The sequence below is a fragment of the Pseudomonas sp. R2-60-08W genome (genome assembly GCF_003852335.1).
Taxonomy (GTDB): Bacteria; Pseudomonadota; Gammaproteobacteria; order Pseudomonadales; family Pseudomonadaceae; genus Aquipseudomonas.
Map to the genome: position 1 here is coordinate 5400515 of NZ_CP027731.1, position 111301 is coordinate 5511815.

Annotated in this window: 115 protein-coding genes, 1 pseudogene and 1 riboswitch (2 of these 117 cut by a window edge); of the genes and pseudogenes, 59 read left to right on the top strand and 57 right to left on the bottom strand. The window is 61.8% G+C overall.

The window, feature by feature from the left end:
• Together phaC and C4J90_RS24700 are read left to right on the top strand one after the other, a co-directional pair.
• Positions 1–84: the 3' end of a class II poly(R)-hydroxyalkanoic acid synthase gene (gene phaC, locus C4J90_RS24695; protein WP_124421023.1), read on the top strand. It extends 1599 nt beyond the left edge of the window; the window shows 84 of its 1683 coding nt (coding positions 1600–1683); its start codon lies off the left edge, out of view; the stop codon is at positions 82–84.
• A 28-nt stretch (positions 85–112) separates the two neighbouring features.
• Entirely contained in the window at positions 113–733 is a 621-nt protein-coding gene (locus C4J90_RS24700; protein ID WP_124368648.1) for a TetR/AcrR family transcriptional regulator, read from the top strand.
• A gap of 191 nt (positions 734–924) precedes the next feature.
• Here C4J90_RS24700 and C4J90_RS24705 read toward each other — a convergent pair whose 3' ends face one another.
• The 3 genes from C4J90_RS24705 to C4J90_RS24715 form a co-directional block, all read right to left on the bottom strand.
• Positions 925–1803, bottom strand: a complete 879-nt coding sequence (locus C4J90_RS24705; protein ID WP_124421024.1) for a phasin family protein — start codon at positions 1801–1803, stop codon at positions 925–927.
• Between the two features lie 12 nt (positions 1804–1815).
• Positions 1816–2238, bottom strand: coding sequence for a phasin family protein (locus C4J90_RS24710; protein ID WP_124364753.1), 423 nt, complete (start codon positions 2236–2238; stop codon positions 1816–1818).
• 105 nt (positions 2239–2343) lie between these two features.
• Complete coding sequence (locus C4J90_RS24715; protein ID WP_124364754.1) at positions 2344–2619, bottom strand: polyhydroxyalkanoic acid system family protein; 276 nt, start codon at positions 2617–2619, stop codon at positions 2344–2346.
• 144 nt (positions 2620–2763) lie between these two features.
• On the opposite strand from C4J90_RS24715, the gene ubiE reads away from it, so the two are divergent.
• Genes ubiE through C4J90_RS24760 form a run of 9 tightly spaced genes read left to right on the top strand, consistent with a single transcriptional unit; the run spans position 2764 to position 8720 of the window.
• On the top strand, positions 2764–3534 hold the full coding sequence (gene ubiE / locus C4J90_RS24720) for a bifunctional demethylmenaquinone methyltransferase/2-methoxy-6-polyprenyl-1,4-benzoquinol methylase UbiE (RefSeq protein ID WP_003171186.1): 771 nt from the start codon (positions 2764–2766) through the stop codon (positions 3532–3534).
• On the top strand, positions 3534–4157 hold the full coding sequence (locus C4J90_RS24725) for an SCP2 domain-containing protein (protein ID WP_124415788.1): 624 nt from the start codon (positions 3534–3536) through the stop codon (positions 4155–4157). Before ubiE ends, C4J90_RS24725 begins: the two co-directional genes overlap by 1 nt.
• Positions 4154–5758 (top strand): ubiquinone biosynthesis regulatory protein kinase UbiB, encoded by a 1605-nt coding sequence (gene ubiB / locus C4J90_RS24730; protein WP_124364756.1) that lies wholly within the window; start codon positions 4154–4156, stop codon positions 5756–5758. Before C4J90_RS24725 ends, ubiB begins: the two co-directional genes overlap by 4 nt.
• Positions 5759–5799: 41 nt before the next feature.
• Entirely contained in the window at positions 5800–6192 is a 393-nt protein-coding gene (hisI, locus tag C4J90_RS24735) for a phosphoribosyl-AMP cyclohydrolase (RefSeq protein WP_124405515.1), read from the top strand.
• 2 nt (positions 6193–6194) lie between these two features.
• Positions 6195–6527 (top strand): phosphoribosyl-ATP diphosphatase, encoded by a 333-nt coding sequence (locus C4J90_RS24740; protein ID WP_124364757.1) that lies wholly within the window; start codon positions 6195–6197, stop codon positions 6525–6527.
• Positions 6528–6552: 25 nt separating this feature from the next.
• Positions 6553–6831 (top strand): twin-arginine translocase TatA/TatE family subunit, encoded by a 279-nt coding sequence (locus C4J90_RS24745; protein WP_124364758.1) that lies wholly within the window; start codon positions 6553–6555, stop codon positions 6829–6831.
• 10 nt (positions 6832–6841) lie between these two features.
• Positions 6842–7228, top strand: a complete 387-nt coding sequence (tatB, locus tag C4J90_RS24750; protein ID WP_124421025.1) for a Sec-independent protein translocase protein TatB — start codon at positions 6842–6844, stop codon at positions 7226–7228.
• Positions 7225–8016, top strand: coding sequence for a twin-arginine translocase subunit TatC (gene tatC, locus C4J90_RS24755; protein WP_124368653.1), 792 nt, complete (start codon positions 7225–7227; stop codon positions 8014–8016). The genes tatB and tatC overlap by 4 nt, the downstream gene beginning before the upstream one ends.
• Positions 8013–8720, top strand: a complete 708-nt coding sequence (locus C4J90_RS24760) for a 16S rRNA (uracil(1498)-N(3))-methyltransferase (protein WP_124364761.1) — start codon at positions 8013–8015, stop codon at positions 8718–8720. The genes tatC and C4J90_RS24760 overlap by 4 nt, the downstream gene beginning before the upstream one ends.
• 59 nt (positions 8721–8779) lie before the next feature.
• On the opposite strand, the gene C4J90_RS24765 is transcribed toward C4J90_RS24760, so the two are convergent.
• Positions 8780–9166 (bottom strand): MAPEG family protein, encoded by a 387-nt coding sequence (locus C4J90_RS24765; RefSeq protein ID WP_124364762.1) that lies wholly within the window; start codon positions 9164–9166, stop codon positions 8780–8782.
• 188 nt (positions 9167–9354) lie between these two features.
• Here C4J90_RS24765 and C4J90_RS24770 point away from each other — a divergent pair, with 188 nt between their 5' ends.
• A complete protein-coding gene (locus C4J90_RS24770) occupies positions 9355–10590 on the top strand; it encodes a sodium:proton antiporter (protein ID WP_124415789.1) in 1236 nt (411 codons plus the stop codon).
• 20 nt (positions 10591–10610) lie between these two features.
• On the opposite strand, the gene C4J90_RS24775 is transcribed toward C4J90_RS24770, so the two are convergent.
• Entirely contained in the window at positions 10611–11492 is an 882-nt protein-coding gene (locus tag C4J90_RS24775) for a LysR family transcriptional regulator (protein WP_124372133.1), read from the bottom strand.
• A 91-nt stretch (positions 11493–11583) separates the two neighbouring features.
• Here C4J90_RS24775 and C4J90_RS24780 point away from each other — a divergent pair, with 91 nt between their 5' ends.
• Together C4J90_RS24780 and C4J90_RS24785 are read left to right on the top strand one after the other, a co-directional pair.
• On the top strand, positions 11584–11997 hold the full coding sequence (locus C4J90_RS24780; protein ID WP_124415791.1) for a VOC family protein: 414 nt from the start codon (positions 11584–11586) through the stop codon (positions 11995–11997).
• 34 nt (positions 11998–12031) lie between these two features.
• The gene (locus C4J90_RS24785) at positions 12032–13357 is read left to right on the top strand and encodes a cation:dicarboxylate symporter family transporter (protein WP_256658893.1); all 1326 of its coding nucleotides are present in this window, start codon (positions 12032–12034) and stop codon (positions 13355–13357) included.
• Positions 13358–13375: 18 nt separating this feature from the next.
• On the opposite strand, the gene C4J90_RS24790 is transcribed toward C4J90_RS24785, so the two are convergent.
• Both C4J90_RS24790 and C4J90_RS24795 read right to left on the bottom strand, forming a co-directional pair.
• Positions 13376–14266, bottom strand: a complete 891-nt coding sequence (locus C4J90_RS24790) for a formate/nitrite transporter family protein (RefSeq protein WP_124364766.1) — start codon at positions 14264–14266, stop codon at positions 13376–13378.
• 144 nt (positions 14267–14410) lie between these two features.
• Positions 14411–14815 carry an acyl-CoA thioesterase gene (locus tag C4J90_RS24795; protein ID WP_124364767.1) on the bottom strand — a complete coding sequence of 135 codons (405 nt, stop codon included), beginning with the start codon at positions 14813–14815 and terminating at the stop codon, positions 14411–14413.
• Positions 14816–15001: 186 nt separating this feature from the next.
• Positions 15002–15108: riboswitch (S-adenosyl-L-homocysteine riboswitch) on the top strand.
• Positions 15109–15129: 21 nt separating this feature from the next.
• Here C4J90_RS24795 and ahcY point away from each other — a divergent pair.
• The 5 genes from ahcY (at position 15130) to C4J90_RS24820 (ending at position 21682) form a co-directional block, all read left to right on the top strand.
• The gene (gene ahcY / locus C4J90_RS24800) at positions 15130–16539 is read left to right on the top strand and encodes an adenosylhomocysteinase (protein ID WP_124364768.1); all 1410 of its coding nucleotides are present in this window, start codon (positions 15130–15132) and stop codon (positions 16537–16539) included.
• Between the two features lie 167 nt (positions 16540–16706).
• A complete protein-coding gene (metF, locus tag C4J90_RS24805) occupies positions 16707–17552 on the top strand; it encodes a methylenetetrahydrofolate reductase [NAD(P)H] (RefSeq protein WP_124364769.1) in 846 nt (281 codons plus the stop codon).
• Between the two features lie 77 nt (positions 17553–17629).
• Positions 17630–18712: a hypothetical protein gene (locus tag C4J90_RS24810; protein ID WP_124364770.1), complete on the top strand. Its 1083-nt coding sequence runs from the start codon at positions 17630–17632 to the stop codon at positions 18710–18712.
• Positions 18713–18775: 63 nt separating this feature from the next.
• On the top strand, positions 18776–19579 hold the full coding sequence (locus tag C4J90_RS24815) for an ABC transporter substrate-binding protein (RefSeq protein WP_124421026.1): 804 nt from the start codon (positions 18776–18778) through the stop codon (positions 19577–19579).
• Positions 19580–19801: 222 nt separating this feature from the next.
• Complete coding sequence (locus C4J90_RS24820) at positions 19802–21682, top strand: DEAD/DEAH box helicase (RefSeq protein ID WP_124372137.1); 1881 nt, start codon at positions 19802–19804, stop codon at positions 21680–21682.
• Positions 21683–21866: 184 nt separating this feature from the next.
• On the opposite strand, the gene C4J90_RS24825 is transcribed toward C4J90_RS24820, so the two are convergent.
• Entirely contained in the window at positions 21867–22445 is a 579-nt protein-coding gene (locus tag C4J90_RS24825; RefSeq protein WP_124415795.1) for a YceI family protein, read from the bottom strand.
• 32 nt (positions 22446–22477) lie between these two features.
• Positions 22478–23029 carry a cytochrome b gene (locus tag C4J90_RS24830; RefSeq protein WP_124364774.1) on the bottom strand — a complete coding sequence of 184 codons (552 nt, stop codon included), beginning with the start codon at positions 23027–23029 and terminating at the stop codon, positions 22478–22480.
• A gap of 272 nt (positions 23030–23301) precedes the next feature.
• Between C4J90_RS24830 and C4J90_RS24835 the strand changes: the two genes are divergently transcribed.
• Together C4J90_RS24835 and C4J90_RS24840 are read left to right on the top strand one after the other, a co-directional pair.
• A complete protein-coding gene (locus C4J90_RS24835; protein ID WP_124364775.1) occupies positions 23302–24708 on the top strand; it encodes an adenosylmethionine--8-amino-7-oxononanoate transaminase in 1407 nt (468 codons plus the stop codon).
• Between the two features lie 84 nt (positions 24709–24792).
• Complete coding sequence (locus C4J90_RS24840) at positions 24793–25512, top strand: 16S rRNA (uracil(1498)-N(3))-methyltransferase (protein ID WP_124421027.1); 720 nt, start codon at positions 24793–24795, stop codon at positions 25510–25512.
• Between the two features lie 74 nt (positions 25513–25586).
• Here C4J90_RS24840 and C4J90_RS24845 read toward each other — a convergent pair whose 3' ends face one another.
• On the bottom strand, positions 25587–26489 hold the full coding sequence (locus C4J90_RS24845) for a transporter substrate-binding domain-containing protein (RefSeq protein WP_124421028.1): 903 nt from the start codon (positions 26487–26489) through the stop codon (positions 25587–25589).
• A 34-nt stretch (positions 26490–26523) separates the two neighbouring features.
• Complete coding sequence (locus C4J90_RS24850; protein ID WP_124421029.1) at positions 26524–27765, bottom strand: D-amino acid dehydrogenase; 1242 nt, start codon at positions 27763–27765, stop codon at positions 26524–26526.
• Positions 27766–27872: 107 nt separating this feature from the next.
• Between C4J90_RS24850 and C4J90_RS24855 the strand changes: the two genes are divergently transcribed.
• Positions 27873–28775 carry a LysR family transcriptional regulator gene (locus C4J90_RS24855; protein WP_124421030.1) on the top strand — a complete coding sequence of 301 codons (903 nt, stop codon included), beginning with the start codon at positions 27873–27875 and terminating at the stop codon, positions 28773–28775.
• Between the two features lie 15 nt (positions 28776–28790).
• Here C4J90_RS24855 and C4J90_RS24860 read toward each other — a convergent pair whose 3' ends face one another.
• On the bottom strand, positions 28791–29408 hold the full coding sequence (locus C4J90_RS24860) for a hemolysin III family protein (protein ID WP_124421031.1): 618 nt from the start codon (positions 29406–29408) through the stop codon (positions 28791–28793).
• 144 nt (positions 29409–29552) lie between these two features.
• Here C4J90_RS24860 and C4J90_RS24865 point away from each other — a divergent pair, with 144 nt between their 5' ends.
• A complete protein-coding gene (locus C4J90_RS24865) occupies positions 29553–30473 on the top strand; it encodes a LysR substrate-binding domain-containing protein (RefSeq protein WP_124421032.1) in 921 nt (306 codons plus the stop codon).
• Positions 30474–30592: 119 nt separating this feature from the next.
• On the opposite strand, the gene madM is transcribed toward C4J90_RS24865, so the two are convergent.
• From madM to C4J90_RS24935, 13 genes are all read right to left on the bottom strand, one after another.
• Positions 30593–31357 carry a malonate transporter subunit MadM gene (gene madM, locus C4J90_RS24875; protein WP_124421034.1) on the bottom strand — a complete coding sequence of 255 codons (765 nt, stop codon included), beginning with the start codon at positions 31355–31357 and terminating at the stop codon, positions 30593–30595.
• Between the two features lies 1 nt (position 31358).
• Positions 31359–31763, bottom strand: coding sequence for a malonate transporter subunit MadL (gene madL / locus C4J90_RS24880; RefSeq protein ID WP_124364782.1), 405 nt, complete (start codon positions 31761–31763; stop codon positions 31359–31361).
• A 67-nt stretch (positions 31764–31830) separates the two neighbouring features.
• A complete protein-coding gene (gene mdcH, locus C4J90_RS24885; RefSeq protein ID WP_124421035.1) occupies positions 31831–32730 on the bottom strand; it encodes a malonate decarboxylase subunit epsilon in 900 nt (299 codons plus the stop codon).
• Positions 32727–33323: a malonate decarboxylase holo-ACP synthase gene (locus tag C4J90_RS24890; protein ID WP_124421036.1), complete on the bottom strand. Its 597-nt coding sequence runs from the start codon at positions 33321–33323 to the stop codon at positions 32727–32729. The genes mdcH and C4J90_RS24890 overlap by 4 nt, the downstream gene beginning before the upstream one ends.
• The gene (gene mdcE / locus C4J90_RS24895) at positions 33317–34087 is read right to left on the bottom strand and encodes a biotin-independent malonate decarboxylase subunit gamma (RefSeq protein ID WP_124408404.1); all 771 of its coding nucleotides are present in this window, start codon (positions 34085–34087) and stop codon (positions 33317–33319) included. The genes C4J90_RS24890 and mdcE overlap by 7 nt, the downstream gene beginning before the upstream one ends.
• The gene (locus C4J90_RS24900) at positions 34084–34926 is read right to left on the bottom strand and encodes a biotin-independent malonate decarboxylase subunit beta (RefSeq protein WP_124421037.1); all 843 of its coding nucleotides are present in this window, start codon (positions 34924–34926) and stop codon (positions 34084–34086) included. Before C4J90_RS24900 ends, mdcE begins: the two co-directional genes overlap by 4 nt.
• Entirely contained in the window at positions 34919–35218 is a 300-nt protein-coding gene (locus C4J90_RS24905) for a malonate decarboxylase subunit delta (RefSeq protein WP_124364787.1), read from the bottom strand. The genes C4J90_RS24900 and C4J90_RS24905 overlap by 8 nt, the downstream gene beginning before the upstream one ends.
• Positions 35218–36051, bottom strand: a complete 834-nt coding sequence (locus C4J90_RS24910) for a triphosphoribosyl-dephospho-CoA synthase (protein WP_124421038.1) — start codon at positions 36049–36051, stop codon at positions 35218–35220. Before C4J90_RS24910 ends, C4J90_RS24905 begins: the two co-directional genes overlap by 1 nt.
• On the bottom strand, positions 36052–37722 hold the full coding sequence (mdcA, locus tag C4J90_RS24915) for a malonate decarboxylase subunit alpha (RefSeq protein ID WP_124421039.1): 1671 nt from the start codon (positions 37720–37722) through the stop codon (positions 36052–36054).
• Positions 37723–37988: 266 nt separating this feature from the next.
• A complete protein-coding gene (locus C4J90_RS24920) occupies positions 37989–38618 on the bottom strand; it encodes a nucleotidyltransferase domain-containing protein (protein ID WP_124421040.1) in 630 nt (209 codons plus the stop codon).
• 61 nt (positions 38619–38679) lie between these two features.
• Positions 38680–38925, bottom strand: coding sequence for a DUF6124 family protein (locus C4J90_RS24925; protein WP_124364791.1), 246 nt, complete (start codon positions 38923–38925; stop codon positions 38680–38682).
• A gap of 601 nt (positions 38926–39526) precedes the next feature.
• Complete coding sequence (locus C4J90_RS24930; RefSeq protein ID WP_124421041.1) at positions 39527–39946, bottom strand: hypothetical protein; 420 nt, start codon at positions 39944–39946, stop codon at positions 39527–39529.
• The gene (locus tag C4J90_RS24935) at positions 39924–40307 is read right to left on the bottom strand and encodes a polymorphic toxin type 44 domain-containing protein (RefSeq protein ID WP_124408411.1); all 384 of its coding nucleotides are present in this window, start codon (positions 40305–40307) and stop codon (positions 39924–39926) included. The genes C4J90_RS24930 and C4J90_RS24935 overlap by 23 nt, the downstream gene beginning before the upstream one ends.
• A 348-nt stretch (positions 40308–40655) precedes the next feature.
• On the opposite strand from C4J90_RS24935, the gene C4J90_RS24940 reads away from it, so the two are divergent.
• Positions 40656–40934, top strand: a complete 279-nt coding sequence (locus tag C4J90_RS24940; protein ID WP_124421042.1) for a type II toxin-antitoxin system RelE/ParE family toxin — start codon at positions 40656–40658, stop codon at positions 40932–40934.
• Positions 40935–40948: 14 nt separating this feature from the next.
• Complete coding sequence (locus C4J90_RS24945; protein ID WP_124368680.1) at positions 40949–41236, top strand: HigA family addiction module antitoxin; 288 nt, start codon at positions 40949–40951, stop codon at positions 41234–41236.
• Positions 41237–41365: 129 nt separating this feature from the next.
• Here C4J90_RS24945 and C4J90_RS24950 read toward each other — a convergent pair whose 3' ends face one another.
• From C4J90_RS24950 to pilG, 6 genes are all read right to left on the bottom strand, one after another.
• Positions 41366–41821: a chemotaxis protein CheW gene (locus C4J90_RS24950; RefSeq protein WP_124364792.1), complete on the bottom strand. Its 456-nt coding sequence runs from the start codon at positions 41819–41821 to the stop codon at positions 41366–41368.
• Positions 41814–47627: an Hpt domain-containing protein gene (locus C4J90_RS24955; protein WP_124421043.1), complete on the bottom strand. Its 5814-nt coding sequence runs from the start codon at positions 47625–47627 to the stop codon at positions 41814–41816. Before C4J90_RS24955 ends, C4J90_RS24950 begins: the two co-directional genes overlap by 8 nt.
• A 161-nt stretch (positions 47628–47788) precedes the next feature.
• Positions 47789–49840 carry a methyl-accepting chemotaxis protein gene (locus C4J90_RS24960; RefSeq protein WP_124364794.1) on the bottom strand — a complete coding sequence of 684 codons (2052 nt, stop codon included), beginning with the start codon at positions 49838–49840 and terminating at the stop codon, positions 47789–47791.
• Complete coding sequence (locus C4J90_RS24965) at positions 49837–50361, bottom strand: chemotaxis protein CheW (RefSeq protein WP_124364795.1); 525 nt, start codon at positions 50359–50361, stop codon at positions 49837–49839. Before C4J90_RS24965 ends, C4J90_RS24960 begins: the two co-directional genes overlap by 4 nt.
• 12 nt (positions 50362–50373) lie before the next feature.
• Positions 50374–50739 carry a twitching motility response regulator PilH gene (gene pilH, locus C4J90_RS24970; RefSeq protein ID WP_014720320.1) on the bottom strand — a complete coding sequence of 122 codons (366 nt, stop codon included), beginning with the start codon at positions 50737–50739 and terminating at the stop codon, positions 50374–50376.
• Positions 50740–50785: 46 nt separating this feature from the next.
• A complete protein-coding gene (gene pilG, locus C4J90_RS24975) occupies positions 50786–51193 on the bottom strand; it encodes a twitching motility response regulator PilG (RefSeq protein ID WP_124364796.1) in 408 nt (135 codons plus the stop codon).
• A 239-nt stretch (positions 51194–51432) separates the two neighbouring features.
• On the opposite strand from pilG, the gene gshB reads away from it, so the two are divergent.
• The 7 genes from gshB to C4J90_RS25015 all read left to right on the top strand — a co-directional run bounded on the left by gshB (position 51433) and on the right by C4J90_RS25015 (position 57501).
• Entirely contained in the window at positions 51433–52386 is a 954-nt protein-coding gene (gene gshB / locus C4J90_RS24980; RefSeq protein WP_028618297.1) for a glutathione synthase, read from the top strand.
• 77 nt (positions 52387–52463) lie between these two features.
• The gene (locus tag C4J90_RS24985) at positions 52464–53369 is read left to right on the top strand and encodes an energy transducer TonB (RefSeq protein ID WP_124421044.1); all 906 of its coding nucleotides are present in this window, start codon (positions 52464–52466) and stop codon (positions 53367–53369) included.
• A 188-nt stretch (positions 53370–53557) separates the two neighbouring features.
• Positions 53558–54127 (top strand): YqgE/AlgH family protein, encoded by a 570-nt coding sequence (locus C4J90_RS24995; protein ID WP_124364798.1) that lies wholly within the window; start codon positions 53558–53560, stop codon positions 54125–54127.
• The gene (ruvX, locus tag C4J90_RS25000) at positions 54127–54564 is read left to right on the top strand and encodes a Holliday junction resolvase RuvX (protein WP_124410991.1); all 438 of its coding nucleotides are present in this window, start codon (positions 54127–54129) and stop codon (positions 54562–54564) included. The genes C4J90_RS24995 and ruvX overlap by 1 nt, the downstream gene beginning before the upstream one ends.
• Positions 54565–54696: 132 nt before the next feature.
• Entirely contained in the window at positions 54697–55203 is a 507-nt protein-coding gene (pyrR, locus tag C4J90_RS25005; RefSeq protein ID WP_124364799.1) for a bifunctional pyr operon transcriptional regulator/uracil phosphoribosyltransferase PyrR, read from the top strand.
• A gap of 25 nt (positions 55204–55228) precedes the next feature.
• Entirely contained in the window at positions 55229–56233 is a 1005-nt protein-coding gene (locus tag C4J90_RS25010; protein ID WP_124421045.1) for an aspartate carbamoyltransferase catalytic subunit, read from the top strand.
• Positions 56230–57501, top strand: coding sequence for a dihydroorotase (locus tag C4J90_RS25015; protein ID WP_124421046.1), 1272 nt, complete (start codon positions 56230–56232; stop codon positions 57499–57501). Before C4J90_RS25010 ends, C4J90_RS25015 begins: the two co-directional genes overlap by 4 nt.
• A 131-nt stretch (positions 57502–57632) precedes the next feature.
• Here the strand turns inward: C4J90_RS25015 and C4J90_RS25020 are convergent, their stop codons facing one another.
• Positions 57633–58061, bottom strand: coding sequence for a TM2 domain-containing protein (locus C4J90_RS25020; RefSeq protein WP_124364802.1), 429 nt, complete (start codon positions 58059–58061; stop codon positions 57633–57635).
• A gap of 249 nt (positions 58062–58310) precedes the next feature.
• Here C4J90_RS25020 and C4J90_RS25025 point away from each other — a divergent pair, with 249 nt between their 5' ends.
• Complete coding sequence (locus tag C4J90_RS25025) at positions 58311–58949, top strand: C40 family peptidase (RefSeq protein WP_124364803.1); 639 nt, start codon at positions 58311–58313, stop codon at positions 58947–58949.
• A gap of 136 nt (positions 58950–59085) precedes the next feature.
• Here C4J90_RS25025 and C4J90_RS25030 read toward each other — a convergent pair whose 3' ends face one another.
• Positions 59086–60120, bottom strand: coding sequence for a type IV pilus twitching motility protein PilT (locus tag C4J90_RS25030; protein ID WP_124421047.1), 1035 nt, complete (start codon positions 60118–60120; stop codon positions 59086–59088).
• 57 nt (positions 60121–60177) lie between these two features.
• On the opposite strand from C4J90_RS25030, the gene C4J90_RS25035 reads away from it, so the two are divergent.
• From C4J90_RS25035 to C4J90_RS25075, 9 genes are all read left to right on the top strand, one after another.
• Positions 60178–60864: a YggS family pyridoxal phosphate-dependent enzyme gene (locus tag C4J90_RS25035; protein ID WP_124421048.1), complete on the top strand. Its 687-nt coding sequence runs from the start codon at positions 60178–60180 to the stop codon at positions 60862–60864.
• Between the two features lie 33 nt (positions 60865–60897).
• Positions 60898–61716 carry a pyrroline-5-carboxylate reductase gene (proC, locus tag C4J90_RS25040; RefSeq protein WP_124421049.1) on the top strand — a complete coding sequence of 273 codons (819 nt, stop codon included), beginning with the start codon at positions 60898–60900 and terminating at the stop codon, positions 61714–61716.
• A gap of 25 nt (positions 61717–61741) precedes the next feature.
• Positions 61742–62329 (top strand): YggT family protein, encoded by a 588-nt coding sequence (locus C4J90_RS25045; RefSeq protein ID WP_124364807.1) that lies wholly within the window; start codon positions 61742–61744, stop codon positions 62327–62329.
• 193 nt (positions 62330–62522) lie between these two features.
• Positions 62523–63665 (top strand): homoserine O-acetyltransferase, encoded by a 1143-nt coding sequence (locus C4J90_RS25050; RefSeq protein WP_124421050.1) that lies wholly within the window; start codon positions 62523–62525, stop codon positions 63663–63665.
• A gap of 25 nt (positions 63666–63690) precedes the next feature.
• Positions 63691–64311, top strand: coding sequence for a methionine biosynthesis protein MetW (gene metW / locus C4J90_RS25055; RefSeq protein ID WP_124364809.1), 621 nt, complete (start codon positions 63691–63693; stop codon positions 64309–64311).
• 21 nt (positions 64312–64332) lie between these two features.
• The gene (locus C4J90_RS25060) at positions 64333–64767 is read left to right on the top strand and encodes a DUF4426 domain-containing protein (protein ID WP_124364810.1); all 435 of its coding nucleotides are present in this window, start codon (positions 64333–64335) and stop codon (positions 64765–64767) included.
• Positions 64764–65360 carry an RdgB/HAM1 family non-canonical purine NTP pyrophosphatase gene (rdgB, locus tag C4J90_RS25065; protein WP_124415823.1) on the top strand — a complete coding sequence of 199 codons (597 nt, stop codon included), beginning with the start codon at positions 64764–64766 and terminating at the stop codon, positions 65358–65360. The genes C4J90_RS25060 and rdgB overlap by 4 nt, the downstream gene beginning before the upstream one ends.
• On the top strand, positions 65357–66559 hold the full coding sequence (gene hemW, locus C4J90_RS25070) for a radical SAM family heme chaperone HemW (protein WP_124421051.1): 1203 nt from the start codon (positions 65357–65359) through the stop codon (positions 66557–66559). Before rdgB ends, hemW begins: the two co-directional genes overlap by 4 nt.
• 19 nt (positions 66560–66578) lie before the next feature.
• Entirely contained in the window at positions 66579–66902 is a 324-nt protein-coding gene (locus C4J90_RS25075) for a DUF3392 domain-containing protein (RefSeq protein ID WP_016972961.1), read from the top strand.
• Between the two features lie 84 nt (positions 66903–66986).
• Here C4J90_RS25075 and trmB read toward each other — a convergent pair whose 3' ends face one another.
• The 4 genes from trmB to C4J90_RS25095 all read right to left on the bottom strand — a co-directional run bounded on the left by trmB (position 66987) and on the right by C4J90_RS25095 (position 69223).
• Positions 66987–67712, bottom strand: coding sequence for a tRNA (guanosine(46)-N7)-methyltransferase TrmB (trmB, locus tag C4J90_RS25080; protein WP_124421052.1), 726 nt, complete (start codon positions 67710–67712; stop codon positions 66987–66989).
• Positions 67713–67721: 9 nt separating this feature from the next.
• Complete coding sequence (locus tag C4J90_RS25085) at positions 67722–68516, bottom strand: thiazole synthase (RefSeq protein ID WP_124421053.1); 795 nt, start codon at positions 68514–68516, stop codon at positions 67722–67724.
• Positions 68517–68570: 54 nt separating this feature from the next.
• Entirely contained in the window at positions 68571–68771 is a 201-nt protein-coding gene (thiS, locus tag C4J90_RS25090) for a sulfur carrier protein ThiS (RefSeq protein ID WP_065885539.1), read from the bottom strand.
• A gap of 71 nt (positions 68772–68842) precedes the next feature.
• Positions 68843–69223 carry a DUF423 domain-containing protein gene (locus C4J90_RS25095; protein WP_124421054.1) on the bottom strand — a complete coding sequence of 127 codons (381 nt, stop codon included), beginning with the start codon at positions 69221–69223 and terminating at the stop codon, positions 68843–68845.
• Between the two features lie 74 nt (positions 69224–69297).
• Between C4J90_RS25095 and mtgA the strand changes: the two genes are divergently transcribed.
• A complete protein-coding gene (mtgA, locus tag C4J90_RS25100; RefSeq protein ID WP_124364816.1) occupies positions 69298–70020 on the top strand; it encodes a monofunctional biosynthetic peptidoglycan transglycosylase in 723 nt (240 codons plus the stop codon).
• Positions 70021–70152: 132 nt separating this feature from the next.
• On the opposite strand, the gene rpoH is transcribed toward mtgA, so the two are convergent.
• The 4 genes from rpoH to ftsY form a co-directional block, all read right to left on the bottom strand.
• Positions 70153–71007 carry an RNA polymerase sigma factor RpoH gene (gene rpoH, locus C4J90_RS25105; RefSeq protein ID WP_003176698.1) on the bottom strand — a complete coding sequence of 285 codons (855 nt, stop codon included), beginning with the start codon at positions 71005–71007 and terminating at the stop codon, positions 70153–70155.
• A 130-nt stretch (positions 71008–71137) separates the two neighbouring features.
• Positions 71138–72160, bottom strand: a complete 1023-nt coding sequence (gene ftsX / locus C4J90_RS25110) for a permease-like cell division protein FtsX (protein ID WP_124368703.1) — start codon at positions 72158–72160, stop codon at positions 71138–71140.
• On the bottom strand, positions 72157–72828 hold the full coding sequence (gene ftsE / locus C4J90_RS25115; RefSeq protein ID WP_003213784.1) for a cell division ATP-binding protein FtsE: 672 nt from the start codon (positions 72826–72828) through the stop codon (positions 72157–72159). The genes ftsX and ftsE overlap by 4 nt, the downstream gene beginning before the upstream one ends.
• Positions 72825–74186 (bottom strand): signal recognition particle-docking protein FtsY, encoded by a 1362-nt coding sequence (ftsY, locus tag C4J90_RS25120; protein ID WP_124421055.1) that lies wholly within the window; start codon positions 74184–74186, stop codon positions 72825–72827. The genes ftsE and ftsY overlap by 4 nt, the downstream gene beginning before the upstream one ends.
• A gap of 231 nt (positions 74187–74417) precedes the next feature.
• On the opposite strand from ftsY, the gene C4J90_RS25125 reads away from it, so the two are divergent.
• Genes C4J90_RS25125 through C4J90_RS25140 form a run of 4 tightly spaced genes read left to right on the top strand, consistent with a single transcriptional unit; the run spans position 74418 to position 78886 of the window.
• On the top strand, positions 74418–75773 hold the full coding sequence (locus C4J90_RS25125) for a pitrilysin family protein (protein WP_124421056.1): 1356 nt from the start codon (positions 74418–74420) through the stop codon (positions 75771–75773).
• Entirely contained in the window at positions 75766–77256 is a 1491-nt protein-coding gene (locus C4J90_RS25130; protein ID WP_124421057.1) for a pitrilysin family protein, read from the top strand. The genes C4J90_RS25125 and C4J90_RS25130 overlap by 8 nt, the downstream gene beginning before the upstream one ends.
• The gene (rsmD, locus tag C4J90_RS25135) at positions 77256–77861 is read left to right on the top strand and encodes a 16S rRNA (guanine(966)-N(2))-methyltransferase RsmD (RefSeq protein ID WP_124364821.1); all 606 of its coding nucleotides are present in this window, start codon (positions 77256–77258) and stop codon (positions 77859–77861) included. The genes C4J90_RS25130 and rsmD overlap by 1 nt, the downstream gene beginning before the upstream one ends.
• Positions 77862–77890: 29 nt before the next feature.
• Positions 77891–78886 carry a hydrolase gene (locus C4J90_RS25140; protein WP_124368707.1) on the top strand — a complete coding sequence of 332 codons (996 nt, stop codon included), beginning with the start codon at positions 77891–77893 and terminating at the stop codon, positions 78884–78886.
• 119 nt (positions 78887–79005) lie between these two features.
• Here C4J90_RS25140 and C4J90_RS25145 read toward each other — a convergent pair whose 3' ends face one another.
• Complete coding sequence (locus C4J90_RS25145) at positions 79006–79860, bottom strand: sulfurtransferase (protein WP_124421058.1); 855 nt, start codon at positions 79858–79860, stop codon at positions 79006–79008.
• Positions 79861–79893: 33 nt separating this feature from the next.
• On the bottom strand, positions 79894–80565 hold the full coding sequence (locus tag C4J90_RS25150) for a TetR/AcrR family transcriptional regulator (protein ID WP_124364824.1): 672 nt from the start codon (positions 80563–80565) through the stop codon (positions 79894–79896).
• Positions 80566–80694: 129 nt separating this feature from the next.
• Between C4J90_RS25150 and C4J90_RS25155 the strand changes: the two are divergent.
• From C4J90_RS25155 to C4J90_RS25175, 5 genes and pseudogenes are all read left to right on the top strand, one after another.
• Positions 80695–82137: pseudogene (locus C4J90_RS25155) on the top strand (coniferyl aldehyde dehydrogenase); the annotation flags it as partial.
• Positions 82138–82165: 28 nt separating this feature from the next.
• Positions 82166–82711, top strand: a complete 546-nt coding sequence (locus tag C4J90_RS25160; RefSeq protein WP_124421060.1) for a twin-arginine translocation pathway signal protein — start codon at positions 82166–82168, stop codon at positions 82709–82711.
• A gap of 37 nt (positions 82712–82748) precedes the next feature.
• Positions 82749–84344 carry a GMC family oxidoreductase gene (locus C4J90_RS25165; protein WP_124421061.1) on the top strand — a complete coding sequence of 532 codons (1596 nt, stop codon included), beginning with the start codon at positions 82749–82751 and terminating at the stop codon, positions 84342–84344.
• Between the two features lie 103 nt (positions 84345–84447).
• A complete protein-coding gene (gene coaD / locus C4J90_RS25170) occupies positions 84448–84927 on the top strand; it encodes a pantetheine-phosphate adenylyltransferase (RefSeq protein WP_049711086.1) in 480 nt (159 codons plus the stop codon).
• A 102-nt stretch (positions 84928–85029) separates the two neighbouring features.
• The gene (locus tag C4J90_RS25175) at positions 85030–85281 is read left to right on the top strand and encodes a YfhL family 4Fe-4S dicluster ferredoxin (RefSeq protein WP_003195146.1); all 252 of its coding nucleotides are present in this window, start codon (positions 85030–85032) and stop codon (positions 85279–85281) included.
• A gap of 131 nt (positions 85282–85412) precedes the next feature.
• On the opposite strand, the gene mutM is transcribed toward C4J90_RS25175, so the two are convergent.
• Together mutM and C4J90_RS25185 are read right to left on the bottom strand one after the other, a co-directional pair.
• Positions 85413–86225: a bifunctional DNA-formamidopyrimidine glycosylase/DNA-(apurinic or apyrimidinic site) lyase gene (gene mutM, locus C4J90_RS25180; protein WP_124364828.1), complete on the bottom strand. Its 813-nt coding sequence runs from the start codon at positions 86223–86225 to the stop codon at positions 85413–85415.
• A 21-nt stretch (positions 86226–86246) separates the two neighbouring features.
• Entirely contained in the window at positions 86247–87059 is an 813-nt protein-coding gene (locus tag C4J90_RS25185) for an HDOD domain-containing protein (RefSeq protein WP_177413034.1), read from the bottom strand.
• Positions 87060–87354: 295 nt separating this feature from the next.
• Between C4J90_RS25185 and C4J90_RS25190 the strand changes: the two genes are divergently transcribed.
• Entirely contained in the window at positions 87355–88551 is a 1197-nt protein-coding gene (locus C4J90_RS25190; RefSeq protein WP_053127951.1) for a class I SAM-dependent rRNA methyltransferase, read from the top strand.
• 127 nt (positions 88552–88678) lie between these two features.
• On the opposite strand, the gene C4J90_RS25195 is transcribed toward C4J90_RS25190, so the two are convergent.
• Complete coding sequence (locus C4J90_RS25195) at positions 88679–89137, bottom strand: transposase (protein ID WP_124364832.1); 459 nt, start codon at positions 89135–89137, stop codon at positions 88679–88681.
• A 408-nt stretch (positions 89138–89545) separates the two neighbouring features.
• On the opposite strand from C4J90_RS25195, the gene ilvD reads away from it, so the two are divergent.
• On the top strand, positions 89546–91387 hold the full coding sequence (gene ilvD, locus C4J90_RS25200; RefSeq protein WP_057723488.1) for a dihydroxy-acid dehydratase: 1842 nt from the start codon (positions 89546–89548) through the stop codon (positions 91385–91387).
• Positions 91388–91581: 194 nt separating this feature from the next.
• On the opposite strand, the gene C4J90_RS25205 is transcribed toward ilvD, so the two are convergent.
• Entirely contained in the window at positions 91582–92640 is a 1059-nt protein-coding gene (locus C4J90_RS25205) for a haloacid dehalogenase-like hydrolase (protein ID WP_124421062.1), read from the bottom strand.
• 241 nt (positions 92641–92881) lie between these two features.
• Between C4J90_RS25205 and C4J90_RS25210 the strand changes: the two genes are divergently transcribed.
• On the top strand, positions 92882–94273 hold the full coding sequence (locus C4J90_RS25210; protein ID WP_124421063.1) for an L-cystine transporter: 1392 nt from the start codon (positions 92882–92884) through the stop codon (positions 94271–94273).
• An 85-nt stretch (positions 94274–94358) separates the two neighbouring features.
• Here C4J90_RS25210 and C4J90_RS25215 read toward each other — a convergent pair whose 3' ends face one another.
• Positions 94359–94871, bottom strand: a complete 513-nt coding sequence (locus C4J90_RS25215) for a dihydrofolate reductase (RefSeq protein WP_124421064.1) — start codon at positions 94869–94871, stop codon at positions 94359–94361.
• A 69-nt stretch (positions 94872–94940) separates the two neighbouring features.
• Here C4J90_RS25215 and C4J90_RS25220 point away from each other — a divergent pair, with 69 nt between their 5' ends.
• Both C4J90_RS25220 and C4J90_RS25225 read left to right on the top strand, forming a co-directional pair.
• Positions 94941–96320: a DUF2868 domain-containing protein gene (locus C4J90_RS25220; RefSeq protein ID WP_124421065.1), complete on the top strand. Its 1380-nt coding sequence runs from the start codon at positions 94941–94943 to the stop codon at positions 96318–96320.
• Positions 96313–97680, top strand: coding sequence for a DUF3482 domain-containing protein (locus C4J90_RS25225; RefSeq protein ID WP_124372192.1), 1368 nt, complete (start codon positions 96313–96315; stop codon positions 97678–97680). The genes C4J90_RS25220 and C4J90_RS25225 overlap by 8 nt, the downstream gene beginning before the upstream one ends.
• 7 nt (positions 97681–97687) lie before the next feature.
• Here the strand turns inward: C4J90_RS25225 and C4J90_RS25230 are convergent, their stop codons facing one another.
• The 6 genes from C4J90_RS25230 to C4J90_RS25260 all read right to left on the bottom strand — a co-directional run bounded on the left by C4J90_RS25230 (position 97688) and on the right by C4J90_RS25260 (position 106157).
• Positions 97688–98818, bottom strand: coding sequence for a TIGR03364 family FAD-dependent oxidoreductase (locus tag C4J90_RS25230; RefSeq protein ID WP_124421066.1), 1131 nt, complete (start codon positions 98816–98818; stop codon positions 97688–97690).
• Positions 98819–98946: 128 nt separating this feature from the next.
• Complete coding sequence (locus C4J90_RS25235; protein ID WP_124421067.1) at positions 98947–99969, bottom strand: putative 2-aminoethylphosphonate ABC transporter substrate-binding protein; 1023 nt, start codon at positions 99967–99969, stop codon at positions 98947–98949.
• A gap of 20 nt (positions 99970–99989) precedes the next feature.
• Complete coding sequence (locus tag C4J90_RS25240; RefSeq protein ID WP_124421068.1) at positions 99990–101696, bottom strand: putative 2-aminoethylphosphonate ABC transporter permease subunit; 1707 nt, start codon at positions 101694–101696, stop codon at positions 99990–99992.
• Between the two features lie 7 nt (positions 101697–101703).
• Positions 101704–102768, bottom strand: coding sequence for a putative 2-aminoethylphosphonate ABC transporter ATP-binding protein (locus tag C4J90_RS25245; RefSeq protein WP_124421069.1), 1065 nt, complete (start codon positions 102766–102768; stop codon positions 101704–101706).
• Between the two features lie 262 nt (positions 102769–103030).
• Positions 103031–103894 (bottom strand): LysR family transcriptional regulator, encoded by an 864-nt coding sequence (locus tag C4J90_RS25255; RefSeq protein WP_124421070.1) that lies wholly within the window; start codon positions 103892–103894, stop codon positions 103031–103033.
• Positions 103895–103910: 16 nt separating this feature from the next.
• Positions 103911–106157 (bottom strand): heavy metal translocating P-type ATPase, encoded by a 2247-nt coding sequence (locus C4J90_RS25260; protein WP_124415846.1) that lies wholly within the window; start codon positions 106155–106157, stop codon positions 103911–103913.
• Between the two features lie 85 nt (positions 106158–106242).
• On the opposite strand from C4J90_RS25260, the gene cadR reads away from it, so the two are divergent.
• Positions 106243–106683: a Cd(II)/Pb(II)-responsive transcriptional regulator gene (gene cadR, locus C4J90_RS25265; RefSeq protein WP_124364844.1), complete on the top strand. Its 441-nt coding sequence runs from the start codon at positions 106243–106245 to the stop codon at positions 106681–106683.
• A 129-nt stretch (positions 106684–106812) separates the two neighbouring features.
• Here the strand turns inward: cadR and C4J90_RS25270 are convergent, their stop codons facing one another.
• Together C4J90_RS25270 and lgt are read right to left on the bottom strand one after the other, a co-directional pair.
• The gene (locus C4J90_RS25270) at positions 106813–107646 is read right to left on the bottom strand and encodes a thymidylate synthase (RefSeq protein WP_124421071.1); all 834 of its coding nucleotides are present in this window, start codon (positions 107644–107646) and stop codon (positions 106813–106815) included.
• A gap of 51 nt (positions 107647–107697) precedes the next feature.
• Positions 107698–108510, bottom strand: coding sequence for a prolipoprotein diacylglyceryl transferase (gene lgt / locus C4J90_RS25275; RefSeq protein ID WP_122542012.1), 813 nt, complete (start codon positions 108508–108510; stop codon positions 107698–107700).
• A gap of 218 nt (positions 108511–108728) precedes the next feature.
• Here lgt and C4J90_RS25280 point away from each other — a divergent pair, with 218 nt between their 5' ends.
• Entirely contained in the window at positions 108729–109475 is a 747-nt protein-coding gene (locus C4J90_RS25280; RefSeq protein ID WP_124421072.1) for an NRDE family protein, read from the top strand.
• Between the two features lie 125 nt (positions 109476–109600).
• Here the strand turns inward: C4J90_RS25280 and ptsP are convergent, their stop codons facing one another.
• Positions 109601–111301: the 3' portion of a phosphoenolpyruvate--protein phosphotransferase gene (ptsP, locus tag C4J90_RS25285; protein WP_124364847.1), read on the bottom strand. It continues 579 nt past the right edge of the window; only the last 1701 of its 2280 coding nucleotides appear in the window; the start codon falls outside the window, past its right edge; it ends in the stop codon at positions 109601–109603.

A 111301-nucleotide genomic window follows, 5' to 3' on the forward strand; every position in this document is an offset into this window, starting at 1 on the left:
CAACGCGAAACCCTCACCGTCCTGGGCAATGAGAATTACCTACCGATGGAAGCGGCGCCAGGCACCTACGTGCGCGTGCGCTGAGCTCAACGATCCCACTTAAGAAGGCTGGATGAAGACCCGCGACCGCATCCTTGAATGTGCCCTGCTGCTGTTCAATCGCAAGGGCGAGCCGAACGTGTCGACCATGGAAGTGGCCAATGAAATGGGGATCAGCCCCGGCAATCTCTATTACCACTTCCACGGCAAAGAGCCTTTGGTGCTTGGGTTGTTCGAGCGCTTTCAGGCTGAGCTGGCGCCCTTGCTCGATCCGCCCGCCGACGCACAACTTGAGCCCGAGGATTACTGGCTGTTCCTGCACCTGATCGTGGAGCGCATGGCCCACTACCGGTTCCTGTTCCAGGACCTGTCGAACCTGGCCGGGCGTTTGCCGAAACTGGCGAAAGGCATTCGTAGCCTGCTCACGGCGCTCAAGCGCACCCTGGCTTCTTTACTGGCGCGATTGAAAGCAGCCGGCCAACTGGTCAGCAACACCCAGGCGCTGGGGCAACTGGTGGAGCAGATCACCCTGACCTTGCTGTTTTCCCTGGATTACCAACGGATTCTCGACCGTGATGGCGAGGTGCAGGTGGTGATTTACCAGATCATGATGCTGGTGGCCCCGCATCTGCTGCCGACGGCGCGGCAGGCGACCGAGCGGTTTGCGCTCAAATACCTGGATAACACCGACTGAACACGATCGTTCCCACGCTCTGCGTGGGAATGCCTCTTGGGACGCTCCGCGTCCGCCAACCGCGCGCACAGGTGACGCAGAGCGTCACGGCCGCATTCCCACGCGGGAGCGTGGGAATGATCTTTAAAATGCGGCGCCATAAAAAATGCCCGACCTCTGCAGGCCGGGCATTTTTTGTGTCCTGGAAAAACTCAGGACTGACTGGATGGCGTCGGCGTCGACGTAGCAGTCGGGGCCACAGCAGCAGGGGTCGGTGCGGACACTGAGTTGGCTGTGGAAGCGGTTGCCGCAGCAGGCTTGGCTGCCGCTGGTTTTTTCGCTACCGCTGGCTTCTTCGCAACGGGTTTTGCCGCAGGCTTGGCAGCGGCAGATTTGGCTGCGGGTTTTGCAGTTGCAGGCTTAGCGGCAGGTTTCGCGACGGCCTTGGCTGCAGGTTTAGCGGCAGCTTTGGCGGCTACGGGTTTTGCGGCTGGCTTGGCGACCGGCTTGGCAGCTGCAGTTTTCGCCGCAGGCTTGGCGGCCGATTTTGCAGCCGCTTTGGCTGGAGCTTTCGCCGCAGGTTTGGCGGCAGCTTTAACCAAGGGCTTGGCCGCGGCTTTCGCAGCGGGTTTGGCCGCAGCGGTTTTAGCCGCAGGCTTGGCCACAGGGTTTGCAGCAGCTGCCTTCACGGGAGTCGCTTTCGCGCCGGTGAGTTTTTCGATTTGCTTGGTCAGAGTGTCGACCTTGCTGTGCAGCGTTTTCAGTTCAGCCTTGCTCGGCACGCCCAGTCGCGAAATAGCACTGTTGAGACGCTTGTCGAAGGTTTCTTCCAACTTGCTCCAAGTGTCGGAAATGCTCGACTTGGCAGAACCTGCGCTGGCCTTGGCCGCATCAACTTTTTTACCAACGGTGCTCTTGGTCAACTTCTCGGCCTTCTCACCGTCCTTGACCAGCGTCTCGAAGTATTTGCCACCGTCACTGCTAACCTTCGAGTACACGCCTAAACCAGCAAGCCAGATCTTTCGGGAATATTTTTCAACTTCCCCGACCCACGAGCTGCTTTCTTTCTGAGTAGTTTTTTTAACAGCCATCCCGATGTCTCCTTAGTGTTTACGCGCGACACGTTCGAGCAATGCCGTCAGCTCTTCGAGCTTAGCAGAGAGTGTCTCCACGTCATGTTTAGACGCAATGCCGATTCGATTCAAGGCACTTGCAACACGTGTGTCAAAAGCTTTTTCAACTTTATCCAGTTGCACTTCAACCCGGCGGCTGATGCTGGAGACGTTACTCGTTACTTGGTCAATCTGACTGTTGGCAGCATCAAGTTGTTCAACCACAACTTTTTTGCTTTTACTTTCAATATGTTGACCGCTCTTAACGAGCTCTTTGAAGTATTCGCCACCCTCGCTGCCGACCTTGGCGTAGGCACCAAGACCCGCTAGCCAGATCTTGCGGGCATAGCCTTTGACCTCACTCAGGACAGTGGTCTGACTGTCGATTTTTTTCTTCAAAATAACTTTGGCCATGGTGCACCTCACGCAAAATTGGGTGGAGGAACCGCCCGCAGGAGTTGAGGGCTTGGGCACAAAGTAAGGTGAAAAATTAGAATCGGCACCCTAAGCGTCATCACATCAGGCCAATGCCTTATCCACGGCTTTTTCGATTTCGGATTTGAGGGTACCGCTCATGGCCGACATCAACAGCCCCAGTTCCACCTCGATACGCAATGAATCATCGGCGACCAGAACGGTGCCTTTAACGCCTGACCGCTTGAGGTTCAAGGTATCGCCAGACCATGACGACTCCAGGCCATATTTATCCTTGAGTTTCTGCGCCAGCAGGTCGGCCTTGGCCCGGGCGCCTTCTTTACCCAGGGTATGCTCACGCTCAACGGTTATACGGGCCATTGCAATGACTCCTCTCTATAAGTGCCTGGAAACCTTCGATGCGGCAAAAGGTCTCGATAAGCACCTATCTTACCTTCAGCCTTGCCAAGACAAAGCAGGCCCTGGGGATTATCATGTCCCGCATTCTCTTTTGGTGACAGCGATATGACTGATCAGCGCAAAGGCAGCGATGCCGAACCCACCACTCACTTCGGCTTCAAGAACGTTCCGGAAAGCCAGAAAGCGGAAAAAGTCGCTGAGGTGTTCCACTCCGTAGCCGCCAAGTACGACTTGATGAACGACGTGCTCTCCGGCGGCATGCACCGCCTGTGGAAGCGTTTCACCATCGAACTGTCGGGCGTACGCACCGGCAATCGCGTGCTGGACATCGCCGGGGGCACGGGTGACCTGGCGGCCAAGTTTTCCAAGCTCGTGGGGCCGACCGGCCAGGTGGTATTGGCCGATATCAACGGCTCGATGCTCAAGGTTGGCCGTGACCGCCTGCTCGACAAGGGCGTGGCCGGCAATATCGAGTTCGTCCAGGCCGACGCCGAAAAGCTGCCGTTTCCCGACAACCACTTCGATTGCGTGACCATCGCCTTCGGCCTGCGCAACGTCACCCACAAGGAAGACGCGATCCGCTCGATGCTGCGCGTGCTCAAGCCGGGTGGCCGCCTGTTGGTGCTGGAGTTCTCCAAGCCGACCAACGCGCTGATGTCCAAGGTGTACGACACCTACTCGTTCGCCTTCATGCCGTTGATGGGCAAGCTGATCACCAATGACGCCGAGAGCTACCGCTACCTGGCCGAATCGATCCGCATGCACCCCGACCAGGAAACCCTGAAGTCGATGATGGTGGAGGCAGGTTTCGACCGCGTGACCTACCACAACATGACCTCGGGCATCGTCGCCCTGCACCGCGGCATCAAGCCCTGATGTTGCTCGCAGGCCTTCTGGCAAGCGTCGAACACGGCCTTAACCGTGTTTTGCGCCTGGACAGCACCGCACTGGCGCGGCTTGCGCACCTGACCGGCAAAGTCATCGCCGTCGATTGCCGCAGCCCCGCCTTGCAGCTGTTTATCCTTCCCAGCGATGAAGGCCTGCTGCTCGCAACGCAATGGGCCGCCGAGGCCGACTGCACCCTGCGTGCGCCAGCCTCCAGCCTGTTGCACCTGGCGCTGAGCCGCAACAAGACCGCTATCCTGCACAGCCCCGAAGTGGCGCTGGAAGGCGACAGCGCGGTGCTGATGGACCTGGCCGCCGTGCTGCAAGACCTGGAGCTGGACTGGGAATACGAACTGTCACGCTGGATCGGCCCCGTCGCCACCCAGTTGGTCAGCGGTCACCTGCGCAGCCGTTCGCGCTGGTACCAGCAAGGGTTCGCCAGCCTCAACCAGAACCTCACCGAATACCTGAGCGAAGAATCGCGCACCCTGGTCGGGCAACGGGAAGCGCAAGCGCGCTTTCGTGAGCTCGACAAGGCCAAAATCGACCTGGAACGCCTCGAGGCCCGCTTCGAGCGCCTGAGCCGTTCCCTTGATCCAAGCGATAACGCATGAAGCTGCTCGCCGTCCGCCGTTTGTTTCGTATCCAGCGCGTCGTAATCCGCTACCGCCTCGATGACCTGCTGTTCGCCCTGCCCCTGCCATGGTTCCTGCTGGCGGTGCGCTATGTGCTGCCGTGGCGCTGGTTGCCGCGTAAAAAGCTGGAGCTGAGCCGAGGGGCCTGCCTGCGCCTGGCATTGCAGGACCTGGGGCCGATCTTCATCAAGTTCGGGCAGATCCTATCGACGCGCCGCGACCTGCTGCCCGAAGACATCGCCGATGAACTGATGCTGCTGCAAGACCGCGTGCCGCCGTTCGATTCGCAGGTGTCGATGAAGCTGATCGAAGAGCAGTTGGGCAAGAAGATCACCGAGGTGTTCAGCCGCTTCGATGTCGAGCCGCTGGCATCAGCCTCGGTCGCGCAGGTGCATGCCGCGCAGCTCAAGAGCGGCGAAGAAGTCGTGGTGAAGGTGATCCGCCCGGGCCTCAAGCCGATCATCGGCCAGGACCTGGCGTGGTTGTTCATTCTCGCCCGCGCCGCCGAACGTTTTTCCGCCGATGCGCGCCTGCTGCATCCGGTGGATGTGGTGGCCGATTACGAAAAAACCATCTACGACGAGCTCGACCTGCTGCGCGAGGCCGCCAACGCCAGCCAACTGCGCCGCAATTTCGAAGGCTCGCAACTGCTGTATGTGCCGCAAGTGTATTGGGACTGGTGCCGCCCCAAAGTGCTGGTGATGGAGCGCATCTACGGTGTGCAGGTCACCGACCTCGCAACCCTGGCCGACCAGCGTACCGACATGAAGATGCTGGCCGAACGCGGCGTGGAGATTTTCTTCACCCAGGTGTTCCGCGACAGTTTCTTCCACGCCGACATGCACCCCGGCAATATCTTCGTCAGCACCGTCAACCCGTGGAGCCCGCAATACATAGCGATCGACTGCGGCATCGTCGGCAGTCTCACGCCGGAAGACCAGGACTACCTGGCGCGCAACCTGTTCGCCTTTTTCAAGCGTGACTACCGCCGCGTAGCGCAGTTGCACATCGACTCGGGCTGGGTGCCGGCGGAAACCAAGCTCAACGAATTCGAAGCAGCGATCCGCACCGTGTGCGAGCCGATCTTTGAAAAACCGTTAAAAGATATTTCCTTCGGTCAGGTGCTGATGCGTCTGTTCCAGACCGCGCGGCGCTTCAATATGGAAGTGCAGCCGCAGTTGGTGCTGCTGCAGAAAACCTTGCTCAACATCGAAGGGCTGGGCCGCCAGCTGTACCCGGACCTCGACCTGTGGAACACCGCGCAGCCGTTCCTGGAACGCTGGATGCGTGAGCGGATGAGCCCGAAAACCATGCTGGGCAACCTGCACAGCCAGATGGAACAGCTGCCGCACCTGGCCAACATGACCCGCGATTTGCTGGAGCGCATGTCCCAGCCGCACGCCAAGGATCCCGAGCCGCCATGGCGCAAGCGCAAGGACGACTGGTTCCTGCGCCTGCTCGGTGCCGCGCATCTGGTGGGTGGGGTCATGCTGGCGATTGGCGGGCCGTTGAATCAACTGGGCCAGTGGCCGGCCGGTATCATGGTGGCCGTGGGCGTTTATCTGATCGTGCGTCGATAACCCATCCGGTTATACACTGTCGCAAATTGCCGGAGCCGAACATGAAAGACTGGCTGGACGAGATCAAGTGGGACAGTGACGGCCTGGTGCCGGCCATTGCCCAGGACTACAAGACCGGGCGCGTGCTGATGATGGCCTGGATGAACCGCGAGGCCCTGAGCCTCACCGCCGCTGAGCAGCGCGCCATCTACTGGTCACGTTCGCGTGGCAAACTGTGGCGCAAGGGCGAAGAGTCCGGGCATGTGCAAACACTGCATGAGTTGCGCCTGGACTGCGATGCCGACGTGGTGATCCTCAAGGTCGAACAGGTCGGCGGCATCGCCTGCCATACCGGCCGTCACAGTTGCTTCTATCGCGTGTTCGAGAACGGCGAATGGAAGGTGGTGGAACCGGTACTCAAAGACCCGCACGCCATCTATTCGGCAGGACATTGAACATGAGCGATACCCTGAACCGTGTGGCCCAGGTGCTGGAAGAGCGCAAAGGCGCGGATGCCGACAGCTCCTACGTCGCCAGCCTGTATCACAAGGGTCTGAACAAGATCCTGGAAAAGCTCGGCGAAGAATCCGTCGAGACGATTATTGCCGCCAAGGATGCGCAGATCAGCGGCGATTGCAGCGATGTCATCTATGAGACCGCCGACTTGTGGTTCCATAGCCTGGTCATGCTCGCCCAGCTGGGGCAGCATCCACAGGCCGTGCTGGATGAACTGGACCGTCGCTTCGGCCTGTCCGGGCACGCCGAGAAGGCCTCGCGCCCGTCCGCCTGAATAACTTTTATCGAGGATTTGCAGCATGGGTATTTTCGACTGGAAACACTGGATCGTCATTCTGGTGGTAGTGGTCCTGGTGTTCGGCACCAAGAAACTGAAAAACCTCGGCACCGACGTGGGTGAGTCGATCAAGGGCTTTCGCAAGGCCATGAACGATGACGAAAAACCTGCCGACCCGGTGGTGAATCCGGTTCCGCCAGCCCAACCGGTGCACCCTCAGGCCGCCCAGCCGATCACCGAGCGTCGTACCTTCGACGTGCAGGCTGAAAAAGTCGAAGAGCCGACCCGCAAAGACTCGTGAGCACTGACTAATGTTTGGTATCAGCTTCTCTGAACTGCTGCTCGTCGGCCTCGTCGCCCTGCTGGTACTCGGGCCGGAACGCCTGCCCGGTGCAGCACGCACAGCCGGCCTGTGGATCGGGCGCCTGAAACGTAGTTTCAACGCGATCAAACAGGAAGTTGAACGGGAAATCGGTGCCGACGAGATCCGCCGGCAGCTGCACAACGAACATATCCTGTCGTTGGAGCAGGAAACGCGCAAGATTCTGTCGCCGGTGCAGGAACCCGCCAAACCTGCGGAACCTGTGGTTGAAAACAGCATCGCGCCAGCAGCCGCAACCACCCCGACAGAGCCTGCGCCGACGCCCGTTGCGTCGTCCGCGCCCCATGACCCTACATTGCCGCCGCGAGCCCCATGAGCGCTGATAAACCGGAAAACGACCAGCACATGCCGCTGGTCTCGCACCTCACCGAGCTGCGTACCCGCCTGCTGCGTTGCGTAGCGGCCATCTTCATCATTTTTGCCGGGCTGTTCGCCTTTACCCAGCAGATCTATACCTTCGTTTCCACGCCACTGCGCCAGTATTTGCCAGCTGGCGCGACGATGATCGCCACCGACGTGTCGTCGCCGTTCCTGACGCCGTTGAAGCTGACCATGATGGTCTCGCTGTTCCTGGCGATCCCGGTGATCCTGCATCAGATCTGGGGCTTCATCGCGCCGGGGCTGTACAAGCATGAGAAGCGCATCGCCGTGCCGTTGCTGGTGTCGAGCATCCTGCTGTTCTACACCGGCATGGCGTTCGCCTACTTCCTGGTGTTTCCGCTGATCTTCAAATTCTTCGCCGCCGCCACCCCGGCCGGCGTGGAGATGATGACCGACATCACCAGCTACCTCGACTTCGTGATGACGCTGTTCTTCGCCTTTGGCGTGGCCTTCGAAATTCCGGTGGCGGTGGTGTTGCTGGTGTGGATCGGTGTGGTCAACGTGGCGTACCTGAAGAAGATCCGCCCGTACGTGATCATCGGCTGCTTCGTGGTCGGCATGATCCTTACCCCGCCAGACATCTTCTCCCAGACCCTGCTGGCCGTGCCTATGTGGATGTTGTTCGAGATCGGCATCCTGTTCAGCGGCTTGATCAGCAAGCGTGGCGAACACCCGGATGATCAGGCCGCCGACGACGACCAGCCGCCAGCGACCCAGCCGTGAACCTGCTGCTACTCGAAGAGGCCGATTTTATTGCGGCCGACCGGGTGATCCTGCGTGATCGGCGCTTGGTGCATATGCAGCAAGTGCATCGCGCCGAGGTGGGTGACAACCTGCGGGTCGGGCGTATTGGCGGGGCGATGGGCAATGCGCAGTTGCTGCGCCTGCAAGACAGCGAGGCCGAGCTGCAGGTCAGCTTCGACCAACCGCCGCCGAGCAAACTGCCGCTGACCCTGCTGCTGGCGCTGCCACGCCCGAAGATGCTGCGCCGGGTGCTGCAAACCGTTGCGGCCATGGGCGTGCCAAAGGTGGTGCTGGTCAACAGTTACCGGGTGGAAAAAAGCTTTTGGCAAACGCCGTTCCTTGAGCCGCAGGCGGTCCGCGAGCAACTGATCCTGGGCCTGGAACAGGCGCGGGACACGGTACTGCCCGAGATCATTATCGAGAAACGCTTCAAGCCGTTCGTTGAAGATCGCCTGCCGGCCATGGCTGAGGGCACGCTTGGCCTGATCGGCCACCCCGGCGACTACCCGCCCTGCCCACGAGGCCTGGAGGAACCGGTGACCCTGGCGATTGGGCCGGAAGGCGGCTGGATTCCCTATGAAGTCGAGCTGCTGACCAAGGCCGGCCTGCAACCGGTGCAGCTTGGCGCACGTATCCTGCGGGTGGAAACCGCCGTGACTGCCTTGCTTGCCCGGTTGTTCTAACCCAATAACCTATGCACAGCGCAGTCAAGCCAGCGCCCACAAGGTATGTGCGTTAACCGTCAGATCGAGACAAAGAAGAAACTCGCGATCAACGCCATCCCCACGGCCCACACCAGCGAACGCAACAGCGCCCAGTCCGCCAGGTAGCAAATGATGTACAGCAGGCGGCTGGTGATGAACAGCACCGCCAGCACATTGATGGTCACCAGCTCGGCCGTGCCGGCCAGGTGGGCGATGATCACCGCCGCCGCAAAGGCCGGGGTGACTTCAAAGCTGTTGAGTTGCGCATTGTGAGCACGCTTGGCAACGCCTTCGACCGTGTCCAGGAACGCGCGCGGGTCGTGGTTATGCCGCGGCCCGAACTTGCCGCCGCTGAACTTGGCCACACCGGTACACAGGTACGGCAGAAAGATTGCGATCAACACACACCAGAAAGCCACTGTCATCAGTCATTCCCTTTTTTGGTTTTATCAAGGCAGTCAGAGCGTCATCACTCACAGGCCGATCGGCGCCGACGTTCAAGCTATGAGCCATGATCGGCCGAAAGGTTCTTTCCTGTAAGGGCACCTGTTTATACTAAACAACGTCCCGACGCACGCTGTGCACCTACATTTCCCCGTCCCAAGGACCCCGGATGCTTGAACTTGTCGCCGCCTTCATTTGCCTCACCACCCTGCTCACCTATGTGAACTTTCGTTTTATCGGCCTGCCGCCGACCATCGGCGTAATGGTCACTGCGCTGCTGTTTTCGCTGATCCTGCAAGGCCTCAGTTTCATCGGCTACCCCGGCCTGGAAGAACGCATCCAGCAACTGATCGGCCAGATTGACTTCGGCGATTTGCTGATGAACTGGATGCTCTCGTTCCTGCTGTTCGCCGGCGCGTTGCACGTCAACTTGAGCGACCTGCGCAGCTACCGCTGGCCCATCGGCCTGTTGGCGACCTTTGGCGTATTGATCGCTACCCTGGTGATCGGCAGCCTGGCGTACTACATCTTCGCCCTGTTCGGCTGGCACGTGAGTTTCCTGTATTGCCTGCTGTTCGGCGCGCTGATCTCGCCGACCGACCCGATTGCGGTACTGGGCGTGCTGCGTACCGCCAACGCTTCGAAACCGCTGAAAACCACGATCGTCGGGGAATCGCTGTTCAACGACGGCACCGCAGTGGTGGTGTTCACCGTCCTGCTGGGCATCGCGCAGCTCGGTGAAACACCGACCGTCGGCGCCACGGCCATGCTGTTCGCCCATGAGGCACTTGGCGGTGTGGTGTTCGGTGGGCTGATCGGTTACCTCGTGTACCTGATGATCAAGAGCATCGAGCAGCACCAGATTGAAGTCATGCTGACCCTGGCACTGGTGATCGGCGGCTCGGCGATGGCCACTGAGTTGCACGTCTCGGCACCGATTGCGATGGTGGTGGCAGGGCTGATCATCGGCAACCTGGGCCGCAAGCTGGCGATGAACGACATGACCCGGCGCTATCTGGACGGTTTCTGGGAATTGCTCGACGACATGCTCAACGCCCTGCTGTTTGCACTGATTGGCATGGAGCTGCTGCTGTTGCCGTTCAACTGGCTGCACGTATTGGCGGCCAGTTTGCTCGCTGTGGCGATCCTGCTGTCACGCCTGCTGACCGTGGCCCCGGCGATCCTCCTGCTGCGCCGCTGGCGTACGGTACCGCGCGGCACCATCCGCATCCTGACCTGGGGCGGTTTGCGCGGTGGCGTCTCGGTAGCACTGGCCCTGGCATTGCCGCTGGGCCCGGAACGCGACTTGTTGCTGAGCATCACCTATATCGTGGTGCTGTCGTCGATCTTGTTGCAAGGCTTGACCATTGGCCGGGTCGTAAAGCGCGTAGCCGAGTCGCAGTGAGCCCCTGAGCATTTACATTTCTACACCACAAGTTTGCCTACGGGCGCTCTGCACAGATGTTCAAGCAGGTGCCGCATCGCCAGTGGGCGGCGCGGCATCGAGCTGTGCATGACAACCAGATCCCGCGAATAGCGCGACGCGTCGTCGACCGGCAAGACACATAGGCCACGGCTCGACATCCCCGACCACTGCGGTACCAGTGATACACCCATGCCTTGGGCGACCAGCATGACGATGGTTTCCAAGGCATCCAGCTCACACAATACCTGCGGAGCAAAGGACTGTTCATCCAGAAAACGCTGGGCAATCTGCCCACCCCACGAACGGGCGTCATAGCGAATGAATGGCCGCTCGCGCAGCAATGCTTCGAAGGTCTGCGCGTCACACTCAGCGGGAGCAATCAGAATCAGGGGTTCGGCCCGCAGCAAGGTGGTCGCTAACGCCTTGGGCGGCTCAAACGGCGGTCTGACAAGAATCGCCGCGTCCAACTCGCGGGCAAGCAATCTCTCATAGAGGCTTCTGGAGTCACCCGGTGTGATCTTCAGCTTCAGCTCCGGTGCTGAAAGTGCCAGTCGCTCGATCGTTCTTGGCAAGACGCCGGTCAATGCCGTTGAAATCGCGCCGATCTTGATCTCTCCCGATAAGCCATCCTGACTCAGGTCCTCCTGCAACTCGCGCGCCTGCTCGATGACTGCCTGAATTTTTGGTAACAACAGCAGGCACTGGTCCGACGGCCACGCGGCATGCGCCGTGCGCATAAGCAGCGTGCACCCCAGCGTCCGCTCAAGCGCCTTGACCCGTTGGCTGATCGCCGCTGCGGTACGGTTTTCGCGTCGCGCCGCCGCAGCAATGGAGCCGGTTTCAATGACCGCGACCAGGCTTCTCAGGAATCGAATATCCATAAATTTTCCTTTCGCTCAGACCAACGCGAACCCGTTTTACCCGGATGCGCGGCCTGTTTAATTTGAGGATCCCCCTACAGAGATTCCGCTCATGAACAGACCCTTCCACGCTGCATACCATGTTTATGACTTAAACAAGGCGCGCATTTTTTATCGAGATGTTTTGGGCTGCGCAGAAGGCCGCAGCAGCGAGACCTGGATCGACTTCGACTTTTTCGGCAACCAGCTTTCACTGCACCTGGGCACGCCCTTCCCCACGACGCGTACCGGCCTGGTGGGGGACCATCATGTGCTGATGCCGCACCTCGGTGTGGTGTTACCGCTGGAGGAGTGGCTGGCGCTGGCCGAGCGTCTCACTCAAATGAGCACGCCCTTCGAGATCCCGCCGGTGGTTCGTTTCGCCGGCGAGCCGGGCGAACAGCGCACGATGTTTTTTCTCGACCCCAGCGGCAATCCCATCGAAGTGAAAGGCTTCAAGGACTTCGCTGGACTGTTCGCTCAATAAACCCCTGACAACTACAACAATAAGGGTCACCTGCATGAACACAAAAAAACCAACCAGCCTCGTCACCCGGATTATGATCGGCCTGGCAGCCGGAATAATCGTCGGTATCCTTCTTAACCAGTTTCCCGAACATAAGTCCTGGTTCATTGACAACCTGCTGCAACCGGCAGGCGACCTGTTTATCAAGCTGATGAAGATGATCGTCGTGCCTCTGGTCTTCGCTTGCATGACGGTCGGCATTGCCGGCATGGGAAATCCCGCCGCCTTGGGACGTGTCGGCGTGAAGACCCTCGTTTATTTCTTCACGATCACCAGTATTGCAATCGTCTTCGGCCTGATTGTGGGTAATGTCGTCGCGCCCGGCTCGGGCGCAGAATTCGGCAGCACTTTGCCAACACCCGTAACAGGGCTGGCTGCCAACAGCACAACGCAGAACCTGGGCCAGACGCTATTGGCGATCGTGCCGGATAACATCGTGTTGGCCATGTCGCAGGGCAAGCTACTGTCGGTGCTGTTTTTCGCCATCCTGTTCGGCTGCGCCTTGTCTATGTTGCCTGAGCAGCGCAAGGCTCCGCTGATCAGTGTGATGCAGGGCATCTCAGACACCATGTTCAAAGTCACCCATCTGGTAATGCACTACTCGCCGATAGGCATTTTCGGGCTGATAGCGGTCACCGTCGCCAGCTTTGGCCTCAGTGCCCTGCTGCCGTTGGCCAAGCTGATCGGCACGACTTATGTCGCAGTGCTGTTATTTGCCCTGTGCATATTGGGTGCAGTCGCTCGATTGGTGGGTGTCGGTTTTTTCCATTTGGTGCGAGAAATACGCAGTGAATTGCTGCTGGCCTATAGCAGTGCCGCCTCAGCGACGGTGATGCCTCAATTGATCGAGAAGATGGAGCGCTACGGCGCGCCACGCCCTATTACCAGCATGGTTATCCCGTTGGGCTACTCGTTCAACCTGGATGGCGCATCGCTGTTCGCTGCACTGGGCACGTTGTTCATCGCCCAAGCGTATGGCATCGACTTGAGCCTGGCCGATCAGGGGATGCTGATATTGATCATGGTGTTGACGTCGAAGGGCGCAGCGGGCGTGCCAGGCTTCATGTTTATCATCCTTACCGCGACGTTGACTGCAGCGGGGCTCCCCGTAGAGGGCGTGGCGATCATTGCAGGCGTTTATCGCCTGATGGATATGCCAGTCACGGCATTGAATGTGCTGGGCAACGCGTTGGCGCCGCTGGTAATTGCTCGGTGGGAAGGCCAATTGAAGGCACCTGACAGCACGCCTGCGGCCAATCTCGCCGACGTACCGGTCCAAGGCCTGAAGGTTCCCGGAACGCCCCGCAAAGCTCGCATTTGAGCCTTGTGCGGGGCTGCATCATTGCTTTTCCTTGCTTTGAGGACGCTGCTCCGCTGCGCCGACGTGAGTCCCGGAAAGCACCTTGCCTTCGCTACGAATCTGCGCATGGCTGATCAGCGCAAAGATGAAGCTGCCACCGATGATATTGCCGGCCAGGGTCGGGCCGGCAAATATCAGCCAGAAGTCATGCCAGGACAGTTCGCCGGCAAACACCAGGTAGGACACTTCCGCCGAACCCACTACGATGTGGGTAAAGTCCCCCAGCGCCATGAGGTAGGTGATCACAATAATGATGAACATCTTGGCGCTTTCCATCGACGGGATCATCCACACCATGGTGGCGATCATCCAGCCGGAGACGATGCCCTTGGCGAACATCTGGCCGCTGTCATTCTCCATGACCTTGCGCCCGATTTCGAGGAAGGCCAGGTCGGTTTTTGCATCGAAGATCGGCAGGTGCAACATCACATAAGCCACCAGCAAGGTCCCGCACAGGTTGCCCACCAGCACCACCGTCCAGAGCCGCAACAGGCGCCCGGCATTGGCCAGGGTCGGTTTGCTCATCACCGGCAACACGGCAGTGAGGGTGTTTTCGGTAAACAGTTGCTGGCGCGCGAGGATCACCGCTAGGAACCCCGCGCAATAACCAAAGCTGGCGATGACCTTGAACGCTTCGCCGTCCGGCAAGCGCGAATTGAGCAAGCCCATGGCCATCAGCGACAGCCCCATGGTCAACCCGGCAGCCAAGGCAGACCACCACAACGCCGCGACGTTGCGCTCCAGCTCCTGGTCGCCCTGAGTACGGATGATTTCATGCAGCACCGCCGCGCGGGGCGGCTGGTTCTTGTCTACGTCCTGCTGCTCTTCGTGGGACAGGTTGGGGGTTTTGCCTGCTTCGTCGGTGGCCATGATGTTCCGGTGTCCAAGGGGGGCGTGTAGCTACGACACGCCGCCACCGTGGCTGTTCAGTGACCAGGCAACTAAAGCGCAATCCTCCAGGCCTTGATCCAACTCCATCGGATTCTTGAAGACAGTATTTACACCGCCACGCTGTTACTCGGAAAGACCGTCGCCCTCGAACTGATCCTTCACGTATTTGATTTCGGTGCGGCCGTGAGGCGCTGGCAGGCCGTCTTCACCGAGGTTGACGAAGACCATTTTCTCTACGGTCAGGATGCTCTTGCGGGTGATTTTGTTACGCACTTCACAGGTCAGGGTGATGGAGGTGCGGCCGAACTCGGTTGCGGTGATGCCCAGTTCGATGATGTCACCCTGGCGCGAGGCGCTGACGAAGTTGATTTCGGAGATGTACTTGGTCACCACGCGCTGGTTACCCAATTGCACGATCGCGTAGATCGCCGCTTCTTCGTCGATCCAGCGCAGCAGGCTGCCGCCGAACAGGGTGCCGTTGGGGTTGAGGTCTTCGGGTTTTACCCATTTGCGGGTGTGGAAGTTCATGGGGGGCGGACTCCGAGGTGTTTGAGCGATAAATTTCCCCCTAGCTTCAAGTTTTAAGCGACAAGCTGCAAGTTAAAAGCCGATTCGCTTTTACTTGCCGCTTGTAGCTTGTCACTTGCCACTAGCCAACCAAAGAAAGCTATAATCGCCCCCGATTTCGAACGGCTACTCCCGTTCTCCCGCCACCTGTCCGAGGGGCGCTGCAGCAGGCTTGGCCTGTCAGGCTCGGATGGGGCGTTGTCTGGCCTGGCTCACCTGGCTCGATACTAAACGCACAACGGCGCCCATTCGCACACTACGAATGGAGGCTCTTCATGAGCGCTGTAATTACGCCTGCAGAATTCAACGACTACAAAGTCGCCGACATGTCCCTCGCCGCCTGGGGCCGTCGCGAAACCTTTATCGCCGAATCCGAAATGCCAGCCTTGATGGGCCTGCGTCGCAAGTACGCCGCTGAGCAGCCGCTCAAGGGTGCGAAGATCCTCGGCTGCATCCACATGACCATCCAGACTGCCGTGCTGATCGAAACCCTGGTTGCCCTGGGTGCCGAAGTGCGTTGGTCGTCCTGCAATATTTTCTCGACTCAAGACCAGGCCGCTGCCGCTATCGCCGCCGCCGGTATCCCGGTGTTCGCCTGGAAAGGCGAAACCGAGGCCGAGTACGAGTGGTGCCTGGAGCAAACCATCCTCAAGGACGGCGCGCCTTGGGATGCCAACATGATCCTCGACGACGGCGGCGACCTGACCGAGCTGCTGCACAAGAAATACCCGCAGATCCTCGACCGCGTCCACGGCGTGACCGAAGAAACCACCACCGGCGTACACCGCCTGTTGGACATGCTGGCCAAGGGCGAGCTGAAAATCCCGGCCATCAACGTCAACGACTCGGTGACCAAGAGCAAGAACGACAACAAATACGGCTGCCGTCATAGCCTCAACGACGCCATCAAGCGCGGCACCGACCACCTGCTGTCGGGCAAGCAAGCCCTGGTGATCGGCTACGGTGACGTGGGCAAGGGTTCGTCCCAGTCCCTGCGCCAGGAAGGCATGATCGTCAAGGTCTCCGAAGTTGACCCGATCTGCGCCATGCAAGCCTGCATGGACGGTTTCGAAGTGGTTTCGCCGTTCATCGACGGCATCAACGACGGCACCGAAGCGAGCATCGACAAGGCGCTGCTGGGCAAGATCGACCTGATCGTGACCACCACCGGTAACGTGAATGTCTGCGACGCGAACATGCTCAAGGCGCTGAAGAAACGCGCAGTGGTCTGCAACATCGGCCACTTCGATAACGAGATCGACACCGCTTTCATGCGCAAGAACTGGGCATGGGAAGAAGTAAAGCCACAGGTGCACAAGGTTCACCGTACCGGCTCGGGCGATTTCGACCCGCAGAACGACGATTACCTGATCCTGCTGGCCGAAGGCCGTCTGGTGAACCTGGGTAACGCGACCGGCCACCCAAGCCGCATCATGGACGGCTCGTTCGCCAACCAGGTACTGGCGCAGATCTTCCTGTTCCAACAGAAATACGCCGACCTGTCGCCTGCCCAGAAAGCCGAGCGCCTGACCGTGGAAGTACTGCCGAAGAAACTCGACGAAGAAGTGGCCCTGGAAATGGTCCGCGGCTTCGGCGGCGTGGTGACCCAACTGACCAAGACCCAGGCCGACTACATCGGCGTGACCGTTGAAGGTCCGTTCAAGCCGCACGCTTATCGGTACTAAGCAGCTGCAAGCTTTCAGCTACAAGCGCCAAGGAAAAGCGTTTGTGCTGAGGGTTTGCTACTTCATTGCTCTTTAAGCAGCCGCGAGCTGTGAGCTTCATGCTGCAAGAACAGGCGCACCGCCCTCTTGCAGCTTGAAGCTTGCAACTCGCAGCTGGAGACCTCCCCATGTCCCAAGACCGTCGCTACAGCTTCGAGTTCTTCCCGACCAAGACCGATGCTGGGCATGAAAAACTGATGACCACTGCCAAGCAGTTGGCCAGCTACCAGCCCGACTTCTTTTCCTGCACCTACGGCGCCGGCGGTTCGACCCGTGATCGCACGATCAACACCGTGCTGCAGCTCGAAAGTGAAGTCAAAGTTCCTGCCGCTCCGCACTTGTCGTGCGTGGGCGATAGCAAAGCCGACCTGCGCGGCCTGCTGACCCAATACAAAGCCGCCGGCATCAAGCGCATCGTCGCCCTGCGTGGCGACCTGCCCTCCGGCATGGGCATGGCCAGCGGTGAGCTGCGCTACGCCAATGACCTGGTGAGCTTCATCCGCGAAGAAAGCGGCGATCACTTTCACATCGAAGTGGCCGCTTATCCGGAGATGCACCCCCAGGCGCGCAATTTCGAAGACGATCTCAAGAACTTCGTACGCAAGGCCAACGCCGGCGCCAATAGCGCGATCACCCAGTACTTCTTCAACGCCGACAGCTACTTCTACTTCGTCGAGCGTGTACGCGCCATGGGTGTGAACATCCCGATCGTGCCGGGCATCATGCCAATCACCAACTACAGCAAGCTGGCGCGCTTCTCCGACGCCTGCGGTGCCGAAATCCCGCGCTGGGTGCGCAAGCAACTGGAAGCCTATGGCGACGACGTCAAAAGCATCCAGGCGTTCGGCGAGCAGGTCATCACCGAGATGTGTGAGCAATTGTTGCAAGGTGGTGCGCCAGGGTTGCACTTCTATACCCTGAACCAGGCTGAACCCAGCCTTGCCATCTGGAACAACCTCAAGCTGCCACGCTAAGGCTTGCCCGGTTGTGCCAAGGCCCTCGTTCAAACGAGGGCCTTTGTGCTTCACATACACACGGAACCCCGCAGTCCATGAATACAGTGTCTTCCTCTTCCCGTCCGCAGCTGGTCTACCTCGTCTTCGGCGCCGAAACCTACCACCAGGAAGCGGTATTCAGCATCGCCAGCGCATTGGCTTTCCTGCAGGACACCCCTGATGCAGCCGTGGACATCCAGGTCTTCAGCGACAACCCCGAACCCTATCGCCTGCTGCCGGTGCGTGTACGCCCGCTGGACGAGGCGACCCGCAAGCGCTGGAGTGAACCCCACGGTTATCACTTTCGCACCAAGCACGTTGTGCTGCGCCAGGTGTTGCAAGAGTCGCCGGTAGCGTTGCTGATCGACACCGACACGTTTTTCCACCGTTCCCCCCTGACGCTGTTCGAGCGTGTGCAGCCGGGCACCTTGCTGTGTAACGCCTTCTACACCAAGTACGGCGATAACCACGAAAGCATCCTCTACACCGCCCTGCGCCAGCGCCTGTTGGAGATGGGCGTGGCCGACGATGACATGATGACCCTCAACTCCGGCGTGATGGGCCTGACCCAGCAGGACGCGCACATCCTCGACCGTTCGATCGAGTTGATGGACGAACTGTTTCCCCATGCCCAGGGTGCCTACACACTGGAAGAGTTCTGCCTGTCCATCGCCGCCTACCGCACCGTCAACGTGCGCGAGTGCCCGGACCTGATCCACCATTACTGGAGCCGCAAGCAGCTGTTCCGGGCCAAGGTCAAGGCCTGGATCGCCAAGCACGCCGCCGCGCCCACCAGTGCACTGGCCCTGGCCGACACGCGCCAGGTGTCCGCCCACTTGCCGCGCCCGCCGCGTTTGCAGCGCACGCTGTACAAACTGATTACCCTGTTGCTGCCCAAGCACCAGCAGCAGTTCATCCGTGAAATCCTCTACGGTTGCTATGAACACGAAAACGAATTCGACCAGGCCTGCGGCCCCGTTTGGTGGGACAAGGCCCGACAGAACCAGGAAGAGCGCCAGCAACGCCCGATTGACGCGCACCAGCTCGAACGCTGGTTCGCCAACCCGGTGGTGCGCCTGATCCTCGGCGAGCGGCGTGCCGCGATCCACGCTCACCTGATGGACGCGCCAGTAAACTGAGACCCGGCGCCAACGCGCGTGCCAGAGCTTCTCTTTATCTCGGTAGCGTCGTAACCTCAGGGAATGCCCGTCATTTTCAAGTTGTTGATCGCTACGCTTTTCACTTGCCTGAGCCTGGCCGCTTATGGCGAGAAACTGCGCATTGTCACCGAACCATGGGTGCCCTACGTCTACGACGACAACGGCAGCATGCGTGGCCTGGACTACGAAACCACGGTGATCGTGTTCCAGCGCCTCGGCGTGGATGTGCAATGGCAGTTCCTGCCCTGGAAACGTTGCCTGGCGATGCTTGACCAAGGCCACGCCGACGGCGCGCTGGATATTTTCCACAGCCACGAGCGCGACGCCTTGCTGCTCTACCCCAGCGAACCCTTGTCGACGGTCGAATTCGTGCTGTTCTACGCCAATGAGCGTCCGCACCCCGCCGAAACCCTCGACGATCTGCGCGGCCTGAGCGTGGGCATCTCTCCCGGTTACCTGTATGGCGACGCCTTCGGCGCGTCCGACAGCTTTGCCCGTGAACCCGCTCCCAGCCATGAGGCCAACTTCGGCAAGCTGATGCTGGGACGCATCGATATGGTGGTCACTGACCGTCGCGTGGGGCAGCACGTGATCAAGCAATTGGGCCTGGAAGACAAGGTCAGCCAGGCGCCGCTGGTGGTCAGCCGCCAGCAGCAGTTTCTTGCCGTACGCCGTGGCGCGGGCATGGATTTGCTGGTCCAGCGCTTTGCCGCTGAGCTCAGGCGCTTCAAGCAAGAGCCGGCCTACGCCGCCTTGAGCGCCAAATATGGCGGTATCCAGGCGCAAACGGCGCCCATCAGCGCGTCCGAATACACCGTTGAGCAGCAGGAAAGCAGCGCGCAGTGATTGCTCTGTTATACTCCGGCCTTTCCGCCAGGCTTACGCCCGGCCGCTGAGGTCTTGAAAAAGGCACCCAACCCCGCTACAGCGCAGCTTTGCAGCCCGCGCGAGCCGGTGGAGTGCCCGCCAGACGCAGCAGGACCGGACGGGATTACGCTCCCCTAAGCGCCATTCACGCCCGGCAAGATTATCCCTCTGGGCCAAGCCCTAACTAAAACAGGATTACTCATGTCCTTTGCTTCCCTCGGTCTCTCCGAGGCTTTAGTCCGCGCCATCGAGGCAGCGGGCTATACCGAGCCTACTCCGGTGCAACAGCGGGCCATTCCCGCCGTGTTGCAAGGTCGCGACCTGATGGTTGCGGCGCAGACAGGTACCGGTAAAACCGGTGGTTTCGCCCTCCCGATTCTGGAGCGGTTGTTCCCCAACGGTCACCCGGACAAATCCCAGCGTCACGGCCCGCGCCAACCGCGCGTACTGGTCCTGACCCCTACCCGCGAACTCGCCGCCCAGGTGCACGACAGCTTCAAGCTGTATGCCCGCGACCTGAAGTTCGTCAGCGCCTGCATTTTCGGCGGCGTCGGCATGAACCCCCAGGTTCAGGCCATGTCCCGTGGTGTTGACGTGCTGGTGGCCTGCCCGGGTCGCTTGCTCGACCTGTGTGGCCAAGGCAGCGTCGACTTGTCCCATGTGGAAATCCTCGTGCTGGACGAAGCCGACCGCATGCTAGACATGGGCTTTGTCCATGACGTGAAGAAGGTCCTCGCCCGCCTGCCGGCCAAACGTCAGAACCTGCTGTTCTCGGCAACTTTCTCCCAGGACATTACCGCCCTGGCCGGCAAGTTGCTGCACAACCCGGAACGCATCGAAGTCACGCCGCCCAACACCACGGTCGAGCGTATTGAGCAACGCGTGTTCCGCCTGGCCGCCAGCCACAAGCGTTCGCTGCTCGCGCACCTGATTACCCACGGTGCCTGGGAACAGGTGCTGGTGTTTACCCGCACCAAGCACGGCGCCAACCGCCTGGCCGAGTACCTGGACAAGCACGGCCTCACCGCCGTCGCCATCCACGGTAACAAGAGCCAGAACGCGCGCACCAAAGCCCTGGCCGACTTCAAGGCCGGCAGTGTGCGCATCCTGGTCGCCACCGATATCGCCGCGCGCGGCCTGGATATCGACCAGTTGCCGCATGTGGTCAACTTCGAGCTGCCGAACGTCGACGAAGACTACGTGCACCGTATCGGCCGTACCGGCCGTGCCGGTCGTTCGGGCGAGGCCATTTCCCTGGTCGCACCGGACGAAGAAAAGCTGCTCAAAAGCATCGAGCGCATGACCAAGCAGAAAATCGCCGACGGCGACCTGATGGGCTTCGACTCCAGTGCCGTGGAGGCCGAAAAGCCTGAAGCGCGCGAGCGTCCGGACGTGCGCAACCCGCGCAACCCACGCGGTCCGAAGGGCGATGGCCCGAACGGCGGTGGCGGTGGTGGTGGCCGTCGCGACAAGGGCAAGGACAAAGGCAAGGAAAAAACCGCGACCAGCAGCCGTGGCGAACGCCCGGCCCGCGAGCAGAAGCCCCGTGAAGGCACCCCGGCCCGCGAACAGCGCCAGCCGAGCCAGCCTCCACGCGCCGCATCCGACCGTGCCCCGGACGAATTCCTCGACGACGATGTGGATAACTTCGGTAACCGCGTTGACTACGTGCCACAAGCCAAGCCGGCGCAAGGCCGTGGCCGTCGCCCAGGTGCCCCGGCACAAGGCGCAGGCGCAGCCGCTCCACGTGGCGGCCAGCCACAGGGCGCGCGCCAGAACGGCCCGCGCAACAGCAGCGGCGGCACCACCGGCACCCCGCCGGCCAAACGCAGCGGCCCGCGCAACGGCGCACCGCGTGATGGCCAGGCGCGCCGCGAAGACTCGCGCAGCAACAACCGCCGCCCGGCTCGTGACGACCAGCCGCTGTCCGAGCCAGCCGTGCAAAACCCGCGCGGTGGCCCGGCGCCGAAGATTATCCACAAGGAGTCGAAAGCGGATCGCTTCCCGACACCCGAGCAGTTGGATCAACTGCCTGGCCGTCCTCGTGGTGAAAAGCCAGCGCTGCTGACCCGCAACCGCTGAGTTCCAAGGCGCCATAAAAAATGCCCCGCATCTTGGATGCGGGGCATTTTTTTTGACTCGACCAGATCAAATGTGGGAGGGGGCTTGCTCCCGATAGCAATGGATCAGCCAGCACTGCTGGGGCTGACCCACCGCTATCGGGAGCAAGCCCCCTCCCACAAAGGCCCGCATTGTCAGGCGGACATTACTTCTGCTTCACACCTTCCAGCGAAATATCCAGGTCGACGGTCTGCGAAGTCGGGCCTGGGCCTTTCACGCCGAAGTCGTTCAGGTCGATCGTGGTCTTGGCGTTGAAGCCAGCACGCTCGCCGCCCCATGGATCCTTGCCTTCACCGTTGAAGGTGGCCTTGAAGGTCACAGGCTTGGTCACACCGTGGAACGTCAGGTCGCCGGTCACGTCAGCGGTTTTGTCGCCGGTGGGTTTAACCGCGGTGGACACGAACTTGGCGTCGGCAAACTTGGCCACGTCGAGGAAGTCTTTGCTGGCGATGTGCTTGTCACGCTCAGCGTGGTTGGACCACAGGCTGGCGGTTTTCACGTCGACTGCGATTTTGCTGGCTTCCGGCTTGGCGGCATCCCAGCTGAAAGTACCATCCCAGTCCTTGAAGGTACCGTGGATGGAGCTGTAGCCCAGGTGGCTGATTTTCCAGTCGATGAAGGCGTGCTGGCCTTCCTTGTCGATCTTGTAGTCAGCAGCCATCACCTGACCTGCGGACAGCAGGGCGGTACCGATAGCCAGAGCGGCGAGAGTCTTTTTCAACATGCTTTCTATTCCTTGTGAGTCGAGGTTGAACATCAGGCTTTGCGCCCCAGCATTCGCTTAAGGGTCACATCACGATCGATAAAGTGGTGTTTCAGCGCAGCCACGCCATGCAAGCCGGCGAAGACCACCAACACCCAGGCGAGATACAGATGCACCACGCCAGCGGTGTCTGCCTGGTCCGGTAGCCCGGAAACCACGGCAGGAATCTCAAACAGGCCAAACACCGGAATACCGACACCGTCTGCGGTGGAAATCAGGTAACCGGCAATCATCACGGCAAACAGCCCCACATACAGGAACGCGTGACCAAACGCGGCGCCGATGCGGGTCAGCCGGCTGTAGCTGGCCAGCGGCGCGGGCGGCGGGCTGACCAGGCGCCAGACGATACGTACCAGCATGATGGCGAACAGCGTGATGCCAATGCTCTTGTGCAGGTCCGGCGCGTCTTTGCGCCAGGCACTGTAGTAATCGAGACCGACCATCCACAGGCCCAGGGCGAACAATCCAAATACCACCAAGGCCACGCCCCAGTGCAAAACCATGCTGACCCAGCCATAGCGGGCCGATGAATTGCGTAACTGCATGAACTTAATCCCGTAAGAACTGTGCCCAAGACTAGCGCTTTACCTATCGAATTAAAGCGAAAAATTTCGCTTTGAAATATCGAGAAATGCGATCTGAAGGCTATGCATCATAAATTAACAAGGGATTAAGACTATTCCCAAGAAACGTGACAGACCGTCCTGCATTTACCGCGAATTTCCCCACAATGGCTTGTGACCCACGCCACCATTGCATAGGCTTGCGCGATTGTTTCGCCCGCGCAGGTTGCGGGACCGCTTCGAGGAGATCACCGATGGGCTTGAACAACCAGTGGATGCAACGCGACCTCGCGGTGCTGTGGCATCCCTGCACCCAGATGAAAGACCACCAGCAACTGCCACTGGTCCCGATCAAGCGCGGTGAAGGCGTATGGCTGGAAGACTTCGAAGGCAAGCGCTACCTCGATGCCGTCAGTTCCTGGTGGGTCAACGTGTTCGGCCACGCCAACCCGCGCATCAACCAGCGCATCAAGGATCAGGTCGACCAGTTGGAACACGTGATCCTCGCCGGCTTCAGCCATCAGCCGGTGATCGAGCTGTCCGAGCGGCTTGTGGCGATGACCCCCGAAGGCCTGACGCGCTGCTTCTACGCCGATAACGGCTCATCGTGTATCGAAGTCGCGCTGAAAATGAGCTTTCACTACTGGCTCAACCGTGGCCTGCCGAATAAAAAGCGCTTCGTCACCCTGACCAACAGCTACCACGGTGAGACCATCGCGGCGATGTCGGTGGGCGACGTGCCGCTGTTTACCGAAACCTACAAGGCATTGTTGCTCGACACCCTCAAAGTGCCGAGCCCTGACTGCTACCTGCGCCCCGAGGGCGTGAGCTGGGAAGAGCATTCGCGCACGATGTTCCAGGCCATGGAACAGACCCTGGCCGAGCACCACGACAGCGTCGCCGCCGTGATCGTCGAACCGCTGATCCAGGGCGCCGGTGGCATGCGCATGTATCACCCGGTGTACCTCAAGCTGCTGCGCGAAGCCTGTGACCGTTATGGCGTGCACCTGATCCACGACGAAATCGCCGTGGGCTTTGGCCGCACCGGCAGCATGTTCGCCTGTGAACAGGCCGGCATCCGCCCGGACTTCCTGTGCCTGTCCAAGGCCCTGACCGGCGGCTACCTGCCGCTGGCCGCCGTGGTCACCACCGACGACGTGTACGACGCCTTCTACGACGACTACCCGACCCTGCGCGCCTTCCTGCATTCCCACAGCTACACCGGCAACCCGCTGGCCTGCGCGGCGGCCCTGGCCACCCTGGATATTTTCGAAGAAGACAACGTCATCGAAAACAACAAGGCCTTGGCCCAGCGCATGGCCACGGCCACGGCGCATCTGGTCGACCATCCGCATGTGTCTGAAGTGCGCCAGACCGGCATGGTCCTGGCCATCGAGATGGTGCAGGACAAAGCTACCAAGACCGCCTACCCCTGGCAGGAACGCCGTGGCCTGAAGGTGTTCGAGCACGCCCTGGAACGCGGCGCGCTGTTGCGACCGTTGGGCAGCGTGGTGTACTTCCTGCCGCCGTATGTGATTACCCCGGAGCAGATCGATTTCCTTGCCGAGGTTGCGAGTGAAGGCATCGATATCGCCACCAACAGCAAGGTCAGCGTTGCCGTGCCGAAGGATTTTCACCCAGGCTTTCGCGACCCAGGTTAACCATGATCGTTCCCACGCTCCGCGTGGGAATGCAGCCCTGGACGCTCCGCGTCCGCTCTGCACACCCTTTTCCAGAGAACACATATGAGACTGTCCCGCTTTTTCACCGACACCCCGCTGAGCCTCGGCGATCACGCGTTGCCCGAAGCCCAGGCGCATTACATCAGCCGCGTGCTGCGCATGAGCGAGGGCGACGCCGTGCAACTGTTCGATGGCTCCGGCCAGGAGTTTCTCGGCAGCTTGCTGGAAGTCGGTAAAAAACGCGTCAGCGTGCAACTGACGGAAAGCTTCAAAGGCCAGGCCGAATCGCCGCTGCATATCCACCTCGGCCAAGGTCTGTCCAGGGGCGAGCGCATGGACTGGGCGATCCAGAAAGCCACCGAACTGGGCGTCAACGCCATCACCCCGATTTTCAGCGAGCGCTGCGAAGTGCGCCTCAAGGACGAACGTGCCGACAAACGCCTGCTGCACTGGCGCCAGGTGGCGATCAGCGCGTGCGAGCAATGCGGGCGCTCGACGGTGCCGGTGATTCACCCGCCGCTGTTACTGGCGGACTGGCTCAAGCAAGCCGAGGCAGACTTGAAGCTGGTACTGCACCCGGTGGCCGAGCCGATGGTCAGCCACGCCAAGCCTGCGAGCCTAGCCTTCCTGATCGGGCCTGAAGGCGGACTGACCGACAACGAAGTCGACACCGCCCAAGGCGCCGGCTTCCACGCCGCCCGCCTCGGCCCTCGGGTGTTGCGCACCGAGACTGCACCGGTGGTCGCCTTGGCCGTCGCCCAACAACTCTGGGGCGACTTCTAACTACCCCTTTGCAAACCCAGTCAACACTGTGGGAGGGGCAAGCCCCCTCCCACATTTGGTTGGGTTGCTACCGCCTACTCCACTGGGTCGTTGGTAGGCTTGGCAATGATCGCCTTCAACTCACGGGTCATCGGGAACTCCAGGTTCAGGCCCTTGGGCGGAATCGGCTGTTCAAACCAGCGCTGGTAAATCCCGTTGATCTCCCCCGAGCGGTACAGGTCGCCCAGCGTCTCATTGACCACCGCAAGAAACTGCGGATCATCCTTGCGCACCATGCAGCTGTAGATCTCCCGCGACTGCTCCTCGCCCACCACCACCCAGTTGTGCGGGTCCCTGGCCTTGGCACGTTCACCGTAGAGCAACGCATCATCCATGTAGAACGCTGCCGCACGGCCGGTCTCGAGCATCTTGAACGCCTCGCCGTGGTCCTTGGCGCTGATGACAAACATATTGGCCTTGTGTTCGGCGTTGTAGCTTTTGAGGAATCGTTCGTTAGTGGTACCGGCGGTGGTGACCACGTTCTTGCCGTTAAGGTCGGCAAAGCCCTTGATGCCGCTGTCCTTCGCCGTCAGCAATTGCCCCTTCACGTAAATAAACCCGTAGGAAAATGCCACCTGCTTCTGCCGGTCGGCCGTCACCCCGGTAGAGCCGCATTCCAGGTCGACGGTACCGTTCTGCACCAGCGCAATTCGGGTCTGTGAGGTCACCAGGGTGTACTTGACGTTAAGGTTGGCCACCCCGGTTTTCTGCTGGATACGCTCGACGATCTTGCTTGCCAGGTCCACTGAATAGCCCATGGGTTTGCCACTGCTATCCCCTACATAGGAAAACGGCACCGACGCATCGCGGTATCCCAGGGTGATGGACCTGGCATTGGCGATCTTGCCCAGGGTGCCCTCCAGCGGCGCTTGGGCCCCATGGGCCTGTGCGCCGAACAAAAGGCCCAGGGTACAGCCGGTCAACAGGATCTTTTTCATTGTTATTCTCCGTTGGTTTTCGGGTGGTCGAGTGTCAAGCGGCGCGGGGCGTCAGGCCCTGCATATCGATGGAAGGGCTGCGCTGACCGATCAACTCGGCCAGCAGTTGGCCGCTGCCGCACGCCAGCGTGAAGCCAAGGGCGCCGTGGCCGAGATTCAGCCACAGGTTGCGGTAGCGGCTTGCGCCAATCAGCGGCACCCCGGTGGGCGTGGCCGGGCGCATACCGGCCCATTCAACCGCGTGGGCGTAGTCGCCGGCATTGGGAAATGTCTCAAGGGCCTGGCGTTTCATCAAAGCCAGCCGCTTGGGATCAAGACCCGCGTCGAAGCCGACAATGTCCACCATGGCCGCGACCCGCAGTTGCTCACCGATGCGCGCGTAGACGATCTTGCGATCGTAGTCGGTGATGCTCACATTCGGCGCCCGGTGCTGCGCGCCAATCGGCACGCTCAGGCTATAGCCCTTGAGCGGATACAGCGGCAGCGACAACCCCGGCAAGCCCAACTCAGCGCTGCGATGCCCTGCTGCCAGCACCAGTTGCTCGACCGGCATCACCTCATCACCCAATTGGAGGGCGTGCACCACTCCTTCGGTATGACGAATCCGGGTAACCCTGCGCCCCAACAAAAATGTGCAACGCCCCGATGCTTCCAGCCGCGCCGCCAATTGCTGGCAAAAGGCATGACAATCCGCTACTTCCTCGTTGGGCGTGTAGATCCCGCCGACAAAACCATCACCGGCCAACGCCGGCTCCAGGCGCGTGCAATCGCTAGCGGACAACACCTGCTGTTGCAGGACATTGGTCACTTTACTGCGGGCATGTTCAAAGGTATTGGCGTTGCGAAACGTCACCAGCTTGCCATTGCGTCGCCAATCGAAGTCGCCCAGGCGATCTTCCTCGCGCCATTGCTGCAAGGTGTCCTGGCTCAGGGATGCCAGGCGCAGCAAGTGAGCGGCATTGCGCTTGTTCACCGAACTACGACAGGCGCCGATAAAGGCGGCCATCCAGCGCCATTGCTGGGGATCGAGACGCGGGCGCAGCTTCAACGGCGAGTCACCGCGCAGTAACCAGCCAATCGCTTGCAGCGGCACCCCGGCGTCGGCCAGCGGCGCAACATAGCGGTAGGACAACTGCCCGCCATTGGCGTAACTGGTTTCACTGCCCAGGCTGTCACGCGCTTCGATCAGCGTCACTCTATGGCCGGCACGCACCAACGCAAAAGCGCTCGCCAGGCCGATAACCCCACCGCCAATAATGCAAACCTGCCTGGCCATCCCCGCCTCCCGCCGTTAATTGACAGCGCTCAGCGTAGAGCCAGGTGACAGGCCACCGACAATGAATAAAGATGGCTCACCTATAAACAAAGGTTATGGGACTCGCCATGCGCTTGCGTCATATCGAAATCTTCCAGGCCATCCGCCAGACCGGCTCCATCAGTGCCGCCGCGCAGCTGCTGCACGTCTCGCAACCGGCGGTGACCAAAGTGTTGCAGCACGCCGAACTGCAGCTGGGCTTTGCGCTGTTCCTGCGGGTACGCGGCAAATTGCAGCCCACGCCGGAAGCCCTGGCGCTGGAAAGCGAAGTCGAAAAAGTCAGCGCAAGCCTGCAAGGCGTGAGGCGTCTGGCCAAGAGCTTGCGGCGCGAACCGGGGCAAAGCATCCGCATCGGTGCGATCCCGGCGTTGGCGCTGTCGCTGCTGCCGCCGTCGATCCTGGAATGGAAGCGTGATTACCCGGACATTGCCTGTGAGCTGTCCAGCGACCATAGCCGCGAGCTGGTGCAGAAGCTGTTGATGCGCGAGATCGACCTGGCGTTGACCCTCACGTTCTCCGGCCATCCGGGGCTCACCACCCAGGTGCTGGCCAACGGCGTGCTGGTGGCGCTAGCGTCAAAAGGCTATTGGTCGGACGCTGAACGGCACATGCCCTTGCCGCTGGCCGAACTGGCCGGCGCGCCTTTGATCGGCCTGTCCAGCGCCGACCCGCTGGCGGCGAAGCTGGGCAACTACCTGGAAAATGTCGACCCGCCGCCACGGGTGACGATCTCGGTGCAAACCTATTCCCTGGCCCGCGCGATGGTCGAATCCGGCGCCGGCCTCACCGTGATCGATCCGTTCACCGCGCTGGGTGCCTCAACGGCCACTACCCACATTCGCACGCTCACCCCGCCGCTGCCGATTACCCTCTATGCATTGACCCGCGCCAACGAGCCCCCGCCGCATATGCTGGCCAGGCTGCTGGAGATTTTCGGCAGCCGCGCCTGTGAGCTGCTGGAGCGTCTCTAAACACACCTCCCACATTCAAAGCACGTAATGCATGATCGCCACAAAATGCAGCAGGCTGCCGCCGATCACGAACAGATGCCAGATGCCATGGGAGTGGCGCAGGCGGTCCTCCAGGGCAAAAAAGATAATGCCGACGGTGTACAACACCCCGCCCGCCGCCAGCCAGGTAAACCCTGCCGTGCCCAACGCCGCGAGCAGCGGCTTGACCGCCACCAGCACGATCCAGCCCATCACCGCATAGATCACGATCGACAGGAGGCGCTTCTCCGAGCGGGGCTTGATCTCCTGCAAGATGCCGATCACCGCTAGCCCCCACACAATCCCGAACAGCGTCCAGCCCCACGGCCCGCGTAGCGTCACCAGGCAAAACGGGGTGTAGCTGCCGGCGATCAAAAGGTAGATCGAAAAGTGATCGACCTTCTGCATGATCTCTTTTCGTCGCCCGCGCACGCTGTGGTACACGGTGGACGCGCTGTACAGCACCATCAAGGTAAAGCCATAAATCGCCACACTGACGATTTTCCAGGGGCTGCCGTCCAGGCTCGCCACCACCAACATCCACACGACGCCAATACACGCCGCGACTGCACCGAGCAAATGGCTCCAGGCGTTGAATCGTTCCCCGTGGTACATCTGCAACCGACCTCCCGTGACCAATAAGGGTTGGCTGGCAAGCCTCCAGCCTTCGCCATAAGAGTGCAAGCGCCTTATGACGTTCCGAGGACGCCGAGCACATTTGCGGGCACAATCGAGGGCATTCGAACAAGAGCCACGGCCATGTTGATCGACGAAGAATTCACCCTCAAAAAGCTGGAAATCTTCCTGGCATTCATGCGCACCGGCAATCTGGCCCGCGCCGCCGCCGAGCTGCAAACCAGCAACGTCAGCGTGCACCGCGCCATTCATTCGCTGGAAAACGCCCTGCGCTGCCCGTTGTTCAAGCACGAAGGGCGCAATCTCACGCCACTGGAAAGCGCCTATGTACTCGAAGAGCGCGCGCAGAAACTGGTGGCCGATGTGGTCGACAGCGTACGCCTGACCCGCGAAGCCGCCGGCTTCTCCGCCGAACGCTTCAAGTTGGGCTCGCTGTATTCATTGACGGTCAAGACCGTGCCGCAACTGATCATGGGCCTGAAAATTCGCCGCAGCGAACTGAATATCGACCTGATCCTGGGCTCCAATTTCGACCTGCTCTACAAGCTCAAGAACATGGAAGTGGACGCGATCCTCATCGCCCTTGACGACCATGCCAACGACCCGGACTGTGCGCAGATTGCGCTGTTCAGCGACGACATCTACCTCGCCACCCCCGCCGACTCGCCCTTCGATCGCGAACAGCAGATCGACCTGGCCGACGTGCGCGACGCGACCTTTATCACCCTCACCCAAGGCTTTGCGACGCACCAGGACGGCAACCGCGTGTTCAAGCAGGCCGGGTTCGAGCCGAAAGTGGCGATGCAGGTCAACGACATCTTCACGCTGCTGAGCATGGTCAGCTCGGGCGTGGGTTATGCGCTGCTGCCGGGCAGGATTGCGGCGGTGTATGAGAACCGCGTGAAGCTGATACCGCTGCAGCCCAGGTATCGGCTGCAGCAGCATATCGGCGTGGTGTTTTTGAAAGCCAAGGAGCGCGATCCGAACTTGCTGGCGCTGTTGGCGGAGTGTCGGATGTATACCAATCGGCAGGGGTCAGCCTGAGCTGATCGTTCCCACGCTCCGCGTGGGACACGCCTCCTGGGACGCTCCGCGTCCCGACTTCAAGAGCGGACGCGGAGCGTCCAGGGCTGCATTCCCACGCGGAGCGTGGGAACGATCACTCAGCCCACCACCCCCCGCACAATGAAATACAGCAGCGAAGGCCCGAGCAAACACCCAAGCCCGGTATGAAACGTCGCCGTCAGCGCGCCATACGGCACCAACCGCCGATCCGTCGCCGCCAGCCCCGCCGTCACCCCGCTCACGGTGCCGGCCAAGCCACCAAACACCATCGCCGAACGCGGGTTGTCCAGGCCCATCCAGCGCGCCGCCACTGGTGTGCCGACCATCACCAGAATCGCCTTGATCAACCCGGTGGCAATCGACAGCGCCATCACATCCGAGGTCGCGCCAATCGCCGCGCCGGTGACTGGGCCTACAATGTAGGTCACCGCACCCGCGCCAATGGTGGTCATGCTGATCGCATCGCGATAACCGAAGGCCCAGGCCATGCTCGCGCCGACGATGAATGGCAGGATTGTGCCCAGCAGCAGCGCAATCACACCGATCATGCCGGCTTTGCGCGCCTCGGTGGCCTGCACTTCAAACGCCGTGGCAACAATGGCGAAATCCCGCAACATCGCACCGCCCATCAGGCCGATACCGGAGAACAGGGCCAGGTCCGCCAGGCCCTTCTGCCCACCCGTGAGCGTGCCGCCGACCCAGGCCAGCACCAGGCCGATGACGATGGCAATCGCCGAGCCGTGGATGCGTCCGAACGTAAGGCGCTTGGACAGCACCACCGAAATCCACATCACCACGCCCACAAAGGCAAATGCGGTGATCAGGCCGTTATGTTCCAAACCTTTCTCAATGAGGTCCCACATTTCAGCGGCCTCCCGCAGGAACGATCAGCGGTTCTTCGGCGGGCAAAGGCTCGCCCCTGTGCGTGCGGCTGATCAAGGCGATGGTGCAACCACAGACCACCACCGAACCAATCGCCGCCAGCACCGCGACCGGGCCGCCGTGCAGGGCGGTCACGACGTTTTGTTGCGCGGCCATCGCCACCACCACCGGAATGTACATGGCACCCCAGAAGCCCACGCCCATCTCGCACTCCTTGGTCATGCCGCCGCGCTTTTGCATCCACAACCGTGCACAGATCAGCAGGATCATGGCGATGCCCACGCCGCCCACGTTGGATTTGACGCCCAGTAAAACGCCGAGCATGTCGCCCATGATCACGCCCGCGAGCGTGCAGATCGCCAGCAATGCCACACCGTAGATAATCATTGTTGTTGTCCTCAAAGTGCTCGATCGAAATTGTTGTTGTTGTGCTTCGAAAGCCTTGGGTGGTGCTTTATCGGTGGCGGCGCTCCTCCTCTTCCAGCAAGGCCTGCAAGGTGTCCAGGCGCGCGCCTTCGCAGGCAATCACCGTGCCTTGTTCGAAGACGCGGCGTGACAGGCCGGTGAGCACGGCGCCCGGGGGCAGTTCGATTTGCAGGCGCACACCGCGCTCGTAGGCGCTTTGCGCGGTGCCGCGCCAATCGACGACGCGGCACATGTTGAAAGCCAGGTCGTCGCAAAGGTGTTCGGGGTTGTGGATCGGCCGCGCGCGGGTGCTGCTCAGGTAGGTGATGCGCGGCGTCTTGAGCGGGACGAAGGCGTGGGCAAGGACCTTGGCGGGTGCGTCCAGCAACGCGCAGTGGGACGGTACGCTGACGGCCAGGCGCCGGGCGATGCCGTTGCCTTTGATGCGCGCCGCCACCTGTTTCATCGCCTCGTCGCTGCCGGCGATGACCGTCTGGTTATCGGCGTTGATATTGGCCAGGTACACGGGGGTTTGCGCGCTGTGGATCTCGGCCAGCAACGTTTCAACGGTGGATAAATCAGGGCCTATCAGCGCGGTCATGCCATAGCCGTGTGGATAAGCCTGCTGCATCAACTCACCGCGCAGGCTGACCAGCCTGACGGCGTCGGCGAAATCCAGCGCGCCGGCGATGACAGCGGCGGGATAGGCGCCGATGGACAGGCCCGCGACGTAATCCGGGGTGCGCTCCAACAGACGGGCGTGGGCAATGCCGGCGATCAACAGGCACAGTTGCACGGCGCGGGTACTTGCCAGGGCTTGCTCCGAATCGAGCAGGCGTACGTCTTCGCCCAGCACATCGCTGGCTTCTTCCAGCACCGCTTCGGGCAGCGACTGGAGCATGCCCGGCCGTTGGGCACCCTGCCCCGGAAACACCAGCAGGCTGCTCATGCCACGGCCTGCCACGGGTCGAGCACCAGGCGTGCACCGCTGGCGGTTTTCAGTAGCACGCGGGGTGAACCGCTGGCCCATTCGCGCAAGGCGACGGCGCCGAACGGGGTTTGCAGTTGCAGGTCGACGGCGCACTCTGTCCTATCAAGCATCGCCAGGAGGTCTTCAGCATCATCGCGGGCCAAAGGTTCGGGGGTGCGCAGAAGCAAATCCAGGTCACTCTGGGCATGCAGCGCTTTAATCCCGCTGGCCAACTCGAAACCCGCGCTGCCCGTGACGCCCCATCTCTCCTGCGCCAACACCGGCCGCAGTTGGTCGAGCGCGCGCAACGCCGGTAAATCCCTCGGCGAAATCACCCCACGCAACGCTTCCGGGATCACCCGCCGCTGCACCGCCGCCAGCGGCATCCACCCGGCAAAACGGTGCTCGCGCAAACGCCCGCGCACGCCGACCGCCACATAACCCGGTTCGGCGATGGCACGGCGCACCACCACCGGGTGGCCGGCACCGAGCGTCTCCCGCACCCAGGCCGGTGCGTCGGCGGGCACATGCGCCGGGGTCATGCCCCAGAGCAAGTCGTGGGCGTTCACCATTGCTCCCGCAGCAATTGGCGAACGTGGCTGGAGGCTGCGCGATTAGTCGCGCCGAGGCGCCCGCTCAAATCGGTGCTGCCGACATCCTTGATCGCATTCATCAGGCAATCGCTGACTCGCGCCACATCGTCCGCCGTGGGCTGTTCAATCTGGCTGACCGACAAGGTCTCCCAGAGCAAGCCGAGGCTGGCATAGCTGTCGATGTCGTAGGCCATGGGCGGCACACTGGCGGCCAGGGCTTCCAGCTCTTCGACGCTGCGCAGCGTCACCCGCGCCGCCGAAGCCTTGCCCATGGCGTGCACCATCACGCCGGGGTCACGCAGGGCGATCAGGCGGTTGGCCTGGTAACCGTGGGCCAGGAACGCACCGGACATGGCCTTGCCCACCAGCAATGCGATTACCGGATGCCCGGCGAGACGGGCACGAGCGTAGCTGTCGGCAGCAGCGGCCAGGGCCTGATGGATGCCGAGCGCTTCTTCGCGACGGCCATAGGCTTGGCTAGGCACATCGACGATGGCGATGATGGGACGCTTGTCGCCCCTCGCGACGGCCTCATCGACGGCCTTGGCCAGGCCCCAGCCTTCGAGCAGGCCGACTTCGCCATTGCGCGCCCGGGGGAAGCGGTTTTGCGCGTCAGTGACCACGGCGACAAAGCGCACTTTTTGCTCACCCAAGACCGCGTCGGCAACCCTCAGCGACGCCGGCAAACCTGCTACAGGCGCAGCGCCGGCGCTCAATGCGTTGAACCACTGCAAGCCTCTCATGAGCGTTCTCCTTGATACAGCTCGCGCACCGTCGCCGGGTCGATTTGCGGTACGGCGTCCAATTCGGCCAAGCGTGTGAGGTAATAATCAGCCTGGCGACTGCGTTGTAGCGCGGGCAAGCCTTGCTGCAACAACGCACTGACCGTCTGCTGGATCTGCGCCACATCGTCAGCCACGTAACGGTCGGCCAGGCCGCTGTTGAAACGCTGTTCGCCGCCGGTGAGGCTCCAGATAAAGGGCCGATCGCGCGAGTCGTATTCTTCCAGCCCGGCTTCCTGTTCGATCACCTGCGGGCCATTGAGGCCCAAGCGCGCTTCACGTGTGACCACGAGGTAGCTGCACAGCCCGGCCGCGATGGACATGCCACCGAAACACCCCACGCTGCCCGCCACCACGCCGATCACCGGCTGGTACTGGCGCAGGTCGACAATCGCCGCGTGTATGTCGGCAATCGCGGCCAGCCCCAGGTTCGCTTCCTGCAGCCGCACACCCCCGGTTTCCAATAGCAGCACGGCGCGCGTCGGGATGCCGTTGCGGTTGTCTTCAGCCGCCAGTTCCAGGGCACCAGCGATTTTTGCGCCGCCGACTTCACCGAGGCTGCCGCCCTGGAAGTTGCCTTCAATGGCTGCAATCACCACAGGCAAGCCGCCGATGCTGCCCTTGGCGATCACCACGCCGTCATCGGCCTGGGGCACCACACCTTGGCGGCTGAGCCAGGGCGACATGACGCGCTGGAAGGGGCCGATCAGTTCGCGAAAGGTGCCGGCATCCAACAAGGCCTTGGCCCGCTGCCGCGCACCCAGTTCGACGAAGCTGTGTTTGGCGAGCAAGTCAGTCATGGCCGATCTCCTCGAAGCCTTGCTCCAGGCGCAAGCGCACCACGCCGGGGGTGGCGCCGAAATCGTGGATATCAATGTTCAGGGCCGGTGGTGTCTGCTCCTGAAAGATGCGTTCGAACAGGTGCTGCCAGCGTTGTTCGGCGCCATTCACCGAGGTCTGTACCTGGATGGTCAACGTGCCGGCGGTGCCCGGTTCCAGCAGCACCTCAAGGTCGCCGGAGCCGACGCACCCCACCAGCGCGCGGCCTTTTGCTGGCTGCCCGGCGGGAAATTCAAAGGTTAAGGTTTCCATCACAACGCTCCGTCGAGGCGGTCGATAAACAGGCAGGCGGCCAACAGGTCGGCGGCGCCGCCGGGAGAGGCATTCAGGGCCAGCAGTTGTTGGTCCAGCGCGTGCAGTTGGCGGCGACCGGCGAGGCTGGCGCTGCCGCCGGCGTCGAGCACGGCCTGGGCGCCGCGCTGCATGGCCTGCAGGCCTTCCAGGCCGGCGCGGTAGAGCACGCAGGTGTCGGCCAGGTCGGTCATGATCGCGAGCAAGGCGTCGAGGCGCGCGTTCTGTTCACCGGCGTGTTGCTGGCGGCTTTTGTGCAATTGCGGCAGGCCGCGTTGCAGCACTGACGGGAAGCCCAGTTGCGCTTCTTCACGGGCGCCGCGTGCGCCGTAGCGCTGGGCGACCAGCGCGCCGTGGCTCAAGGGTTGCGGGGCGTAGCGGTCGTTGAGCAGGGCCAGCCTGGCGGCGTTCAGCGGTATGGCGCGGGGTTGCAGCGCTGCCGCCGCAGTCAGCAGGCCGAGGGCCCAGATCGCGCCGCGATGGGTATTCACGCCGCCCGTGGTAGCAAGCATCGCCTGCTCACCGTCACGACCGATTCGCCCGAGGGCTTCACGCAGGGGCAAACCGACTTCACCGAACTCAAGCGCAGCCTCGGCCATTTCCTTGAACATCGGCCACAGCGACAGCGCCGACGCGTGCATCAGCCCCAGGTGCAAATCACTGTGGGCACCGTTGCCGCGACGGTCCACCAGGGCCGGTTTGGGCGACAGGTCGGCTTCATCGATCAGCGCATCGACGGCCATATCCGCCAGGCGATCGGCCAGGCTCACTTCATGCAGTTTGAGCGCGCGCATTTACCAGCTCCTGAATTTGGCGGGCGGGTTGTACAAGCCACCGGACCACTCCACCAGGTCGGCCACGCTCTTGGCGGCCAGCAGTTCACGGGTGGCGTCGGTGCGGCGGATACCCAAGTCTTCGGGCAAGGCAATCAAGCCTTCGCGGCGCATGCGGGCGGTGTCCTTGGGGTTATGGCGCAGGCCGATGGCGGTCACCCCGGCGACGGCGGCGATCATCGCCTGGCGCTCCTCCAGGGAGCGGGCCTTGTAGAGGTAGGCGATGCCTTCTTCGGTGAGCAGATGGGTAACGTCGTCGCCGTAGATCATGATCGGCGCCAAGGGCATGCCGCTTTTGCGTGCCACCTCCACCGCGTCGAGGGTCTCGACGAAGGTGGGCTTGCCGCCTTCCTGGAAGGTCTCGACCATTTGCACTACAAGCTTTTTGCCGCGCTCGAGCAGTGCGACCGGCGCATCGTCGTGGCGCATATCCAGCCAGGCCGGCGTGCCATGGCGGCGGCCGCGTGGGTCGTGGCCCATGTTCGGCGCGCCGCCAAAACCAGCGAGGCGGCCACGGGTCACGGTGCTGGAATGGCCGTCGCCGTCGACCTGCAGGGTGGCGCCGATAAACAGGTCCACCGCATATTGGCCAGCCAATTGGCAGAACATGCGGTTGGAGCGCATCGAGCCGTCGCGGCCGGTGAAGAACACATCCGGGCGGGCGGCGATGTAGTTTTCCATGCCCAGTTCGGTGCCGAAGCAATGCACGCTTTCAACCCAGCCGCTTTCGATGGCGGGGATCAGCGTGGGATGCGGGTTGAGGGTCCAGTTGCGGCAGATCTTGCCTTTAAGGCCGAGGGATTCGCCGTAGGTGGGCAGGATCAATTCAATGGCGGCGGTATTGAAACCGATGCCATGGTTGAGCGACTGCACATTGTGTTTTTCGTAGATGCCACGGATCGCCATCATCGCCATCAGCACATGCACCGGCTTGATGTGGCGCGGGTCGCGGGTGAACAGCGGCTCGATGTAGAACGGCTTGTCGGCCACCACCACAAAATCGACCCAGCTTGCCGGGATGTCGACGCGGGGCAAGTCAGTAACGTCGTCCACCAACTGGTTGACCTGCACGATAACGATGCCATCGCTGAACGCGGCCGGCTCGATCAGCGCCGGCGTGTCTTCGGTACTGGCGCCGGTGTAGATGTTGCCGGCACGGTCGGCCATGAAACCGGCGGAGAGCACCACGTTGGGGATCAGGTCCACCACCAGCCGTGCGTAGAGTTCGATGTAGGTATGGATCGCGCCGATTTCCAACAGGCCGTCTTCGAGCAATTGACTGATGCGCAGGGATTGGGTGCCGGCAAAGGAAAAGTCGAGCTTGCGCGCGATGCCCTTTTCAAACAGATCCAAGTGCTCGGAGCGCCCGACGCTGGGCATGATCATGTGCAAATCGTGGAGCTTGGCCGGGTCGACCTTGGCCAGGGAGCGCGAGAGGAAATCGGCCTGTTTCTGGTTGTTGCCTTCCAGCACCACGCGGTCGCCGGGGAGGATCAATGCCTCAAGCGCCTCGACGATCCGGTCACTGGGCAACACTGCCCCGTCTGCAAACGGCTTAACCAGCCCGAGCCGCCGCTGCTTCTCGTCGCGCCGCCGCGTCCAGCGCGAGTCGGGGTTTATTGTGGTTGTCATGGTCGCTCCACGGGGTTTGCTGTCGTGGGCTGTACCTTAGGAGTGATTCAGGGGGGCATCAATCAAGCTCAGCAGCAAACCGTTACGCCTGGAGTAACGAAGATCAACATGTGGGAGGGGGCTTGCTCCCGATGGCTGTGGGTCAGTCGACACATCCATCGACAGACACTCTGCCATCGGGAGCAAGCCCCCTCCCACATTTTGTCCAATGGTGTCTGAACGAGCCCGCTATATCCACTTATGACCAGCCAACAAACCTTCCAGTTTTATTCAGCAGATTCTCCAGGTTTGCCTTGCTGTCCATCCGTGGATTCCAGGGGGTTGGCCCCAATCAGATTGATCTTGTCCTGCTGCACGACCCGCTGCACAAAACTGTTCCCGGCATTCCATTTGCCGATCCAGTCTTCAGGGGTGTAAAGCGTCGGGTTGATGGCGCGGCCCAGGTGCTCTTCCAGCGGTATGAGCTGCTCCATGACTTCACTGTAGTTGAGGCTTTCGCCAATCAGCATCAGATCTATGTCACTGGATGAGTGCGCCTCGCCCTTGGCGATGGAGCCGTAGATAAAGGCCCAGATTATGTGCTCGGCGAACGGTGCCAGTGCATTGCGCAATGGCTCATCCAGGCTCAGCGTCTTGCGCACGATGGCAAGCAGCTCCGCGTAAATAGGGCATTGAGGGTTGGCTTGATAGTGGGTCTGATTGCCCTGGCGCGTCATGCTCAAGATGCCCGCCAGCTGCAAACGCTCCAGTTCGCGAGTAAGACTGCCCTTGCCCACCAGCGCCCAGCGAGCGATTTCATTGGTGAAGAAACTTTGGTCGGGCTTACCGAAAAGCAGGCCCAGCACTTTTTGCTGGGTGACAGTGAAGAGCGCGGTGCTGAGAGGTAAGGTGTGCATGGCGGCGGCTAATAAGTCCCAAAAAGGGAACGATAGGTCCCTTTTTGGGAACGATCAAGTTTTAAGCCGCCGAGGAAGGGGAAATCTGTTCCAGCGCCTGATCCACCAACAACTGCCCCAGCTCGGCCATTTGCTGGATCCCGAGCATGATTGCGCGCTGGGAGGTGTCCAGGTCAAATGCCAGGTTGCAGGTGAGTGCGTTGAGGGAGGACAGGGTTTCGCTGGCGTTGACCAGCAGGGCTTCGGTATTTTGGTGAGGGGTTACGGTGAAGAGGCTTGCGGGTGGATTGGGTGTAGGTTTGACCATGATTTACAGCTCCGATATGTGATGGAGACTGCCCTTTTCCGCTTGCACGCGAATTAAGGTGGCAGCTGTGCGCAGGTGTGCAAGACCGGGCATATCGGACCCCGGCAGACCCCGAAGGATCTCCCGCGCACAGCCGCCATAACAAGTACAGCAGGCATGAAAAACGCCCGCTGAATGGCTATGGGCGTTGGTGCGCCGACATGTAACCGGACTTGCACGTCCGTGTCACCGTTTTTTGCGATGACGGGACGAAGACTAGGCGCGCGGGCTGCATGGGACAAGTTCATGCACAGCCCAAAATCATGCGGGAAAAATCCGAAGTCCCGCCTATCTGATCGTTCCCACGCTCCGCGTGGGAATGCCGCCGGGGACGCTCCGCGTCCCGCCAGCCAGCGCAACACTAAAGCCCTTCGCAAGGGTGACGCGAAGCGTCACGGGATGCATTCCCACGCAGAGCGTGGGGACGATCATCGACAGTTGCTGAGACTGGCATACCGCTATCGGGGGCAAGCCCCCTCCCACATTTGCTCAGCGGTGTCTGTGCGAGACAGGGTCTGTTCAGGACGCCCGGCAACCGCCATAAATCCCGGATTCGTTGGTGCTACAACTTCATGTCTATATTCACCGCGCCCAGACCTTCAAGCGAATAGCTGTTGTATTCATAAACCTGCCCACTGACCGAAAGATGAAGCACGCCTTCATGTTCGGCCACTTGGACGTCAGGCTCTCTGGTCTTCAGAAATGGACGTTTCGCCACCAACGCTGTCAGTATTTCCTCATCAGTGGTCATGGCGGCATTGACGTAATACCGATAGGAATACCCCACAGTCGCGCCCCCTCGCCCATCGCGCACCCCGTAGATCGAACTGCCGTTCTTCAAGGAGTACTTGAGCACCACCTGATCCAGCTCCGGCGCTCCGGGGCTCGTCAACCAGCCCGCCCCCAGGTACCCGAGACACACGACCAACAACACATTGCACGCACCTTGTACGGCCCATTTAATACCCTTGAGCTTTGGCATATTCGATGCCCTCCTTGATCCAGTGCTGGTCGCTATGGTCATCACCATAAGGCGCATCCCCCCACCAATCGCCGAACTCTGCCCGAGACGTACCCGCTGCTTTTTGCGCTGCACCGGCGGCCCGCAACAGCACGCCTTCCGGTATCCCTAACACTGTCCCGGTAACGCCATAGTTGAAGTTACCGAATGCCTCGTAGTCGCGACTTTTCTGTTTGTAATCCCATGGGCCGCGCCCTCTGACCTGTGAGTAAAACCATGAGTAGCTGAACGCCGAGCCGGGCTTCAAATGCAGTCTGCGGTTGTTGGCCAAGGCGATATTGTCTTGCAGCGAAACGCCCGGAGGCATGGGAGGGACAGCCATTTGCGAATCCTTGCTGATGGGGTGGAACGCTAAAACTAGCACTCAAAAATCAGCAAATATTCGTAGGCGATACGTATAGAAATTTCAGACGTTATATAAATCCCAACCCTACGTTGTAGCAGGGCGAGCATCGTACGCAGCCACTGATTGACCGAGCTGGCCGCTCCCGCTGATCTCCATTCCGATAGGCAGCAAAGAATGCTCCGACAGGCTTTTCAGGTTGTTGCTCGGAACTCACCTCTCTACCCTTTTCGATCCGATAGCGCCACGGGCAGGCATCATGAATCCGATCGTTAAACCCGATGCAAGGCCATTGCAGAGCGTGATGTATCACATCACAATCGCGCCATGATCGTCAGTTGGAAACATAAAGGGCTTAGGGCCTTCTATGAAACCGGTTCAACCCGAGGCATCAATGCAAATCATGCAAAGCGCTTGCGCCGTGCTCTGCTCATTCTGGACAAAGCCGAGCACCCAGATGCACTGGACCTACCCGGCTGGCGCTTCCATCGTTTGAAAGGCGACCTGATCGACTACTGGTCCGTCAGCATAAGTGGTAACTGGCGCATCATTTTTCGGATGTTCGACGACCAGGTCGAACTGGTGGATTATCTTGACTACCACTGAGTAGAGGTATCGATATGGGTATGCACAACCCACCTCACCCAGGTGAAATATTGCTTGAAGATGTGATTCCGGCCCTGGGCATTACCATCACCGAAATGGCACGGCGGCTTGGCTTCGCCCGCGAAACCTTTTCAAGGATCCTGCATGGTCATGCGCCTGTCAGCCCTGACCTTGCCGTGAGGTTGGAGCGCGCTGGCGTAAGCAGCGCTCGGCTATGGCTGTCGATGCAAAGCGCCTACGACTTGTGGCAGGCCGAGCATCGTGAGCAGCCAGTGATCGAGCGGTTTGCGCGGATTGACTGAGGTCTGCAGACGAGCACAATCAGTGTGGGAGGGGGCTTGCTCCCGATAGCGGTGGTTCAGTGACAGTTGCTGAGACTCGCACACCGCCATCGGGGGCAAGCCCCCTCCCACATTGGATCTGCGTAGGGCTCAGGCCAGTCCGGACTCGGCCAGCAACGCTTCAAGCCCCATCAAGTCCGGCACCTTCGCCACATGTTCGCCCACCTGTACCGCCGCCAGCTCCAGCGGGCACAGCGGGACGTCCACGTAGCTCAGTTCACTGTCGAGCTTGTACGAGCGCGGGATTCCCTGGATTACCAGCGCAATGAACTTCAAGGTCGGCCGCCCACCCAGTGCATTCAACACGACGATGCGAGAACGCTCGCCGGTCATGCTGGCTTCGCCGCACACGGCTTCGAAGCTGATCAAGGGGATTTGCCGATCGCGCCAGGTCACCTGGCGCAGGTACCACGGCGGTGCATCGCTGGCCGGTTCGCCGCGCTGGAAGTCGATCAGTTCGGCTACCGCAACGTTGGGCACTATCAGGTGACGGTCAGCCAGCGGCAGCAACAGCCCGGTGAGTTGGCTTGCGCGGTGGTCAAGCATGGGACTTGCTCCAATAAGCGATGCTTTCCAGCAGCACCGACTCCTGGTACGGCTTGCCGAGGTAGTCGTTGACGCCGATGGCCATGGCGCGGTCGCGGTGTTTCTGGCCGGTGCGCGAGGTGATCATGATGATCGGCAGGCGCATCAGGCGTGGATCGTTGCGCACCTGGATCGCCACTTCAAAGCCGTCCATGCGCGGCATTTCGATGTCGAGCAGCATCAGGTCCGGGGTGTGTTCCTCGAGCACGGCGAGGGCGTCGAGGCCGTCCTTGGCGGTCAGCACGTTCATGCCATTGCGCTCCAGCAGGCGGCTGGTGACTTTGCGCACGGTGACCGAGTCGTCCACCACCAGCACCAGCAGCGGGCGCTTTTTCAGCGGGTCGTTGAGGATCAGCGGCGCATCCACCGACTGCGCCGGCAACGCCGGTTGTCGTGCGCGGATATGCGCCAGCAGGTCGATGATCAACACCACACGGCCATCGCCCAGGATCGTCGCCCCGGACAAGCCCTGAACACCCGCAAACTGCGGCCCCAGGCCCTTGACCACAATCTCGCGGGTCCCGGCCATGGCATCCACATGCACCGCCACGTGCCGTTCATTGCACTGCACCAGCAACACCGGCACCGGCTGGTACTGGCCGAGCAGTTTGGGGCGGCTGACGGTGTGCAGCAGGTCGCCGAGGTAAAACAGTTCGTAGACTTGGCCGGCATAGGCATAGCGCGGCGGATCTTGCTGGTAGTGCCCCGCTAGTTCATGGGGCGGCACGCGCACCAGGCCGTCGATGGTATTGAGCGGGATCGCATACTGATCGTCCGCGCACTGCACCATCAGCGCACGGTTGACCGACACGGTAAACGGCAGGCGAATCCGGAAATGCACACCCACGCCGGGGATCGAGTCGATCACCATCGAACCGCCGAGCTGGCGCACTTCTTCGTGCACCACGTCCATGCCCACACCGCGTCCGGAAATCTGGGTGATTTTTTCTGCAGTGGAAAACCCCGGTTGCAGGATGAACTGCAGCACGTCGCGGTCACTGATCTCTTGATTGGGGTCGAGCAGGCCGCGCTTGATCGCCTTGCGGCGCACGGCTTCGAGGGGCACCCCGGCGCCGTCGTCGCGCATGTCGAAGACGATGTCGCCGCCTTCGTGGGTCAGGTCCAGGGTGATGCGCCCCTTCTCCGGCTTGCCCGCCTGAAGGCGCACTTCGCGGGACTCCAGGCCATGGTCGACGGCGTTGCGCAGCATGTGTTCCAGCGGCGCCGCCATGCGCTCCAGGACGTTGCGGTCCATTTCGCCCTCGGCATTGCCGACCACGAATTCGACGTCCTTGCCCAGTTCGCCCGCCACTTGGCGCACGATGCGCTTGAGGCGCGGCAGCATGCGCTCGAACGGCACCATGCGCGTGCGCATCAGGCCTTCCTGCAGCTGGGTGTTGATACGCGCCTGTTGCTGCAGCAGGTCATGGGCGTCTTGATTGCGGCGCTCAAGGGTTTCTTTGAGGTCGAGTAAATCGGAGGCCGATTCGGACAACGCGCGGGACAATTGCTGCAATTGCGAATGGCGATCCATTTCCAGCGGGTCGAATTCTTCGTAGCCCAGGCGCTCGGCCTCGGCCTGCTGGCGGCTGAAAAGCCGGCTCTGGGTTTCGGTGTCGAGGCGGCGCAGTTGGTCGCGCATGCGCTCGATGGTGGTTTCCACTTCCGTGAGCGCAGTGCGTGCATCGTTGACCTGCTGCTCGATACGGCCGCGGAAGATCGATGTTTCGCCGGCCAGGTTGACCAGGTCGTCGAGCAGTTCGGCGGATATCTTCACCATGTCGGCGCCCGGGTCGACCGCCGCTTCCGCCTTACCCACCGGTAATGCCACCGGCACTACCGGCTCATCGCTGGGGTGCACCAGGCTTTTGATGCGCTCGATCAGCTTGTCCACCGAGCCCACCGGCAAGCCGTCCGCCACCGCATCGATCATCTGCGCCAGCCGGTCGTGGCAACCTTGCAGCAGCGCGAACAGCTCGGGCGACGGCGCGAGCAGCCCTGCGGACAGCCCCTCGTAGAGAAACTCCAGCTCGTGGGCCAGGTCGCCAATCGGGCCGATCTCGACCATGCGCGCGCCGCCCTTGAGGGTGTGCAGGTCACGCAGCAGGGTTTCCACTTCCTGGCGGTTGCCGGGTTCGGCTTGCCAGCGCAGCAACGCGCTGCCGGAGCTGTCGAGAATATCGGCAGCTTCCTCGAGGAAAATATCCAGCAGTTCGGGGTCGGCACCCGAGGCTTCCGGTGACGCGACCGGGGCCGCCGAAAGGCTGCTGTGGCGCAGTTCGCGCAACCGTGTGACCAGCTCGGCACTGTCGCTCAGGGGCTGGTGCTGATGCAGTTCCTCCAACTGCAAGGCCAGGCGTTCGTGGCTGGCCATCAGCAGCTGGGACAGCTCGGTGGAATAGCTGTAGCGGCGGTCTACCAGCCCCTCGTAGACACATTCCAGCTCCTGGGCCAAGTCGCCCACTGGGCCGATTTCGGCCATGCGCGCGCCGCCCTTGAGCGTGTGCAGGTCTCGCTGTAACGAGGACAACGGCGCCAGGCCGTCGGGCTCCAGCAACCAGCGTTTGAGCGATTGCCCGGCGCTGTCGAGGATGTCCACCGCCTCTTCAAGGAAGATGTCGACGATCTCATCGTCCATCGCCGTGTGCCGGCTCAGCTCCTCGGTCGCAGCACCCAGCTCGGCGACACTCAGGCCACAACTGCCGTCACGTTTGATCAGGCCGGTGGCAGAGGGATCGAGGGCGTCATCCAGCAACGCGCGCAGGGCCTGTACCCGTGTCGGCGCCGGGCTGATTTCCTGCCCGGCCGCCAGTTGGTCGAGCATATTGATCAGCGCTTCATGGGCCTGTTCGGCCTCCTGGAAGAACCGCTCGCTGACCGCCAGGCTGCTTTCTTCCACCGCGCCATACAGGTCGAGCAAGGCTTCGCACAATTGATCGATAGGGTGCAGGTCGGCAATGTGCGCGCCCTCGCCCAGGGTGGTCAGTTCGTCCAGCAGCGCGGTCAGTTCCTGGCGCTCGCCGGGGTGTTGCTGCCAGCGGCGCAGCAGGCTTTCGGCGTCGAGCAGGATGTCCATGCCCTGGGCCAGGAAGTTGCTGATCAGTTGCGGGTCGCACTTGACGCGCAGGCCGGTGCCGGGGGCGTTGAGCAGGTTTTCGAGCTGTTGGTCCAACAGGCCTTGGGTGCGCGTGATCAAGTCTGCGGCGCCCTTGATCGGCGCCAGGGGATCGCCGTTCAGATCACGCAATCCCTTTTGCAACAGGCCCTCGGCTTCCAGCAACAACTCGATTTCGTCCAGGTCCAGCGGCACACGGTGCGCCTTGTATTCGCGGGTCAGGTGGTCGAGCGGACGTACCAGTTCGGCAATCGGCAACACGCCGGCCATGTAGGCGCTGCCCTTGAGGGTATGCAGGGCGCGTTGCAATTCATCACTGACCTGCAGCGGCAGGTGTTCGGCGGCCTGTTGCAGGAACTGGTCGAGGCTGTCCAGATGGCTCTGGGCTTCATTGCGGAAGATCTCCAGCAACATCGGATCGTGGGGCTCGGCAACCGGTACCTGGGCGCCGCTGGCCAACCCGTGGGCGCGGGCAGCGAGGGCGTCGACCTCATCGCGCTGGCGCTGGTCGTCGGTGGCGAAGTCGGCGATCAACTCCGGCAGCAGCGCCACCGCGTCATCCAGCACCTGCTGCACTTCAGGGCCCATGGCCACGTTGCGCTCAAGCACGCGGTTGAGCAGATTTTCCACGGCCCAGGCCAGTTCCGCCATCACCAGGGCGCGGACCATACGGCCGCTGCCTTTCAGGGTGTGGAAGGCACGGCGCATTTCGCCCTGGGCGGTTTTTTCCGTGCTGTCGGGCAGGTAACGGTGCAGCACGTCGAGGACTTCATCGGCTTCCTCGAGGAAGACTTCGCGCAACTCATCGTCAATCGGCGCTTCATCGGCTGGGGGCGGCTGCAGGCTGCCCGGACGCTGCTGGGCCGGAGGGTTGAGGCGCGAGGTGGGACTGGCCAGCGCATCGAATTGGGACTGGCTTGGCGCGCTGTCGCCGGACAGGGCGCCATCGGGCGCAGCCAGTGCCTGGCGCCAGGGTTTTTCCACCGGCAGGTAGCCCAGCGCGCTCAGGCTCTGGGTGGCCAGTTCCAGCACTTTTTCCCCGGCGGCGTCGGGGTCCTGGAGCATGCGTTCCAGGTAGTACTCCAGGCTGCTGATCACCTCGGCGAAATGCGCCAACGGCGCTTGGCCGGGCGCGGTATCGTTGACCATTAATTGCTCATCGACATAATTGGTACACCCGCGCATCAAGCTCGCCGCGCGAGGCAGTGGAATCATCGCCAGGGCGCCGCGCACCTGGCTCAGCAGTTCCGGCAGGGATTCCAGGCGTTGGCGGTCCCAATTGGCCTCGATGCAATCGATCACCAACTCTTTGGCCTGGCGCAGGCATTGGCAGGATTCGCGGATCACCAATTGGTGGATCTGGGTCAGGTCGGTGGTCGGCAGGCGGCTCTCTTCGCGGCTCTCCGGCTCCACCGTGCCGATCATCCCGGCCAATGTGGCTTCGACGTAGAGCAACGCCCCGGCAACGTCCATCAGTACAGCGTCACTGGGTTCGCGCTGGCCCTGCACCAGGCTCAAGACCACGGCGAGCTGGTCGATGATCACTTTGCGCGGCTGGCCGAAACCGAGGACCGCCAGGGTATCGGCGATCTGCCGCAGCGGCGCCAGCAGCGGGTCAAGGTCCTGGGTGTGCTGGCGGTCGCTGCGCACGAACAGATCGAGGCGTTCCTTGACCCGCACCAGCTCTTCGCACAATGCGCCGAGCACCGAGCCCATGGCGTTGCGGTCCGGCCCGGCCAGGCGCGCCCGCTCGGCATCGACCACGGCACTGTCGGGCAGGGCCTCGTCCAGGCCGTAGCGCTCCTTCAGGCTCTGCATGCGCGGCGTCGGCCGGGTGACTTTGGCGACGTAGAACAGCAGGCTCTTGAGCAGCTCATCCGGCGCCGGCTGGTTGATCCCGACAATGCCCTGGGCCAGCAGGCGCTTGAGTTGCTTACCGCTGGCCTTGAGCAGGCTGCGCAGTGCCGGGCTGTTGGCGATCACCCCGGTGAGCATGCCTTCGACCAGCGCCGAGGTGACTTGCCACAACGGCAACAGCGGCGCGCCCTGGCACAAAGCTTCGAGGCGCGCGAACACCCGCGCCATGTCTTCCAGGTTGCTCGGGCCGTGGTCCTCGCGCAGCAACCCGGCCAGGGCTTGTTGCAGCAGTGCGTGCCATTGGCGCAGTTGTTCGTGAATGTCCGGCGGCGTGCGCTGAACCAGCGCCTCGTCGGGCAGCGGCGCGATCGTCAGCAGCTGCGGGCTGAACAGGCTGGTCTCCGACAGCAGGCCTTCACCGCGGGCGCTGCGCAGATCGTTGAGCAGCGGCAACACCACCAGCGGCAGGTCGCGACGGGCGCTGTGCACGCGGTCCAGGTACAGCGGCAATTGGCCGAGGGCCTGTTGCAGCAGGCGGATGCTTTCGTCGCGCTGGCTGACCTGCCCAGCCTGCAGCGCGAGCGCCAGGGCTTCGATCTCTTCAGCCAGCAGGGCCGCGCCGTAGAACTCGACCATTTGCAGCGCGCCGTGCACCTGGTGGATACCGGCCAGGCACGCATCAATGCCGTCGCCGGTTTCAACATAAGCGTCCAGCGCCGAACGGGCCTGTTTCAGGGTTTCGGCAATGTCGCCCTTGACCCATTCGAGGGCCACGTAGTCGTGCCGATCAACCATAACTGCTCCGCTTAGAATTCATGAGTTGCTGGTGTTCTTGAAACCAATGGAGATCAACTGTGGGAGGGGGCTTGCTCCCGATAGCGGTGGTTCAGCTGATGAATCAAGTGACTGATGCACCGCCATCGGGAGCAAGCCCCCTCCCACATTTGGATCGCATCTCAGTCATCTGCCTGCTTGGCTGCCGGCAAGGTAAAACCTGACACCGACCTGCGCAACTGACTGGCCATCTTCGCCAGGTTACCAATACTTTCGGCGGTCGCCGTGGAACCGGACGACGTCTGCGTGGTGATCTGCTGAATCACATTCATGGTCAGGGAAATCTGCCCCGCCGACGAGGTCTGCTGCTGCGCCGCGTTCGAGATGCTCTGGATCAGCGCCGCCAGGGTTTTCGAGACGCCTTCGATCTCTTCCAGCGCCACCCCGGCGTCCTGGGCCAGCCGTGCGCCGCGCACCACTTCGGTGGTGGTCTGTTCCATGGAAATCACGGCTTCGTTGGTGTCGGCCTGGATCGCCCGCACCAGGGTTTCGATCTGCCGGGTGGCGGCCGATGAGCGCTCGGCCAGCCGTTGCACTTCATCGGCCACCACCGCAAAACCGCGCCCGGCATCCCCGGCCATGCTCGCCTGGATCGCGGCGTTCAGGGCGAGAATGTTGGTCTGGTCGGCGATGTCGTCGATCAGGCTGACGATGTCGCCGATCTCCTGGGACGATTCCCCCAGGCGCTTGATGCGCTTGGCGGTGTCCTGGATCTGTTCGCGGATGTTGTCCATGCCGTGGATGGTGTTGTGCACCACCTCGTTGCCCTTGTTGGCGATCTCTACCGAACGCTCTGCCACTGCCGAGGATTCGGCGGCGTTGGCCGACACCTGGTCGATGGATTGGGCCATCTGGTTGATCGCGGTGGAGGCTTCGGCGATCTGCTGGGCCTGATGCTCCGAGGCCTGGGCCAGGTGCATGGCGGTGGCCTGGGTCTCCTGCACCGCGCCGGCGACTTGCCCGGCGGTGAGGTTGATGGTCGCCACCAGGTCGCGCAGCTGATCCACCGAATAGTTGATCGAATCGGCAATGGTGCCGGTGAAATCTTCGGTGACCGAGGCCGTGACGGTCAGGTCGCCGTCAGCCAAGTCTTCGATTTCGTCCAGCAGACGCATGATCGCGTTCTGATTGCGCTCATTTTTCTCGGCGGTTTCATGCAGTTGGCGGTTGGTCTCGCGCACCATCACCAGGCCGATCAGGATGATCGAGGCCAGCGCCAGCAGCCCCAGCACATAGCCGCCGAGGGTGTCCAGACTGCGCCCGCCAGCGAGGTTTTCAAAACCGGTGGCCAGGTGCGAGGCTTCATCGAGCAGGGTTTGCGACAGGTTGAAAATATTGCTCGCCGAAGCGCGTACCTGAAACAGCTGCGGCGAGGTTTCGAGAATTTCATCGACGGAACCCGAAACGAATTCGAACAGTTCGGCAATTTCTCCCAACCGGGCGCGGGCATCAGGGTCTTCGACCTGGGTGATGCGCAGGCCGGGGTTGCCGTTGAGCATGCCATTGAGCACCACGCCAAAACGGTTGGCGTCGCGACCGAAGGCATCGGCGGCCTGCACCGCGGTTTCGTCGCCGGCGAGCACGGTGTTGACCGCGCCCAGGATGCGCTCCGCCAGCAATGACTGGCGCTGGGCCAATGCCACCTGGCTCGCAGGGGCGCCGCGCTGGAGCAATATGTCGACGACTTTTTCCGACTCTATCTGCAACTGCGGCACGGTCTCGGCGAGGGTGGCGGCCACCTGGTGCAATGACAGCACGGTCTGTTCGCTGGCGAGAATGGCGTCGGTATTTTTCAGCAGGGCTTCCCAGTCGGTCTGCACCGCACGCATTTCAGCGCGTACGGCGCTGGGTGCGGCTGGCAGGCCGGTTTGCGGGTCGCCTTTTTTCAGATAGCCCCAGCGCTGGGCAAAATCGTTGCGCGCCTCGCCCAGCAGTTTGAACGCGGCCGCCTTGCCGGCGGCGGCTTCGGTAGCGTTCTTGGCGATGCGCTGGGACAGCACCCGCAGTTCGCCCGCGTGGCCGATGTACTGTTTGTCGTAGGTGGACTGCGTGTTGAGGTACGCGAAGTTGGCGAACAACAGCATGATGAACACGATCAGGGCGATAAACAGCACGATGATCTGCGAGCGGCTGCGCGAGGCGGCCTGGGGTTTGGGCGTGGTCACGGTGCTCATGCGGCAACATCCATGAAGCCTGGAGCCTGGGCCAGGGCGAAGGGGCTGAAGACCTGCCACTGCGGGTCGCCATCGAATTGGCCCTGGATAAACGGCGCGCCAGCGGCGGTACTCGCCTGCCAGGCGTCCAGTGCGAAATGCTGCATGCCCACCACCTCGTCCACCAGCAACCCGACAAACAGATCGTTGAATTCCACCACCAGCACCCGCCGTTGCTTGCGCGCCTTGGACAGTGCCTGGCCGAGGAACCCGCCCAGGTCCATCACCGGCAGCAGGCGCCCGCGCAGGTTGGCCACGCCCTTGACCCAGGGCTTGACGCCAGGCATCAGGGTGCAGCGCGGCTCATGCAACACCTCGGCAACTTCGCCCATGGGCGCCACAAACCATTGCTGACCCAGGCGAAAGCCAATCCCGCTCCAGCGTTGCAGGCGGGTTTCCTGGGACGGCAGGTCGGCGGCCAGCAGGCGGCAGCGGCGGTCGATGTCCAGCAGCAGCTCAAAGGCGGTTTGCGACTCGGTCATGATGGCGTGCCGTCAGCCGGCCAGCACCTTGTTCAGCGTGGCGATCAGGGTTTCTTCATCGACCGGCTTGGTCAGGTAGTCCTTGGCGCCCTGGCGCGCGCCCCAGATCTTGTCGGTTTCCTGGTCCTTGGTGGTGATGATGATGATCGGGATGCCGTTGGTTTCCGGCTCTTTGGACAACTGGCGCGTGGCCTGGAAGCCATTGAGGCCCGGCATCACGATGTCCATCAGCACCGCGTCGGGTTTTTCCTGGCGGGCCAGGGCCACGCCGTCCGCGCCATTTTCGGCTTTCAACACCTGGTGACCATGCTTTTCCAGCATGCCGGTCAGTTTGTACATTTCGGTCGGCGAATCGTCGACGATCAGAACACGTGCCATGGTTTTCCCCACTACATTGGTCGGCGCCGGCCCCTTTGAGGCGGCGTCAGTGTGCTTGTTCTACTGCGGCGAAGGCAGGCACATAGGCCTTGATCGCACCCAGCAGTTCTTCCTTGCTGAAAGGCTTGGTCAAAAACTGATCGACACCCACGATACGCCCCTTGGCCTTGTCGAACAGGCCGTCCTTGGAGGACAGCATGATCACCGGGATCGACTTGAACGCCGGGTTGTTCTTCACCAGCGCGCAGGTCTGGTAGCCATCCAGGCGCGGCATCATGATGTCGACAAAGATAATGTGCGGGTGATGGTCCACGATTCGGGCCAGGGCATCGAAACCGTCAATGGCCGTGATGACCTCGCACCCCATGTTCTTCAACAGCGTCTCGGCGGTGCGGCGGATCGTTTTCGAATCGTCGATCACCATCACTCTCAAGGCGTTGGAATGCTGTTCCATAGTTGCTCTACCATCGCCACAGCGAATCGGTTTTCGGTGTGTACTGCCTGATCTCTCACAGAATGAGCGCCACAAGCCTTGGAATTCAAGGGCTGCTGCGCCGTGGCAGTCTTTTTAGCACAGTCTCCAGGCGCAATCTATCGAGGCGCCCGCCTGGTGGTTTTTCCTTGACCCACAACAGCCGCAGCGCCACTCTGACGCCACTTTTATGCGCCCTAATTTGCTAGAGGAAATCCCCCATGAGCGTTCGCGTCGGCATTGTCATGGACCCTATCGCCAGCATTTCCTATAAAAAGGACAGCTCGCTGGCCATGCTCCTGGCCGCCCAGGCCCGCGGCTGGACCCTGTTCTATATGGAACAGCGCGACCTTTACCAGGGCGACGGCGAGGCCCGTGCGCGGATGCGCCCGTTGCAGGTATTCGCCAACCCCGAGAAGTGGTTCGAACTGCAGGATGAAATCGACAGCCCCCTGAGCGACCTGGACGTGATCCTGATGCGCAAGGACCCGCCGTTCGACATGGAATTCGTTTATTCCACCTACCTGCTGGAGCAGGCCGAACGCGCCGGCGTGTTGATCGTCAACAAGCCGCAAAGCCTGCGCGACTGCAATGAAAAACTGTTCGCCACGCTGTTCCCGCAGTGCACGCCGCCGACCGTGGTCAGCCGCCGCGCCGACGTGCTGCGTGAGTTCGCCGCCAAGCACGGTGATGTGATCCTCAAGCCGCTGGACGGCATGGGCGGCACCTCGATCTTCCGTCACCGCGCGGGCGACCCGAACCTCTCGGTGATCCTGGAAACCCTGACCGCGCTGGGCACCCAGCAGATCATGGGCCAGGCCTACCTGCCAGCGATCAAGGACGGCGACAAACGCATCCTGATGATCGACGGCGAGCCGGTGGATTATTGCCTGGCGCGCATCCCGGCGGCGGGCGAGACCCGTGGCAACCTGGCGGCCGGTGGCCGTGGTGAAGCGCGGCCGTTGTCGGACAAGGACCGCTGGATCGCCGCTCAAGTCGGCCCGACCCTTCGCGAAAAAGGTCTGCTGTTCGTAGGACTTGACGTAATTGGCGAAAACCTCACCGAGATCAACGTCACCAGCCCGACCTGTATTCGCGAGATTGATAACGCATTTGGCACGAACATCGGCGAAATGCTGATGGCGGCCATTGAGCGCAAGCTACAAGCCAAGTGACATAGAACAGCCGGACATAAACCAACATTGCGTTATCATGCGCCACCTGTGAAACGCGCGATGTTGGTTTTCTTGTCATGACGCTCCCGTCCGAACTGCCCCCCGAACTCTCCCACAGCGGCGTGCGCCCGGCTGATCGGCTCGGATTTACCCTGTTCCTGGCAGCGCTGATTCACCTCGCACTGATCCTCGGCCTGGGCTTCACCATGGTCGAACCCAAGCAGATCACCAAGACCCTGGAAATCACGCTGGCCACCTTCAAGAGCGATAAAAAGCCCGAGACGGCCGATTTTCTCGCCCAGGAGAACCAGCAAGGCAGCGGCACGCTCGACAAGAAAGCCGTGCCCAAGACCACCGAAGTGGCACCGTTCCAGGACAACAAGGTCAACAAAGTCACCCCACCGCCGGCTCCCAAGCCTGAAGTCAAACAGGCCACGCCCAAGGCTGCCGTGACCACGGTTGCGCCCAAACCGCAAAAAGCCCCGACCCAGCGCGAAAAGACCAAGACCGAGCCCAAACCCGAGCCCGTCAAGCCTGCGCCAACGTTCGATAGCTCGACGCTGTCCGACGAGATTTCCAGCCTCGAAGCCGAACTGGCCCACGAACAGCAGCTCTACGCCAAGCGCCCGCGCATCTACCGCCTGAACGCCGCCTCGACCATGCGCGACAAAGGCGCCTGGTATAAGGACGAATGGCGCAAGAAAGTCGAGCGCATCGGCAACCTCAACTATCCGGAGGAGGCGCGCCGCCAGCAGATCTACGGCAATTTGCGCTTGCTGGTGTCGATCAACCGCGATGGTTCGCTGTATGAAGTGCAGGTACTGGAGTCGTCCGGCCAGCCCTTGCTGGACCAGGCCGCCCAGCGCATCGTGCGCCTGGCCGCGCCCTTCGCGCCTTTTACGGGCGACTTGAACGATGTGGACCGCCTGGAAATCATCCGCACCTGGAAATTCGCCAAGGGTGACCGCCTTTCCAGCAACTAATCGCCGGATCGTTCCCACGCTCCGCGTGGGAATGCTGCCCCGGACGCTCCGCGTCCTGTTTTAAAGCCGCGACGCTGAGCGTCACCGGATACGTTCCCACGCAGAGCGTGGGAACGATCAGCAGAGCGTGGGAATGATCAGTAACTCCCAGCTTGTCAGTTCGCCCCTCCAACGCCACACTAGTGGACATGAAAAATGTCAGCCCGACCTACCTCAAGCACCACTTCCTGATCGCCATGCCCCATATGGCCGACCCGAACTTTGCGCAGACCTTGACCTACATCGTCGAGCACACGGCCAATGGTGCCATGGGGCTGGTGGTGAACCGCCCGCAGGAGCTGAACCTGGCCGATATCCTCGAGCAGCTGCGCCCGGAAATCGATCCGCCAGCCAGCTGCCAAGGCGTGCCGATCTACATCGGCGGGCCGGTGCAGACTGATCGTGGCTTCGTGTTGCACCCAAGCGGGCCGAAGTTCCAGGCCACGGTAGACCTTGAGGGCGTCTCGCTGTCCACGTCCCAGGATGTGTTGTTCGCGATTGCCGACGGCGTCGGCCCCGAGCAAAGTGTGATCACCCTGGGATACGCCGGCTGGGAAGCCGGGCAATTGGAGGCCGAACTGGCCAGCAATGCCTGGCTGACTTGCCCGTTCGACGCCGACATCCTCTTCAACACCGCCAGCGAACTGCGCCTGGAAGCCGCCGCCGCCAAGCTGCGGGTCAACCTCAGCCTGTTGACCAGCCAGGCGGGGCACGCCTGATGGCTTTGCGTCTGATCCTGGGGTTCGACTACGGCACCAAACAGATCGGCGTAGCGGTGGGCCAGGTGATCACCGGCCAGGCCCGCGAGCTGTGCACATTGAAGGCCCAGAACGGCGTGCCGGACTGGAGCCAGGTCGAAGCGCTGATCAAGGAATGGAAGCCCGATGCCGTCGTGGTCGGCCTGCCCCTGAACATGGACGGCACGCCCAGCGAGATGTGCCTGCGCGCCGAGAAGTTCGCGCGCCGCCTCAATGGCCGCTACAACCTGCCCTTCTATACCCACGATGAGCGCCTGACCACCTTTGAAGCCAAGGGTGAGCGCCGTGACCGTGGCGGGCAGAAGGGCAGTTACCGCGACAACCCCGTGGACGCCATCGCTGCCGCCCTGTTGCTGCAGGGTTGGCTGGATGAAAACACCGCTTTATTTGAATCCTGACCCGCCGCGATCCTGTGGGAGCGGGCTTGCCCGCGAAGAACGTTAACGATACCGCGTGAAGGCTGGATGAACGCGGTGCCCATGAGTTTTTCGCGAGCAAGCTCGCTCCTACACACTTAATAAGGAGCCCCCATGAGCCTGCCCAATCCCGCCGACCTGATCAGCCAGATGGCAATACGCCTCAAGACGCACCTGGAACACCGTGCCATCGGCGAACCGCGCTTTATCGGCATCCGCACCGGTGGTGTGTGGGTGGCCCAGGCGTTGCTGGAAGAGCTGGGCAGCGACTCGCCCCTGGGCACGCTGGATGTGTCTTTCTACCGTGACGATTTCAGCCAGAACGGCCTGCACCCGCAAGTGCGCCCCTCGCAGCTGCCGTTCGAGATCGAAGGCCAGCACCTGGTGCTGATCGACGACGTACTGATGAGCGGGCGTACCATACGCGCGGCCATGAATGAGCTGTTCGACTACGGCCGCCCGGCCAGTATCACCCTGGTGTGCCTGCTGGACCTGGAGGCTGGGGAATTGCCGATCAGCCCGGACGTGGTCGGTGCGACGCTGTCTTTGCAAGCCCACCAGCGGGTAAAATTGTCCGGTCCAACGCCGCTCGAACTCGAACTGCAAGACCTTGCCCTTTAACCCGCCTTGTAAAAGAGTCCCCGCGATGACGCCTCTAGATGCCAAGCGCCCGCTGCAGCTCAATGCTCAGGGTCAGTTGCAACATTTCTTGTCCCTTGATGGTTTGCCCCGCGAACTGCTCACCGAAATCCTCGACACCGCTGACTCGTTCCTCGAAGTCGGTGGCCGGGCGGTGAAAAAAGTCCCGCTGCTGCGCGGCAAGACCATCTGCAACGTGTTCTTCGAGAACTCCACGCGCACCCGCACCACCTTTGAGCTGGCCGCCCAGCGGCTGTCGGCCGACGTGATCACGCTGAACGTGTCCACCTCGTCGGCGAGCAAAGGCGAAACCCTGCTCGACACCTTGCGCAACCTGGAAGCCATGGCCGCCGACATGTTCGTGGTACGCCATGGCGATTCCGGCGCGGCGCATTTCATCGCTGAACATGTCTGCCCGAATGTGGCGATCATCAATGGCGGCGATGGCCGCCACGCCCACCCGACCCAAGGCATGCTCGACATGCTCACCATCCGTCGGCACAAAGGCAGCTTTGAAAACCTCTCGGTGGCCATCGTCGGCGACATCCTGCACTCGCGGGTCGCGCGCTCGAACATGCTGGCCCTGAAGACTTTGGGCTGCCCGGACATTCGCGTGATCGCGCCGAAAACCTTGCTGCCCGTCGGCATCGAGCAGTACGGCGTGAAGGTCTACACCGACATGGCCGAAGGCCTCAAGGGTGTCGACGTGGTGATCATGTTGCGCCTGCAACGCGAACGCATGGCCGGTGGCCTGCTGCCGAGCGAAGGCGAGTTCTACCGCCTGTTCGGCCTGACCACCGCACGCCTGGCCGGTGCCAAGCCGGACGCCATTGTGATGCACCCCGGCCCGATCAACCGAGGGGTGGAAATCGAGTCGGCGGTGGCCGATGGCCCGCAGTCGGTGATTCTCAACCAGGTGACCTACGGCATCGCCATCCGCATGGCCGTGCTGTCCATGGCCATGAGCGGGCAAACCGCGCAACGACAATTCGAGCAGGAGAACGCCCAGTGAAGCTCAGCATCCTCGGCGCCCGCGTCATCGATCCGGCCAGCGGCCTGGATCACGTTACCGACCTTCACCTGGACGCCGGCAAGATCATCGCCATGGGCGCTGCTCCCGCAGGTTTTCTTGCCGTCGAGAGCATCGACGCCAAAGGCCTGGTGGCCGCGCCAGGGCTGGTGGACCTCAACGTCGCCCTGCGCGAGCCGGGCTACAGCCGCAAAGGCAACATCACCAGCGAAACCCGCGCGGCCGCCGCCGGTGGCGTGACCAGCCTGTGCTGCCCGCCGAACACCAAGCCGATCCTGGACACCTCGGCGGTCACCGAGTTGATTCTCGACCGCGCCCGTGAAGCGGGCAATTGCAAAGTCTTCCCTGTCGGCGCCCTGAGCAAAGGCCTGGAGGGCGAACAACTGGCTGAACTGATCGCCTTGCGCGATGCCGGTTGCGTGGCCTTCAGCAACGGCCTGGAAAGCTTTCGCAGCAGCCGTACCTTGTGCCGAGCCCTGGAATACGCGGCCACCTTCGACCTCACGGTGATCTTTCACTCCCAGGACCGCGACCTGGCTGAAGGCGGCCTGGCCCATGAAGGCGCGGTGGCCAGCTTCCTCGGCTTGCCGGGCATCCCGGAAACCGCAGAAACCGTGGCCCTGGCCCGTGATTTGTTGCTGGTGGAACAAAGCGGCGTACGCGCGCACTTCAGCCAACTGACCAGCGCCCGCGGCGTCGCCCTGATCGCCCAGGCCCAGGCGCGCGGCTTGCCGGTGACGGCGGATGTGGCGCTGTATCAGCTGATCCTGACCGATGAGGCGCTGATCGACTTCTCCAGCCTCTATCACGTACAGCCGCCGCTGCGCACCCTGGCCGACCGTGAAGGTTTGCGCGCGGCAGTAAAGTCGGGCGTGGTCTCGGCGATTTCCAGCCACCACCAGCCCCACGAGCGCGATGCCAAGCTGGCGCCGTTTGGCGCCACCGAGCCGGGTATCAGCAGCGTCGAGCTGCTGCTGCCGCTGGCGATGACCTTGGTGGAGGATGGCTTGCTGGACCTGCCTACATTGCTGGCACGTCTGAGCACCGGCCCGGCCGAGGCCTTGCGCTTGCCGGCGGGCCAGCTGGCGGTGGGGTCGGCGGCGGACCTGGTGCTATTTGACCCGGCCAGCTCCACGGTTGCCGGGGAGCACTGGCTGTCCAAGGGGGAAAATTGCCCGTTCATTGGTCACAGCCTGCCGGCAACGGTGCGGTACACATTGATGGATGGGCGGATCAGCTACCAGGCCTGAAGCGGGCACGGTAAAAATGTGGGAGGGGGCTTGCTCCCGATCGCGGTGGATCAGTCAGCTTATCTGTAGCTGACCCACTGCAATCGGGGGCAAGCCCCCTCCCACATTTTGATTTTCACCAGGCTTAAAGATCAGCGTCCAGCATTACGCTCGGCATTGCGGATCGAAATCTGGCTGTTCAATGTCCAGAAGTCATACAGCACCCCCACCAGGAACAAACCACCGGTCAGCAGGTAGATCAGGCCGGTGATCCATTTGCCCTGGTACATCCGGTGCACACCGAACACGCCCAGGAATGCCAACAGAATCCAGGCCACGTTGTACTCGATGGGCCCGGCGGTAAAACGCAGGTCAGCTTCACGGTCCATGGCCGGGATCAGGAACAGGTCGATCAGCCAGCCAATGCCGAGCAGGCCGAAGGTGAAAAACCAGATCGTGCCGGTCACCGGCTTGCCGTAATAGAAGCGATGCGCTCCGGTAAAACCGAAAATCCATAGCAGGTAACCGATCACCTTGCTGTGGGTGTCTTGCTGCGAAGCAACCTGTTGATAGGTGTTCATGAACTACCTCTTTTCACTCAATAGATAAATTTGTTCATTTTTTTTGTGACTTTTTTACGGGCGCCCGACGTACGGCAAATGGTATCTTCCTGCCCTCAAAGCCTTATGCCGCCTGACTTGTGTCGGACAATTGCGACGAATCGTCGCGTTTTTGCTGAATTTGACCTCAAGGTTCAGTCGACAAACGGCCTGAGAACGACACCAAAACCTGTTATAAAGTTGCGCGCAAACCCATAAGAGCCACGCCTAATGCGACCATTTTTCAAGACATGGCTAACCATTTGCCTATTAATGCCACTGGCCGCCCACGCCACCAATCGTGAGCAACGTCTTCCAAACGTTAACGGTTTTACCCCTAAAGTTCATAGCACGCCCAGCACCGCCAAATCGGTAAAGCCGACTGTCAGCCGCCCGACTCAACTGAGCAAGGCTCACGGCAAAACGCTTTCCACCCAGCTGGCCGTGAATACCAAGCAAAGCAGCGATGTTCTCAGCCGTGCCGTCAACGTGCTCGGTACTCCTTATCGTTGGGGCGGCAGCAGCCCAAGTAAAGGGTTCGACTGCAGCGGCCTGGTGAAATATGCGTTCAACGATGTCAAGGCCGTGGATTTGCCGCGCACGTCCAACGCCATGGCCGCCGGCCACGGGTTGAAAGTCGATCGCAAAGACCTGAAGCCGGGCGATTTGTTGTTCTTCAAGCTCAAGAGCCGCCAGGTCAACCATGTTGCCATCTACCTGGGCAACGACCGCTTCATCCACGCGCCACGTCGTGGCAAGTCGGTGAGCATCGACACGCTGAAAAAGCCGTTCTGGGACAAGAACTACGTGATCGCCAAGCGGGTGCTGCCCAAAGAGCAGAACAACACCCTGCGGATCGTGCAGCGCTGATTCCAGGCTGAAATGCAGTCAATGTGGGAGGGGGCTTGCTCCCGATAGCAGAGTGTCATTCAACAGATTTGTTGGCTGATCTACCGCTATCGGGAGCAAGCCCCCTCCCACATTTGGTTTCATTGTTTGCTGAAACTCATATGTCTGCTGGCACCCTCGCCTTTTCTCGCGCGTCGTCCCGACTGATCACGCCCTGCGCGACCAACGCCTTCAAACTCATATCCAGCGTTTTCATCCCCACTGCCCCACCGGTCTGGATGGCCGAGACCATCTGCGCCACCTTGTCTTCGCGGATCAGATTACGAATGGCCGGCGTGCCGAGCATGATCTCGTGAGCCGCTACCCGTCCGCCGCCGACCTTCTTCACCAGCACCTGGGACACCACCGCCTGCAGCGACTCCGACAGCATCGAGCGGACCATGGCCTTTTCCCCGGCTGGGAACACGTCCACCAGCCGGTCTACCGTCTTTGCCGCCGAAGTGGTGTGCAAGGTGCCAAATACCAGATGGCCGGTCTCAGCGGCCGTCAGCGCCAGGCGGATGGTTTCCAGGTCACGTAGCTCGCCCACCAGGATCACATCCGGGTCTTCGCGTAGCGCCGAGCGCAGGGCCACCGAAAAGCTGTGGGTATCGCGATGCACCTGGCGTTGGTTGATCAACGCCATTTTCGGCTTGTGGATAAATTCAATGGGGTCTTCCAGCGTGAGGATGTGCTGGCGCCGATGCCGATTCAGGTAATCGATCATCGCCGCCAACGTGGTGGACTTGCCCGACCCGGTGGGCCCGGTCACCAGCACCAGGCCACGGGGTAACAGCGCGATACGCTGGAACACCTCGCCCAAGCCAAGGCTTTCCAGGCTCTGGATGTCGGTGGGGATGGTGCGAAACACCGCGCCAACGCCACGCGCCTGCTGGAACACATTCGCGCGAAAGCGCGCCACGCCGGGCAGCTCGAACGCAAAATCCGTTTCAAGAGATGTTTCGAAATCCTTTTGTTGGTATTGGTTGAGCAAAGGGCTCAGTAAATCCGCCACTTGCGTGCCGGCCAGTATCGGACTGTCCAGCGGCCAGACCTCGCCATCGATGCGCAACATCGGCGCCAGGCCGGCCGACAAATGCAGGTCGGAGGCGCCTCGGCGCACGCTGGCCGTCAGTAATTCAGTGATATCCATAGGGCTTTCCATTTCCAGTAGAATGCCGCGGACTCCATATCCACGGGCGCAACTTGAATGTCGACGATAGCAGACAACATCGGCCTGGTTAGCCAGCGCATCCGCGCCGCCGCCGCCGCCGTGCAGCGTGACGCAAGCAGCATCCACCTGCTGGCCGTGAGCAAGACCAAACCGGCGCAAGCCGTGCGCGAAGCCTTTGCCGCCGGGATGCATGACTTTGGTGAAAACTATCTGCAGGAAGCCCTGGGCAAACAGGCCGAATTAACCGACTTGCCCTTGAGTTGGCACTTCATCGGCCCCATTCAATCGAACAAGACTCGCGCGATCGCCGAGAACTTCGCTTGGGTGCATTCCGTGGACCGCCTGAAAATCGCACAACGTCTGTCCGAACAACGCCCTGCCGACCTGCCGGCGCTGAATATCTGCATCCAGGTCAACGTCAGTGGCGAAGCCAGCAAGTCCGGCTGTACGCCCGCCGACCTGCCGGCCCTGGCCAACGCCATCAGCGCCCTGCCGCGCCTGAAGCTGCGGGGCCTGATGGCGATCCCCGAGCCGACTGACGATCGCGCGGCGCAGGATGCGGCGTTCGCCACGGTGCGCGAGCTGCAAGCCAGCCTGAACCTGCCACTCGACACACTTTCCATGGGCATGAGCCACGACCTCGAGTCGGCCATCGCTCAAGGCGCCACCTGGGTGCGGATCGGTACCGCGCTGTTTGGCGCCCGCGACTACGGCCAGCCGTGAAATGGCTGACGTTCATCTAGCTAAGGACCTGTCATGAAAGACATGCGTATTGCCTTTATCGGCGCCGGTAACATGGCAGCCAGCCTGATCGGCGGCCTGCGGGCCAAGGGCCTGGACGCTGCGCAGATTCGCGCCAGCGATCCCGGTGCCGAAACCCGCGCCCGCGTCAGCGCCGAACACGGCATTGAAACCTTTGCCGACAACGCCGAGGCCATCAAGGGCGTCGACGTCATTGTGCTGGCGGTCAAACCCCAGGCCATGAAGGCCGTGTGCGAAAGCCTGCGCCCAAGCCTGCAGGCGCATCAGCTGGTGGTGTCCATCGCTGCCGGCATCACCTGCGCCAGCATGAACACCTGGCTTGGCGCCCAGCCGATCGTACGTTGCATGCCGAATACGCCGTCCTTGTTGCGCCAGGGCGTGAGCGGTTTGTACGCCACCGCCGACGTCAGCGCCGCACAGCGTGACCAGGCCCAGCAACTGTTATCCGCCGTGGGCATTGCCCTGTGGCTGGAGCAGGAGCAGCAACTGGACGCAGTCACCGCCGTGTCCGGCAGCGGCCCGGCGTACTTCTTCCTGTTGATCGAAGCCATGACCGCCGCCGGCGTGAAACTGGGTCTGCCTGCCGACGTTGCCGAGCAACTGGCCGAGCAAACCGCCCTGGGCGCCGCGAAGATGGCGGTGACCAGCGAGGTGGATGCGGCCGAGCTGCGCCGTCGCGTCACGTCCCCGGGCGGCACCACGCATGCCGCCATCGAATCATTCCAGGCCGGCGGCTTTGAAGCCCTGGTGGAAAAAGCACTGGGTGCTGCGGCACATCGTTCCGCCGAAATGGCTGAGCAACTGGGCAAATAGTCGTCACTTACCAAGGTAAACAAACATGCTCGGAATCAATGACGCTGCCATCTTCATCATCCAGACCCTGGGCAGCCTGTACCTGCTGATCGTGCTGATGCGCTTTATCCTGCAACTGGTGCGGGCGAACTTCTACAACCCGCTGTGCCAGTTCGTGGTCAAGGCCACCCAACCGCTGCTCAAGCCGCTGCGCCGGGTGATCCCGAGCCTGTTCGGGCTGGACATGTCGTCGCTGGTACTGGCACTGCTGCTGCAGATCCTGCTGTTCGTGGTGATCCTGATGCTCAACGGCTACCAGGCCTTCACGGTGCTGCTGTTGCCGTGGGCGCTGATCGGCATTTTCTCGCTGTTTTTGAAGATCATCTTCTGGTCGATGATCATCAGCGTGATCCTCTCGTGGGTTGCCCCAGGCAGCCGCAGCCCCGGCGCCGAACTGGTCTACCAGATCACCGAACCGGTGCTGGCGCCGTTCCGTCGCCTGATTCCCAACCTGGGCGGCCTGGATATTTCGCCGATCTTCGCGTTTATCGCGATCCAGCTGATCCAGAGCTGGGTGATTCCGCGCCTGGCGTTCTATGCGTTCATGCCTAAGGAACTGTTCGGCCTGATCTGAAACGCGTTGAAAAATGTGGGAGGGGGCTTGCCCCCGATAGCGGTAGATCAGTCAAATAGATGTCGACTGACATGCCGTCATCGGGGGCAAGCCCCCTCCCACATTTTGTATCTGTGTACGTGTACAGGCCTTTGCTTGCCGCTGGGTCCAGTGGTCTTTAGACTTACGCCTCATTTAAACGAGAGCAGGGTCGATGCCAACTGCCTTCCCCCCCGATTCCGTTGGACTGGTCGTGCCCCAAGTGGCGCACTTCAGCGAACCGCTGGCCCTGGCCTGTGGCCGATCGCTGCCTGCCTACGACCTGATCTACGAAACCTACGGCCAACTGAACGCCACGGCGAGCAACGCCGTGCTGATCTGCCACGCCCTGTCCGGCCACCATCACGCTGCAGGCTTCCACAGCGTCGACGAGCGCAAGCCCGGCTGGTGGGACAGCTGCATCGGCCCCGGCAAGCCCATCGACACCCGCAAATTCTTCGTGGTCAGCCTGAACAACCTCGGCGGCTGCAACGGTTCCACCGGCCCCAGCAGCCTCAACCCGGAGACCGGCAAGCCCTTCGGCGCCGACTTCCCGGTACTCACCGTGGAAGACTGGGTGCACAGCCAGGCGCGCCTCGCCGACCGGCTGGGCATCAGCCAATGGGCGGCCGTGATCGGTGGCAGCCTGGGCGGCATGCAAGCCCTGCAATGGACCATCACTTACCCGGATCGCGTGCGCCACTGCCTCGCGATCGCCTCGGCGCCCAAGTTGTCGGCACAGAACATTGCCTTCAACGAAGTCGCGCGCCAGGCCATCCTCACCGACCCGGAGTTCCACGGCGGTTCATTCCAGGAAGCCGGCGTAATCCCCAAGCGCGGCCTGATGCTGGCGCGGATGGTGGGGCACATCACCTACCTGTCCGATGACTCCATGGGCGAGAAATTCGGCCGTGGCCTCAAGAGCGAAAAGCTCAACTACGACTTCCACAGCGTCGAGTTCCAGGTGGAAAGCTACCTGCGTTATCAGGGCGAGGAGTTCTCCGGGCGTTTCGACGCCAACACCTACCTGCTGATGACCAAGGCGCTGGACTACTTCGACCCGGCCGCGAACTTCAATGACGACCTGGCGAAAACCTTCGAGCAGGCCACGGCCAAGTTCTGCGTAATGTCGTTCACCACCGACTGGCGCTTCTCGCCGGCGCGCTCACGCGAGCTGGTGGACGCCCTGATGGCTGCGCGCAAAGACGTCTGCTACCTGGAGATCGATGCACCGCAAGGCCACGACGCCTTCCTGATTCCGATCCCGCGTTACTTGCAGGCTTTCAGCAATTACATGAACCGAATAGCGCTTATATGAATTGCTTACGCTTTGGGAGAACGCCATGAGAGCCGACCTGGAAATCATCCAAGACTGGATCCCCGCCGGCAGCCGCGTGCTCGACCTGGGCTGCGGTGATGGCGAGCTGCTGAGCTGGCTGCGCGACAACAAGCAAGTCACCGGCTACGGCCTGGAAAACGACCCGGACAACATCGCCCAGTGCGTGGCCAAGGGCATCAACGTGATCGAGCAGGACCTGGATAAGGGCCTGGGCAACTTTGCCAGCGACAGCTTCGACATCGTGGTGATGACCCAGGCCCTGCAAGCAGTGCACTACCCGGACCGTATCCTCGACGAAATGCTGCGCGTCGGCCGCCAGTGCATCATCACCTTCCCCAACTTCGGGCACTGGCGCTGCCGCTGGTACCTGGCCACCAAGGGCCGCATGCCGGTATCGGACTTCCTGCCGTACACCTGGTACAACACGCCGAACATCCACTTCTGCACCTTCGAAGACTTCGAAGCCCTGTGTGGCGAGCGTGAGGCCAAGGTGATCAACCGCCTTGCCGTCGATCAACAACATCGCCACGGCTGGGCGAGTAAGCTATGGCCCAACCTGTTGGGCGAAATCGGTATCTACCGGGTCAGCAGCCCTGGCCTGACCGACCACAAGATTGCCGTCTAATCATTATCAAGAGGGACGCTCATGAGTCGTTTGGCTGTTTTTCTCCTGACCGCCTGCCTGGGCGCCAGCGCCATGGCTGCGGACGCTATCGACGCTAACCGCAAGAAAGACTTTGGCGATATTACCGTTCACTACAACACCTTCACCTCCAGCTTCCTGCCACCCGAGACCGCCCAGAACGTCGGCATCGTGCGCAGCAAGGAAAAGGGCTTGATCAATGTGACCGTGATCAAGGGCGTCACACCGGTCGCAGCCCAGGTAACCGGTACCATCAAAGACCTGGGCGGCAAGAGCGAAATCCTGACCTTCAAGCAAATCGAAGAGAAAGGCGGCATCAGCTACCTCGCGCCCTACTCGGTGACGCAGCGGGAATACAAGACGTTCACCATCAACGTTGAAACCGGTGGCAAGGCCCATGGTTTCCAATTCAACCAAGAACTGTTCCCGGCCGAATGATGAACCTTACCCAACTCGTACTGGCCAGCCACAACGCCGGCAAACTCAAGGAACTGCAGGCCATGCTCGGTGAGTCCGTGCAACTGCGCTCCATTGGCGAGTTCAGCCAGGTAGAGCCGGAAGAAACCGGCTTGTCGTTCGTTGAAAACGCCATCCTCAAGGCACGTAACGCTGCACGGATCTCCGGCCTACCGGCTTTGGCGGATGATTCTGGCCTGGCGGTAGATTTCCTCGGCGGCGCGCCGGGCATCTATTCGGCACGCTACGCCGATGGCAAGGGCGACGCGGCCAACAACGCCAAGCTGCTCGACGTCCTCAAGGACGTGCCCGATGCCGAACGTGGCGCGCAGTTCGTCTGCGTGCTGGCGCTGGTGCGGCACGCCGATGACCCGCTGCCGATCCTGTGCGAAGGCTTGTGGCAGGGTCGCATTCTGCACGCGGCCAGCGGTGAGCATGGCTTTGGCTATGACCCGCTGTTCTGGGTACCGGAGCGCAACGTCTCCAGCGCCGAACTGAGCCCGGCCGACAAGAACCAGATCAGCCACCGCGCCCGCGCCATGGCGTTGCTGCGCCAGCGTTTGGGCCTGAAATGACCCAGAACACCTCTGCGCAGCCGCTGATCCACGGTGGCGCGCAAACACCCCGGGCGGCTCTGCCGGTGCTGCCGCCCCTGGCGCTGTACATTCACATTCCGTGGTGCGTACGCAAATGTCCGTATTGCGACTTCAACTCCCATACCGCAAGCAACGTGCTGCCGGAAGAAGAGTACGTGGACGCCCTGCTGGCGGACCTGGACCAGGACCTGCACGCCGTTTACGGCCGAGCGCTGAGTTCGATCTTTTTTGGCGGAGGCACCCCCAGCCTGTTCAGCGCCGCAGCCTTGGGGCGCCTGCTTGAAGGCGTGCAAGCACGCATCCCGTTTGCCGACGATATCGAGATCACCCTGGAAGCCAATCCGGGCACCTTTGAGCAAGAGAAGTTCGTCGCTTATCGCAAGCTGGGGATCAATCGCCTGTCCATTGGCATCCAGAGCTTCCAGCAAGCCAAGCTCGAAGCCCTGGGCCGCATCCACAACGGCGATGAAGCCGTTCGCGCTGCGGATATGGCGCGCCAGGCCGGGTTCGATAACTTCAACCTGGACCTGATGCACGGTTTGCCCGATCAGTCCCTGGACGACGCCCTGGCCGATCTGCGCCAAGCCATCGCATTGAAGCCAACGCACTTGTCCTGGTACCAGTTGACCCTGGAACCCAACACGGTGTTCTGGAACCAGCCCCCTGCGCTGCCGGAAGACGACACCCTGTGGGATATCCAGGAAGCCGGCCAGGCGCTGCTCGCCGAGCACGGTTACGCGCAATATGAGGTGTCGGCCTACGCCCAACCGGGTCGACCGGCGCGGCATAACCTCAATTACTGGAGCTTTGGCGACTTCATCGGTATCGGCGCGGGCGCCCACGGCAAGCTCAGCCATCCGGACGGGCGCATCGTGCGCACCTGGAAAACCCGCGCACCGAAGGACTACCTCAACCCGGCCAAAAGCTTCCAGGCGGGGGCGAAAGAACTGACCAATGAAGAGCTGCCGTTCGAGTTCCTGATGAACGCCCTGCGCCTCACCGAAGGCGTAGACGCCAGGCTATACACCGAGCGCACCGGCCTTGACCTGGCGAGCCTCGCCGAAGGCCGCCGCGAGGCAGAACAAAGTGGCTTAATGCAGGTCGAACCGTCACGCCTGGCGGCGACCGACCGCGGGCAACTCTTTCTCAATGACCTGTTGCAGACGTTTTTGAGCTGACGCTTTTTAAGGAAATCGAATGGATTTGGTACTCGACCTGCTCGCCACCGTATCCCGCTGGAGCCGTAGCAACCTGTCGGAAATCTCCCTGGCCTTGGTCGGCTGTTTGCTGGTGCTGTTCGGCGCTGACATCAAGGGCTGGGTCGAAGCCCGCCTGGGCAGCATCGCCGGCGCGTTGCGCGTCCCCCTGATGGCGTTGGTGTGCATGATCGGCAGCGGCGCGGCGCTGATCTACGCCACGCCGTGGATCGTGCGCGGGCTGAGCCAGTTCAATAACTACAGCCTCGCGCCGGTGCTGGTGGTGGTGCTGGTGTTGATTGGCGTCGTCGCCGACCGCCGCTGATTCCAGACCCAACACAGATACCAATGTGGGAGGGGGCAAGCCCCCTCCCACATTTTTACTGCATTTCAAATTCGGAAGCGGGTCTCAGGCCAGCTTCTCGAACTTCAAATCCCACACGCCATGCCCCAACTTCTCGCCACGGCGTTCGAACTTGGTGATCGGGCGCTCCGCAGGGCGCGGTACGCATTTGCCGTCTTCGGCCAGGTTGCGGTAGCCGGGCGCGACGTTCATCACGTCCAGCATGTATTCGGCATAGGGCTCCCAGTCGGTGGCCATGTGCAGGATGCCCCCCACTTTCAGCTTGCTGCGCACCAGTTCCGCGAAGGACGCCTGGACGATGCGACGCTTGTGGTGACGGGCTTTGTGCCATGGGTCGGGGAAGAACAGCATCAGCCGGTCGAGGCTGTTGTCGGCAATGCAGCGGTTGAGCACTTCAATCGCGTCGCAGTCGTAGACCCGCAGATTGGTCAGGCCCTGGGTCAGCACGCCGTTCAACAGCGCGCCGACACCTGGGCGGTGCACTTCTACACCGATGAAATCCTGGTCCGGCGCGGCCGCCGCCATTTCCAGCAGGGAATGGCCCATGCCGAAGCCGATTTCCAGGGAACGCGGGGCCGAGCGCCCGAACACCTGGTCGAAGTCCACCGGCGCATCGGCCAGGGGCAACACGAACAGCGACGTGCCTTGGTTGAGGCCTTTTTGCTGGCCTTCGGTCATGCGCCCGGCGCGCATCACGAAGCTCTTGATGCGGCGGTGCTTGGACTCGTCGCCTGCTTCCACGGGGTTCGGCGTTTCGTTTGATTCAGTCATCAATAGCTCTTACTTGATCAGGCCATCCAGCGGCGAAGAGGCGCTGGCATAGAGTTTTTTCGGCATACGCCCGGCGAGGTAGGCCAGGCGGCCCGCGACGATTGCGTGTTGCATGGCTTCGGCCATCATGATCGGTTGCCGGGCATGGGCAATGGCCGAGTTCATCAGCACCGCGTCGCAGCCCAGCTCCATGGCGATGGTAGCGTCGGAGGCAGTGCCCACGCCCGCATCCACCAGCACCGGGATCCTGGCTTCTTCAAGGATGATCTGCAGGTTGTAAGGGTTGCAGATCCCCAGGCCGGAGCCGATCAGGCCAGCCAGTGGCATCACCGCGATGCAACCGATTTCCGCCAGCTGGCGGGCGATGATCGGGTCATCGCTGGTGTAGACCATCACGTCAAAGCCTTCCTTGACCAGGGTTTCGGCGGCCTTGAGGGTTTCGATCACGTTGGGGAACAGGGTTTTCTGGTCGGCCAGCACTTCCAACTTCACCAGGTTGTGGCCGTCGAGCAGCTCACGGGCCAGGCGGCAGGTGCGCACGGCTTCGATGGCGTCAAAGCAGCCAGCGGTGTTCGGCAGGAAGGTGTAGCGGTCCGGCGACAGCACGTCGAGCAGGTTCGGCTCGCCCTCGATCTGGCCGAGGTTGGTGCGACGTACGGCGAAGGTAACGATTTCGGCGCCCGAGGCTTCGATGGCCAGACGGGTTTCTTCCATGTCGCGGTACTTGCCGGTGCCGACCAGCAGACGGGACTGGTAGGTACGACCGGCCAGGACGAAAGGCTTGTCGCTACGAACGATGCTCATGGGAAATCCTCGTAATGGGGTGAGGTTCTGCAGAATGCGTTACGGCCGGGGCGACTAACCGCCGCCGATGGCGTGCACCACTTCGACCTGGTCACCTTCGCTGAGCGCGGTGCCTTCGTGCTGGCTGCGCGGGACGATATCCAGGTTGAGCTCCACTGCGACACGACGCCCGGTGAGGTCCAGGCGGGTCAGCAGGGCCGCGACGGTTTCACCGTCGGGCAGTTCAAGGGGTTCGCCGTTCAACTGAATGCGCATGCCACGGGCCGCCATCGTTTTTAGGGGCCGGCATTCTAACGCGATTGGGCGCTGAAGGTCAGCTTCAAGCGTCAAGCGGTCAGTTGCAGGCGCCAGGCGAGCAAGCCGAGGAAAAACCAGCCGAGCAGGAACGCCAGCCCGCCGAACGGCGTGATGATTCCGAGTTTGCTGATGCCGGTCAGGGTCAACAGATACAGGCTGCCGCAGAACAGCACGATGCCGACCACAAATGAAATGCCCGCCCAGGTGACCAGTCGGCCAGGAATATGCGCGGCCAGCAGCGCCACGCCAAACAACGCCAGGGTGTGCACCAGTTGATACGTCACGCCGGTGTGGAAGATCGCCAGGTAGTCGGCGCTCAGGCGATTTTTCAGGGCATGGGCGGCGAACGCGCCGAGGGCGACACCGGTAAAGCCAAAAAAGGCGGCCAGCATCAGAAAGCTACGCAGCATGAGGAACTCCAGTCAGACTCATCGGGCAGGGTCTGTATAATGGCCCGCTCAACGGGTTCGGCCAAGCCATCTCTATGCTGCGTGTCCTCATCAATCGCTTTCTCAACGTCGTGAAATGGTTCGTCATCGCCAGTGTGCTGCTGGTGCTGCTGTTTCGCGTCGTACCGCCGCCGTTCACTGCGCTGATGGTGGAGCGCAAGGTCGAATCCTGGATCGACGGCGAACCTATCGACCTGCAGCGCAGCTGGGTGGCGTGGGACGAGATTTCCGACGACCTCAAAGTGGCGGTGATGGCCGGTGAAGACCAGCGTTTCCCGCAGCACTGGGGCTTCGACTTTGGCGCGATCCAGGCGGCAATCGTGCATAACGAGCGCGGCGGCACGATCCGCGGCGCCAGCACCTTGAGCCAGCAGGTGTCGAAAAACCTATTCCTGTGGACCGGCCGCAGTTATCTGCGCAAGGGCCTGGAAGCCTGGTTTACCGGGTTGATCGAAGTGCTATGGCCCAAGCAGCGCATCCTTGAGGTGTACCTCAACAGCGTGGAGTGGGACGAGGGTGTGTTCGGTGCGCAAGCAGCGGCGCGGCATCATTTCGGGGTGAGCGCCAAAGGGCTGTCGCGTCAGCAGGCCAGCTACCTGGCGGCGGTGTTGCCGAACCCACGGGTGTGGAGTGCCAGCCATCCAACCGCCTATGTGGCGCGGCGCGCGGCGTGGATTCGCCAGCAGATGAGTCAGTTGGGTGGCGAGGACTATTTGGTCGAGTTGAACAACTCCCGCAAGGCTCCTTGGTCCGACTGACACAACACAGAAACAAATGTGGGAGGGGGCTTGCTCCCGATAGCGGTGGATCAGTCACTCATATGTCGACTGACACTCTGCTATCGGGGGCAAGCCCCCTCCCACATTTTTAACCCAGCATTGCCAGCTGGATCAGGCCGCAATCGACAGCTTCAGCTTGTTCATCGCGCTTTTCTCAAGCTGACGAATCCGCTCGGCCGACACGTTGTACTTCTGCGCCAGGTCGTGCAGCGTGGCTTTTTCTTCCGCCAGCCAGCGCTGGTAGAGAATGTCACGGCTGCGGTCGTCCAGCACTTCCAGCGCTTCGTGCAGGTTGTGATTGGAGTTGTCGCTCCAGTCGGCGTCTTCCAGTTGACGCGCCGGGTCGTACCGGTGGTCTTCCAGGTAATTGGCCGGCGATTGGAAGGCGCTGTCGTCGTCTGCTTCGGCAGCCGGGTCGAAGGCCATATCATGGCCGGTCAGGCGACTTTCCATCTCGCGCACTTCACGGGGCTCCACGCCGAGGCTTTCGGCCACGCGGTGGACTTCCTCGTTGTTCAGCCACGCCAGGCGTTTCTTCTGGCTGCGCAGGTTGAAGAACAGCTTGCGCTGGGCCTTGGTGGTCGCGACTTTCACGATGCGCCAGTTGCGCAGGATGAATTCGTGGATTTCCGCCTTGATCCAGTGCACGGCGAACGACACCAGGCGCACACCCATTTCCGGGTTGAAACGCTTCACCGCCTTCATCAGGCCAACGTTGCCTTCCTGAATCAGGTCAGCCTGGGCCAGGCCGTAGCCGCTATAGCTACGGGCGATATGTACGACAAAACGCAGGTGGGCGAGCACCATCTGCCGAGCCGCCCCCAAATCCTGCTCATAGTAGAGACTCTCGGCCAGTTCACGCTCCTGCTCGGGCGTCAGCAAGGGAATGCTGTTTACCGTGTGCACATAGGCTTCCAGGTTCGCACCCGGGACCAAGGCATAAGCAGGTTGCAAAGAAGTGGTCATACGAAAAAACCTCCGACTCACATAACTCGTGCAGTTCAGCACTGCGAAAATTGACCGGGGAACCGTAGGACAAGTTCCCTAAACTGCTGACAAGGTCAATACAAACGAAACTACATTACCCTGACATTAACTACTTCGGTGCCAGCTCACGTAAGTGCCGTGCCACCGCAATCCACGCACCGATATACCCCAACAATACCGCGCCAAGCAAGAGGCTCAAACCATCGGCTACCGGCACCCCTGCCAGGGCAAAATCGCTGCCGTACAAGCCGGCAAGCCCGATAACCGCATCGTTCAGCCAGTCCAGGCCAAAAGCCAGCACGCCCCAGGACAAAATCCCGGCACCAAAGCCATAAAGCGCGCCCATGTACAGAAAAGGACGACGCACATAGCTGTCCGTGCCGCCGACCAGTTTAATCACTTCTATCTCGGTGCGGCGGTTTTCAATATGAAGACGAATGGTATTACCTATCACCAAAAGTAATGCAGACACCAACAGCACCGTCAAACCGAACACGAAGCGGTCGCCCAGCTTGAGGATCGCGGCCAAGCGCTCTACCCAGACTAGATCAAGTTGCGCCTGTTGCACCTTGGGCATCTCTGCGAGTTTTTGTCGCAGGGCTTCCAGGGCCGGCTTGTCCACTTCATTGGGCGTCACCAGCACCACGCCTGGCAGCGGGTTCTGCGGCAGCTCTTTAAGCGCCTCGCCCAGGCCGGATTGTTGCTGGAACTCTTCCAGCGCCTGATCGCGGCTGATGTATTCGGCATCCGCCACCCCTGGCAGGTTCTTGATCTCGTCGCGCAGGCCCTCGCCGTCCTTGGTGCTGGCGTCGAGGTTCAGGTACAGGGAAATCTGCGCCGCGCGCTGCCACGAACCGCCCAGGCGCTCCACATTATTGAGCAGCAACGACAAGCCCATTGGCAGGCTCAGGGCCACGGCCATCACCAGGCAGGTGAAAAAGCTGCCGATCGGCTGCTTGCCCAGGCGGCGCAGGCTGTCGAGCAGGCTGGCACGATGGCTTTCGATCCAGGCACGCAACAGGGTGCCAAAGTCCGGGCCGTCGTCTTCGTCGTGTTTTTTCTTTTTCGGTTGCGGGTCGGCCGGTTTCGGCGCCACGCGTTCGGATACCTTAGGGCTGCGTGTTGCACTCATACGCCGGCCTCCCCGTCGCCGATCAAACGACCGCGTTGCAGGGTCAGCATGCGATGGCGCATGCGCGCAATCAGCGCCAGGTCGTGGCTGGCGATCAACACGCTGGTGCCCAGCCGGTTGATGTCTTCGAACACCCCCATGATCTCGGCCGCCAGGCGCGGGTCGAGGTTACCGGTGGGTTCATCCGCCAGCAGCAAGGCCGGGCGGTGAACGATGGCGCGTGCGATACCGACGCGCTGTTGCTGGCCGGTGGACAGGTCGCCGGGGTAGAGGTCGGTCTTGTCCGACAAGGCCACGCGCTCCAGGGCTGAATCGACCCGCTTGACGATCTCGGCCTTGGACAGCCCGAGAATCTGCAGGGGCAAGGCAATGTTGTTGAACACCGTGCGGTCGAACAGCAACTGGTGGTTTTGAAACACCACGCCAATCTGACGGCGCAGGAACGGGATCTGCGCATTGCTGATGGTGGCCAGGTCCTGTCCCGCCAGCAGCAGCTTGCCGGTGGTTGGGCGCTCCATGGCCAGCAGCAGGCGCAACAAGGTGCTCTTACCGGCGCCGGAATGCCCGGTCACGAACAAAAACTCGCCCCGCCGTACTCGAAAGCTCAGCTCATGCAAGCCCACATGCCCGTTGGCGTAGCGTTTACCGACCTGTTCGAATCGAATCATGAACGCTCCCGCTCGGCAAACAGTGCCTGTACAAAGGGTTCGGCTTCAAAGGTGCGCAGGTCGTCGATGCCTTCACCGACGCCGATATAACGAATCGGCAACCCGAACTGCTTGGCCAGGGCGAAAATCACACCGCCCTTGGCCGTGCCGTCGAGCTTAGTCAATGCCAGGCCGGTCAGTTGCACCGTCTGGTTGAATTGTTTGGCCTGACTGATGGCGTTCTGCCCGGTACCGGCGTCCAGCACCAGCAGTACCTCATGCGGGGCGTCGGCGTCGAGCTTGCCGATCACGCGGCGGACCTTCTTCAGCTCTTCCATCAAATTGTCTTTGGTGTGCAGGCGGCCGGCGGTGTCGGCGATCAACACATCGATGTTCCGGGCCTTGGCTGCCTGCACGGCATCGAAAATCACCGACGCGGAGTCGGCACCGGTGTGCTGGGCGATCACCGGGATCCTGTTGCGCTCGCCCCACACCTGCAGTTGCTCAACGGCAGCGGCACGGAAGGTGTCGCCGGCGGCGAGCATGACTTTCTTGCCTTCGGACTGCAGTTTTTTCGCCAGCTTGCCAATGGTGGTGGTCTTGCCGGCGCCGTTGACGCCTACCACCAGGATCACGAACGGCTTCTTCGGGGTGATCACCAGCGGCGCTTCAACGGGTTTAAGCATGGCGGCCAGCTCGGCCTGCAAGGATTTGTACAACGCGTCGGCGTCGGTCAGCTGCTTGCGGGCAACCTTCTGGGTCAGGCTCTGGATGATCACGGCGGTGGCTTCGACGCCTACGTCTGCAGTGAGCAGGCGGGTCTCGATGTCTTCCAGCAGCTCGTCATCGATGGTCTTCTTGCCGAGGAACAGGCTGGCCATGCCCTCGCCGATACTGGCGCTGGTTTTGCTCAGACCTTGCTTGAGACGGGTGAAAAAGCCGGTTTTGCTGGTTTCAGCGGCCGGCTCTTCGATGACGGCAGGCGCGGGGGCCTCAACGGCGGGTGGCGTCTGGACGACTGTCGCTACGGGTTCAACCACCGTAGGAATAGGCGGCGCTACATGCTCAACCTGCACATCTTCAACCAGCGCCACCGGCTCTTCAGCCACCGGCAGTGGCGGCCACGGCTGGTGCTCTGGCTCTGGCTCTGGCTCTGGCTCGACCGCAGGCTGCAGCACCGGCTCGGCCATCGGCAACACCGTCGGCGCCGGTGTTTCGGCTACCGGGTCGGCTTCTACTATAGGCTCAGGGATAGGTTCAGGTTGAACCTGTGGCTGTTCGACGACGGTTTCCTGCGGCTTTTTGCGCAGCCATCCGAACAGGCCTTTCTTCTCGCCAGCCGCAGCTGGGGTCTTCTTGTCGTCGTTGGAACCAAACATGGAGACGGCTATCTCAAGGTAGCGACGCGCCAGCAGGCGCTTCGGTAAATAAAATTCGATGCGTAACAGACTGTTTTTTAGCCAGCTCGTTCATGCGCAACATTTTGAAGGCCAAAATAGAGCCTCAACAAGACAGCCGCAGTGGCCGCCCCTAAGTCGGATCGGTATCCTAGCACCTCCTCGCCCGCCGACGCTAAGACCAAGCGGGCAGTCCAACAGGTTAAAAAACGAATGAATGCTCTAGCCCGCCGCGCCGCAGGCCTGCTGCTCAGCACAGTTTGTCTGCCCCTTTCAGCTTTGGCTGCCGACCCACAACCCACCCACGAATTCACCCTCGACAACGGCCTCAAGGTGGTCGTGCGCGAAGATCATCGCGCGCCGGTGGTGGTTTCCCAGGTCTGGTACAAGGTCGGCTCGAGCTACGAAACCCCGGGCCAGACCGGTTTGTCCCATGCCCTGGAACATATGATGTTCAAGGGCAGCGCCAAGGTCGGCCCCGGCGAAGCCTCGCTGATCCTGCGCGACCTGGGCGCTGAAGAAAACGCCTTCACCAGTGACGACTACACCGCTTATTACCAGGTGCTGGCCCGCGACCGCCTGGGCGTGGCTTTCGAACTGGAAGCCGACCGCATGGCCAGCCTGCGTCTGCCGGCCGATGAGTTCAGCCGCGAAATCGAGGTGATCAAGGAAGAGCGCCGCCTGCGCACCGACGACAACCCGATGTCCAAGGCCTATGAACGCTTCAAGGCCATGGCCTTCCCGGCCAGCGGCTATCACACGCCCACCATCGGCTGGATGGCTGACCTTGAGCGCATGAAGGTCGAGGAACTGCGCCACTGGTACCAGGCCTGGTACGTGCCGAACAACGCGACCCTGGTAGTGGTCGGCGACGTCACGCCGGACGAGGTGAAAAACCTGGCCCAGCGCTACTTCGGCCCGATCCCCAAGCGTGACGTCCCGCCAGCCAAGGTCCCGATGGAGCTGGCCGAGCCCGGCGAGCGCCTGCTGACCCTGCACGTGCAAACCCAGCTGCCCAGCGTGTTCCTCGGTTTCAACGTGCCGAGCCTGGCCACTGCCGAGGACAAGCGCTCGGTACAAGCCCTGCGCCTGATCTCGGCCCTGCTCGACGGCGGTTACAGCGCGCGTATCTCCGAGCAGTTGGAGCGGGGTGAAGAACTCGTCTCAGCCGCGTCCACCGATTATGACGCCTTCACCCGCGGCGACACGCTGTTCATGCTGACCGCCACGCCCAACCAGCAGAAGAAAAAAACCGTCGCCCAAGCCGAAGCCGGCCTGTGGCGCCTGTTGGAAGAGCTCAAAGCCAAGCCGCCAACCGTCGAAGAGCTGGAACGCATCCGCGCCCAGGTGATTGCGGGCGTGGTCTACCAGCGCGACTCCATCACCGCCCAGGCCACGGCGATCGGCTCGCTGGAGACCGTCGGCCTGTCCTGGAAGTTGATGGACACCGAGCTTGCCGACCTGCAAAGCGTCACCCCGGAAGATATCCAAAAAGCTGCACGCACCTATTTCACCCGCGAACGTCTGAGCGTCGCCCATGTTTTGCCTGAGGAGACCGCTCATGAGTGACCGCAAGAGCAACCGCCTGATTCTGCCCGGCCTGATCGCCGTCACCTTGATCGCGGCCGGTGCCGTGTACCTGTTGCGCCCGAGCGAGTCGGTCGCCAGCCAGGCCCTGGACAAGGCCCAAACGGCCAACACACTGCAATCGCTGGCTGAACTGGACGGCAAGGCGCCGACCAACCGCAAGCTCGACGTACAAACCTGGAACACCGCCGAAGGCGCCAAGGTGCTGTTCGTCGAAGCCCATGAACTGCCGATGTTCGACGTGCGCATCCTGTTCGCCGCCGGCAGCAGCCAGGACGGCAACGTGCCGGGCCTGGCCTTGATGACCAATGCCATGCTCAACGAAGGCGTGCCGGGCAAGGACGTCAGCCAGATCGCCAGCGGCTTTGAAGGCCTGGGGGCCGACTTTGGGAATGGCGCCTATCGCGATATGGCCCTAGTGTCCCTGCGCAGCTTGAGCGACAGCGACAAACGCGATGCCGCACTCGCGCTGTTCGATGACGTGATCGGCAAGCCGACCTTCCCGGCCGACTCACTGGCACGCATCAAGAATCAGATCCTGGCCGGCTTCGAATATCAGAAACAGAATCCCGCCAAGCTGGCGAGCATCGAGCTGTTCAAGCGCCTGTACGGCGACCATCCGTATGCCCACCCAAGCGAAGGTACGCCTGAAAGCGTGCCGGCGATTACCGTGCAACAGCTGCAGGCATTCCACGCCAAGGCTTATGCGGCAGGCAATGCCGTGATCGCGGTGGTGGGCGACCTGACCCGCGCCGAAGCTGAAGCCATGACCGCCAAGGTCTCTGCCGCGTTGCCCAAGGGCCCGGCCCTGGCGAAGATTGCCCAGCCAACCGAGCCAAAGGCCGGCCTGAGCCGCATCGAGTTTCCCTCCAAGCAGACCCACCTGCTGTTTGCCCAGTTGGGCATCGATCGCGCCGACCCGGACTACGCTGCACTGTCCCTGGGCAACCAGATTCTGGGTGGCGGCGGTTTCGGCACGCGGTTGATGAGCGAAGTGCGTGAAAAGCGCGGCCTCACCTACGGCGTGTACTCCGGCTTCTCGCCGATGCAGGTGCGCGGCCCGTTCATGATCAACCTGCAAACCCGCGCCGAAATGAGCGGCGGCACGTTGCGCCTGGTCGAAGACGTCGTGGCCGACTACCTCAAGACCGGCCCCACCCAGAAAGAGCTGGATGACGCCAAGCGCGAACTGGCCGGCAGCTTCCCGCTGTCCACCGCGAGCAACGCCGATATCGTCGGGCAGCTCGGCGCCATGGGTTTCTATAACCTGCCGCTGAGCTATCTGGAGGATTTCATGAAACAATCCCAGGCCCTGACCGTGGAGCAGGTCAAGGCTGCAATGAACAAACACTTGAGCGCCGACAAGATGGTCATCGTGACCGCCGGCCCGACGATTGCGCAAAAGCCACTACCGCCCCCCACTGATAAACCTGCCGAGCAGCCGCTCGGGGTTCCGGAGCATTAATGGCCAGTTCATCTCGCCCGAAAAAACCTGTCCACAACGTACATAACGGTGTGGGCCAACTGCGCATCATTGGCGGTGAATGGGGCAGCCGCAAGCTGAGCTTCCCCGATGTCGTGGGCCTGCGCCCGACGCCAGATCGCGTGCGCGAAACCTTGTTCAACTGGCTTGCGCCCTACATCGGCGGCGCCAAGGTGCTCGACCCGTTTGCGGGCAGTGGCGCGCTGTTCCTGGAGGCGCTGTCCCGTGGCGCCTCCCAGGCCCAGGCGCTGGATGCGAGCAATGTGGCGGTGTCCAGCCTCAAAGAACACTTGGGCACGTTGCGCTGCACCAACGGCCAGGTTCAGACCGCCGACGCCTTACGCTACCTGGAAACCCAGGCGGCCAGCGAATACGACGTGGTGTTCCTCGACCCACCGTTCAACCAGAACCTGCTGCCGACCGTGTGCGCATTGCTGGAAGAACGCCAATGGTTGGCGCCGGATGCGTGGGTCTACACTGAAAGCGAGACAGCGCCGTCGACGCTCGGCCTGCCGGGGAGCTGGCGCTTGCACCGTGAGCAGAAGTCCGGCCGGGTTTATTACGCGTTGTGGCACCGCACCCTGTAGGAGCGAGCTTGTCAGGCAGCGAGTATTTCATGACGGCATCTGTGGACCGCTTCACCCCCGCCTTCGGCCTCGGCAACCCCCATCTGCAAACGCTGTGGGGGCCGCTATGGCGTCCCACCACGCATATCGAGCGTCAGCGCGAACGCCTGTGGCTGGAAGACGGCGACTTTCTGGACCTCGACTGGCACGGCCCACATGACGTGCACGCGCCTCTGGTACTGGTGCTGCACGGGCTGACCGGTTCGTCCAATTCGCCCTACGTGGCCGGCCTGCAAAAGGCGCTCGCCGCCCAAGGCTGGGCCAGCGCAGCCTTGAACTGGCGCGGTTGCTCAGGCGAGCCGAATTTGTTGGCCCGCAGCTACCATTCCGGTGCCAGCGAAGATCTGGCGGCAGCGATCGCCCATCTGCGTGCCAAGCGGCCGTTGGCGCCGTTATATGCGGTGGGTTATTCCTTGGGCGGCAATGTATTGCTCAAGCACCTGGGGGAAACCGGCGACGCCTCCGGGCTGCAAGGCGCGGCGGCGGTATCGGTGCCGTTTCGCCTGGATCAATGCGCGGACCGTATCGGGATTGGCTTTTCGCGGGTGTATCAGAAGCACTTTATGCGCGAGATGCTGGCTTATATCCGCGTCAAGCAACGCCAGTTTTTGCAGGACGGCCGACAAGACGGGCTCAACACCCTGGAGGCGTTGGGTCCGTTGGAGAAAATGCGCACGTTCTGGGATTTCGATGGCCGGGTCACCGCGCCGCTGCACGGTTTCCTCAGCGCCGAGGATTACTACCGCCGCGCCTCGAGTCGCTATTACCTGGGCGCTATCCGCACGCCGACGTTGATTATCCAGGCGGCGGATGACCCGTTTGTGTTTGCCCACAGTTTGCCCGAAGCCAGTGAGCTATCAGACTGTACCGAGTTCGAGCTGACGGCCAAGGGCGGGCATGTGGGGTTTGTAGAGGGTTCGCTGAAACGCCCCGGCTACTACCTGGAACGCCGCATCCCCCAATGGCTACTGGCACAACACGGATAAAAATGTGGGAGGGGGCTTGCCCCCGATAGCAGTGGGTCAGCTAAAGATAAGCTAGCTGATACTCCGCTATCGGGGGCAAGCCCCCTCCCACATTTTGATTGGCTTCGCAGGCCGATTGCTCAGTCGCCTGTGGCCACTTCCCGCTTGGGATCCGTAATCCACTCACTCCAAGACCCCGCATACAACTTGCCCAACGGGTACCCCGCCAAGCCCAACGCAAACAGGTTATGACACGCTGTCACACCCGAACCGCAATACGCCACCAGCTCATCCGGCGACCGGCCCTGCAACTGCGCAGCAAAACGCTGTTTGAGCTGCTCAGCCGGCAAAAAGCGCCCATCGCTGCCCAGGTTTTCATTGAAGGCCGAGCATTGAGCGCCTGGAATATGCCCGGCGATCGGGTCGATTGGCTCCACATCGCCACGAAAACGCGCCTGGGCGCGAGCATCGATCAACGTCATGCCCGGTTCGCCCAGGCGTTTCTGCAACTGTTCGGCATCGAGCACCAATCGATTATCCGGCGTACCGGCAAACGTGCCTCGTTCAACCACCGGCGCATCCAGGCTCAATGGGAAGCCCGCCGCGTGCCACGCCTTGAGGCCGCCATCCAGGATAAACACACCCTCGCGCTTGCCGAGCCAGGCCAGCAACCACCATGCCCGAGCCGCAAAGGCCCCTGGGCCGTCGTCATACAGCACCACGTCGGTATCAGCGCTGATGCCCCATGCCTGCAATTGCTGAATGAAGGCGTGCGCCGCGGGCAGCGGGTGACGGCCGGTCACGCCCTTGATCACCGGGCCGCTGAGATGGCGCTCCAGGTCGGCATATTGCGCCCCTTCGATGTGCCCTTCGGCATAGCTGCACAGGCCGTAATCCGGGTCTTCCAGGGCAAAACGGCAATCGAGGATCACCAGCCCGGCCGACGTTTGGCGCTCGGCTAATGCCTGGGGGCTGATCAGTTGGGCAAGCGGCATGACTGACTCCTGTGCATACAAAGGGGAAAGGTCTTACTTCACTTCTTCCAATGCCTGGTTCAATGGCACGTAAAACTCTTTGAACAACGCATCCACCGCCGTTTTTGCCTGAGGCGTGACAAACCCCGCCTCCAGCACCAGCACCTGATAGACCCCACGTTTTATCGCTTCGGCGCTCAAATGGGTGGAATTTTCATTGGTGGTGCACAGGAAACGCACCCACGAGGTCAGGATGATCCAGGCATTGAGGGTCAGGGCCTCGGTTTGCACCGGGTCCATCGTGAGGATGCCGGCGTCGACAAAGCCCTGGTAGATCGCCCCCCCCTGGATCAGGCAGCGCTGGGAGAACCGTCGGTAGCCAGTGGCCAGCTCGGGGTCGCTTTCCAATAAATGTTCGAGGTCGCGGTGCAGGAAGCGGTAGCGCCACATGCCGGCCAGTACCGCCTGCAGGTAAAAGCGCTTGTCTTCCACCACCATCGCCCGCCCCTGAGGTGGGCGTAGGAAACTGTCCACCAACGCTTCGTATTCGCGAAACAGCACGGCGATAATCGCCTGCTTGTTGGGGAAGTGGTAGTACAGGTTGCCCGGGGAAATTTCCATATGGGCAGCGATATGATTGGTGCTGACACTGCGCTCGCCCTGCTGGTTAAAAAGCTCCAGGCTGGTTTGCACAATTCGCTCGCTGGTCTTTACTCGTGGTGCCATAGGGCTCAGCTTCCAAACACGGGATTGGGCATCTTACGGCCTATCCGGGTCAGGATAAATCTGGTTGTTACTGCAATGTTATTTGACAATTTAGAGTAATGACTCTAAAAATCCAGGCAGACCTATAACAACCGGGACCGCGCCATGTCTGCCAACGTTGCCTACCTGCAGCAATCCCAGGCGCTGGATCAACTCCAGATCCTGTTCGACGCCCAACGTCGCGCCTATGCCGCCAACCCGATGCCGCCGGCCGCGCAACGCCAGCAATGGCTCAAGGCCCTGCGCGATGTGCTCAGCGATGAACGCCAGGCGCTGATCAATGCGATCAGCCAGGACTTCAGCCATCGCAGCGCGGACGAAACCCTGTTCGCCGAACTGATGCCCAGCCTGCACGGCATTCACTACGCGAGTAAACACCTCAAAGGCTGGATGAAACCTTCTCGGCGTGCTGTAGGCATTGCCTTTCAGCCCGCGTCGGCCAAAGTCATTTACCAACCGCTGGGTGTGGTCGGCGTCATCGTGCCGTGGAACTACCCGCTGTACCTGGCTATCGGTCCGCTGGTCGGGGCCTTGGCCGCCGGTAACCGGGTAATGCTCAAGCTCAGCGAATCCACGCCGGCAACCGGCGAACTGCTCAAGGCATTGCTGGCAAAAATCTTCCCCGAGGACTTGGTGTGCGTGGTGCTCGGCGAAGCTGATGTCGGCGTGGCGTTTTCCAGGTTGCGTTTCGATCATTTGCTGTTCACCGGCGCTACCAGCATCGGCAGGCATGTGATGCGGGCCGCCGCCGAACACCTCACACCGGTCACCCTGGAGTTGGGCGGCAAATCGCCGGCCATTGTTTCCGCCGACGTACCGCTCAAGGACGCCGCCGAACGTATCGCCTTCGGCAAGGCCTTGAACGCCGGGCAAACCTGCGTGGCGCCCGACTATGTGCTGGTGCCGGAGGAACGTGTGGACGGTTTTGTCGAGGCTTACGCCAACGCGATTCGCGGGTTTTATCCGACCCTGGCCGACAACCCGGACTACACCGCCATCATCAACGAGCGACAACTGGCCAGGCTCAATGCCTACGCCAAGGATGCCACCGACAAGGGCGCCACCCTGATTCCTCTTTACGACCAGGGCCAGGCACGCCGTATGGCCCATAGCCTGCTGCTGAATGTGAGCGACGATATGACGGTCATGCAGGACGAGATCTTTGGTCCGCTATTACCGATCGTGCCCTATCGCGGCATCGACCAGGCCTTTGCCTACATCAACCAACGCCCTCGCCCGCTGGCCCTGTATTACTTCGGCTACAACAAACGCGAACAGGACCGTGTGCTCCACGAGACCCACTCGGGCGGCGTGTGCCTGAACGATACCCTGCTGCACGTGGCCCAGGACGACATGCCATTCGGCGGCGTCGGCCCCTCTGGCATGGGCCACTACCACGGCCACGAAGGTTTCCTGACGTTCAGCAAGGCCAAGGGCGTGCTGGTCAAACAGCGTTTGAACGCGGCGAAGCTGATCTACCCGCCCTACGGGAAAACCATCCAGAAGTTGATCCAGAAGCTGTTTATCCGCTGATAACCTCACCTGCGGGACAAAAAAAACAATGAACCCCAGCCTGACTGAAACACCTGCGCTGTCGCGGCGCGGCGTCTTGAAAATCGGCCTGTGCGCCAGCGCGTTCCTGGCCACCGCCGGGCTGGGGGCGAGCCTCAGCGGCTGCTCGAGCAGCACGCCGGCCAGCGGCTTTGCGCTGTTGCGAGCCAGTGACCTGCCATTTTTGCGCGCGGTCATCCCGGTACTGCTGGAAGGCGCAGCCAGCGCCCAGGCCATCAGCGCCGGAATTGAAGACACCCTGAAAAAGCTCGACTACAGCCTGCAGCACCTGTCACCGCAGATGTTCAAGCTCACCCAGCAGCTGTTCGATGTGCTCGGCATGGGCATTACCCGAGGCCCGCTGACGGGTATCTGGGGCAGCTGGGAAAATGCCAGCGCGGAGCAGATCCGCAACTTCCTGCACCGCTGGGAAAACAGCTACCTGAACCTGCTGCGCATGGGCCAGGGCTCGCTGCTCAAGCTGGTGACCATGGCCTGGTACTTCCGGCCCGAGTCCTGGGCCCATTGCGGCTATCCCGGGCCGCCGAAAATCTGATTTGCATCCCCGACAATAAAAACCAGAGACGAACCTGATGCCCGTACCCGATCTATTCCGCGACGGCATGGCCCGCGGCTGGAAAACCCACAACGGCGCCGCCCTCGACAGCGACCTGACCCTGGAAGCCGACGTAGCCATCATCGGCAGCGGCGCCGGCGGCGGCACCACGGCGGAAGTCCTCAGCGCCGCAGGCTACAAGGTGCTGTTGATCGAAGAAGGCCCACTCAAGACCAGCACTGATTTCAAGCTGCTGGAAGACGAAGCCTATGCCAGCCTGTACCAGGAAGGGATCGGCCGCATGAGCAAGGACGGTGCGATTACCATCCTGCAGGGCCGGGCGGTGGGCGGCACGACGCTGATCAACTGGACCTCCAGCTTCCGCACACCGGATGCCACCCTCGCCCATTGGGCCAGCGACTACGCGGTGAAGGGCCATAGCAGCGCCGAGATGGCGCCATGGTTCGAGACCATGGAGCAGCGCCTGGGCATCGCGCCATGGGCCCTGCCGCCCAATGCCAACAACGACGTGATCCGCAAAGGCTGCGAAAAGCTCGGCTACAGCTGGCACGTGATCCCGCGCAATGTGCGCGGTTGCTTCAACCTGGGTTATTGCGGCATGGGCTGCCCGGTCAACGCCAAGCAATCGATGCTGGTGACCACCATCCCCGCCACCCTGGAAAAAGGCGGCGAGCTGCTCTACCTGGCCCGCGCCGAGCGCCTCAAATACAGCGGCGACACGATCAGCAGCCTGGAATGCGTGGCCATGGATGAGCGCTGCGTGGCGCCTACCGGCCGCAAGATCACCGTGAAGGCCAAACACTACGTACTCGCGGGCGGCGGCATCAACAGCCCGGCATTGCTGATGCGCTCCGGCGCGCCCGACCCGCATTCACGGCTGGGCAAACGCACCTTCCTGCACCTGGTGAATTTCTCCGCCGGGTTGTTCGACGAGGTGATCAACCCGTTCTACGGTGCGCCGCAGTCGATCTATTCCGACCACTTCCAGTGGCAGGACGGCACCACCGGTAAAATGTCCTACAAACTAGAAGCCCCGCCCCTGCATCCAGGACTGGCCACCACCCTGTTCGGCGGCTACGGCGCGCAGAATGCCTTGGACATGAGCCAATTGCCCCACACCCACGCCATGCTCGCGCTATTGCGAGACGGCTTTCACCCCGACAGCCCTGGCGGCGCAGTGGAATTACGCGGTGACGGTACGCCGGTGCTCGACTATCAGGTCTCGCCCTATGCCTGGGACGGCCTGCGCCGGGCCTTCCACAGCATGGCCGAGATTCAGTTCGCGGCCGGCGCCAAATCGGTCAAGCCCCTGCATCACGACGCCCGGTACGTGAATAACCTGGCAGACGCACGTAGTTTGATCGACGGTTTGAGCCTCGAGCTGCATCGCACCACCCTGGGCAGCGCCCATGTGATGGGCGGTTGCGCCATGGGCGAAGACCCGACAAACGCAGTGGCCGATAGCCTCGGTCGCCATCACCAACTGCGCAACTTGTCGATTCACGACGGCTCTCTGTTCCCCACCAGCATTGGGGCAAATCCCCAATTGTCGGTGTATGGATTGACTGCCCAACTGGCGTCGGCTTTGGCCGAACGTCTGAAAACAGCGTGAAAAATCGCAGGATTCACCGCATCTATCTACATAAGTCGACTTGGCCGACCGGGATGGCTGCGATACCATCCGGTTCCCCAACGGACTCCGCCAGGACGACGCGATGAACCGAGTGTTGTACCCAGGTACCTTCGACCCGATTACCAAAGGCCATGGCGATCTGGTCGAACGCGCCTCTCGCCTGTTCGACCATGTGATCATCGCGGTTGCCGCCAGCCCCAAGAAAAACCCGCTGTTCCCGTTGGAACAACGCGTGGAGCTGGCCCGTGAGGTCACCAAGCACCTGCCTAACGTAGAAGTGGTGGGCTTTGCGACGCTGCTGGCGCATTTTGCCAAGGAGCAGAACGCCAATGTGTTCCTGCGTGGCCTGCGCGCGGTGTCGGATTTCGAATATGAATTCCAGCTGGCCAACATGAACCGCCAACTGGCGCCGGACGTGGAAAGCCTGTTTCTGACGCCGTCGGAACGTTACTCGTTCATTTCCTCGACGTTGGTGCGCGAAATCGCTGCTTTGGGCGGAGATATCACCAAGTTCGTGCATCCAGCCGTTGCGGACGCGCTGACGCTACGCTTCAAGAAGTAAGACCGCTCAACCGGCGCCCGCTCGCGCTGCGGGCGCCAATGCGGCACAATTGCGCGCATTAGTTTTCAGATGCCTTGGCTGACGGCCCTGGCAGGAGTTTTCATGTCCCTGATCATCACCGACGATTGCATCAATTGCGACGTCTGCGAACCCGAGTGCCCGAACGCTGCAATTTCCCAGGGCGAAGAGATCTACGTGATCGACCCCAACCTGTGCACCCAGTGCGTCGGCCACTACGACGAGCCCCAATGCCAGCAGGTGTGCCCGGTGGATTGTATTCCATTGGATGAAGCCCATCCGGAGACGGAAGAGCAGTTGATGGAGAAGTACCGGAAGATTACCGGTAAGGCTTGAGGCTATTCAGCGCCTGTAAGGGCCTCATCGGGGGCAAGTCGAATCGTCGCACCGCCCCTCCCACATTTGAAATGTGTTCACATGTGGGAGGGGGCTTGCCCCCGATGGCGATATCAGCCATCACACAGCACTCAGCTCTGACACTTGGGGCAAAACACACTCGCCCGCTGCCCCAGCACCACATTGCGCAACTCGGTCCCGCAGACCTTGCACGCCGCGCCGCCCCGGCCATAAACGAACAGTTCCTGCTGGAAATACCCCGGCTGCCCATCGCCGCCGATAAAGTCGCGCAACGTGGTACCGCCGCGCTCGATGGCTGCCGCCAGCACGCGCTTGATCTCGATCGCCAGCTTCAGATAACGCCCCCGCGATATACCGCCCGCCGCGCGACGCGGATCGATTCCCGCCGCAAACAGCGCTTCCGTCGCATAGATATTGCCCACGCCCACCACCACCGCGTTATCCATGATGAACGGCTTCACCGCCATCGACCGCCCACGGGACAGCTGGAACAAACGCTCGCCATCAAACAGCGCGGTCAACGGCTCCGGCCCCAGGCGGATCAGCAGCTCGTGGTTGTGCGGGTCCTGGCTCCAGAGCATCGCGCCAAAGCGCCGGGGGTCGGTGTAGCGCAGGGCCAGGCCGGATTCCAGCTCGATATCCACATGTTCATGCTTGGCCGCAGGCATGCCGACTTCAACCAGGCGCAGGTTGCCCGACATGCCCAGGTGGCTGATCAAGGTGCCCACTTCGGCATTGATCAACAGGTACTTGGCGCGCCGCTCCACCAGCACGATGCGCTGCCCGGACAGGCGCACATCGAGGTCTTCCGGGATCGGCCAGCGCAGACGGCGCTCACGCACCACCACCCGGCTGACGCGCTGGCCCTCCAAGTGAGGGGCAATCCCGCGCCGGGTGGTTTCGACTTCTGGTAACTCAGGCATGTGTACCTCGGGAAGAAAGGCTCAGTGCGCGCCCAGCTCGCGGATCGACAACTTCAGGCTTTCGAAGTCGTAGTCCGACAGGCCCACGTAATCCAGCACCAGATGGCCGATCGCCTCCCATTCACGGTCGACGGTCTGGTTGCCCAGCACGCGATAGGACGAACAAATGTGCTCGGCCATTTTCAGGATCGCCAGCAGGTTTTTAAGCACGGGTGCGCGCGACGACTCATCGCTGAAAATCGCCAGGGCGTTGTGGTGATTGGCGATGGCGTCGGTCACATGCTCCGGCAGGCGCCAGGATTTGGCGGTGTAGTAGCCCACCACGGCATGGTTGGTGTTGAACGCGTTGTTCTCGGTGTCGACCACGCGGCAATCCGGGCCGGCATTGGCGTAGGCCTGCTCCAATACCGTCATGTAGTTGGGGAACCGCTTGAGCATCAGCGGTACGCCGCAATCGTGGAACAGGCCCAGGGCATAGGCTTCGTCGACCGCTTGAGCGCCGGTGCGCTTGGCCAGGGTCAGGCAGGTCATGGCCACGTCCTGAGCCGTGTCCCAGAAGCGGTTGAGCGTGACGATGGTGTCATCGCTCATCTCGCCTTTGATCGACAACGCATTGATCAGGTTGATCACCGAGCGGCTGCCCAGCAGGTTCACCGCGCGCTGGATCGAGGCGATCTTGTTGCTCAGGCCGTAATACGGCGAGTTGACGATTTTCAGCAACGCGCCGGACAGGCCCGGGTCCTGGGCGATCAGCCGGGCGATCACTTCCAGGTCCGGGTCGGGCATGTACTGTTCCATCTGCAAATCCACCATGATTTGCGGCTGGGGCGGCACGCTGATGCCTTGCAGCACCTGCTGAATCTGTTCGGCGGAAAGCTCTTGGGACATAAGTACACACTCTGGGCTAGGCGGGGATTCTAACCCTTATGCAGACATGGCCGACACCCAAATGCCCGATTGAAATCGGACTAAATGTGGGAGGGGGCTTGCTCCCGATAGCAGTGGATCAGTCAGCTCATCTGTTTCTGACATACCGCTATCGGGAGCAAGCCCCCTCCCACATGTCCGGCGGCGCGCTCAGTAACTACACAACACGGTATACTCCCGCTCTTTTTTCCGGAGCGACGTCATGTCCCTGCCAAGCCTGCGTCTCAAAGCCAACGCCGATCGTCGTTTGCGCAACGGCCACCTGTGGGTCTACAGCAACGAAATCGACGTGGCCGCCACCCCACTCCATGGCTTCCAGGCAGGTGACCAGGCTATCCTGGAAGCGGCCGGCGGCAAGACCCTCGGCATCGTGGCCATGAGCCCGAACAACCTGATCTGCGCCCGCCTGCTGTCGCGCGACATCAAGTTGCCGCTGGACAAGTCGCTGCTGGTGCACCGCATCAACGTCGCCCTGTCGCTGCGTGATCGCCTGTTCGACAAGCCGTTCTATCGCTTGGTCTACGGTGATTCCGACCTGCTGCCAGGTTTGGTGGTCGACCGTTTCGGCGACATCCTCGTCGTGCAGATCGCCTCGGCGACCATGGAAGCCCATAAAGAAGACGTGATCGCCGCGCTGACCCAAGTGCTCAAGCCGAGCGGCATCCTGTTCAAGAACGATTCCGCCGCGCGCGACGCCGAAGGCCTCAACCGCTACGTCGAAACCGTGTTCGGCCTGGTGCCGGAGTGGGTAGCGCTGGAAGAAAACGGCGTGAAATTCGAAGCCCCGGTGATCCAGGGCCAGAAAACCGGCTGGTTCTATGACCACCGCATGAACCGCGCACGCCTGGCGCCGTATGCCAAGGGCAAGCGCGTACTCGACCTGTACAGCTACATCGGCGGCTGGGGCGTGCAAGCTGCCGCTTTCGGCGCCAGTGAAGTGTTCTGCGTCGACGCCTCCGCCTTCGCCCTCGATGGCGTCGAGCGCAATGCCGCGCTGAACGGCGTCGCCGAGAAAATGACCTGCATCGAAGGCGACGTGTTCGAAGCGCTCAAGGAACTCAAAGCCAGCGAAGAACGCTTCGACGTGATCGTCGCCGACCCGCCGGCCTTCATCAAACGCAAGAAAGACATGAAAAACGGCGAAGGCGCCTACCGCCGCCTGAACGAGCAAGCCATGCGCCTGCTCAGCAAGGACGGCATCCTGGTCAGCGCCTCGTGCTCCATGCACCTGCCCGAAGACGACCTGCAAAACATCCTGCTGACCAGCGCCCGCCACCTGGACCGCAATATCCAGATGCTCGAACGCGGCGGCCAGGGCCCGGACCACCCGGTGCACCCGGCGATTGTCGAGACGCGCTATATCAAGAGCATTACCTGCCGGTTGTTGCCGAACAGCTAAGACCGAAACCTCCCTGTAGGAGCGAGCTTGCTCGCGAAAAACTCATACACGACGCGGGCTACCTGATAGCGCTGCGTTATCGTTGACGTTCTTCGCGAGCAAGCTCGCTCCTACAAGTGAAGGTGCGTCATATCCAGATGGCATCCCATAGCGGGTATTGACCAATGTGCTCGACCAAACCAGCACGCAAAGGATTCGCGACGATATAGCGGGCCATTGCTTTCAAGTCCTCCTCGCGACGCAGTGCCCGATCGAAATAGCCTTTTTGCCAAAGCGTCCCGTAAGAACCCCTCGCACTGTTTATCGCGCGGGCACTTCGCGACTTGGTTATTCGCATCAACCTTGGCAAGTCGCCATTGTGCAGTTCGACCAACCAATGAAAATGGTCAGGCATCACGACCCAGGCCAGCGAGGTCGCCTCACCGTCTTCCTGAGCTTTCCTGAATTCGCTGACGAGCAGGCGACCCGTGCGCCAGTCCTGAAAAATTGATTGTCGTTGGTAGGTAACAGCCGTGATCAGGTACACGCGGCCCGATTCTGAATAGCGCCCAGTGCGCAGCCGATGAGCATTTTGCTGGGTGGACATTCCTTCGTCCTCTTCTGTGATTGGAAGAGAAACGGTAGGAGCCGAAGCGTCGACTAGCCTGTAAACAATAGTTCTGAATATGTCTTGCCCCTGTAGGAGCGAGGCGGGCGGCTAGCCCTTGCTCGCGAAAAACCACAAGCGACGCGAGCTGCCTGACAGCACTGCGTTATCGTTGACGTTTTTCGCGAGCAAGCTCGCTCCTACAGGAAGACGGTGTAGAATCGGCCCTATTCATCGCCAGTCATCCCCCGGCGGGTTTATGAGCTCGAGGCCCCAGCACGCGGCGATCCCGCGACGCGAGTGGCAACTTCCGGACACACGGCCATTTTCTGAGTGTTCCAGACGTCTATAGAAGCTCACTCCCCTTTAGCACCTGATTAGTAAGTGATTAGCCGCCCGGAGTGCTCCATGCCAGATTACCGCTCGAAAACATCCACCCACGGCCGCAACATGGCCGGCGCGCGCGCACTGTGGCGTGCCACGGGGATGAAAGATGACGACTTCAAGAAGCCGATCATCGCGATTGCCAACTCGTTCACCCAGTTCGTCCCCGGCCACGTCCACCTCAAGGACCTGGGCCAATTGGTCGCCCGCGAGATCGAACGCGCCGGCGGCGTGGCAAAGGAATTCAACACCATCGCCGTGGACGACGGCATCGCCATGGGCCATGACGGCATGCTGTACTCGCTGCCGAGCCGCGAGATCATCGCCGACTCCGTGGAGTACATGGTCAACGCCCACTGCGCCGACGCCATCGTGTGCATCTCCAACTGCGACAAGATCACCCCCGGCATGCTGATGGCCGCCCTGCGCCTGAACATCCCGGTGATCTTCGTCTCCGGCGGCCCGATGGAAGCCGGCAAGACCAAGCTTGCCTCCCACGGCCTCGACCTGGTCGACGCCATGGTCATCGCCGCCGATTCCAGCGCTTCTGACGAGAAGGTCGCGGAATACGAGCGCAGCGCCTGCCCGACCTGCGGTTCATGCTCTGGCATGTTCACCGCCAACTCGATGAACTGCCTGGTGGAAGCCCTGGGCCTGGCCTTGCCGGGCAACGGTTCGACGCTGGCCACCCACAGCGACCGTGAGCAACTGTTCCTGCAGGCCGGCCGCACCATCGTCGAGCTGTGCAAGCGCTACTACACCGAGAACGATGAGTCGGTATTGCCGCGCAATATCGCCAACTTCAAGGCGTTCGAAAACGCCATGACCCTGGACATCGCCATGGGCGGTTCCACCAACACCATCCTGCACTTGCTGGCCGCCGCCCAGGAAGCCGAGATCGATTTCGATCTGCGCGACATCGACCGTCTGTCCCGTCACGTGCCGCAACTGTGCAAGGTCGCGCCGAACATCCAGAAGTACCACATGGAAGACGTGCACCGCGCCGGCGGGATCTTCTCGATCCTGGGCTCCCTGGCCCGTGGCGGCCTGCTGCACACCGACCTGCCGACCGTGCACAGCACGTCCCTGGCCGAAGGCATCGCCAAGTGGGACATCACCCAGACTGACGACGAAGCCGTGCACACCTTCTTCAAGGCAGGCCCTGCAGGCATTCCGACCCAGACCGCGTTCAGCCAGTCGACCCGTTGGGACACTCTGGATGACGACCGTGAAAACGGCTGCATCCGCAGTGTCGAGCACGCCTATTCCCAGGAAGGCGGCCTGGCCGTGCTATACGGCAACATCGCCCTCGACGGTTGCGTGGTGAAAACTGCCGGTGTGGACGAGTCCATCCACGTATTCGAAGGCCGCGCCAAGATCTACGAAAGCCAGGACAGCTCGGTGCGCGGCATCCTGGCCGACGAAGTCAAAGAAGGCGACATCGTAATCATCCGCTACGAAGGCCCCAAAGGCGGCCCGGGTATGCAGGAAATGCTTTACCCAACTTCGTACCTCAAGTCCAAAGGCCTGGGCAAAGCCTGCGCCCTGCTCACCGATGGCCGCTTCTCCGGCGGCACCTCGGGCCTGTCCATCGGCCACGCTTCGCCGGAAGCCGCTGCCGGCGGCGCGATCGGCCTGGTGCAGGATGGTGACAAAGTGCTGATCGACATCCCGAACCGTTCGATCAACCTGTTGATCAGCGATGAAGAACTGGCCGCACGCCGGGTCGAGCAGGACAAGAAAGGCTGGAAGCCGGTGGAGAAGCGTCCGCGCAAAGTCACGACCGCGTTGAAAGCTTATGCCCTGTTGGCGACCAGTGCCGATAAAGGCGCTGTGCGTAACAAGGCGATGCTCGACGGCCTGTAATCGTCGCCCATGAAAATGCCCCGCACTTGGCGGGGCATTTTTTTGCCTGGAGATAACCCCCAAGACCGATGAAGATCAAATGTGGGAGGGGGCTTGCTCCCGATAGCAGAGTGTCAGGCAATATATGAGCTGCCTGACCCACCGCTATCGGGAGCAAGCCCCCTCCCACATTTTCTTTGACCGCGCTCAGCCTGTTACTGAATATCCTCCGGCTTGACGATCACCCAATTCTTGTCCGCCGTCACCGGCAACCCTTCCTTGGCCTGCGCCGCCGCATGCTTGGCCATCATGCCGTTGAGCTGAGTCATGTATTTGTCTTTGCGGTTGATCCACAAATGGATGCCACCCTTGGCCACGTCTACATCGTGGAACAGCATGTAACCGTCGCTGGTCGGGGTGTCGCCGCCGACGATAACCGGTTTTTTCCACTCGTCGATGTACGTGAGGATCGCCGCATGTTTGCCGGCCATCCAGGTCGCCGGGGTCCACAGGTACGGCGTCAGTTCCAGGCCGAGGTTGGCCTTCTCGTCGTACTTGCCGGCAGCGATCTGTTTGCGCGCGGTGGTCAGTTCGCCCGTTTTGCGGTCCTTGAGCAGAGTGGTCACGCCGATGACATTTTCGGGTTTGACGTTGTAGCCGTACTTCGGATCGGCGGCGACCATGCGCACCAGTTCCTCCGAGGCAGCAGTCATCACATACACGTCGATGCCGTTTTCCATCAGCTTGTTGTACAGCTCGGCCTGGCCGGTGAAGACTTTCGGTGGCTGCACTTCGGACTTCTTCACTGCGTCGCCTTCAAAATAGGTGACGGGCACAGGCTTGCCGGAGGCCATCAGCTCGTCGACCTGAACCTTGAGTTCCTTGAGGGTGAAGCCTGAAAACACCTGGGCCACCCACGGGTAGCACACCATGTCGTCCACTTCGCAGAGGCGATAGTAGTAGCTGAACAGGCTTTCCTTGTGGTCGGCGGTGTCTTTGAACGGCATCAGCTTGAGCGAAGGGTCGAGGCTGTCGCGGGTGATCAGGCCCTTGTTCTCCATGTACGGCAGCAAGGATTCTTCAAGGTCGTAGCGGTAGCTGGTGTTGTCCATGTCGAACACCGCGAAATTGCCCTTGTTGGCATTGGCAGCGATCATCTCGTTCAATTGTTTGGCGGCAGGCGCCGGCCAGTGTTTCAACTCGGTGGCGGCCAGCGCCTGGCTGGCGAGCCCAAGGCAGAGAGCGGCGGCAAGCAATTTCGGCGCGAGCTTCATAAGCGTTCCTTCCTGAGTGAAAGACATCGACGCTAACAAATCTGTGTGACAGTCCTCGCGTTGAGCACGACGGCCTGCGTCCTGATTCCGCCAAGGGCATACGCGGCAGCGTCAAACGCTTATTCCAAAAACGACAGTGACCATTCCATATCGGTATTAAATCAATATATTTCAAGCTGTTAGGCTTTCCGGTTCGCAATCGCAGGCTCACGCGATTGGCTGCCTTCTCAACGGAGCTTCAATGAATCTTCCCCTGATTCTCAACTTACTGGTGTTCGTGGCCCTGTTGCTGGGCCTGGCACAAACCGGCCGTACCCACTGGAGCCTTGCCAAGAAGGTGTTATTCGCCCTGGTGCTTGGCGTGGTATTCGGTGTGGTGTTGCACGCCATCTATGGCGCCGGCCACCCGGTGCTCAAGGCTTCCATCGGCTGGTTCGACCTGGTCGGCAACGGCTATGTGCAACTGCTGCAAATGATCGTGATTCCGCTGGTGTTCGCCTCGATCCTCAGTGCCGTGGCGCGTCTGCACAATGCTTCGTCCCTGGGCAAGATCAGCTTCCTGACCATCGGCACCCTGCTGTTCACCACCGCGATTGCCGCGCTGATCGGTATCGGCCTGACCAACCTGTTCGGCCTGACTGCCGAAGGCCTGGTCGCCGGCACCCAGGAAATGGCGCGCCTGCAAGTGATCCAGAACGATTACGCGGGCAAGGTCGCCGACCTGAATATCCCGCAATTGCTGCTGTCATTCGTGCCGGCCAACCCGTTCGCCGACCTGGCCCGGGCCAAGCCGACGTCGATCATCAGCGTGGTGATTTTCGCCGCGTTCCTGGGGGTTGCCGCGCTGCAACTGCTCAAGGATGACGTGGAAAAAGGCCAGAAAGTGCTCAATGCCATCGACACCCTGCAAGCCTGGGTGATGCGCCTGGTGCGCCTGGTCATGAAGCTGACCCCGTACGGCGTACTGGCGTTGATGACCAAGGTGGTCGCCAGCTCCAACCTGCAGGACATCATCAAGCTCGGCAGCTTTGTTGTGGTGTCGTACCTGGCCCTGGGCCTGATGTTCGTGGTGCACGGCCTGTTGCTGTCGCTGGCCGGCATCAACCCGCTGCGCTTCTTCCGCAAAGTGTGGCCGGTGCTGACGTTTGCCTTCACCAGCCGCTCCAGCGCGGCCTCGATCCCCTTGAGCATCGAAGCGCAGACCCGTCGCCTGGGCATCCCGCAGTCAATCGCCGGTTTCGCCGCTTCGTTTGGCGCGACCATCGGCCAGAACGGCTGTGCCGGGCTCTATCCTGCGATGTTGGCGGTGATGGTGGCGCCGACTGTCGGCATCAACCCGCTGGATCCACTGTGGATCGCGACCTTGGTAGCCATCGTCACCCTGAGCTCGGCCGGTGTGGCGGGCGTGGGCGGCGGTGCGACCTTCGCGGCACTGATCGTGCTGCCGGCCATGGGCTTGCCGGTGTCACTGGTGGCGCTGCTGATCTCCGTGGAACCACTGATTGATATGGGCCGCACGGCGTTGAACGTGAATGGCTCGATGACGGCGGGGGCGATTACCAGCCAGCTTATGGGGCAGACGGATAAAGCGCTGCTGGATGCCGATGAGCATGCTGAGTTGGCGCAGGCCTGATAGGACGCTATCGGGGGCAAGCCCCCTCCCACACTTTGATTTGTGAATACATTCAAATGTGGGAGGGGGCTTGCCCCCGATGCTTTTAGGCCTGTTCCCAAACTTCGAAGTTGTAAGCCGGTTTATCACCCTCTGCCGGGTTCTCCAGATTCGACACCAACTTCCACTGGCTCTGATCAAACTCCGGAAACCACGCATCCCCTTCCGGGCTCAACGCCACCCGCGTCAAGTAAAGGCGATCGGCATGTTCCAGCCCCTGCGCATACAGTTGCGCACCGCCGATCAGCATCAGCTCATCCACGCCCTGCTCCAGTGCCCACGCCTCGGCGCGTTCAACCGCAGCTTCCAGTGACGCAAATACTTGCGCACCTTCAAGCATCAGATCGGTCTGACGGCTGACCACTATATTCAGGCGCCCCGGCAACGGTCGGCCCAGGGAATCCCAGGTCTTGCGCCCCATGATGATCGGCTTGCCGAGGGTGGTGGCCTTGAAATATTTGAAATCCCCCGGCAAATGCCAGGGCATGCTGTTGTCGACGCCGATCACGCGGTTTTCACCGAGGGCTGCGATCAGGCTTAGAGGGAGAGTTTTTTTCATGGCGACGAGAATACCAGAGCTGCGAGTCAGCGGTTATGCTCCAACCTCACGAACACAACAGGATGGCGCGTGACTGCACTGAACCCGCTGCACACACTCTGGCTGACCGAAACCGTGCGCCTGCGCGAAGAACACGCCGGCCCCCTGGAAGACCTCGAAGCCAACCGCCTGGCCCGCTCGGCCGGTGGCGACCTGCCAACGCGTATCGCGCAGCGTGCGCTGCACTTGGCAGAACGCGACGGCCTGACCGGCGCGCTCAGTCGCTGGCTGCAAGGCGCGCGCCTGGCCGTGGTACTGCTGGCGATAGTCGCAGTTATCAGCGGCGCCGGCCTGGCGTTTGCCGCGCTGGGCAACGGCGTTACCCCGGTGAATGTGTTCTGGGCCCTGGGCAGCCTGCTCGGCCTGAACCTGATCCTGCTGCTCAGTTGGGCCCTGGGCCTGGTGTTTGCCGGCGAACACAGCGCCAGCCTCGGTCGCCTGTGGCTGTGGCTCAGCGAAAAACTTGCGCGCGACGCCAAGGCCGCGCAGCTGGCACCGGCACTGCTACTGTTGCTGCAGCGCCATAAACTCAACCGTTGGGCGGTTGGTGTGCTGGTCAACAGCCTGTGGTTGCTGGCATTGCTCAGCGCCCTGCTGGTTTTACTGATGCTGCTCGCCACCCGGCGTTACGGCTTCGTGTGGGAAACCACCATCCTGGGAGCGGATACCTTCATCGCCGTCACTCAGGCCCTTGGCACACTGCCCGCCCTGCTCGGCTTCAACGTACCGACGGTCGAGATGATCCGCGCCAGCGGCGACTCCGCACTGAATATCGAAAGCGCCCGCCAGGCCTGGGCCGCCTGGTTGGTGGGGGTGTTGCTGGTCTACGGGGTGCTGCCCCGGCTGGTCCTCGCACTGCTGTGCCTGTGGCGCTGGAAACGTGGGCGCGCGGCCTTGGGCCTGGACCTCACCCAGCCCGGCTATGCCCAACTGCGCGAGCGCCTGATGCCGAGCAGCGAGCGGCTGGGGGTCAACGATGCGGCGCCGGAACACCTGCACCAGGTGGCGGGCGGCGTCAGTGAGCTGCACAGCGACGGCGCGCTGCTGGTTGCCATCGAACTGGACGAGCAGCGCCCCTGGCCGCCCAAACTGCCCGGCACGGTCAAGAACGCCGGCATTCTCGACAGCCGTGAATCGCGCAACAGACTGCTGGAGCAGCTCACACGCTTCCCGCCCGCGCGCCTGGCCATCGCCTGCGACCCGCGTCGCTCGCCCGACCGTGGCAGCCTGGCGCTGATCGCCGAACTGGCGCGCAGTGCCGCGGCCACACGGGTGTGGCTGCTGCAAGCGCCGCCCGGCCAGGCGCTGGATGCCGAGCGCCTGGGCGACTGGCACAGCGCGCTGCAACAGCTTGAGCTGCCCTTCGCCGACTGCGCACCGTTGAACTGGTTGGAGAGCGGTCATGACTAAACCCCTGAAGCTCGCCGTAGTCGGCCATACCAACGTGGGCAAGACCTCACTGCTGCGCACCCTGACCCGCGATGTCGGCTTTGGCGAAGTCTCCCATCGCCCCAGCACCACGCGGCATGTCGAAGGTGCGCGCTTATCGGTGGACGGCGAAGCCTTGCTGGAGCTGTACGACACACCCGGCCTGGAAGACGCCATCGCCCTGCTCGACTACCTGGAACGCCTCGACCGCCCCGGCGAACGCCTGGATGGCCCGGCCCGCCTGACGCGGTTCCTGGAAGGCAGCGAAGCGCGCCAACGCTTCGAACAGGAAGCCAAGGTGCTGCGCCAACTGCTGGCCTCGGATGGCGGCCTGTACGTGATCGACGCCCGCGAACCGGTACTGGCCAAGTACCGCGACGAGTTGCAGGTGCTGGCCAGCTGCGGCAAACCCTTGCTGCCGGTGCTCAATTTCGTCAGCAGCAGCGAGCACCGCGAACCCCAGTGGCGTGAAGCCCTGGCTCGCCTTGGCCTGCATGCGCTGGTGCGCTTTGACAGCGTGGCGCCGCCGGAAGACGGCGAACAGCGGTTGTATGAAAGCCTGGCCCTGCTGCTGGAAAACGCACGGCCGCAGTTGGAGCGGTTGATCCTCGACCAGCAAGCCCAACGCCAGGCGCGCCAGCAAAGCGCCGCACGCTTGATCGCCGAATTGTTGATCGACTGCGCAGCGTGCCGGCGTAGCGTAATGACCGCAGATGAGCCGCACGCGATCAGCGAACTGCGCAAGGCCGTGCGCCAACGCGAACAAAAGTGTGTGGATTCCCTGCTCAAACTGTTCGGCTTCCGCCCGCAGGACGCCGCCGCCAGCGACCTGCCGCTGCTGGACGGACGCTGGGGCGACGACCTGTTCAACCCCGAAACCCTCAAACAGCTTGGGGTGCGCGTAGGTGGCGGGATCGCCGCAGGCGCGGCAGCCGGCGCGGGCGTGGACCTGTTGGTCGGCGGCTTGACCCTCGGCGCCGCCGCCATCGCCGGTGCGATTGCCGGTGGCGCGCTGCAGACCGCGCGCAGTTATGGCGGCCGCCTGCTCGGCAAAATCAAAGGCCAGCGCGAGCTGACCGTCGACGACAGCGTGCTGCGCCTGCTCGCCCTGCGCCAACGCCAGTTGCTCAAGGCCTTGAACCTGCGCGGCCATGCGGCGATGCACGGCATCAAGGTCGATACGCCCCAGGATAAAACCTGGCGCGAAGGCAAGCTGCCGGATGCCTTGAACAAAGCGCGCGCCTATCCGCAATGGTCATCGCTCAACCCCCACTCCAGGTTGAGCCAGGCCGAGCGTCAGGAGCAAATCGAGGCGCTGGCTCAGCGGTTGGACGAAGCCTGATCCGCCATTAGCGCGCCGGCCCCCACAGTGCCGTGATATTTCGCTCGGCCATGGCCGGCCCCACACTCATGCCCACACCGGTATGCATCAGCGCAATGCTGATGCCGGCAGCCGCCTGCACAAACGAAAACGGCGCGGGCCCACGCGAGCCATATACGCCCTGCCAACGCTCCAGCACCTGGAGTGTGCAGCCCAGGGTCTGCTCGGCCAGCTCGATCAGCCAGTCATCGACCTGCTCGGCGTTGAACGGCGAGGCATCGCTGCCGTAATCATGGGAATCGCCGATGATCAGGTCGCCATGGGGCGTAGGGCTGATCAGCAGGTGAATCCCGTGCTCATGCAGGTGCGGTGCTTCGCGCAGGATCTGCGCCTGCACCGGCGCCGCTTGCGGCAAGTCGGCGAACGCGCCGTAATGCACGCAACTGAGGCCGGTCAACACGGCGTGCTGCAGGTTCAGCTCAAGCGCCGGCCGTGCGCGTAGCATTTGCAGGCGGCACACCTGTGGATTGAGCGCAGCGATCGATTCGGCCAGCAGGGTCTGGTAGTCGTGCCCGGAACAGACAATGATCTGCTCGCCGCGAAAACGCCCCGCCGTGCTGTGCAACTGGCCCGGCTCGACGTGGCGCACCAGGGTCGAAAAGTGAAATTCCACGTTCAGTTCCTGGGCCAGGTAGTTGATCAGCGCCGGGATCGCTTCGCGCGAATACAGTTGCTGATCGTCCTTGCCATGCAGCGCGGCGCGGTGATGGCGGAACTGGCCGCCGTACAGGTCGTTCAACGCCGCGCCTTGCAGCAACGCCACGTTGTAGCCGTGCTCGCGGGCACGCCCGGCGCAGAAGGCTTCGAGCAGGTGCTCTTCGGCTTCGGTACGGGCGAACAGGTAGGAGCCATTGCGCTTGAGCTGAAAGCCGGCGACCTGCGCCCAGTGTGCCCAGATATCGCGGCTTTGCCGCGCCAGGTCGAGCATCGGCCCCGGCGGTTGGCCGGTGACCAGCGCCTGGCCGAAGTTGCGCACAGACGCGCCCAGCGGGGTAGCGCTGCGTTCGAAAACCTTGACCTTGAGCCCGCGCCTGGCAGCGGCGTATGCATGGGAGAGGCCGAGAATGCCGGCGCCGACAATTAACAGATCACTACTCATACTGTCCTCTCGTTCCCGCGCTCCGCGTGGGAATTCATCCAGTGACGCTCCGCGTCACGACCTTCAAGAGCGGACGCGGAGCGTCCGGAGCGGCGTTACCACGCGGAGCGTGGGAACGATCGGTACCCTTACTGCCCCGCCACCTTCTCCGACTTGCCGTCATAGCGCTTGCGCCATTGCGCCAGGATGCTGTCGCGGTTCTTCGAGGCCCAGGCAAAGCCGTTCTTGATCAACCGCTGCTCGTAATCGGCGGGCAATTCGGTCTGCGGCTTGGCAATCCCTGGCTGGGCCAGTACCGCGAAGTTGTCCTTGTACAGCTCCATCGCCGCCGGGCTGGCGGAGAAGTCCGCGAGTTTCCTGGCCGCATCGGCGTGGGCCGTGCCCTTGAGCACCGCCGTCGCCTCGATTTCCCAGCCCAGGCCTTCCTTCGGCAGGATGATGTCCAGCGGCGCCCCCTGGCGCTTGAGCTGTACGGCCGGGTATTCAAACGAAATACCAATCGGAAACTCCCCGGACGCCGCCAGCCTGCACGGCTTGGAGCCGGAGTGAACGTACTGGCCGATGTTCTGGTGCAGCTCGTCCATGTACTGCCAGCCCTGCTGCTCACCAAAGGTTTGCAACCAGGCGCTTACGTCCAGAAAGCCGGTACCGGAGGACGCCGGGTTGGGCATCACGATCTTGCCCTTGTACTCAGGCTTGGTCAGGTCCTGCCAACTCACCGGTTTGCTCAGGCCCTGTTTCTCGGCTTCGACGGTGTTGAAGCAAATGGTCGCCGCCCACACATCCATGCCGACCCAGGCCGGTGGGGTGGCGGCGTCGCGGTAGTTTTTGCCGATCTTGTCCAGGTCCTTCGGCGCGTAACGATCGAGCATGCCTTGTTGATCGAGGATCGCCAGGCTGGAGGCGGCCAGGCCCCACACCACGTCGGCCTGCGGGCGGTCCTTTTCAGCCAACAGCTTGGCGGTGATGATGCCGGTGGAGTCGCGCACCCACTTGATCTGGATATCCGGGTTGGCCTGCTCGAAGGCCTTTTTGTAGGTCTTCAACTGCTCGGCTTCAAGGGCCGTGTACACGGTCAACTCGGTGTTGGCGAAGGCATTCAGGCTGAATGCGGTGAGTACGGCAGCGACCAGCGCCAGTGGCTTGAACATCGAATACCTCCTTTGAAGGATCATTGCCCGGGCGCGGTCTGGCGCCAGGCTTGGGAGCGGCGCAAGGCGCCACGTGAGGCCCACGCCAGCAGCAGCGAGACGCTGCCTGAGGTGAACAGGATCAGGGTCGACATGGCCGCAGCGCCGCCCACATTGCCGGCATCGTCCATGTTCAAGACGGCGACGGCGGCGAGGATGGTGTCGGGGCTGTAGAGAAAGATCGCAGCGGAGACGGTGGTCATCGCCGACACGAACAGGTAACGCAGAATATCCAGCAGCGCCGGCAGGCAGATCGGTACCGTCACTTTCAAGTAGTGGCGGTAGAGCGGCGCCTTGAGGGACAACGCGGCGGCTTCGAATTCCACGTCCAGTTGGCGCAGCGCAGTGGTGGCGGTCATTTGCGCAGTGGTCAGATAGTGAGCAATGGTGCACACCACCAGCAGTGCCATGCTGCCGTAGAACACATGCAGCGGGTTGCCGCCGAGGTTGAAAAAAAACACGTAGCCCAGGCCCAGCACCAGGCCCGGTACGGCCATCGGCACAAAGCTGAGCAGGCGCAGGGCCAGGTTCAGGCTCGGTTGACCCTTGGTTTTTTCCATCAGGTAGGCGCCGGTGAAGATCAGCACACTGCCGATCAACGCCGTGCACAGCGCCATGGTCAGGCTGTTGCGATAGGCCAGCCAGCCGCCGCCGGCAGTGTCTTCGAACTGGTAGTGGTTCAAGGACAGCGACAGGTTGTAGGGCCAGAACTTGACCAGCGAGGAATACACCGCCATGCCGAACACCAGCAGCAGCGCCGCGCAGATCAGCAGCACGATAGCCAGATAGCAGCCATCCCTGGAACGCGATGGCAGTGGTTGAAAGACCTGGGCACGGCCGCTCATGGCGTCGCCGTGACGGCGCCGCAGCCACGCATCCACACCAAAGCTGAACAGCGCCGGCAACAGCAGCACCATGCCGATCAACGCACCGCGGCCGAACTGCTGCTGGCCGACCACCGCCTTGTAGGCTTCCAGCGCCAGCACCTGGTAGTCCCCGCCCACCACCACGGGCACGCCGAAGTCGGTGATGGTCAAGGTGAACACCAGGCAAAGTGCCGCGAACACCGCCTGGCGCGTGGCCGGCCAGGTAATGCTGCGAAACGCTCGGGCCGGGCTGGCGCCCATGCTTGAGGCCGCGTCGAACAAGCGCGCATCCGCCAGCGACAAGGCCGACAGCAGAATCATCAGGGCGTGTGGGAAGGTGTAAATCACCTCACCCAGCACAATGCCCCAGAAGCCGTAGATGTTGTCCGAGAGCAACCCGCGCAACAGACCCTGGTTGCCGAACAGATACACCAGTGCAATGCCCGGCAACATCGATGGCGCCATCAAGGGCAGCAGCGACACGCCGCGCCAGATCGCCTTGCCGGGGATCAAGGTACGCTGCAGCGCGTAGGCAAACAGATAGGCCAGCGGTACGACGATGGCCGCGACGCTCAGGGAAACTTTCAGGCTATTGCCGAGCAACCAGTGGAAGTTGGCACTGGTCAGCAGCTCGCGTGCAGCGATCAACCCGCCGCCCTGCCCGGCTTCGCTGCTGAAGCCACGCCAGAAAATCGCCAGCAGCGGCAGCAACACCGCCACGACCAACAGGCCCAGCCACACTAATTTGCCGCCGACCACAAACAGGCGGTCGCCCGTTTCAGCCCGGGAAACCGCGCGCGGCAGTGTCATCGCCGTCTTCATGACCATCTCAGGCGAACACCTGCAAGCTGCGCGGCGGCAGGGCCACCAGAATTTCCTGGGCCCCCAGGCGCGGCATGGCTTCCGGCGCCAGCTCGGCCAGCAGCGGGTGGCCCGGCAACTGCTCCAGCTCAAAACTCATGCGGCAGCGATTACCCAAGAAGGTGATCTCGCGGACTTTGGCCGGGAACAGGTTTTCCTCATGCACCGGCGGGTTCACGCTGATCGCTTCCGGGCGGCAGAACAGCCGGCCGGACTTGGCGATGCCGGCGTCATCGGCCAGGCGCACATTCATCCCACCGACCTGGGCATGGCTGGCGCTGTTGCGGCTGAACGGCAGCCAGTTGCCCTGGCCGACGAACTCCGCCACGAACGGCGTGGCCGGGCGGTCATAGATTTCCTGCGGCGTGGCGTACTGCTCGACCTTGCCGTTGTGCATGACCGCGATGCGGTCGGCCATCAACATGGCTTCGTCCTGGTTGTGGGTGACCATCAGCGTGGTGATGCCCAGGCGGCGTTGGAGTTGGCGCAGCTCGGTGCATAGATGCTCGCGCACCCGCGCGTCGAGGGCCGACATGGGTTCATCCAACAGCAATAACGAAGGCGCCGGCGCCAGGGCCCGCGCCAGCGCGACACGTTGCTGCTGGCCCCCGGACAGCTGGCCGGGGAATTTCTTTTCGCTGCCGAGCAGGCCGACCAATTCGAGCATTTGCCCGACACGCTTGCGCACCTCATCACGGCCGCAGCCGGCGAGGCCGTAGCCGATGTTCGCTTCAACGGTCAGGTTGGGAAACAGCGCGTAGGACTGGAACAAAATGCCGTAGTCCCGCGCCTGGGGCGGCAGCCGGGAAACATCGCGGTCACCCAGGTAAAGTTCGCCGCTGTCCTGGCGCTCAAGCCCGGCGATGCAGCGCAGCAACGTGGTTTTACCGCAGCCGGACGGGCCCAGCAGGCACACCAGCTCGCCAGCGGCGACGTCCAGGGACACGTTGTCCAACGCGGTAAAGGCGCCGAAGCGTTTCTGGATACCGCGCACCTTTATCGGCGCGCCGGGTTGGGTCAGGGCTGTGTTCATGGTGGCACCTCATCGAACTGATGGGGCCATGCTAGGGAAGGAATGCGTCGTTGGTGTGGCAGGGAGGCTAAAGGGGGTGATAGTGGTATTGGTGGATTTGTGTAGGATTCATAGAAATGTGGTGCCGGGTCCCGATCGTTCCTACGCTCCCGCGTAGGAATGCAGCCCGTGACGCTCTGCGTCACCTGTGGGCGGCAGTGACGGGACGCGGAGCGTCCCAGGAGGCATTCCCACGCGGAGCGTGGGAACGATCAGCTCGCTCCTACAAGGGTGACATTTCCTGGGCCAGGCCAAGGAAAGCCGCCGGCAACCGGGCACCTTTACGCTCCTTGAGGCAGTACAGATACTCCGGAATCTGCGGCGCATTCTCGAGGGTCAGCACCTTCAGCTGTGGATCATGCGGCACTTCGTGGCGTGCGATGATGCTGATGCCGATATTGCGCAGCACTGCCTCGCGAATCGACTCACGGCTGCCAATCTCCAGCAACGGCCCGTACCCCACGCCCGCGTTCTTCAGCATCTCTTCCGTCAGCCTGCGGGTGGTAGAACCCGCTTCACGCATCAGCAAGGTATGCCCGATGAGCGCGCTCAACGGTACGTGATCAAGCTTGGCCAACGGGTGATTGCGGTGTACCGCCAACACCAGCGGGTCCGTGCCCAGCACGCGGCGCACCAGACGCGGGTCTTCCACTAACTGCGACGAGGCGGCGACGTCGACGCGGTAGTCGTCCAGCGCTTCGAGCACCTGCTGGGAATTGCCGATTTCCACCGACACCTCTACGTGCGGCAGGCGTTCGCGAAAGGCTTTGACCAGGTCCAGAATGTAGTACGGCGCGGTGGCGGCAATCCGTAAGGCGCCCTGGACCTGGCCGTTGTTGCGCAGGAAAAACTCGATGTCCGCTTCCTGCTGCAACAGCGCCTTGACCATCGGCAACAGCCGCGCGCCTTCATCGCTGACGGTCAGGCGGCGGCCGCCACGGTAGAACAGTTCAACGCCGTAGTGGCTTTCCAGGTTGCGGATCTGGGTAGTGACCGTGGGCTGGCTCAGGCCGAGCTTTTTCGCTGCCTGGGTAATGCTGCCCAGGCGGGCGACCATGAAAAACGCCTTCAGCTCAGCACTCAGCACACCACCCTCTCATCGTCTATTTGCGCAACAGGCGCAGGCCATTGAACACCACCAGCAGGCTGACCCCCATGTCGGCAAACACCGCCATCCACATCGTCGCCATGCCCAGGAAGGTGACCGCCAGGAAGATGGCCTTGATCACCAGCGCCAGGACGATGTTCTGCTTGAGGATACTCGACGTTTGCCTGGAGAGCCGAATGAATGCCGGGATCTTGCGCAGATCATCGTCCATCAGCGCGACATCGGCGGTCTCGATGGCGGTGTCGGTGCCTGCGGCGGCCATGGCAAAGCCGATTTCGGCGCGAGCCAGGGCCGGGGCGTCGTTGATGCCGTCGCCGACCATGCCGACGCGGTGGCCTTGGCCGTAGAGCGTTTCAATGGCGTGCAGTTTATCGGTGGGCAACAGGTCGCCCTGGGCCTGGTCGATACCGACCTGGGCGGCAATCGCTTGGGCGGTGTGGGTGTTATCGCCGGTGAGCATCAGGGTCTTGACGCCCAGTTCGTGCAGTTGCCGGATGGCTTCGCGGCTGCTGTCCTTGACCGTGTCGGCTACGGCGAACAGGGCCAGCGGGCCTGACTTGTCGAGCAGCAGCACCACGGACTTGCCTTGTTTTTCCAGGGCGAAGAGTTTCTCTTCCAGGGCCGGCGAGCACAGCCCGAGGTCTTCCACTAGACGGTGGTTGCCCAGGTGGTAGGTTTCGCCGTTTATGTCTCCGCGCACGCCACGACCGGGCAATGCCGCGAAGTTATCCACAACGTAGGACGCCAGGTTTTTATCCACCGCCGCGTTGGCGATCGCCAGGGAGACCGGGTGGTCGGAACGGCCGGCCAAACTCGCGGCCAGCGCCGGCGCGCTGTCCTGCACCGTGGCGAACAGCGGCAAGTAGTCGGTTTGCACTGGCTTGCCGTGGGTGATGGTGCCGGTCTTGTCCAGGGCGAGGTAGTTGAGCTTGTAACCGCCCTCCAGGTACACGCCGCCCTTGATCAGGATGCCTTTGCGCGCCGCCGCCGCGAGGCCGCTGACAATGGTCACCGGGGTGGAAATCACCAAGGCGCACGGGCAGGCGACCACCAGCAACACCAGGGCGCGGTAGATCCAGTCGAACCAGACGCCCGCCATGAACAGCGGCGGTATGACCGCCACGCCCAGGGCAAACAGGAACACCGCGGGTGTATAGACCTTGGAGAAGCGGTCGACAAAACGCTGGGTCGGTGCCCGCGAGCCCTGGGCCTGCTCCACCGCGTGAATGATCCGCGCCAACGTGGAATTGTTGGCCGCTGCGGTCACCTTGTATTCCAGGGAACCGGCCTGGTTGATCGTACCGGCGAAGACTTTATCGCCCAGGTTTTTTTCGATCGGCAGGCTTTCACCGGTGATCGGCGCCTGGTCGACCGTGGATTGACCGGCAGTCACCTCACCGTCCAGGCCAATGCGTTCGCCAGGCTTTACCCGCACGATGGCGCCTAAATCAATACTTTTGACCTCTTGCTCCAGCCATGAACCGTCCGCCTGGCGCACCGTGGCCTGCTCCGGGGTCATCTGCATCAAGCCGCTGATGGCATTGCGCGCACGGTCCAGGGACTTGGCCTCGATCAACTCGGCCACGGTAAACAGGAACATCACCATCGCCGCTTCCGGCCATTGGCCGATCAGCACGGCGCCGGTCACGGCGATACTCATCAGCGCGTTGATGTTCAGGTTCAGGTTTTTCAGGGCAATCCAGCCCTTTTTGTAGGTGGTGAGGCCACCGCTGAGAATCGACACCAGCGCCACCAGGGCGATCACCCAGGTCGGCGCCACGCCCGTGAAATGCAGGACTTCCGCGCCCAATGCCCCCACGCCCGAGACTGCCAGCGGCCACCAGTGCTTCTTGGCGGGCGGCGCGGCGGCGGGGGTGCCTTCTTCGATAGGGTCGGCCTGCATGCCGATGGATTTGATGGCATCGATGATCGGCGCAGTGCTCGGCAAGTCATGGGTGACGCCGAGGATGCGGTTGATCAGGTTGAATTCCAGCTGCTGCACCCCGGCGAGCTTGCCCAGTTTGTTCTGGATCAGCGTTTGTTCGGTGGGGCAGTCCATCGCTTCGATGCGAAAGGTGCTCAGGCGCGAGCCGGCGGTGGGAGCGTCGCTCAGCTGTACTTTTGCAGGCGCCGGGGTGCCGGAGCAGCACCCGCCGCCGTGGTCGTGCGCGGGCTTGAGCGTTTGCTCGCCGTGATCATGCTCGTGATCGTGCTTATGCGGGGTGTGGAGGGAATCGCTCATGCTGTCGCGTCCGTAGATGTGCCTGTTGCCAAGTAAAGACCCTGTAGCCACTATAGGGTCAAGCACCCATTTAGAGATTGCTGCGATGAAGATCGGCGAACTGGCCAAACTGACCGACTGCCCGGTGGAAACCATCCGTTATTACGAGAAGGAAAGCCTGCTGCCACCCCCGGCGCGCACTGACGGCAACTACCGGGTGTACACCCAGGCGCACACCGAGCGGCTGATCTTTATCCGCAACTGCCGCAGCCTTGACATGACCCTGGAAGAAATCCGCAGCCTGCTCAGCCTGCGTGACAGCCCACAGGATCAATGCGAAAGCGTGAATGCGTTGATCGACGAACATATCCACCATGTGAAAGCGCGGATCGATGGGCTGCTGGCGTTGCAGGAGCAATTGCTGGACTTGCGCCAGCGCTGTGGCGGCGGGGCGCAATGCGGGATCTTGCAGCGCTTGGAGGTCAGCGGCAGCGTGCAGGCCAGCGAGGCCGAGCCGTCGCATGTGGGCAGAAGCCACGGGCATTAGACTTAAGTGAACGCGGACCAAATGTGGGAGGGGGCTTGCCCCCGATTACGGTGTGTCAGCCATAGAAATGCTGGCTGATCCACCGCTATCGGGGGCAAGCCCCCTCCCACATTTAGATCAGGACAGACTTCAGATCGCCACGTCAGCCTTGATGCTTGGGTCGGCGTCGTAGCCGACGACTTCAAAGTCTTCGAACTTGTAGTCGTAGATCGACGCAGGCTTACGCTTGATCACCAGTTCCGGCAGCTTTTTCGGCGTGCGCGCGAGCTGGGTCTGGATCTGCTCCATGTGGTTGCTGTACGCATGGGTGTCGCCGGTGGTGACGATGATCTCGTGGGGGATCAGGTCGCACTGCTGGGCCAGCATGTGGGTCAGCAACGCCAGGGCGGCAGTGTTATAGGGCAGGCCGAGGAATACATCGGAGCTGCGGATGTATAACTGCATCGACAGATGGCCATCATGCACAAAGGCCTGGTACAGCAGGTGGCACGGTGGCAAGGCCTGCTTGCCGTTGCGCGCGTTTTCCTGGGGGCTCTTGGTTTCATCCGGCAGGTATTCGACGTTCCAGCCGTGGAACAGGATGCGGCGGCTGTTGGGGTTGGTCTTCAACGTCTCGACCATGTAGTCGATCTGGTTGATCTTGCCGCCGTCCTTGGTCGGCCAGGCGGTCCACTGCTCGCCGTACACCGGGCCCAGGTCGCCGTCTTCGGTGGCCCATTCATCCCAGATACGCACGCCGTTTTCGTTGAGCCACTTGATGTTGGTGTTGCCGCTCAACATCCAGATCAGTTCGTTGGCGATGCTTTTGAAATGCAGCTTCTTGGTGGTCAGCAGCGGGAAGCCATCGGCCAGGTTATGCCGATACTGACGGGCGAACACGGCCTTGGTGCCGGTGCCGGTACGATCGCCCTTGGTCAGGCCATTGGTCACGACGTCGTGCAGGAGTTCGAGGTATTGCTTCATGTGGGTACCCGTATCGTTGAAGCCGAGGCGCGCACGCCTCGGCGTTCGAATTTAAAGCGCGGTGCTCTTGATGCCTTGTGGGCGGTTGTAAGCCCACCACAGCAGGCCCAGGCCGACCAGGATCATCGGGATGCTGAGCACCTGCCCCATGGTCAACCAGCCCCACGCCAGGTAGCCCAACTGCGCATCCGGTACGCGCACGAACTCGACGATGAAGCGGAAGATCCCGTAGAACAGCGCGAACATCCCCGACACGGCCATGGTTGGGCGTGGCTTGCGCGAGAAGATGTACAGGATGAGGAACAATGCCACACCTTCCAGGGCGAACTGGTACAGCTGCGACGGATGGCGCGGCAGTTGCGCCGGGTCGCTGAACGGCGGGAAAACCATGGCCCACGGCACATCGGTCGGCTTGCCCCACAGCTCAGCGTTGATGAAGTTACCGATACGCCCAGCGCCCAGGCCAATCGGCACCAGCGGCGCGACGAAGTCCATCAGCTGGAAAAACGACTTGCCGTTGCGCCGGCCAAACCACCAGGCGGCGATCATCACGCCGATAAACCCGCCGTGGAACGCCATGCCGCCCTTCCACACCTCAAAGATCAGCGTCGGGTTGGCGATGTAGGCCGACAGATCGTAGAACAGCACATACCCGAGTCGCCCACCGACAATGACCCCCATCGACAACCAGAACACCATGTCGGAGAGTTTCTCCTTGGTCCAGGTCGGGTCGAAACGGTTCAGGCGCCGGGACGCCAGCAGCCAGGCACCGCCGATGCCGATCAGGTACATCAACCCATACCAATGGATTTTCAGCGGACCGATGGCCAGGGCCACCGGGTCGATCTGCGGGTAAGGCAGCATTGCGACTCCTCGTTAAAACATTTAGTCATGACGCACCGGACCATGCCGATGCGCGATTAAGCCTGCGTTACAGCTGCGAGATCAAATTAAGAAGTTCACATACACACCAAACAGCCCGGCATGTTAACGGATGGAAGGTGCGCGGCCCAACTTCGTTACGATGGAACGCCCGCGGTTCTGTGGGTAGAGTGAGGAAAAAACACACAAGGGATCGCCCGATGTGCCTGATTGTTTTTGCCTGGCGGCCGGGCCATGCCCAGCCGCTGATCGTCGCGGCCAACCGTGATGAATTCTACGCCCGGCCCAGCCTGCCGCTGGCTCAATGGCCGGATGCACCACAGGTCTTTGCCGGCCGCGATCAGGAAGCGGGCGGCACTTGGCTGGGGGTCAACGCCGAGGGGCGCTTCGCCGCGCTCACCAATATCCGCGACCCGCACCAGCCGCCGTCACGCAAGTCCCGGGGTGAGCTGGTGGCGCGCTTTCTCAGTGGTTCGCTGCCGATTGACGATTATTTGGCGGAAGTTAACGGTCGTTCGATTGAATACGCCGGGTTTAATCTATTAGTGGGCACGCGGGATGAGCTTTGGCACTACAACGCCAATAAGACCGAGCCGACGCGTTTGGAGGCGGGCGTGTACGGTTTATCCAATGCCGGCTTGGATACGCCCTGGCCGAAGCTGCTCAAGGCCAAGGCGGCACTCGTTGAAATCCTCGACGATCCACAGCCGGACGCGTTGCTGGGGATCTTGAGTGACCCGCAGACCGCACCGTTTGCTGAACTGCCGGATACCGGCGTCGGCTTGGCGACGGAGAGTTTGCTGTCGAGTGTGTTTATCGCCAGCCCGAGTTACGGGACGCGGGCAAGCACAGCGTTGATCGTGAATGCCGACGGGACGCGGCGGATGGTGGAGCGCAGTTTCGGGCCGCAGGGTGGGCGGTTGGGCGAGGTCGAGCTCAATCTCTAACCCCACCGAAAATCAAATGTGGGAGGGGGCTTGCTCCCGATTGCGGTGTGTCAGCTAAACATGTGCTGACAGTTACACCGCTATCGGAAGCAAGCCCCCTCCCACATTTTGATTGGCGCCAGGATTTAGAGGGTTTTCGCCGAGGCCGGATTGATCATCCGCGTCAGCCCCAAATTCTTCAGCGCCAATTGCAGCGAGCTGTGGATAACTTGCGGGTTGTCGATGGTCATCAGTTCGGCCAGCAAATCCTTGGCCATGCTCAATTCAACCTGGCGCAGCATCCATTTCACTTTGGGCAAGTTGGTGGCGTTCATCGACAGGCTGTCAAAGCCCATCGCCATCAACAGCACCGCCGCCGCCGGGTCGCCGGCCATTTCACCGCAGATACTCACCGGCTTGCCTTCGGCATGGGCGTCGCGCACCACATGCTGCAGCGCTTGTAGCACGGCCGGGTGCAGGTAGTCGTACAGGTCGGCTACCCGCGGGTTGTTGCGGTCCACAGCGAGCAGGTATTGGGTCAGGTCGTTAGAGCCTACCGACAGGAAGTCCACCTGCCGTGCCAGCTCCTTGGCCTGGTACACCGCCGCCGGGATTTCGATCATCACGCCAATTGGCGGCATCGGCACGTCGGCGCCTTCGTCGCGCACTTCGCCCCAGGCACGGTGGATCAGGTGCAAGGCTTCTTCCAGCTCGTGGGTGCCGGAGATCATCGGCAGCAGGATGCGCAAGTTATTCAGGCCTTCGCTGGCCTTGAGCATGGCGCGGGTCTGCACCAGGAAAATTTCAGGGTGGTCGAGGGTGACGCGAATCCCGCGCCAGCCGAGGAAGGGGTTGTCTTCCTTGATCGGGAAATACGACAGTGACTTGTCGCCGCCGATATCCAGGCTGCGCATGGTCACCGGCAACGGGTGGAAGGCCTGCAGTTGCTCGCGATAAATCGCCAGCTGCTCCTTCTCACTCGGGAAACGCTGGTTGATCATGAACGGTACTTCGGTGCGGTACAGCCCCACCCCTTCAGCGCCGCGCTGTTGCGCCCGCGCCACATCGGCCAGCAGGCCGGTGTTCACCAGCAGCGGCACGCGGTGGCCGTCGAGGGTCACGCACGGCAACTCGCGCAACGAGTCGAGGCCCAGCGCCAGTTGTTTCTCTTCCTCGACCACTTCGGCGTATTGCTTGCGCAGCAATTCGCTGGGGTTGGTAAAGACTTCGCCGCGATGACCATCGACGATCATGTCGATGCCATCCACCTTGGAATACGGCAGGTCCACCAAGCCCATCACCGTCGGAATGCCCATGGCGCGAGCCAGGATCGCAACGTGGGAGTTACCCGAGCCCAATACCGAGACCAGGCCGACCAACTTGCCCTCAGGCACTTCGCCGAGCATGGTGGCGGTCAGTTCTTCGCTGATCAGGATGGTGTTGTCGGGGTAGACCAGATTGGTGGTGCGGTCTTCCTGCAGGTAGGCCAGCAGACGGCGACCGAGGTCACGCACATCCGAGGCGCGCTCGCGCAGGTAAGCGTCGTCCATCAATTCGAAACGGTTGACGTGATCGGTAACCACTTGGCGCAGCGCGCCCTGGGCCCACTGGCCGGTCTTGATCACGGTCTTGACTTCATTACCCAGGGACGCGTCGTCGAGCATCATCTGGTACACGTCGAACAGCGCACGCTCTTCCGGGCGCAACTGGGTGGCCAGCTTGGTCGACAGGTTGCGCATGTCGGCGCGTACGCCTTCCAGGGCGGTCTTGAACAGTTTGATTTCAGCGTCGATGTCGTGAACGGTCTTGTCCGGTACCACATCGAGGTCGGCCGGTGGCAGCATGAC

Excerpts from the sequence above, each read along its gene's own strand:
- C4J90_RS24700 (WP_124368648.1), top strand. The coding sequence starts at position 113 with ATGAAGACCCGCGACCGCATCCTTGAATGTGCCCTGCTGCTGTTCAAT.
- C4J90_RS24705 (WP_124421024.1), bottom strand. The coding sequence starts at position 1,803 with ATGGCTGTTAAAAAAACTACTCAGAAAGAAAGCAGCTCGTGGGTCGGG.
- C4J90_RS24710 (WP_124364753.1), bottom strand. The coding sequence starts at position 2,238 with ATGGCCAAAGTTATTTTGAAGAAAAAAATCGACAGTCAGACCACTGTC.
- C4J90_RS24715 (WP_124364754.1), bottom strand. The coding sequence starts at position 2,619 with ATGGCCCGTATAACCGTTGAGCGTGAGCATACCCTGGGTAAAGAAGGC.
- ubiE (WP_003171186.1), top strand. The coding sequence starts at position 2,764 with ATGACTGATCAGCGCAAAGGCAGCGATGCCGAACCCACCACTCACTTC.
- C4J90_RS24725 (WP_124415788.1), top strand. The coding sequence starts at position 3,534 with ATGTTGCTCGCAGGCCTTCTGGCAAGCGTCGAACACGGCCTTAACCGT.
- ubiB (WP_124364756.1), top strand. The coding sequence starts at position 4,154 with ATGAAGCTGCTCGCCGTCCGCCGTTTGTTTCGTATCCAGCGCGTCGTA.
- hisI (WP_124405515.1), top strand. The coding sequence starts at position 5,800 with ATGAAAGACTGGCTGGACGAGATCAAGTGGGACAGTGACGGCCTGGTG.
- C4J90_RS24740 (WP_124364757.1), top strand. The coding sequence starts at position 6,195 with ATGAGCGATACCCTGAACCGTGTGGCCCAGGTGCTGGAAGAGCGCAAA.
- C4J90_RS24745 (WP_124364758.1), top strand. The coding sequence starts at position 6,553 with ATGGGTATTTTCGACTGGAAACACTGGATCGTCATTCTGGTGGTAGTG.
- tatB (WP_124421025.1), top strand. The coding sequence starts at position 6,842 with ATGTTTGGTATCAGCTTCTCTGAACTGCTGCTCGTCGGCCTCGTCGCC.
- tatC (WP_124368653.1), top strand. The coding sequence starts at position 7,225 with ATGAGCGCTGATAAACCGGAAAACGACCAGCACATGCCGCTGGTCTCG.
- C4J90_RS24765 (WP_124364762.1), bottom strand. The coding sequence starts at position 9,166 with ATGACAGTGGCTTTCTGGTGTGTGTTGATCGCAATCTTTCTGCCGTAC.
- C4J90_RS24770 (WP_124415789.1), top strand. The coding sequence starts at position 9,355 with ATGCTTGAACTTGTCGCCGCCTTCATTTGCCTCACCACCCTGCTCACC.
- C4J90_RS24775 (WP_124372133.1), bottom strand. The coding sequence starts at position 11,492 with ATGGATATTCGATTCCTGAGAAGCCTGGTCGCGGTCATTGAAACCGGC.
- C4J90_RS24780 (WP_124415791.1), top strand. The coding sequence starts at position 11,584 with ATGAACAGACCCTTCCACGCTGCATACCATGTTTATGACTTAAACAAG.
- C4J90_RS24785 (WP_256658893.1), top strand. The coding sequence starts at position 12,032 with ATGAACACAAAAAAACCAACCAGCCTCGTCACCCGGATTATGATCGGC.
- C4J90_RS24790 (WP_124364766.1), bottom strand. The coding sequence starts at position 14,266 with ATGGCCACCGACGAAGCAGGCAAAACCCCCAACCTGTCCCACGAAGAG.
- C4J90_RS24795 (WP_124364767.1), bottom strand. The coding sequence starts at position 14,815 with ATGAACTTCCACACCCGCAAATGGGTAAAACCCGAAGACCTCAACCCC.
- ahcY (WP_124364768.1), top strand. The coding sequence starts at position 15,130 with ATGAGCGCTGTAATTACGCCTGCAGAATTCAACGACTACAAAGTCGCC.
- metF (WP_124364769.1), top strand. The coding sequence starts at position 16,707 with ATGTCCCAAGACCGTCGCTACAGCTTCGAGTTCTTCCCGACCAAGACC.
- C4J90_RS24810 (WP_124364770.1), top strand. The coding sequence starts at position 17,630 with ATGAATACAGTGTCTTCCTCTTCCCGTCCGCAGCTGGTCTACCTCGTC.
- C4J90_RS24815 (WP_124421026.1), top strand. The coding sequence starts at position 18,776 with ATGCCCGTCATTTTCAAGTTGTTGATCGCTACGCTTTTCACTTGCCTG.
- C4J90_RS24820 (WP_124372137.1), top strand. The coding sequence starts at position 19,802 with ATGTCCTTTGCTTCCCTCGGTCTCTCCGAGGCTTTAGTCCGCGCCATC.
- C4J90_RS24825 (WP_124415795.1), bottom strand. The coding sequence starts at position 22,445 with ATGTTGAAAAAGACTCTCGCCGCTCTGGCTATCGGTACCGCCCTGCTG.
- C4J90_RS24830 (WP_124364774.1), bottom strand. The coding sequence starts at position 23,029 with ATGCAGTTACGCAATTCATCGGCCCGCTATGGCTGGGTCAGCATGGTT.
- C4J90_RS24835 (WP_124364775.1), top strand. The coding sequence starts at position 23,302 with ATGGGCTTGAACAACCAGTGGATGCAACGCGACCTCGCGGTGCTGTGG.
- C4J90_RS24840 (WP_124421027.1), top strand. The coding sequence starts at position 24,793 with ATGAGACTGTCCCGCTTTTTCACCGACACCCCGCTGAGCCTCGGCGAT.
- C4J90_RS24845 (WP_124421028.1), bottom strand. The coding sequence starts at position 26,489 with ATGAAAAAGATCCTGTTGACCGGCTGTACCCTGGGCCTTTTGTTCGGC.
- C4J90_RS24850 (WP_124421029.1), bottom strand. The coding sequence starts at position 27,765 with ATGGCCAGGCAGGTTTGCATTATTGGCGGTGGGGTTATCGGCCTGGCG.
- C4J90_RS24855 (WP_124421030.1), top strand. The coding sequence starts at position 27,873 with ATGCGCTTGCGTCATATCGAAATCTTCCAGGCCATCCGCCAGACCGGC.
- C4J90_RS24860 (WP_124421031.1), bottom strand. The coding sequence starts at position 29,408 with ATGTACCACGGGGAACGATTCAACGCCTGGAGCCATTTGCTCGGTGCA.
- C4J90_RS24865 (WP_124421032.1), top strand. The coding sequence starts at position 29,553 with ATGTTGATCGACGAAGAATTCACCCTCAAAAAGCTGGAAATCTTCCTG.
- madM (WP_124421034.1), bottom strand. The coding sequence starts at position 31,357 with ATGTGGGACCTCATTGAGAAAGGTTTGGAACATAACGGCCTGATCACC.
- madL (WP_124364782.1), bottom strand. The coding sequence starts at position 31,763 with ATGATTATCTACGGTGTGGCATTGCTGGCGATCTGCACGCTCGCGGGC.
- mdcH (WP_124421035.1), bottom strand. The coding sequence starts at position 32,730 with ATGAGCAGCCTGCTGGTGTTTCCGGGGCAGGGTGCCCAACGGCCGGGC.
- C4J90_RS24890 (WP_124421036.1), bottom strand. The coding sequence starts at position 33,323 with ATGGTGAACGCCCACGACTTGCTCTGGGGCATGACCCCGGCGCATGTG.
- mdcE (WP_124408404.1), bottom strand. The coding sequence starts at position 34,087 with ATGAGAGGCTTGCAGTGGTTCAACGCATTGAGCGCCGGCGCTGCGCCT.
- C4J90_RS24900 (WP_124421037.1), bottom strand. The coding sequence starts at position 34,926 with ATGACTGACTTGCTCGCCAAACACAGCTTCGTCGAACTGGGTGCGCGG.
- C4J90_RS24905 (WP_124364787.1), bottom strand. The coding sequence starts at position 35,218 with ATGGAAACCTTAACCTTTGAATTTCCCGCCGGGCAGCCAGCAAAAGGC.
- C4J90_RS24910 (WP_124421038.1), bottom strand. The coding sequence starts at position 36,051 with ATGCGCGCGCTCAAACTGCATGAAGTGAGCCTGGCCGATCGCCTGGCG.
- mdcA (WP_124421039.1), bottom strand. The coding sequence starts at position 37,722 with ATGACAACCACAATAAACCCCGACTCGCGCTGGACGCGGCGGCGCGAC.
- C4J90_RS24920 (WP_124421040.1), bottom strand. The coding sequence starts at position 38,618 with ATGCACACCTTACCTCTCAGCACCGCGCTCTTCACTGTCACCCAGCAA.
- C4J90_RS24925 (WP_124364791.1), bottom strand. The coding sequence starts at position 38,925 with ATGGTCAAACCTACACCCAATCCACCCGCAAGCCTCTTCACCGTAACC.
- C4J90_RS24930 (WP_124421041.1), bottom strand. The coding sequence starts at position 39,946 with ATGCCAAAGCTCAAGGGTATTAAATGGGCCGTACAAGGTGCGTGCAAT.
- C4J90_RS24935 (WP_124408411.1), bottom strand. The coding sequence starts at position 40,307 with ATGGCTGTCCCTCCCATGCCTCCGGGCGTTTCGCTGCAAGACAATATC.
- C4J90_RS24940 (WP_124421042.1), top strand. The coding sequence starts at position 40,656 with ATGATCGTCAGTTGGAAACATAAAGGGCTTAGGGCCTTCTATGAAACC.
- C4J90_RS24945 (WP_124368680.1), top strand. The coding sequence starts at position 40,949 with ATGGGTATGCACAACCCACCTCACCCAGGTGAAATATTGCTTGAAGAT.
- C4J90_RS24950 (WP_124364792.1), bottom strand. The coding sequence starts at position 41,821 with ATGCTTGACCACCGCGCAAGCCAACTCACCGGGCTGTTGCTGCCGCTG.
- C4J90_RS24955 (WP_124421043.1), bottom strand. The coding sequence starts at position 47,627 with ATGGTTGATCGGCACGACTACGTGGCCCTCGAATGGGTCAAGGGCGAC.
- C4J90_RS24960 (WP_124364794.1), bottom strand. The coding sequence starts at position 49,840 with ATGAGCACCGTGACCACGCCCAAACCCCAGGCCGCCTCGCGCAGCCGC.
- C4J90_RS24965 (WP_124364795.1), bottom strand. The coding sequence starts at position 50,361 with ATGACCGAGTCGCAAACCGCCTTTGAGCTGCTGCTGGACATCGACCGC.
- pilH (WP_014720320.1), bottom strand. The coding sequence starts at position 50,739 with ATGGCACGTGTTCTGATCGTCGACGATTCGCCGACCGAAATGTACAAA.
- pilG (WP_124364796.1), bottom strand. The coding sequence starts at position 51,193 with ATGGAACAGCATTCCAACGCCTTGAGAGTGATGGTGATCGACGATTCG.
- gshB (WP_028618297.1), top strand. The coding sequence starts at position 51,433 with ATGAGCGTTCGCGTCGGCATTGTCATGGACCCTATCGCCAGCATTTCC.
- C4J90_RS24985 (WP_124421044.1), top strand. The coding sequence starts at position 52,464 with ATGACGCTCCCGTCCGAACTGCCCCCCGAACTCTCCCACAGCGGCGTG.
- C4J90_RS24995 (WP_124364798.1), top strand. The coding sequence starts at position 53,558 with ATGAAAAATGTCAGCCCGACCTACCTCAAGCACCACTTCCTGATCGCC.
- ruvX (WP_124410991.1), top strand. The coding sequence starts at position 54,127 with ATGGCTTTGCGTCTGATCCTGGGGTTCGACTACGGCACCAAACAGATC.
- pyrR (WP_124364799.1), top strand. The coding sequence starts at position 54,697 with ATGAGCCTGCCCAATCCCGCCGACCTGATCAGCCAGATGGCAATACGC.
- C4J90_RS25010 (WP_124421045.1), top strand. The coding sequence starts at position 55,229 with ATGACGCCTCTAGATGCCAAGCGCCCGCTGCAGCTCAATGCTCAGGGT.
- C4J90_RS25020 (WP_124364802.1), bottom strand. The coding sequence starts at position 58,061 with ATGAACACCTATCAACAGGTTGCTTCGCAGCAAGACACCCACAGCAAG.
- C4J90_RS25025 (WP_124364803.1), top strand. The coding sequence starts at position 58,311 with ATGCGACCATTTTTCAAGACATGGCTAACCATTTGCCTATTAATGCCA.
- C4J90_RS25030 (WP_124421047.1), bottom strand. The coding sequence starts at position 60,120 with ATGGATATCACTGAATTACTGACGGCCAGCGTGCGCCGAGGCGCCTCC.
- C4J90_RS25035 (WP_124421048.1), top strand. The coding sequence starts at position 60,178 with ATGTCGACGATAGCAGACAACATCGGCCTGGTTAGCCAGCGCATCCGC.
- proC (WP_124421049.1), top strand. The coding sequence starts at position 60,898 with ATGAAAGACATGCGTATTGCCTTTATCGGCGCCGGTAACATGGCAGCC.
- C4J90_RS25045 (WP_124364807.1), top strand. The coding sequence starts at position 61,742 with ATGCTCGGAATCAATGACGCTGCCATCTTCATCATCCAGACCCTGGGC.
- C4J90_RS25050 (WP_124421050.1), top strand. The coding sequence starts at position 62,523 with ATGCCAACTGCCTTCCCCCCCGATTCCGTTGGACTGGTCGTGCCCCAA.
- metW (WP_124364809.1), top strand. The coding sequence starts at position 63,691 with ATGAGAGCCGACCTGGAAATCATCCAAGACTGGATCCCCGCCGGCAGC.
- C4J90_RS25060 (WP_124364810.1), top strand. The coding sequence starts at position 64,333 with ATGAGTCGTTTGGCTGTTTTTCTCCTGACCGCCTGCCTGGGCGCCAGC.
- rdgB (WP_124415823.1), top strand. The coding sequence starts at position 64,764 with ATGATGAACCTTACCCAACTCGTACTGGCCAGCCACAACGCCGGCAAA.
- hemW (WP_124421051.1), top strand. The coding sequence starts at position 65,357 with ATGACCCAGAACACCTCTGCGCAGCCGCTGATCCACGGTGGCGCGCAA.
- C4J90_RS25075 (WP_016972961.1), top strand. The coding sequence starts at position 66,579 with ATGGATTTGGTACTCGACCTGCTCGCCACCGTATCCCGCTGGAGCCGT.
- trmB (WP_124421052.1), bottom strand. The coding sequence starts at position 67,712 with ATGACTGAATCAAACGAAACGCCGAACCCCGTGGAAGCAGGCGACGAG.
- C4J90_RS25085 (WP_124421053.1), bottom strand. The coding sequence starts at position 68,516 with ATGAGCATCGTTCGTAGCGACAAGCCTTTCGTCCTGGCCGGTCGTACC.
- thiS (WP_065885539.1), bottom strand. The coding sequence starts at position 68,771 with ATGCGCATTCAGTTGAACGGCGAACCCCTTGAACTGCCCGACGGTGAA.
- C4J90_RS25095 (WP_124421054.1), bottom strand. The coding sequence starts at position 69,223 with ATGCTGCGTAGCTTTCTGATGCTGGCCGCCTTTTTTGGCTTTACCGGT.
- mtgA (WP_124364816.1), top strand. The coding sequence starts at position 69,298 with ATGCTGCGTGTCCTCATCAATCGCTTTCTCAACGTCGTGAAATGGTTC.
- rpoH (WP_003176698.1), bottom strand. The coding sequence starts at position 71,007 with ATGACCACTTCTTTGCAACCTGCTTATGCCTTGGTCCCGGGTGCGAAC.
- ftsX (WP_124368703.1), bottom strand. The coding sequence starts at position 72,160 with ATGAGTGCAACACGCAGCCCTAAGGTATCCGAACGCGTGGCGCCGAAA.
- ftsE (WP_003213784.1), bottom strand. The coding sequence starts at position 72,828 with ATGATTCGATTCGAACAGGTCGGTAAACGCTACGCCAACGGGCATGTG.
- ftsY (WP_124421055.1), bottom strand. The coding sequence starts at position 74,186 with ATGTTTGGTTCCAACGACGACAAGAAGACCCCAGCTGCGGCTGGCGAG.
- C4J90_RS25125 (WP_124421056.1), top strand. The coding sequence starts at position 74,418 with ATGAATGCTCTAGCCCGCCGCGCCGCAGGCCTGCTGCTCAGCACAGTT.
- C4J90_RS25130 (WP_124421057.1), top strand. The coding sequence starts at position 75,766 with ATGAGTGACCGCAAGAGCAACCGCCTGATTCTGCCCGGCCTGATCGCC.
- rsmD (WP_124364821.1), top strand. The coding sequence starts at position 77,256 with ATGGCCAGTTCATCTCGCCCGAAAAAACCTGTCCACAACGTACATAAC.
- C4J90_RS25140 (WP_124368707.1), top strand. The coding sequence starts at position 77,891 with ATGACGGCATCTGTGGACCGCTTCACCCCCGCCTTCGGCCTCGGCAAC.
- C4J90_RS25145 (WP_124421058.1), bottom strand. The coding sequence starts at position 79,860 with ATGCCGCTTGCCCAACTGATCAGCCCCCAGGCATTAGCCGAGCGCCAA.
- C4J90_RS25150 (WP_124364824.1), bottom strand. The coding sequence starts at position 80,565 with ATGGCACCACGAGTAAAGACCAGCGAGCGAATTGTGCAAACCAGCCTG.
- C4J90_RS25160 (WP_124421060.1), top strand. The coding sequence starts at position 82,166 with ATGAACCCCAGCCTGACTGAAACACCTGCGCTGTCGCGGCGCGGCGTC.
- C4J90_RS25165 (WP_124421061.1), top strand. The coding sequence starts at position 82,749 with ATGCCCGTACCCGATCTATTCCGCGACGGCATGGCCCGCGGCTGGAAA.
- coaD (WP_049711086.1), top strand. The coding sequence starts at position 84,448 with ATGAACCGAGTGTTGTACCCAGGTACCTTCGACCCGATTACCAAAGGC.
- C4J90_RS25175 (WP_003195146.1), top strand. The coding sequence starts at position 85,030 with ATGTCCCTGATCATCACCGACGATTGCATCAATTGCGACGTCTGCGAA.
- mutM (WP_124364828.1), bottom strand. The coding sequence starts at position 86,225 with ATGCCTGAGTTACCAGAAGTCGAAACCACCCGGCGCGGGATTGCCCCT.
- C4J90_RS25190 (WP_053127951.1), top strand. The coding sequence starts at position 87,355 with ATGTCCCTGCCAAGCCTGCGTCTCAAAGCCAACGCCGATCGTCGTTTG.
- C4J90_RS25195 (WP_124364832.1), bottom strand. The coding sequence starts at position 89,137 with ATGTCCACCCAGCAAAATGCTCATCGGCTGCGCACTGGGCGCTATTCA.
- ilvD (WP_057723488.1), top strand. The coding sequence starts at position 89,546 with ATGCCAGATTACCGCTCGAAAACATCCACCCACGGCCGCAACATGGCC.
- C4J90_RS25205 (WP_124421062.1), bottom strand. The coding sequence starts at position 92,640 with ATGAAGCTCGCGCCGAAATTGCTTGCCGCCGCTCTCTGCCTTGGGCTC.
- C4J90_RS25210 (WP_124421063.1), top strand. The coding sequence starts at position 92,882 with ATGAATCTTCCCCTGATTCTCAACTTACTGGTGTTCGTGGCCCTGTTG.
- C4J90_RS25215 (WP_124421064.1), bottom strand. The coding sequence starts at position 94,871 with ATGAAAAAAACTCTCCCTCTAAGCCTGATCGCAGCCCTCGGTGAAAAC.
- C4J90_RS25225 (WP_124372192.1), top strand. The coding sequence starts at position 96,313 with ATGACTAAACCCCTGAAGCTCGCCGTAGTCGGCCATACCAACGTGGGC.
- C4J90_RS25230 (WP_124421066.1), bottom strand. The coding sequence starts at position 98,818 with ATGAGTAGTGATCTGTTAATTGTCGGCGCCGGCATTCTCGGCCTCTCC.
- C4J90_RS25235 (WP_124421067.1), bottom strand. The coding sequence starts at position 99,969 with ATGTTCAAGCCACTGGCGCTGGTCGCTGCCGTACTCACCGCATTCAGC.
- C4J90_RS25240 (WP_124421068.1), bottom strand. The coding sequence starts at position 101,696 with ATGAAGACGGCGATGACACTGCCGCGCGCGGTTTCCCGGGCTGAAACG.
- C4J90_RS25245 (WP_124421069.1), bottom strand. The coding sequence starts at position 102,768 with ATGAACACAGCCCTGACCCAACCCGGCGCGCCGATAAAGGTGCGCGGT.
- C4J90_RS25260 (WP_124415846.1), bottom strand. The coding sequence starts at position 106,157 with ATGAGCGATTCCCTCCACACCCCGCATAAGCACGATCACGAGCATGAT.
- cadR (WP_124364844.1), top strand. The coding sequence starts at position 106,243 with ATGAAGATCGGCGAACTGGCCAAACTGACCGACTGCCCGGTGGAAACC.
- C4J90_RS25270 (WP_124421071.1), bottom strand. The coding sequence starts at position 107,646 with ATGAAGCAATACCTCGAACTCCTGCACGACGTCGTGACCAATGGCCTG.
- lgt (WP_122542012.1), bottom strand. The coding sequence starts at position 108,510 with ATGCTGCCTTACCCGCAGATCGACCCGGTGGCCCTGGCCATCGGTCCG.
- C4J90_RS25280 (WP_124421072.1), top strand. The coding sequence starts at position 108,729 with ATGTGCCTGATTGTTTTTGCCTGGCGGCCGGGCCATGCCCAGCCGCTG.